The sequence below is a fragment of the Pseudarthrobacter humi genome (assembly GCF_024294965.1).
GTDB classification, from domain to species: domain Bacteria; phylum Actinomycetota; class Actinomycetes; order Actinomycetales; family Micrococcaceae; genus Arthrobacter; species Arthrobacter humi.
Genome location: NZ_JANCLV010000002.1, coordinates 1 through 113,883, shown reverse-complemented (window position 1 = coordinate 113,883; position 113,883 = coordinate 1). Strand labels below are relative to the sequence as shown.

The window sequence follows — 113,883 nt, the reverse complement described above, 5'->3', positions numbered from 1 at the left end:
CCATTGCGCTCCACGAAGTGGGGCACCTGGTGCCCGCCAAGCTGTTCAAGGTGCGCGTTACCAAGTACATGATCGGCTTCGGCCCCACCCTGTGGTCCAAGCGGAAGGGCGAAACTGAATACGGCGTGAAAGCGATCCCGTTGGGTGGCTACGTGTCCATGATCGGCATGTATCCGCCCAACAAGGACGACGGAACCGTCCGCCCTTCCAGCACCGGGATGTTCCAGACCCTGGCCACGGAAGCCCGGTCCATGGCACACGAGGAAGTGGGCCCGGAGGACGCAAACCGCGTGTTCTACCGGCTGCCGGTGTGGAAGAAGATCATCGTGATGCTGGGCGGGCCGGCCATGAACCTGCTGATCGGCGTGGTCCTGACCGCTGTCCTGCTGATGGGCTTCGGCATGGCCACGGCCACCACTACCATCGCCGACGTCTCCAAATGCCAGGTGGCGGCCGGCGAGACCGTTGATCCCGATTCCCCGGACTGCCGGCTGACCCCCGCGGCCGCTGCCGGGCTCCTGCCCAACGACGTGGTCACCTCCTTTGACGGGAAAGCTGTCACCGGCTGGGACGAGCTGACCGAATGGATCCGGGCCTCCGCGGGCAGGGAAGTCAGCATCACTGTGGAGCGCGACGGCGCGCCCGTCACCACCACAGTGACGCCGGTGCTCTCCGCCCGCCCCGTCGTCGGTGTGGACGGACGCCAGGCAAAGGACGACGCCGGCACCCTCCTGTACCAGGACGTCGGCTTCCTGGGCATCGGCGCGCAGACCGAACTGGTTCCCCAGCCGGCGTCGTCCGTCCTGCCCATGGCGGGCGAAAACATCAAGCAAGTGGCCGGCGTCGTCTTCAATCTGCCCGCCCGGGTGGTGGGCGTTGCCCAGGCGGCCTTCAGCGAGGAAGAGCGCGACCCCAACGGCCCCATCAGCGTCGTGGGTGTGGGGCGCGTGGCCGGTGAAGTGGCGGCCATGGAGGAAGTGCCGCTGCAGTCCAGAATCGGGGCCCTGGTAGGGCTGCTCGCCGGCTTGAACTTTGCGCTTGCGGTCTTCAACCTGATCCCGCTGCTTCCGCTCGACGGCGGCCATGTGGCCGGAGCGCTGTACGAGGGGGCGCGGCGTCGGGTGGCCAAGCTGTTCGGCAAACCGGATCCGGGCGCTTTCGACATCGCCAGACTGCTTCCCGTGACGTACGTGGTGGCCACGTTGCTGATGGGCATGAGTTTGCTGCTGATCTATGCCGACATCGTGAAGCCGGTGAACCTGTTCGGCTGACTCCTGCGGACATCTGGCTGGACGGATGTCCCGGATCTACCATGAAACATGGCCACGTTCGCCGTCCAGTCAAAGAGCAGCAGCCGCTGGATCCGGGCCGGGTTGTGGGCGCTGCCTGTCTCATGGCTTGTCACCGCCTGGTCCACGCTGGATCCGCAGCCGGACCAGGCGAAGGACCCGGAGGCGTGGGCCCGTTTTGTCAGCTCCGATGCGTACCAGTTCAGCCATCTTTTCGGCAGTACCGCGGGCACCATCCTGGCCCTGTTCGGTCTCTTTGCTGTGGGCTGTTCCATGGCCAACAGCAGGACGGGGAGCCTGGCAATGGCCTCGATGGTCACAGCTGTTGCCGGCACGGCTTTGCTGCTTGTTCCGGCGGTGATTTCCACGTTTGCCACCCCCGCCATCGGAAAGGCATACCTGGGCGGAAACCAGGACGTGATGCAGCTGGAATTCCCGGCGTCCATGACCGGGGCGTTTATGCTGGGCCTGCTGCTCGCATTCGTTGGCACGGTGCTGCTGGGGATCGCGGTATGGCGTTCCCACGTGCTGCCGCGCTGGGCCGGGGCCCTCTGGGCGGCCGGCGCTGTGGTGTTCTACGTCCTGGGCGTTGTCCTGGGGCAGGTAACTGCGGGAAGCAGCCTGCCGTCCCAGGCCGCCGGGGCCGTATTGATGGCAGGCGCGGGCGGGTGGATCGCCTGGAGCGGATCCCGGCAGGCCACAACAGCGCCTGATCGGATCGGGTGATTCTCGAAAATCAGCCTTTATTGGCTGATATTTAATAATCAGCTATTTTTGATTGATTATGAGTGATCACCTGCGTACGGTTAGGGCATGTACGTACTGACCATCGACCAGCGGGGCAGTACTGCCGACGTCGACCGTGTTCCCGATCTGATCGCCGCACTGCGCAGCATCACGCCGGCGCCCTTCGAACGGTCCGTGGGTGATGAACTCCAGGGTGTGGTGGAACACGCCGAGGACGTGGTGGAGATCGCCCTGTACGCACTCCGGAGCGGGCACTGGTACGTCGGGATCGGGATCGGGGCCGTACAGCTCACCCCGGGCGGAAGCCCCCGGGAAGGTTCCGGGAGCGGCTTTGTGGCAGCGCGAAAAGCCGTGGAACTCGCCAAGGGCTCGGCGGGGCAGGTGCCATTGTCGGTGGTGTCCGGCAGTATTGGCCGTGGACGGGAGTTGCCTCCCCACGCCAAGGAAGGGGCCATGGCCACTGCAAATGCCCAGGCGGTGCTTCGTCTGATCGGCCGGGTGGTGCAGCAACGCACACCAGCCCAGTGGCGGGTAGTGGACCGGTTGCGTGCGCTCCAGGGCGGCGACGGAAAGCACGGCAGCCAGAAACACGTAGCCCAGGAGCTGGGAATCACGGAGCAGTCGGTGAGCCGTGCCGTGCTCAGGTCCGGCTGGCTTGAGGAATGGGCCGCCAGACCCGCTGCGGCCATGCTCCTGGACCACGCCCATTCCCAGATTGAAGGAGACCGGTGAACGCACTCTGGATCGCAGTTGCCCTGTTGGTGGCCGGCTTCGCAGGATGGCCGGTGACTGCACTGGTGTTCCGGCTCGCCCGGACCATTGACGACAAAGCGGACGCGGCCACCAGGTCGGACCAGGACGCATCAGCCCAGGATCCTTCAGCCGACGTCACGGTGGACACCGTTTCGGAAGCCCCGCGGGCCGGCACGGATCATCACAAAGGCGGGCAAACCGTCGACGGTGAGCTGACCACGGGCGGCGGCCACCCGCCGTCGGACATTCCGCAGCCGGCGCCGGCGCTGCCGGCCCAGCGGATCCTGCGGGGTGGGGCAATCATCGGAGTCCTGGAACGGTTGGGCGTCTGCGTGGCCATCCTGACCGGACAGCCGGTGGCCATTGCCTACATCGTGGCCATCAAGGGCCTGGGCAGGTTCGCCGAACTGAAGGAGACGCCCGTGGCTGCGGAGCGGTTCATCATCGGAACGCTCACGTCCATGCTGTGGGCTGCGGGAACGGCGGCAGTGATCAAGGTGGTGTTCCTGCAGTGAGTCTTGCTGACTGCCCGGATCGGCGACAGCCCACCCCTGGGGATAGGGTGTCTTTATGACTGTTTTTGCCGTTGAGTATGTGTACGCCGCCGATTCCTCCGCCGTCCGTGATGATCACCGCCCCGCGCACCGCGCCTGGCTGGCCGGTCTGGCGGACGAGGGCCAGTTGCTGACCAGCGGACCCTACGGTGACGGGGCGGGCGCCCTGCTGATCTTCAAGGTCCAGGATGAAACCCACCTGAACGATCTCCTCAAGCAGGACCCGTTCGCGGTGGCCGGCACCATTGCCGGGATCCGAACCACCGAGTGGACTCCCGTGATCGGCCTCCTGGCCGCGCACGCGTCCTGATTCCCGGACCCTTTTTACTACCGAAACACCTACCCAAGGAGTCCACGTGACCTCGGTCAGCCTGGGAATGCCGTCAGCACCGCCGCCCGTCCTCGCCCCCCGCCGCAAGACGCGGCAGATCAAGGTGGGTTCCGTCGGGGTCGGTTCGGACTCGCCCATCAGTGTGCAGTCCATGACCACCACGCCCACCACGGACATCAACGCCACCCTGCAGCAGATCGCGGAACTCACCGCCTCCGGCTGCGACATCGTGCGCGTCGCCTGCCCGTCGGCCGATGATGCAGAGGCCCTGCCCATCATCGCTCGCAAGTCCCAGATCCCTGTCATTGCCGACATTCACTTCCAGCCGAAGTACGTCTTCGCGGCGATTGAGGCCGGCTGCGCGGCAGTGCGGGTGAACCCGGGTAATATCCGCAAGTTCGATGACCAGGTCAAGGAAATCGCCCGCGCCGCGAAGGACCACGGGACCTCCATCCGGATCGGCATCAACGCCGGATCGCTGGAGCCCGGCATCCTGAAAAAGTATGGCAAGGCCACCCCCGAGGCACTCGTGGAATCCGCCGTCTGGGAAGCGTCGCTGTTCGAAGAGCACGGTTTCAACGACTTCAAGATCTCGGTCAAGCACAACGACCCGGTCATTATGGTTGCTGCCTACGAGATGCTGGCCGAGCAGGGCGACTGGCCCCTGCACCTGGGCGTCACTGAAGCCGGGCCCGCCTTCCAGGGCACCATCAAGTCCGCCACAGCCTTCGGGGCGCTCCTGGCCAAGGGCATCGGCGACACCATCAGGGTTTCCCTGTCGGCGCCTCCGGTGGAGGAAATCAAGGTGGGCAACCAGATCCTCCAGTCCCTGAACCTGCGCCCGCGCAAACTGGAAATCGTCTCCTGCCCGTCATGCGGCCGTGCCCAGGTGGACGTGTACACTCTTGCCGAACAGGTCACCGCAGGGCTGGAAGGCATGGAAATTCCGCTCCGCGTGGCAGTGATGGGCTGTGTTGTCAACGGACCAGGCGAAGCCCGCGAAGCCGATCTTGGTGTGGCGTCCGGTAATGGCAAGGGGCAGATCTTTGTGAAGGGCCAGGTCATTAAGACTGTGCCTGAGAGCGAGATTGTTGAGACACTGATCGAAGAGGCCATGCGCATAGCTGAAGAGATGGGGGAGGCCGATGGCGAAGATGCTGTCAAGGGTAGCCCCGTGGTTAGCGTCTCATAAGGAGAACGCCGCATCGGCGGGGATATCCGTCCGGACCCTCGCCGGTGCGGACACCGCTGCCCTGCGGCGCCTGGCGTCGCAGGATCCGGTGGCCAATGTCTTTATCCTGGCGCACCTCCGGGCGGCGGGCTCTGCCGCGCCCACCGCTGGTGGTGCCGGCGTCCTGGGCGTTTTCGACGACGGCATCCTGGTCGGCGCGTGCTGGGCTGGGGCAAATCTGGTCCCGGTCCAGCTTGACCCAGAATTTGCCGGGCTTGTCGCCGCCGCAGCAAGCAATTCCGGCCGCCGTTTCGCCTCCGCCTTCGGCCCCGCAGATGCCGTCCTGGCCCTCCATGCTGGCCTGGCTGCACTGGGTCATGCGGCCCACGAGGTGCGGGATGAACAGCCGCTGATGACGCTGTGCGGGCCGCCGTCGGTGGAGCCGAACGCGGATCTGGGGCTTGGCCGACTGGCCGATTTTGACCGGATCCTTCCCGCCTGCGCTGCCATGTTCGAAGAGGAAGTGGGCTACTCGCCGTTCCTCGGGGGCAAGGAGTTCTACAGCCGCCGCGTGGAAGGCCTCATCCGGCAAGGCCATTCGTTGGCACACGTCAACGACTCCGGCGACGTTGTGTTCAAGGCCGAGCTGGGAGCTGTGACGGCTGACGTCACGCAGATCCAGGGCGTCTGGATGAACCCCGGTTACCGCGGACAGGGTCTGAGCGCCGGCTACATGGCTGCCGTGGTGGAGAAGGCCCGCACGCTTGCCCCCGTCACCAGCCTGTACGTCAACGGCTTCAACCTCCGGGCGCGGTCCACGTACGAGCGCGTGGGCTTCCGCCAGGTTGGCACTTTCGCTACGGTTCTGTTCTAGCCGCCAGGTCGCTGGCCTCAGCGTCGCTTTTCAGGCCACCCGCCGCCGGTTCGCCCGAGGCTTTCAGGTCAACCGTCGGCTTTCAGGTCACCCGTCAGGTAATGCTGGACGTTCGGAGCCACGAGCCGCACAACGTCGTCGGGCGAGGCAGACGCGAGTGGTTCCAGTCGCACCACATACCGGACCAGCATCACGCCAACCATCTGCGTGGCCACTAGGTTTCCGCGCATGGCCACTTCTTCGGGCGGGCCGGGGACTCCTGCCATGATCCGGCCGAGGATGGTCCGCTGCACCAGTTCCCGCAGCAGCAACGTCTTGGCCTTGGAACCGATGGTTCCCCTGAGGAAGGCCACCAGGCTGTGCTGGGCCGGGCTCTCCCACAAGCGCAGCACGGCCCGCACGATCGCCTCTGCCCGGTCCTCCGGCGAGTAGCCGTCGACGCCCGCCAGGACCTTCTCCGGGTCGGCGGGCAGTGCCACACTCAGCGCAAAAAGCTCGTCCTTGCCCTTGAAGAAATGGTGGACCATGGCAGGGTCCACGCCGGTTTCCCGGGCGATCTGGCGCAGGCTGGTCCCTTCGAAGCCATGTTCGGCGAAAAGCCGCCGGGCTGTTTCCAGGATCTGTTCCCTCGACTCGGTGGCCCCGCCGCGCCGGCCCCGCCGGCCCGTACCAGCCGCGCTGCCTGCGGGACCCGGGGCGTCCGTAGGATCATGCTGTCCGTTCACGCGGTCCGCCGCCGCAGGGTCAGGGATGCGAGCACCAGGACCGCCAGGACAATGGCCACAATGACTCCGGCATCCATCCACAGCTGGTCTGTGGGCTCGGTGTTGGCGGCGATCTCCTGGAGTGCATCCACGGAAAAAGTCAGTGGAAGGACATTCGACACAGCCTCGAGGGCCTCGTTCATCCTGTCGCGGGCCACAAAGAGGCCACAGAGCAGGATCTGCGGGACCACCACCACCGGCATGAACTGCACGGCCTGGAATTCCGTCCGGGCGAAGGCCGAACAGAGCAGCCCCAGCGCGACGCCAAGAACCGCATTGATCACGGCAATCATGACCACCAGTCCCGGGCTGCCTTGGATGTCGAGCCCGAATATCCAGTAGGCCACGGCGGTAGCCACCAGCGACTGCAGGGCGGCCATGATGGAAAATGCCAGCCCGTAGCCGAACAGCAGGTCCGCCTTATGGATGGGAGTGGTTAGCAGCCGTTCCAGGGTCCCCGAAGTGCGTTCCCGCAACATCGTGATGGACGTAACCAGGAACATCACCACAAACGGGAAGATCGCCAGCATCATCAGGCCAACCCGGTCAAAAGTCCTGGGCACGCCCGGCAGCAGCGTTTCATTCTCATAGAGGAAGTACACGGCGGTGAGCAGCAGCGCAGGGACCACCAGGATCAGCGCGATGCTGCGGTGGTCGTGCCGGAGCTGGTCCAGGACGCGCCGGGTGGTGGCCAACAGCATCAACAGGTTCATGACCGTGCCGTCCTTTCGGGGGAACCGCCGGGCACTTCGGCGGTGTCCTGGATGATGTGCAGGAAAGCCTTCTCCAGATCGGCACTGTGCCCGCGCCGGCTCAATTCCGCCGGCGTCAGCTGCGCCAGGAGCTTTCCTTCCCGCAGCAGGAGGAGTGATCCGCAATGACTGGCTTCCTCCATCACATGGCTGGAAACCAGCAGGGTGGTCCCGGACCCGGCCATGGACCGGAAACGGTCCCACAGGTCAGCCCGGAGCACCGGATCAAGGCCCACGGTTGGCTCATCCAGGACCAGCAGGCTGGGGCGAGCCACCAGGGCACAGGCCAACGACACCCGGCTCAGCTCTCCGCCGGAGAGATCACCGGTTTTCTGCCTCGCCTGCGGTTCAAGCCCGACGGCGGCGATCGCCTCCGCGGCCTCGGCGCGGCCCTTACGGTGCATGGCGCCGAAGTAGCGGACATTTGCTTCGACCGTGAGGTCCGGATACACGCTGGGGGACTGGGTCACGTAACCCACCCGGTGTCGCAGGTCCGGGTGCCCGGCGGGCAGCCCCAGCACCTGGACCGAGCCGGACGTGAGCGCCTGGACGCCCATGATGGCCCGCATGAGCGTAGTCTTGCCGCTGCCGGACGGGCCCAGCAGCCCGGTGATCTCGCCTGCCCGGACGGCAAAGTCCAGGCCGCGCAGGACGGGAAGCTTTCCCCGTGTGACGTGCAGGGCGGTGGCGGCCACAGCGATGCTGGCTTCCGTGACGGCCGGGGCGGTAGCTGCTGAATGGGACACCAATGCCTCCGAATGCTGGGAGTCCGGCGTTTTAATTCACCAGATGATGAATTAAAACTAGACCCGCCAAAGGCGGCCGTCAATTACTTCGAATGGAAAAACCCCTTGTGGATGTGTCGGCTATCACATATGTTCGATCTAGCTGCGCTGGAGTGGGTGGGCGGTCTCACCAGTCCTCACCAGTACCTAGGCGTCAACGGCCATGGAGCCACGTCCGCATGTAATGACCAGCCGTTTACGGCCAGGGGCTTTGCATGCCGGGCGTGGCTCTATTGCGTCCCGGCCCCGCGGTCCCTGCCCCGGCTCAGGTTCCGCCGCCTGGCGTGCCGTGGATAGCCGGTAGATTAGTACCCAGAAAGAATTGCCCGTCTCTGCTTTCCAGCAGTCACTCCCCAGAAACGGATAACCCAACCGTGGTCACAAGAATGTCCAAGCTTTTCCTGCGCACCTTGCGCGAAGATCCTGTCGACGCTGAGGTCGCCAGCCACCGGCTCCTGGTCCGGGCCGGCTACATCCGCCGCGCGGCGCCCGGCATCTACACCTGGCTTCCGCTGGGGCTGAGTGTGCTGCGCAAGGTCGAAGCCGTGGTCCGCGAGGAAATGGACGCCATCGGTGCCCAGGAAGTCCACTTCCCGGCGCTGCTGCCGCGGGAGCCCTACGAGGTCACCAACCGCTGGACCGAATACGGCGAAGGTCTGTTCCGGCTCCAGGACCGTAAGGGTGCCGACTACCTGCTGGCCCCCACGCACGAGGAAATGTTCACGCTTCTGGTCAAGGACCTGTACTCGTCCTACAAGGACCTGCCCCTGAGCCTGTATCAGATCCAGAACAAATACCGCGACGAAGCACGCCCCCGCGCGGGCCTGCTGCGCGGCCGCGAGTTCATCATGAAGGATTCCTACTCCTTCGACGTGGACGACGCAGGCCTGGACGCCAGCTACGCCGCCCACCGTAGCGCCTACCTGAAGATCTTTGCGCGCCTGGGCCTGGAAGTCATTCCCGTTGCGGCCACCGCCGGCGCCATGGGTGGGTCCAAGAGCGAAGAGTTCCTGCACCCCACCGAGATCGGCGAAGACACCTTCGTGCGCTCCGCCGGCGGCTATGCAGCCAACGTTGAGGCCGTCACCACCGTAGTTCCGGCCGACATCGACTTCAGTAACGCCCCTGCCGCCGAGGTCCTCGATACCCCGGACACACCCACCATCGACACGCTGGTTGCCGCGTCCAACGAACTGGCTCCCCGGAGCGAGGCCGACGGCGGTGCGTGGTCTGGCGCCGACACCCTCAAGAACGTGGTTCTTGCCGTCACCCTGCCCACTGGTGAGCGCCAGCTTGTGGTCATCGGCCTGCCGGGTGACCGCGGCGTTGACTTGAAGCGCGTGGAAGCCAACATCGGTTCCTTCCTGCCCATCGGCGGCGAGATCACGCTCGAAGCAGCCAACGACGACGACCTCAAGAAGCAGCCCCTCATCGTCAAGGGCTACCTTGGACCCGGCCTGACGCTGGACCGACCCCTGCTGGGCAGCGAAAGCTCAACCAAGCTCCTCTACCTGGTGGATCCCCGCGTGGTCAGCGGCACGGCCTGGATCACCGGGGCCAACGAAGCCGGAAAGCACGTGTATGGCCTGGTCGCCGGCCGCGACTTCACCTGGGACGGCGTCATCGAGTGCACCGACGTCCGCGAGGGTGACCCGGCACCGGACGGCTCCGGTCCGCTGGAGACCGCCCGCGGCATCGAAATGGGCCACATCTTCCAGCTGGGCCGCAAGTACGCTGAGGCCCTCGAGCTGAAGGTCCTGGACCGGAACGGCAAGCAGGTGGTGGTTACCATGGGCTCCTACGGTGTTGGTGTCACCCGTGCCGTCGCCGCCCTGGCCGAATCCAACCACGATGACAAGGGCCTGGTCTGGCCCCGCGCGGTTGCCCCCGCCGATGTCCATGTAGTGGCTGTCGGCCGCGGCGAGGAAATCTTTGCCACCGCCGAGCAGCTGGCCCTGGAACTCGAGGCCGCCGGCCTGGACGTCATCTACGATGACCGGCCGAAGGTCTCCCCGGGCGTAAAGTTCGGTGACGCGGAACTCGTCGGCGTCCCCACCATCCTGGCCGTTGGCCGCGGCCTGGCGGACGGCGTTGTTGAGATCAAGGACCGCCGCAGCGGCGAAGCGGAGAACGTGGCCGTGGACAAGGCCGTTGACTATGTGGTCACCGCCGTCCGCAGCTGATGCTGCGCCTTTCTAGGTGGTGATTTCCGGGTTCGAGTCGATCCAGCTCACCACAATCATCCTGATTGTGGTGGCTGGATTTGCTGCCGGCTGGGTGGACGCCGTGGTGGGCGGCGGCGGTCTGCTCCAGCTGCCGGCCATGCTGCTGGTTCCGGGAATCACGCCGGTCCAGGCCTTGGCCACCAACAAGATGGGGTCTATTTTCGGCACCGCCACGAGTGCGGTGACGTACTACGGGCGGGTGAAACCGGACCTTCGGACAGCCGTGCCCATGGCGGTGATCGCCCTTGCCGGCAGCTTCACCGGGGCGGTGCTGGCCGCCACGCTGCCGGCGAGTGTCTTCAAGCCGATCATCGTAGTGGCGCTGGTAGTCGTGGCGCTTTTTACGGCGCTGAAGCCCAACGTCGGTGACCTCACCGTGCTGCGGCATGATGGCCGCACGCACTACGTGGTGGCATGCATGATCGGGGCCGTGATTGGCTTCTATGACGGCCTGATTGGTCCGGGCACCGGCTCCTTCCTCATCATCGCGCTCGTCTCGGCGATGGGCTATGCCTTCCTGGAGGCCAGCGCCAAGGCCAAGATCGTGAACATGGCCACGAATGCCGGCGCCCTGCTGTTCTTTCTGCCCCATGGGTCAATCCTCTGGGGTGTCGGGCTGCTGCTGGGCCTGGCCAACATGGCCGGCGGCTACGTGGGCGCGCGGACTGCGGTGAAGCAGGGCAGCCGCTTCATCCGCGTTGTATTCCTGCTGGTGGTGGGCGCGCTTATCATCAAACTCGGCATCGACGTCTGGCAGGAAAACCTAGCCTGACAGGTTAGCCGAAACCGTCGCAGCCGCTATCCCTCGCAGCCGCTGCCGGCCGGGCGTACCATGCAGGTATGTCCGCAGGCGGGGAACCCTATTCGGAAGCATTGTCAGTCGCGGCCCGTCGCGCCGCCGAGTGGCTGGCCAGCCTGCCGGACAGGCACGTCGGGCCCGCCCAAAGTGCCCACGATCTCGCGGCTGACTTCGGCGGACCCCTTCCCGAGCAGGGCACGCCTGCCGCAGCTGTGGTTGAGTACCTGGCGGACAAGGCCGAACCGGGGCTGATGGCCATGCCCTCCGGGCGCTTTTTCGGCTGGGTTATCGGCGGGACCCTGCCTGCCGCCCTTGCCGCGGACTGGCTGGTCAGCGCCTGGGACCAGAACTCGGGGCTGCGTTACGCCACCCCCGCCATAGCCGCCATCGAAGAAGGGGCCGGCCACTGGCTGCTGGACCTTCTCGGGCTGCCGGCGGAATCCGACGTCGGCTTCACCACAGGTGCCACCATGGCCAACTTCACCGGGCTGGCCGCTGCTCGGTGGAGGTTGCTGGCCGATGCCGGCTGGGACCTCGACGGCGAGGGCCTGGCAGGCGCCCCGCGGATCAGGTGCTTTGTGGGCCAGGAGCGCCACGAGACCATTGACCTGGGCCTGCGGTACCTCGGCCTCGGCCGGCCCGTGGCGGTCCCCGCAGATGCCCAAGGCAGGCTCCTGGCGGTGGATCTGGACCGGCTGCTGTCGGAAGGGTCCGGGCCCGCGCTGGTCTGTCTCCAGGCCGGCAATCTCCACTCCGGAGCCTTCGACCCCTTCGACGCGGCCATCGAGGTTGCCCGGCGGCACGGTGCTTGGGTGCACGTGGACGGCGCGTTCGGGCTGTGGGCCGCGGCCGTGCCGGAATTCGCGGACCTCACCCGCGGCATGGCCCTGGCCGATTCGTGGGGGACCGACGCCCACAAGACCCTCAACGTCCCGTACGACTGCGGTATTGCCATCGTCAGGGATTCGGCAGCGCTGCGCAGCGCCATGGGACTGCAGCACACCAGCTACCTGATCCACGACGTCGAGGGTCCGGGCGACCCGTTCGAAAAAGCGCCGGAGCTGTCCCGCCGCGGCCGCGGAGTACCGGTGTGGGCCGCCCTCCGCTCCCTGGGCCGGGACGGCGTGGCAGCCCAGGTCCGCGGACTCGCCGACGCCGCTTCGCAGATCGGCAGCCGCCTGGCCGACGTGGACGGTGTCGAGGTGCTCAACACCGTGGACTACACGCAGGTTTCGCTCGCGTTCGGGGACGACGCCACCACGCGCGCCGTGATAGCCCGGGTGATCGAGGACGGCAAGGTCTGGATGTCGGGTTCACGCTGGCAGGGCAGGGATGTCCTGCGCGTCTCGGTCAGCAACTGGAGCACTGACGCGGACGACGTCGGCACTGCCGTCGAGGCGGTCAGCTCGGCTTTGTCGGCTGTGAAGGCAGCGGGCTGACCACCCCGGGATGCAGTCCAGCCTGTGAGGCACTATCCTGCCCGGGAGGCCCCCGTCGCTCAGCTGTCGCCCTGGCCCGGCTCAGGCAGGGCATGCGCCGACGGGAGACCATCGAGGGTCCGCCCGGCAAGGGTGCTGGCCACCCAGAGTGACCGGGCCAGATCTCCCTGGTGGCGCGGCAAGGACGCGTAGCAGAGGGCGTTCTCCACTTCGCGTGCCACGGCCCACTGGCGCGCAGCTTCGGCGTCGAGGCCGGCCGCGGCGCTGAAGTCCTGGCACCGCCGCCTCAACCCTCCGGCCGGATCGCTCCGGGGCAGGTCGCCGAGGCGGTTCCACAGCAGCGGTGCCACCGCGAACTCCGGTTCGCCGATCATGGGCTGCGGGTCGATGGCGACGAAGGCTTCCCCGGGCAGTCCTCCGCTGCTGGTGTGGGGCCGGGCCAGGATGTTCAGGAAATGCAGGTCCGTATGGACCAGGACATCGCGGCCCGAGCGGCGGCCAACGGCGCCGCGGGTCTGGCAGACTTCCAGGGCCGCCTCCAGTAGCCAGCGTGGGAATGGGCGGCCCTGCTGTTCCCAGTCGGCCGGCAGGTCATCACTCCACTGTTCGGCCCGCCCGGCGATGTGATCGAACTCCTGCCACTGCGGCCGGCCGTCCGGCACCAGGCCCAACTGCCGCATGGTGCCGCCCCACGCCACCGCCGCTTGATCCAGCGGAAGGGTCTGGAGCGAGTAGTCCGGATTTAGCCGCTCCAGCAGCATGGCGCACGTCCCGGCGTCGGATTCCAACAGCCGGACGGCGCCTGACCCGCCCCACAGCGCCAGCGCATGGCGTTCCACCCGTGCCTCATCGTGGGGAAACGCGATTTTGAGTGCCGCCGGGGTCCCGTCCGTCCGGCGGACTGGAACCACCACGCCGCCGTGGCCATGCCAAGGGAGGGCGCCGGCTTCCAGGTCAACAGTCAGTTCCCAATGCTCCAGCCGCCCCTGCACCAGTCCCGGGAGGGAGGAAAGCCAAGCCCGTCCCGCGCTGCTGTGGCTGTAACGCCTGCTGAGGGCTGGCGGGATCGGCACGCCAATCTGGACACTCACAGGACGCCGCTTGCGCCAAGCAGGTTGCCGATCGAGAACGTGGCAGCCAAGGCCAAAGCCCCGCCCACTACCACCCTGGCGGCGGCCCGCAGCTTCGAACCGCCACCGATCCAGGCGCCCAGCGCCCCGGTGGCAGCGAGGGCCGCCAGTACGGCCGCGAACGTCAGGGGGACCCGGATGTTCTCCGGTGGCAGCAGGATGGCGGCCATCGGCAGGATGGCGCCGATGACGAATGCAGCCGCCGAAGCAATGGCGGCGTGCCACGGACTGACGATGTCTGTTTCGTCGATGTTCAGTTCGGCGGAGAGGTGTGCGCCCAGGGCATCGTGGGCCGTCAGCTCCCGCGCTACTTTCCTTGCTGTGTCCAGGCTCAGCCCCTTGCCCTGGTAGATCGCCGCGAGTTCCTCGAGCTCTTCCTCCGGCTGTTCCTGCAGTTCCAGGCGTTCCTTTTCGATCAGGGCCCGCTGGCTGTCCTTCTGGCTGCTGACGGACACGTACTCGCCCAGGGCCATGGATACCGCTCCACCCACCAGGCCGGCCGTGCCGGCGACGAGGATCGGTCCGGATTGGGTGGTGACACCGGCGACGCCCACCACGATTGCGGCCACCGAGACGATGCCGTCATTGGCACCCAGCACGCCGGCTCGCAGCCAGTTCAGGCGCTGGGCGACGTCGTTTTGGTGGGGCTCATTCTCATGAAGGGCGGGGGCTCCGGCACTGTCCATGCCTCCAGCAAAGCATTAGTGCCTGCGCCTGGCCAGTGTGCCGCGCCTTGGCTACGAATCACCGGGAGCGCTGGTTGCGGAAGTCTGCGGAGTTGATACAGGCTCCGGCAGTGGCGGCAGGAGTGCTTCGTCCAGGACCATGCCGGGGACCGGGCCTGGCGACGCACGCCAATGGACGGTCCGCCGGGCCGCCGACTGAAGTGCCGAGAGTGCCCATAAACGTTCGCGCCCCGCGCTGAGCGCCACCACGTCGCCAAGCACCGGAAGCGTCGCCGCCTCCAGGGTTCCCAGCCCATCTGCAGGGTCGGCCAGGAACGCCTGGCTCAGGACATAGCCGGGCTGCCTCGGGGGTACCGTGGCGCAGCGGGACCTGACCATGGCCTCCGCCTCGCCGCGGAGGACGCCGTGCTGGGTCAGGAAGGTCGACGCCGGAGCAGCGGACCCGGAGTCAAGCCTGGTCAGCGCGGCCTGGTACGCGTAGACCAGTTCCAGCTCGCCCTGCACGGCCGAGGCCAAGGCCGAGCCGAGGTCCACGCCAGTGCCGGCGGCGGGGTCTGCTGCTTCGCTGTCACAGCCGGCGGCTACTGAGGCCGAAACAGGCAGGGTGGGCGCCGGCGATGCGGGGGAGGACGGGTCGGAGCCCGGAAGTGCAGCCAACGCGATTCCGGTCGCCGAGGCCAAGTCCTCTGCAGCCAGAAGCTGGGCAGTTCCGGTGCCGGCGAGAAGGCGGGCCATGCCGCCGTCGGCCGTTTCGGCATCGTGGAGCCGCTGTGCCCCGCTTGCCTGGAGGGCAGCGGCGAAGTCCGCGGTGGTGGACGGCGGCGTGACGGTGGCCAGCGCCGTGGACGGGGCAGGGACGGGGGCAGCAGCCTCGCCGACCAGCGCAGGATCGCCGGCCGCGTCAGCCGGCAGCATCAACGCCCGGGCATGGACAGTCAGCAAAGTCACAATCCGGGCCAGTGCGGCCGCTTGTGGGGCCGGCGCGGTGGCGCCGGCAGCGCCTTCGAGGTCCAGGCCAGAGGCCCTGAGGGTCAGGGAATCCGCCAACGCGGATGCCCTTGCCTGCTCGGAAAACGGCGGCGCCGCAGGCGGGGACGGTTCGCGGGGGATGAGCACCAATCCGAGGCTCACCACCAGAAGGGCGGCCAGCGCAAAAACGGCGTACTGGAAATAACGCCTGCGGCGGCCGGATTCCTGCGTGTCGTCTTTCACAACAGACCATGTTCTCACGCCTGATGCGAACCTTCGTGCACCACTGTGGCCGGAAAATCGTTAGGCTAGTAGTCACAACATCATCTATCGGAAGGCGGCCGGCATCGTGAGTAATGCAGAAGCCACGACTTCATCAGACGCTACCGGAACGGGTACCGCTGTTGCTGCGCCCGCCAACAATCCCGAAGCCGTCAGGCTCCGGGCGCTGCTGGAACCGGCGGTCCAGGCCAACCGCCTGTACCTTGAGGACGTGTCCATCCTGGCCGGTTCACACCGCGTGGTCCATGTGGTGGTTGACCTGCCGCAGGAGGAAACCGGCGGCGTAAACCTCGATGTCATCGCGGACATCTCCAGGGTCCTCTCCGACGTCCTGGACAATGATCCCGCAGACGACGGGCGCCCCTACGACCTCGAGGTTTCCTCCCCGGGCGTCGCGCGTCCCCTCACCGAAGTCCGGCACTGGCACCGTGCCCGGGGCCGTATGGTCAAGGTCAACGTCATCCAGGGCGAAAACGTCACCGGCAGGGTCCAGTCCGTGGACGATTCCGGCGTCACTATCATCCCGGAGATCGCCGTCAAGAAGGGCATGAAGCCCAAGCAGGGCGAGCCCCAGATTCTTCCTTTCGACAGGATCCGTAACGGAAAAGTCGAGATCGAATTCAGCCACCTCGAAGAAGCTGGTCTGGAACCTGAGCACAATGGACCTTCTGAGGAGGCCTGATGGATATTGACATGAGCGCGCTGAGACTCCTGGAGCGTGAGCGCGAAATTCCGCTGGACCTCCTGATCCCCACCATCGAGCAGGCGCTCCTGGTGGCCTACCACAAATCGCCGGGCGCCTTCGAGAAGGCCCGGGCCGAGCTGGACCGCAAGAGCGGCCACGTAACCATCTGGGCAGTGGAGATCGACGACGACGGCGCCCCCATCGGCGAGTTCGAGGACACACCTGCCGGCTTCGGCCGGATCGCGGCGAGCACCGCTCGCCAGATCATCCTGCAGCGCCTGCGTGACGTCGAGGACGACGCCATCCTGGGTGAGTTCAAGGGCCGCGAGGGTGAACTTGTGGCCGGCCTGATCCAGCAGGGCAACAACCCGCACATGATCCAGGTCAACCTGGGTTCGGTGGAGGCCCTGCTGCCGCCGCCCGAACAGGTGCCGGGGGAGAAGTACATCCACGGCAACCGGCTCCGCGCCATCGTTATCGACGTCCACCGCGGCACCAAGGGCCCGTCCGTCACCCTGTCCCGTTCACACCCGGGCCTCGTCCGGAAGCTCTTTGAACTGGAGGTCCCGGAGATCGCGGACCGCTCCGTGGAGATCGTGGCACTGGCCCGCGAAGCCGGCCACCGTACCAAGATCGCGGTCAAGGCCCACACCCAAGGCATCAACGCCAAGGGCGCGTGCATCGGCGAAATGGGTTCCCGCGTCCGCGCCGTTATGACGGAACTGAACGACGAAAAAATCGACATCGTCGACTTCAGTGAGGATCCGGCAACGTTTATTGCCAGTGCACTTTCCCCCTCGCGTGTGAATTCGGTCACCATCGTGGACGAGGCCACCCGCTCCGCGCGTGTGGTGGTCCCGGACTACCAGCTCTCGCTGGCCATCGGCAAAGAGGGCCAGAACGCCCGGCTGGCGGCCAAGCTGACGGGCTGGCGAATCGATATCGTCTCGGACGCTGCCCCGGCGCGCGAAAGCTGATCCGGTTCCGGGGCGGCGGCCGGCGGCGGATGCCGTCGGCCGAAGCCCCGGTTTCGGGCAGAACTGCCCCGAGGGGCTAGAATAGACATGACCGCGCCTAACGGCCGGTATTCGTGTGCCCTGAGAATTCCCGTTCCGCCGATGCGGGTGGGGCCTCAGGGCCGGCAGTTATGAACGTCAGGAAGATACTCACCGTGGCAGAAGTGCTTCACACCGAGGATCAACCGCAGCGTACCTGCATCGGATGCCGGAAGCAGGCACCGCGGTCTGAGTTACTCCGGCTCGTCGCCGAAGGCAGCGGTTCCACCGCAGTGCTGGTAGACGAACGACGCCGGATGGCTGGCAGGGGTGCATGGCTGCACCCCAGCGAAGCGTGCCTGGCCCTGGCGGTCAAGCGGCGAGCATTCGGAAGGGCCCTCAACGGCGCAACCGGGTCCACCGCCGTCGAACGCCGGATCATGGCAGGCAAGCAGGACGCCGGCCCGTTGCAGGTACCTCAGCAAATGCCTGTGGCAGATGCAGCAAAAACCGTCCAACCTGAAAGCGGGTCAGAAAACTGATGGAAACCCGATGAGTTCCCAGCGATGAGTGCGCAACGATGACAACTTTGTTGCGCTCTGCAATGGGCCCTGTAGTTGCAACCGCGGCTGGGGCCCGCAGTAAGAAGTAGACGGTTCGTGCCTGGCTCGGTGCGGACCGAGACAGGAGAAATGTGGCCAAGGTCCGCGTACACGAGCTTGCTAAAGAGCTCGGTATTACTTCCAAAGATGCAGTAACCAAACTGCAGGAACTGGGCGAATTCGTTCGCTCCGCCTCTTCAACCATTGAGGCCCCGGTGGTGCGGAAACTCCGCAACGCCTACCCCGACGCAGCTGCCAAGACCGCAGCTCCGGCAGCCGCGCCCAAGGCGCCTGCCCCGTCGGCCGACACACGACCCGCAGCACCTGCTCCGGGCCCCGCAGCTCCTTCAGTCCCGGCGGCACCAGCTGCTGCGGCTCCGGCTGCACCTGCTGCCGTTTCTGCAGCTCCGGCAGCTCCGGCAGCACCTGCCGCAGCACCGGTTGCGTCAGCCCCGGCCGCAAGCGCACCGTCCACCGGCGCCAAGCCCGGTGCCCGTCCTGCACCGAAGGCTGAAGCCCCGGCCGCACCGACCCGCTCCGGCGGATCAACACAGGGTGGTTCGCAGGGCGGCTCCGCACCGCGTCCCGGCGGTCCCCGTCCGGGCAACAACCCGTTTGCCACGTCCCAGGGCATGCCCCGGGGCCGCGGTGGCGACGGAGAGCGTGCTCCCCGTCCGGGCAACAACCCGTTCGCTCCTTCGCAGGGCATGCCCCGCGCCGGTGGCCGTCCCGACGGCGACCGTCCGGGTGGTCCGCGTCCCGCTGCCGGTGCAGGCGGCCCCCGTCCGGGTGGTCCGCGTCCCGCGGCCGGCGCTGGTGGCCCCCGTCCGGCTGCTGGCTCAGGTGGACCCCGTCCGGGTGCACCCCGTCCCGCGGGCGCCGGTGGAAACCGGCCTACTCCGGGCATGATGCCCAACCGCACTGAGCGTCCCGCACCCGCTGGTGCAGGGCGTCCCGGTGGCGGCGCCCGTGGTCCGGGACGTCCGGGTGGCGCTCCAGGCACCGGTGGCGCACCGGGTGCCGGTGGCGGCGCTCCGGCCGGCGGTGGCTTCGGCAAGGGTGGCCGCGGTCGCGGTGGCACCCAGGGTGCTTTCGGCAAGGGCGGCGCAGGCCGCGGCAAGCAGCGCAAGTCAAAGCGTGCCAAGCGCCAGGAACTCGAGCAGATGAGTGCCCCGTCGCTGGGTGGCGTGAGCGTACCCCGCGGCGACGGCAACACCGTAGTCCGGCTTCGCCGTGGCTCGTCCATCACGGACTTCGCCGACAAGATCGAGGCAAACCCCGCAGCACTGGTGACGGTCCTCTTCCACCTCGGCGAAATGGCCACGGCCACGCAGTCGCTGGATGAAGAGACCTTCGCACTGCTCGGCGAGGAGCTTGGCTACAAGCTCCAGGTTGTGTCGCCGGAGGACGAGGAGCGCGAGCTGCTCTCCGGCTTCGACATCGACTTCGAAGCAGAACTCGAAGCCGAAGGCGACGAAGACCTCGAGGCACGTCCTCCGGTTGTCACCGTTATGGGCCACGTTGACCACGGTAAAACCCGCCTGCTCGATGCCATCCGCAAGTCCGACGTTATGGCGGGCGAACACGGCGGCATCACGCAGCACATCGGTGCTTACCAGGTCACGCACACCCACGAAGACATCGATCGTAAGATCACCTTCATCGATACTCCGGGCCACGAGGCGTTCACCGCCATGCGTGCCCGTGGTGCGAAGGTCACCGACATCGCCATCCTGGTGGTCGCAGCGGACGACGGCGTAATGCCGCAGACCGTTGAGGCACTCAATCACGCGCAGGCAGCAAATGTGCCGATCGTGGTGGCTGTGAACAAGATCGACAAGGAAGGCGCCAACCCGGAGAAGGTCCGCGGCCAGCTGACCGAGTACGGCCTGGTTCCCGAAGAATACGGTGGCGACACCATGTTCGTGGAGGTCTCTGCCCGCCAGAACCTCAACATTGACGAGCTGCTCGAGGCTGTCCTGCTCACCGCGGACGCTGCCTTGGACATGCGCGCCAACCCGAACAAGGACGCCCGCGGTATCGCGATCGAAGCCAACCTGGACAAGGGCCGCGGTTCCGTGGCCACCGTCCTGGTGCAGTCCGGCACCCTGCGTGTCGGTGACACGATCGTGGCCGGTACGGCTCACGGCCGCGTCCGCGCCATGTTCGACGACGACGGCAGTGTCCTGACCGAGGCCGGCCCGTCCCGCCCCGTGCAGGTTCTGGGTCTGTCCAACGTGCCGCGCGCCGGCGACACCTTCTTTGTGACCGCTGACGAGCGCACCGCCCGCCAGATCGCCGAGAAGCGTGAAGCAGCCGACCGCAACGCCGCCCTCGCCAAGCGCCGCAAGCGCATCAGCCTGGAAGACTTCGACCAGGCCGTGGCCGACGGCAAGATCGACACCCTCAACCTCATCCTCAAGGGTGACGTGTCCGGTGCCGTGGAAGCCCTCGAAGACGCACTGCTCAAGATCGACGTCGGCGAAGGCGTGCAGCTGCGCGTCATCCACCGCGGCGTTGGTGCTATCACGCAGAACGACGTCAACCTGGCAACGGTCGACAGTGCCGTTATCATCGGCTTCAACGTCAAGCCTGCCGAGCGGGTTGCCGAACTGGCAGACCGCGAAGGCGTGGACATGCGCTTCTACTCCGTCATCTACGCAGCAATCGATGACATCGAGATGGCCCTCAAGGGCATGCTCAAGCCGGAGTACGAAGAGGTCCAGCTGGGCACCGCCGAGGTCCGCGAAGTCTTCCGCTCTTCCAAGTTCGGAAACATCGCCGGTTCCATCGTTCGCTCGGGCATCATCCGACGCAACACGAAGGCCCGCATCAGCCGCGACGGCAAGATCATCGGTGACAACCTCACCGTTGAGACGCTCAAGCGCTTCAAGGACGATGCCACTGAGGTCCGCACGGACTTCGAGTGTGGTATCGGTCTTGGTTCGTTCAACGACATCACCGAGGGCGACATCATCGAGACCTTCGAGATGCGCGAAAAGCCGCGCGTCTAAGTTGTTGTTAGCTTGACGGGTCGGGGGCGTTGGATTTTTCCGGCGGCCCCGCCCAAGCACTTCGCGATTGAGGGGCCCCGCCCCTACGACGGACGGCCAGCGATCTACGATCGTTGGCCGTCCGTCTCCGGCAGGCCCGATGCCACTCCCGGGCCCCCTCAATCGCTGCGCGCGTGGGTGCCAACGTCACCTTTGCGCCCCCAAAATTTCTATTTCTATCCAGGAGGATGTCATGGCTGATCCCGCACGGGCTGCCAAGTTGGCGCAGCGGATTAAGGTTGTTGTTGCTGAGGCTTTGGGCCGGAAGGTTAAGGATCCCCGGCTGGAAGGCATTACTGTTACCGATGCCCGGGTGACCAATGATCTGCAGCATGCCACGATCTATTACACCGTTTTCGGCGACCAGGCCATCCAGGCCGATGCTGCCAAGGGCCTGGAGAAGGCCAAGGGTGTGCTCCGCCAGGAGGTGGGGCGTAACGTGACCGTCCGCCTGACGCCGACGCTGGAATTTGTGGCGGACCAGATCCCCGTCGTTGCCTCAAACCTGGAGGACCTGCTCCGGGCCGCCAAGAAACGCGACGCCGAGGTGGCCGCCCTGGCCGAAAACGCCAAGCACGCCGGCGAGGCCGACCCCTACAAGAGCGACATTCCCGCCGATGTGGAGATCGATGAGGACGACTTCGACGAAGAGGATATTGACCTCACCGACGACGAAGACCTCGACGAAGACGCCAACAAGTAGCGTCACGCGAAGAAGGCCCGGACCCGAAGTTGGGTCCGGGTCTTTTTCGTCCGCGGGATGTTCCCTTGCGTTTCCTACCGGATGCTGGCCTTCAGGACCGTTCCCGCGGTGAGGTCAGCGAAGCTGAAACCGGCTGTGGCATGGAGGGTTTTCCCTCGCAGCTCCACCGCGGCAGGACCATCGACGGCCAGGAACTGTGACTGTTCGCGGGTCAAGGCGTCGATCCTGACGATCTCATTGCCGAACATCGAAGCTGCGTAGACATCCCCACTGCCGGATACGGCGATGCCGGTGGGGCTCAGGATCTCATCGGCCCACAGGTGGATCCCCCCGGTCCATGGATTGACCCGGAAGATGGCACCGCGGTGGCCCAGGGAAGGATCCTCCGGACCGCCCGGCAGCGACGAGACGTACAGCCAGCCGTCGGGGCCGATCTCTACATCCGTGGGCACCGGTTCAAATGCGTAGTCGTGTCCGACAACGCAGGACGGGAAGCCAACAGCCGCGGCAGCCTTTGCAGTGGCTTCCGCCGCACGCGGAGGCAGGACCGCGAGGGTGGAAGTCTCCCCGGTGGCGGCGTTGACCTTGAGGATGGCATTCATCCCGGCGTCGGCCACGAAGACGGTATTGCCGTGAACCGCTGTGGCATAGGGGTGTGAGTCGACCGCCCCGGAGTACTGTGCCGGCGGGAACGGCGCCGTAATTTGGGCCAGGCACTCGTCGGACACGTCGGACCCGAAGCCGTAGTCCTGGAATCCGTCCGGGTTGTTCCGACGCTCGTAGGTCGCGAGGTCCACAATGGTCCTGACCTCCCCGCGCCTGTCGATTGACTTCAGATAGCCGGCCAGCGCTGTGGGATCTCCGCCGCCTCCCCCGACGCTTTCGACGAAAAACGTGGTGGTGCCCCGTGTCTCAACACCGCCAACGTCCCAGCCCGCATTCGTGTAAACGTTGGTCGTTTGCCCGGCGTCCTCGACGCGGTCCAGCGTGCCCGCAAAGTTCTGTGTGACGAGGACGCTCTTGCCGGGACCCAGGGCCAGGCTCAACGGCGTCATCAGGTGCTCCGCCAGGGTTTCGGGTCCGGACGGCTTCTGCGTAGCTGTGGCGGGCGCGACGGGGATGATCATCGCCGCTGCTGCCAGGCACGCGACGATCGGAAACTTCTTGTTCATTGGATCCTCCGGAGTTGACGTGCACCCCGTCGCCGGGGCCTGGCCTGAGACCAAGTCAAGCGATCCGAACTGCCCCCGGCGCTAGGTTAGTCCCGCGAAAGCAATGACGTCGACGGCATTTCCCCCTAATGGGCCCCCTATTTTGAACCGGAAAACCTGGGTCATGGCTAGGATCTAGTTATGACGCAGGCGAGCGACAACCACGAGGCCACCCGATACCTGGAACAGGCCATTGAGCTGGCTGTCCGGAACGTCTCCGACGGTGGCGGGCCGTTCGGTGCGCTGGTGGTGACCCCGGATGGGCGGGTCCATGAAGGCATCAACCGGGTCACCCGGGACAACGACCCCACGGCCCATGCAGAAGTGGTGGCAATCCGAGCTGCAGCAAGTGCGGGGGCGACGTTCGACCTGAGCGGGGCCGTGCTCTACACCAGCTGCGAGCCGTGCCCGCTGTGCCTGTCAGCCGCGCTGTGGGCGCGGATCGATCGAGTCTATTTTGCGGCTGACCGCCATGGTGCAGCCGCGGCCGGTTTCGACGACGCCGTGTTTTACGAGTACTTCAACGGCACCCGTCCGGAACTCCTGCCTGTGGCACACGAGGCGATTCCGGCATCGGACGCTCCGTTTGAGGCGTGGCGTAGCAACGCGACGCGAGAGAGATACTGAGCCGGAGGCTCCTTATGGAAACTGGACTGATCACGTGCCCGACCTGTGGAAAGACCAATCGCGTCCCGGCCGCCGCGTCCGGCCGGCCGCGGTGCGGAAACTGCAAGCAGGGCCTTCCCTGGATTACAGCCGCTGCGGACGATGACTTCGCGGTCGTGGCCGAGCAGTCGCCGGTCCCTGTGCTGGTTGACTTCTGGGCAGAATGGTGTGGCCCGTGCCGGACGGTGAGTCCGGTGCTGGACACGTTGGCCACTGAACGGGCCGGCCGGATCAAGCTGGTCAAGGTTAACGTTGACCAGTCCCCGCGACTATCCAGCCGGTTCGATATCCAGGCCATCCCCACATTGATGATCATCGACGGCGGAAGGGTACTTGCCAGACAGGCCGGGGCGGCACCTGCTGCGGTGTTACGGTCCTGGGTGGATGGGGTGCTGGGCGCGAGCCACGCCTAGGCTTCCGGGATTACCCGACCCGCTTCGGCAGCCTGCCGATACCCTCCACCAAGTCGTTGCGGGTACCGCACAGCGCGATCCGTACCCAGCCTTCGCCAATGGAGCCAAACGCAGTTCCCGGCGCGAACGCGACGCCGGAATCGGCGAGGAACCGGCGGGTCCAGCTCCGGACGTCCCCGCCGCTGACATGGGAGACATCGGCCCAAAGATAGAATGCTCCCTGGGCACTCAGGTACGGGATTCCTTTCGCGTCCAGCACAGCTGAGGCAGCGTCCCGGTTGGCCCGGTAGTGGTCCTGGGCGTGCGCGACGTAATCCTGCGGGCCTGTCAGCGCCGCCAGCGCTGCATACTGCGACGGGGAGGCGACGCAGGAGACAATCGCCTCCATCACGTTGTTCATCGTCTGTTCCAGCCCCGGGGGACAGACCAGGGCGCCGATCCTCAGCCCGGTCAGGCCGTACGTCTTGGAGAGAGTCAGTGACGTGAACACCCGCGCCTCGCCGGGAACGTCGCTGTCGAACCGGGCCGGGCTGATGTGGGGGACGTCGTAGGTGAAGGCCTCGTAGCATTCGTCGGCAATGATCCAGAGATCGTGCTTACGGGCAAGGTCCACAAGCTGCCGGGTCACGTCCTCGCTGAGGACGGCGCCCAGCGGGTTGGACGGGGAGTTCAGGATGAGCACCCGGGTCCGGTCCGTGATGAGCGCCTCAATGTCCCGGATCCGCGGCTGGAAGTCATGCTCGGGATACAGCGGGTAGTCCACCGGCACGGCATTCAGGAGCCGGCTGGTCATGGCAAATGTGGGGTAGCCGGGATTGGGAATCAGGACCTCGTCACCGGGGGAGAGCAGAAGGCTCATGGCGAAGTGCAGGCCCTGCTGCGCGCCGTCCACCACGTACACCCGCTCCGCACCAAGGCTGGTGCTAAGTCCGGCGCGTTCACGGAACCTGGCGGCGAACGCTTCACGGAGGGCCGGGATGCCGGCGTTAGGCGTGTAGTTGGTCTCGTCCCGGTCGAGGCACGCCATGCCGGCTTCCAGGATGTGGCGGGGGAGCGCGAAGCCCGGCTCGCCGATGCTCAGGACTACCGCCCCGGGGGTATGCCAGGCGGCCTCGGTGATTTCGCGGATCTGGTTGACGGGGACGTCGCGCGCGTGCGCCGCAAGCTCAGGCATGGATGCCATCCTAGCCGCCGGGGTTGCGGGCAGGGCACGTGGGCAGGGGCGGTGGCCAGCGCCGATATACTGGGAAGCGTGCTTTCTGGACTGGTGATAGTGGACAAACCGCAGGGATGGACCAGCCATGATGTGGTTGGTCGGATGCGGCGTCTCGCCGGGACCCGGAAAGTGGGGCACGCCGGCACCCTCGATCCCATGGCTACCGGCGTCCTGGTGGTTGGCATCAACAAGGCCACCCGGCTCCTGACCTACATCGTGGGCACGTCCAAGACCTATACGGCAACCATCCGGCTGGGCCAGTCCACCATCACGGACGACGCCGAAGGTGACGTGATTGCCGCCGTCAGTGCCGCCGCCGTCGCTGATGAAGCAATCCACGACGGCGTCGCAGCCCTCACGGGTGAAATCCAGCAGGTGCCCAGCAGCGTCAGCGCCATTAAAGTCAACGGTGAACGCGCCTACGCCCGGGTCCGCTCCGGTGAAGAGGTAAAGCTCGCGGCGCGCCCGGTCACCATCCACCGTTTCGAAGTTCACTCCATTAACCGGGAAGCCGGCGGCGACGTGGTGGACATCGATGTCACCGTGGAATGCTCCTCCGGCACCTACATCCGTGCCCTCGCCCGTGACCTCGGCGACGGGCTGGGAGTGGGCGGCCACCTGACCGCCCTCCGCCGGACCCATGTTGGCCCGTACTCGCTGGACCAGGCCCGGACGTTGGAACAGCTGGCCGAGGAGCTGAATGTCCTGGAGATGTCCCAGGCTGCCCGGGCACTGATGCCTAACCGCGAACTCACAGCGGAGGAGGCCACCGAGATTTCCTTCGGACGCCGGATCGCGGCGGGATCTGAAGCAGGAGATCCCGAGGCTGCCACCACGGAGCACCCCGCGGCAGCGTTCGCTCCGGACGGCAGCCTCGTCGCGCTCCTGGCGGACTCCGGAAACTTTGCCAAGCCTGTCCTGGTATTCGCGCCGGGCAACGGTGCGTCCGAAAAAACTGCCCCCCGGAATGGTGCGCCCGAGAATGTTGTGCCTGAGGATGTTGCGGGCGGGGACGCCTAGGCATGGACGCCTATTTCTACATCATCCTGGTGGTCGGCCTGCTCTCCAGCGGAATCTGCCTCGGTGCCGGCATCCTCAAAAAGGCCCCCAATGATTTGACCATCCTGTCCGTTGCCGCCGTCGAACTGGCACAGCTGGTGTACCTGGTGGGATCGATCGTGCGGGTCATCGCGGGCGAACCGATTGCCGGCGAAGCCTGGGAATTCTGGGGATACCTGGCCACGGCGATGCTCCTGCCGCCGGCAGCCGTGTACTGGTCCATCCTGGAACGGACCCGCTGGAGCAACTTTGTCCTCGCCGCCGTCGGCGTCACGGCCTTGGTGATGGCCGCCCGCATGAACCAGATCTGGTACTGAAATGGAAGAAGTACGCAACGTGAAAGCACCCCGTTCCGAAGCCGCCCGTGCCAAGGCAGATGCCACGGCCGGCGTCAAGGACACTCGGAACACCGGCCCCGGACGCCTGCTTATCGCCGTTTATGCAGTGTTTGCCATTTCGGCCACCGCACGCGCCGGTTACCAGATCCTGACCAAGTTCTCCGAAGCCCCGCTCGCCTACCTGCTTTCCGCGTTCGCGGCGCTGGTCTACGTGGTGGCAACGGTGTCCCTGGCCAAGCCCGGCCGCACCTGGTTCAGGATCTCGCTGGCCGCCGTCCTGGTGGAGCTCGTCGGAGTGCTGGTGGTGGGGGCGTTGAGCGTGTTTGATTCTGTGGCGTTCCCGCATGAGACCGTCTGGTCCCTTTTTGGCCGGGGGTACGCGTTCATTCCGCTGCTGCTGCCTGTCCTGGGTCTGGTGTGGCTGTACCGGCGCCGGCCGAACCGGCAGTAGACCGCACCCGCAGCAAACATCACCAGCGATCGGCCTCCGCGGTCAGGCCTCCGGACATGTCCACGCGTGCCATCCAGTTGGCCTGGCGCCGTCCGGCAGCAGTACTGAATGCGGGTAATCTTAGAGAGTTCCGGCGCCGGTGCGTTCGGAGAGATGTCAGTTTTAGGCAGTAAAAGGCGAGGGTGATGGTCTACATCTGGAACGATCCGTCCGAGGTCCCTGCGGACTTTGGTCCCTCCGTTGTCACTTTTGGCAACTTCGACGGCGTCCATCGCGGGCACCAGCAAGTGCTTTCCGAGCTAATCCGCTCGGCCCGCTTCAACGGGACGAAGGCCGTTGCCGTCACCTTTGACCCGCACCCGGCCCTGATCCACCGCCCGGAGTCCGCGCCCGAAATGATCATGGGCCTGCAGGACAAACTGGTGGCCTTGGGGGAGCTGGGCCTGGATGCCATTCTGGTGATGAAGTACTCGCTGAACCTTGCCAGCCTCACCCCTGAGGAATTTGTGGGCCAGGTCCTGGTGGACAGCCTGCATGCCAGCCATGTGGTCATCGGTCACGATTCCCGGTTCGGCCGCGGCAACTCCGGTGACCTTGACACTATGAAGCAGCTGGGCGAAAAGTTCGACTTCGATGTCCAGGTCATCAGCGAGTTCGGTTCGGAAGGCTACCCGCTGCATGACGACGACGGCACCGACCGCCGCTGCTCCTCCACCTGGGTGCGTGAAGCATTGCAGGAGGGCGACGTCGCCACCGCCGCCGCGGTGCTGGGACGGCCCCACCGCATGCGCGGGGAGGTCGTCCACGGTGCTGCCCGCGGGCGCGTGCTCGGGTTCCCCACCGCTAACCTTGCCCACGAGGCCACCGGGTTCATCCCGGCGGACGGTATCTACGCCGGCTGGCTGGTGGACCAGGCCGGCACACGATGGCCGGCGGCCATCTCGGTGGGATCCAATCCCACGTTCGACGGCGTCAGCCGGCAGGTCGAAGCCCATGTGATTGACCGTCCGCACGAGGCCGTGGAGGATTTCGATCTGTACGGCCAGACAGTAGTGGTCGAATTTGTGGCCCGGCTCCGCGGCATGGTGGCATACCGTGGGCCGGAGGCGCTTGTTGACCAGATGCGTCTGGACGTAATTCAGGCCCACGATCTCCTGGTGCGGCGCTGACCCGGTCCCACCCGCACCGAAGACCCAGAGAGGCAGCACCGTGGCCGTCGAGAAGAACACCCGCAAACTGGACAAAGGCATAGTCCGCGATTTCAGTTCCCGGATGAGCTACGCGTCCTACCTCCAGCTGCCCACCCTGCTCAGTGCACAGCAGCCGGTCAGCACACCCGAACACCACGACGAGATGCTGTTCATCATCCAGCACCAGACCACCGAGCTGTGGCTCAAGCTGGTCCTGCATGAGCTCCGCAGCGCCGCGGCCTGGCTGCGCACAGACGATCTCGGCTCCGCGCTCAAGGGCATCGCCCGGGTCAAGCACATCCAGAAAACCCTGACGGAGCAGTGGTCCGTGCTGGCCACGCTGACACCCACGGAGTACTCCCAGTTCCGCGGGTTCCTGGGCAACTCCTCCGGCTTCCAGTCCAGCCAGTACCGGGCCGTCGAGTTTGTCCTCGGCAACAAGAACCGCAAAATGCTGCCGGTGTTCGAATCGGACCCGGAAGCGCACGCCATGCTGGAGGAGTTGCTGAACGCGCCCAGCATCTACGACGAGTTCCTGGCCTACCTGGCCCGGCAGGGCTTCGACGTGCCGCAGTCCATCCTGGAGCGGGACGTCACCCGCGCCCACGAGTTTTGCCCGGACCTGGTACCGCTGTTCAAGCACATCTACGAAAACGCCGCCGATAACTGGGGCGCCTACGAGGCCTGCGAGGAACTCGTGGACCTTGAAGACAATTTCCAGCTCTGGCGGTTCCGGCACCTCCGCACCGTCCAGCGGACCATCGGGATGAAAACGGGAACCGGGGGATCCAGCGGCGCTGCCTTCCTGCAGAAGGCCCTTGAGCTCACCTTCTTCCCTGAATTGTTTGCGGTACGGACGGAGATCGGCCAATGAGCAATGCGATAAACTCGAAGATGGAAAATCACGACGGCGCCATCCTCCTTGAGGAGGCAGCGCGGCTGGACGCAGCTGACCCGTTGGCACGATACCGCGGCCTCTTCATCGGGACGGACACGGACCTTTCCTACCTTGACGGCAATTCGCTGGGCCGCCCGCTGAAGCGGACCCCGCGGGACATCACCACCTTCATCGAGGAAGACTGGGGCGGCCGGCTCATCCGTGGCTGGGACGAGGAATGGCTGGACCTGCCCCACGCCATCGGCGATCAGCTGGGCCGCGCTGTCCTCGGCGCAGCCCCGGGCCAGACAGTCATCGCCGATTCCACCACGGTGGTGCTCTACAAACTGATCCGCGCCGCGCTGGCCGCCGTGGCTGACCCTGCCCGCACAGAGATCGTCCTGGACACGGATAACTTCCCCACGGACCGCTACCTGGTCGAGGGCATCGCTCGCGAGGAAGGCCTGACCCTGCGGTGGATCGAAGCCGATCCGGCGTCCGGCGTCACCGTCGATCAGGTGCGGGATGCAACCGGCCCGGCCACCGCCGTCGTACTTTTGAGCCACGTGGCCTACCGCTCGGGGTTCCTGGCCGACCTTCCGGGCATCACGGAAGCTGCACACAGCGTGGGGGCGCTGGTGGTCTGGGACCTGTGCCACTCCGCCGGATCCGTGGAGCTGGACCTGGACGGGGCAAACGTGGATTTTGCCGCGGGTTGCACCTACAAGTACCTCAACGGGGGACCGGGCTCGCCGGCGTTCGCCTACGTCAATCGCAGGCACCTGCCCGGTCTGAAACAGCCGATCTGGGGCTGGATGGGACGCAAGGACGCGTTCGAGATGGCCGCAGGCTACGAGCCCGCGCCCGGTATCCGGAGTTTCCTCAGCGGCACTCCGGCCATCTTCGGGATGCTTGCCATGCGCGGGACCCTGGACCTCATCGAAGAGGCCGGCATGGCTGCCATCCGGGAAAAGTCCCTGAAACTCACGGCCTACGCCGTGCAGCTGTTTGAGGCGTGGCTGGAACCGGCGGGCGTGGAGCTGGCGTCGCCGCGTGAGCCGGAGCTTCGCGGGAGCCACATCACCCTGGATCATCCGGCGTTCCGGAATGTGACGGCGGCGCTGTGGGAACAGGACGTCATCCCGGACTTCCGCGCACCACACGGCATCCGCGTGGGGTTGTCCCCCTTGAGTACCAGCTTCGCGGAGCTGTTCCGGGGGATGGCCGCCATCCGGGATCAGCTCCGTCGCTGAGCCACGGGCATTTGGTGATGGCCTTTTGGGGGCGGCCGCGGCTGACGGCGGCGGCTGTTTCGACAAGATTGCGGCGGGGCCGGTAAACTAGCAGATGGATCCGGCTGCAGTCCGTGGCGGCTGGTTCCTGCCATGTGTGGAAATTCCCTGGTTTCCGGGGGATTCCCGCGCGGGCAGACCCGGCAGTGAAGTACTGAATCGGGCCTCACGGCACATCTCTAGGAGTTATTGTGGCACTTGACGCCGCTGTAAAGCAGTCCATCATCCAGGATTTCGCAACGTCCGAGGGCGACACCGGTTCGCCGGAGGTCCAGGTTGCAGTCCTGACTCAGCGGATCAAGGATCTGACTGAGCACATGAAGGTGCACAAGCACGATTACCACACCCAGCGCGGTCTGCTGGCCATGGTTGGTCGTCGCAAGCGTATGCTCACCTACCTCAAGAACACTGACATCACCCGCTACCGTGCGCTCATCGAGCGTCTCGGCCTGCGCCGCTAGTCAGCTTTAAGGGGCGGCCCCTTCCGTGACGGAAAGGGCCGCCTTCTTCAGAAGAAAAACTAAACAGGAGGATCAACCGCATCACGCATTCGCGGTCCTCGGTAGTGATCCCCGGGAACGGCTTCGAAGAATGAAGCCCCCGGCCCGTGGGTCTCGATCGATGACCGGGTGCAGTGCAGGCCAGTCGACAGATGCTGGCCTGGGTTGATGCGGCTGGACTCCGTGACACACGAAACGGAGGTGACTCTCTTGGAGGGTCCCGAAATCCAGTTCTCAGAAGCAGTCATTGACAATGGCCGCTTTGGCAAGCGTGTAATCCGCTTTGAAACCGGCCGTCTTGCCAAGCAGGCAGCCGGCGCAGCCATGGTGTACATCGACGAAGACACCGCGCTGCTGTCCGCCACCACCGCAGGCAAGCACCCGCGCGAAGGCTTCGACTTCTTCCCGCTGACGGTTGACGTTGAAGAGCGCATGTACGCCGCCGGCCGTATCCCGGGCTCGTTCTTCCGCCGTGAAGGCCGCCCGTCCACCGAGGCCATCCTGGCCTGCCGGCTTATGGACCGCCCGCTGCGTCCGGCCTTCGTCAAGGGCCTGCGCAACGAGGTCCAGATCGTGGTGACCGTCCTGGCCATCAACCCCGACGAGCTCTACGACGTGGTGGCCATCAACGCCTCCTCCATGTCCACCCAGCTCTCGGGCCTGCCGTTCTCCGGCCCGATCGGCGGCGTCCGCGTTGCCCTCGTCGCTGACGAGCACGGTTCACAGTGGGTTGCTTTCCCCAAGCACTCCCAGCTCGAGAACTCCGTGTTCAACATGGTTGTAGCCGGCCGTGTTGCCGGTGACGACGTCGCCATCATGATGGTCGAAGCCGAAGCAACCGACAACTCCTGGAACCTCATCAAGGAACAGGGCGCAACCGCTCCCACCGAAGAGGTTGTCTCCGAGGGCCTCGAGGCTGCCAAGCCATTCATCAAGGCACTCTGCGAAGCCCAGGCGGACCTGGCTGCACGCGCTGCCAAGCCCACTGTTGAGTTCCCGGTATTCCTGGACTACCAGGATGACGTCTACGCCGCTGTTGAGTCCGCTGCCGCTGAGAAGCTGGCCGCTGTCTTCCAGATCGCCGACAAGCAGGAACGCGATACTGCAACGGATTCACTCAAGGACGAAGTCACGTCTTCCCTGGCCGGCCAGTTCGAAGGCCGCGACAAGGAGCTGTCCGCAGCGTTCCGCTCGGTCACCAAGCACGTTGTGCGCCAGCGCATCCTCAAGGACCAGATCCGTATCGACGGCCGTGGCCTGACGGACATCCGCCAGCTCACCGCGGAGGTTGAGGTTCTGCCCCGCGTGCACGGCTCGGCAATCTTCGAGCGCGGCGAAACCCAGATCATGGGTGTCACCACTCTGAACATGCTCAAGATGGAACAGCAGATCGATTCGCTGTCTCCCGTCACGCGCAAGCGCTACATGCACAACTACAACTTCCCGCCGTACTCCACCGGCGAGACCGGCCGCGTGGGTTCCCCCAAGCGCCGCGAAATCGGCCACGGCGCCCTCGCCGAGCGCGCCATCATGCCCGTGCTGCCGTCCCGCGAGGAATTCCCCTACGCGATCCGCCAGGTGTCTGAGGCTCTCAGCTCCAACGGTTCGACGTCGATGGGTTCCGTCTGCGCTTCGACGCTGTCCCTGCTCAATGCAGGTGTGCCGCTGAAGGCAGCTGTTGCAGGTATCGCTATGGGTCTGGTCTCCGACCAGGTTGACGGCCAGACCCGTTACGCAGCCCTGACCGATATCCTCGGCGCCGAAGATGCTTTCGGCGACATGGACTTCAAGGTTGCCGGCACCGCCGAATTCGTTACGGCCATCCAGCTGGACACGAAGCTCGACGGCATCCCCGCTTCCGTGCTGGCAGCAGCGCTGAAGCAGGCCCGCGAAGCCCGCCTGCACATCCTGGACGTCCTGAACTCCGCGATCGACACCCCGGATGAGCTCTCCGAGTTCGCGCCGCGCGTCATCGCGGTCAAGATCCCGGTTGACAAGATCGGCGAGGTCATTGGGCCCAAGGGCAAGATGATCAACCAGATCCAGGAAGACACCGGCGCGGACATCTCCATCGAGGACGACGGCACGGTCTACATTGGCGCCACCAACGGTCCGTCTGCTGACGCAGCACGCTCCGCCATCAACGCCATTGCCAACCCGCAGATCCCGGAAATCGGCGAGCGTTACCTGGGTACGGTTGTCAAGACCACCACCTTCGGTGCCTTCATTTCCCTGACTCCGGGCAAGGATGGCCTGCTGCACATCTCCGAGCTGCGCAAGCTGGCCAACGGCAAGCGCGTGGACAACGTGGATGACGTGGTTTCCGTCGGCCAGAAGATCCAGGTGGAAATCACCAAGATCGATGACCGTGGAAAGCTGTCGCTGTCCCCCGTAGTGGCTGAAGAAGAAGGCGCCGAGAGCGTTGACGCTTCCGCCGCAGAGGGCGCTGCCGAAGCGGAGTAGTCCACTGACGCGGAGTAGCATCCTGCTCCACACAGCATGAATCGGCGGGGCCGGTGGATGATCCACCGGCCCCGCCGCTGTTACGATGGCAGCCAGATCCGGCTGCCGCTCCCGAAAGGCTTCAATGACTGTTGTACCCCTGCCGCTTGAGCAGAACCAGCCCGGCGACACCCTGGTCCATGGCTCCGACGGCGGCTCCGTTGTCCGGCGTTCAGTGCTGCCGGGCGGCGTACGGGTGCTCACCGAAGCGATGCCGGGCCAGCGTTCGGCGACCATCGGTTTCTGGGTGGGCGTCGGGTCACGCGATGAAGCCCCGGGCCAGCACGGCTCCACGCACTTCCTGGAGCACCTGCTGTTCAAGGGAACCAAGCGCCGCACGGCCCTGGAGATCGCTTCAGCGTTTGATGAGGTGGGCGGGGAGTCCAACGCCGCCACGGCCAAGGAGAGCACGTGCTATTTCGCGCGCGTGCTGGACACGGACCTGCCCATGGCCATCGACGTCATTGCCGATATGATCACCGGTGCCGTCCTGGATCCGGCCGAGATGGAGCAGGAGCGCGACGTCATCCTGGAGGAAATCGCCATGGACAGCGATGACCCCACTGACGTTGCACATGAAAACTTTGTCGCTGCCGTCCTGGGCACCCACCCGCTGGGCCGCCCTATCGGCGGTACGCCCGCCGCGATCCGCGCCGTCGCCCGCGACTCCGTCTGGGAGCACTACCGCCGTTACTATCGCCCGGATGAGCTGGTCATCACCGCCGCCGGGGGCCTGGAGCACGACGTCGTCTGCAGCCTTGTGGTGGACGCCCTCCACACTGCCGGGTGGTCACTTGAGCCGGACGCCGCCCCTGTGGATCGCCGCTCCACTGAGCGCGCGGACATCACCGGTACAGCCGGGCTGCATGTGGTCAAGCGTGCGGTGGAACAGGCGAACATCATCATGGGCTGCCCCACGATTGTGGCCACCGATGAACGCCGCTACGTCATGAGCGTCCTCAACGCCGTCCTGGGCGGGGGCATGTCCTCGCGGCTGTTCCAGGAAATCCGCGAAAAGCGTGGCCTGGTGTACTCCACGTACTCCTTTGCCTCCTCCTACGCGGACGCCGGCTACTTCGGGATGTACGCAGGGTGCACTCCCTCCAAGGTCCGCCAGGTGCTGGACCTGCTGGGGCTTGAGCTGGACAAGCTTGCCGAAGGCGGCATCTCCGACGACGAACTGCGCAAGGCCGTGGGTCAGCTGTGCGGCGGAATCGTCCTGGCACTGGAGGACACGGGTTCCCGCATGTCCCGCCTTGGCCGCGCTGAACTCGTGTCCGGTGAATACCAGGACATCGACGAAACCCTGCGCCAGATCAAGGCGGTCACCGCGCAGGAGGTCCAGGAGCTGGCCAGGGAACTGGCAGCGGCGCCGCGGACCGTCACCGTGGTGGGCCCATTCGAGGAGACCGAAACCTTCGGTCTCTGACCGGCAGGCCTGCGCCCGCCATAATGAACCTATGAACCTTCCGCAGCCGGGCACGGTGCACGCCGTCCTGGAGAACTTCCTGGGCCATTGGCGCGGCACCACCTTGCTGGACGCATCGGCCTGGGGGCCCAAGCGCACGGCCTCGGCGGAAATCAGTTATACAAGGGCTGCCGGGGGCTACGCAGTCGTGCAAAGTTACAGACACACCGAAGCTGATGGTACGCACTTTGAAGGCCACGGCGTTTTTACTGTCGACCCTGACCACAACGATATCCTCTGGTACCACGTGGACAGCATGGGCCTGCCGCCGGGGGCTCCGGCCCGCTGCACGTGGGTGGACGGTGTGCTGCGCGTGGAGCGCCACAGCGACCGGGGGACTGCCCGCCACACTTTCCGGGTGGACAACGATGTACTGATCCACAGCGCCGAGTTGCGCCTCGGCGAGGGCCAGGACTTTGTCCCGTTTATGACCTCCGAGTGCCGCCGCGTCTGACCCTATCCCGCCGCCTTCTCCCACCTGCTGCGCGAACGGACACCTGGGGCCCTGCACGTGTTGGCACGAGAGGACAGATATGCCCCGGCCCATCGCGAAGGACACTTGGGGCACTGCAGAATTTCGACCGTCAGCCTTGAACGGCGCTCCGCGGACAAGGATTCTGGAATCAGCTGGCTGACGTGCTGGCGAACCTGAAAAGCAACGTGTGGAATTCGTCCTCCGCAGCGCCCTGGAACCGGAGCCTTGAACGGATCCGGCTCCTTGCCGATTCCGCCCCGGATCACCACTCATTACGTACTGCTGTGCTCGCTGAGGTGGGCCGGGTGCTTCCGTTCAGTGCTTTCGTGTGGCCGCTTTCGGATCCGCTGACGGCGACGGGCATGTCGCCCCTTGCCCGGATTCCGTGCCCGGACGAACTGCCGTTGCTGATCAGGCTCAAGTATCTGACGCTGGCAGGTCGGTGGACGCAGTTGGCGATCAGCCCGTCGCCGGTGACGACGCTCCTGCGTGAAACTGCCGGCAATCCATCACGGAGCCTGGTATGGGATGGCCTGATGAAGCGCTACGGAGTGACCGATGTCCTGTTCGCAGTGCTGGCGGACAAGCACGGCTGCTGGGGTTGGATTGACCTCTGGCGAACGGCGCAGGAAAGTCCCTTTACTGTCGACGAAGTGGGTTACGTCGCTGCCGTGACGCGCGAGGTCATGCCCGCCCTTCGTCGTTCGATAGCCCGGCAGTTTGTCATGGAGGTGCCTGTCGGACGCTACCCTGTCGGACGCGACTCAGTCGGACGCGACCCCGTAGGACACAAGGCCGTCCGTGCGGGGGCGTCAGCCATCAGCGGAGGTCCGAGGCCGGAGTTGCCTCAGCAGGCAGTGCTGACTCTGGATGCAGATATGGCGGTGGTGGGTGGAACAGCTGCGGTGGAGGAGTGGCTTGGACTGCTCCAGGCCGGCCCCCGTCCCTTTCAACGCGTACCGGCCGAGGTCCTCAACGTTGCTGCCCAGTTGCTGGCGCGTGAGGCGGGCGTGGATGGTCATCCTGCGTCCGCCCGTGTGCACATAGGGTCAGGCCAGTGGGCCCTCCTCCAAGCCAGCCAGATGGACTCCACCGGCACGGCGGCCATTCCGCCATTGGCCGTCACCATCCAGGCCTGCCCTCCGGCGGCGAGGCTTGATATGTTCGCCCGCAGCTTCGGGCTGACGGGACGGCAGGCGGAATTGTTTGAGCTGGCCGCCAGCGGCGCCGACACCAACGCCATGGCTGACGCCTTGGGGATCGGGGCCTATACCGTCCAGGATCAGTTCAAGCAGATTTTCGAGACATGCGGCGTCCATAGCCGCGCGACGTTGTTGGCCCTGGCGATGGGAACGGCCCAGTAACCGAAACGCCATTCAGCTCCATTCAGGTGGCAGGCCTGTGTCCAGGTCCAGGTCCAGGTCCAGGTCGAGTTCCAAGTCCAGATCCGCGTCCAAGACCGAACCGGGGCTGATGCCAGTGCCGGTGGCGGGCATAGGGACGTTTGCTGGCCAGGTCGGTGGTTCCCAGTCGGGGTGTTCGCTTCGGTAGTGGCGTCCGGTGGGTGATGTCCAGCCGGGTGGTTCGTTTTTGGTGGCTGCTTTGGGTGTCCAGGCTGTGGTGTGTCTGAGTCGGTGGTGTTTGTGGCAGGGCTGGCCGAGATTTGATATGCCGGTGGATCCTCCGTGGGCCCAAGCGAGGATGTGGTCGGCTTCGTTGTCGAGGGAGTGGTTGGCGCAGCCGGGGAAGGGGCATTTTCCGTCGCGTAGGCGGAGCCATTGGCGTTGGGCTTTTGTGAGCCGGTAGCTGGTGCGCCCGATCTCGAGCGGTGCGCCGTCGCGGGGGTCGGTGAGGACGCGGTGGAAGGATTCGGCGCCGTCGGCGACGAGCTGGCGGGCCATGGACGGCGGGATCGGCCCGTACCCGTCCAACATGGCCGGCTCGTCCGTGAGGCCCAGCAGCGAGAACACCGGGACCGTGATCAACACCTGCGCCCGCGGGGATGGAACGCCGCCGCTCACGGCGAGGCCACCGGTCTCTTCGTCGCTCGTTTCGCCGGTCGCGCCGCCGCTCTTTTCCCTACCCTCATCAGCGGTTCCGCCGCCGGTGATGTTGTTGGTCAGGAGACAGGTGGCGAGGGTGTCGGCGCGGAGCTGGCTGAGGTTCCGGTCCTCATGAGGCCCCTTCAGCGCCCGGGCGGCGGTGGTGGTGCGGTTCCAGATCCCGGCCGCGGTATCGGCGGGAAGGTAGGCGGAGAGCCAGGCCATGCCGTCGCGGTCCGGAGCGTACTCCACCCGCCGATCGGCGGCGCTGCGTGCGTGGCGTTTTTCGATGCTGACCGGGTGGTGGCGTTCCCGCCAGGTCCGGGCTTTGTGCCGGAACCTGCCGGGGATGAGCCCACCGGCGAAGCCACGTGCCGGATTCACTGCGTGGGGGTCCAGGAAATGTGCCTCCAACGCCGCAGCGGCCGGCCTGTCGAGGTTGATGGTTTCGTCGACCATGATCCGGGCGTGCTGCCACGAGATCGTCCCGGCCTGCAGCGCCGACAGGGTCAAGGGCAGGGCAGTGGTCAGGGCGTGCGCCTCGGCGAGGAGGGCACCGGCGGCGCGTTCGCTGACCGTCAGAGCACAGGCGACCTCGGCGACCACGGCCATCTCCTGCCCGGTGTTGTCCTCGGGCGACGTTGCAGGGCCGGCCAGGGCCTCGGCAGCGGCGGAGTAACCGGCAGCCAGCCAGGCCTTCAGGGCGGCACTTTTAGCGTCCAGCCGTGAGATCTCGGCCAGCCCGTCCAGGAAACCATCCGCCCTCCGACGCATCGGATCAGCGTCCCCGGAACAGCCGGAACCGGTCCCGTCCCGGAGCGCAGAAGCCAGCTCAGCGAAGGACACCGCAAGTGCTTCCGCCGTCGCCACAGCCGCTTTGCTATCCATGCCCACATCATCCCGCGAGGGCCCGACAATAACGGCGAGGCTGAAGGGCTATGTGCATAACTCCGCCAAGCAACTGTAAGTGCCTGCATCCGTGGGCGGTTTCAAGGTGTCGTCGCAGGGCCTCAACTGTCCATTCGCGCTAAGATCCGGGGCCTCAACTGTCTGTGAGAATCCCCTCGCGCCGCTTGCGAGGTGGCCTACCCGCCGGCGAATGGGGGCAGCACATCAACCACGTCGCCCGGTTTTAACACAGTCGTGCGGTCCCGGACGGCCACCTCGTTGAGCAGGAAACTGCTCCGGGACAGGATACGTGGCAGGGGAGGAGTGCCGGCGGGAGGCTCGGCTCGGTCCACAGCCAGGACCGCTTCCAGCAAATCGGCCACTGTCGCCCCTGGAGGGAGTGCGAAGAGCTCTTCGTCGACCCCAGCGGCAGCGCGCGCGGCAGCGAAGTAACGTACGTTCAAGAATTCAGCCTCCGATGGCGCTCATGCTGCGGTCCGGCTGGACAAAGTCCGCCGCGCCGAGACCTGTGTGGTCCATGCCGTGGGCCTTTGGCTTGACCCACATGGCATCCTGCCAGCGTTCGGCCAGGGCCTGATCACTGGCGCCCTCCCGAAGAAGACCCAGGAGATCAAACTCCTCACGGGAGAACAGGCAGCTCATGATCTTGCCCTCGGCTGTGATCCGTGTGCGACGGCAGTCGGAGCAGAACGGTTCCGTGACGGACGCGATGATGCCCACCGTGCCGAGCACCGGCCCGTGGGCTTCCGGCGGCGCCTCCACGCCTTCCGGCCGATGCACGTCAGCGGCAGACACCAGTCCCTCGGTATCCAGCACCGGACTATCCGGCCCCGCGGTCCCGGCCGCCCGGCGTCGTACTTCAAAGCGCTCCGCGGGGGCTCCATCGCGGGCGCGGGGATCGGGGCTCAACACAAAGTCGCGCGAGAGCAGAGTGCGGATCTCGGCCGCGGTGATCATGTTCCGGCGGGTCCAGCCGTGGTCTGCGTCGAGCGGCATCTGCTCGATGAAGCGCAGTTCGTAGCCGCGGTCCAGCGCCCATGCGAGCAAGGACGGCGACTCGGTGTCGTTGATCCCCCGCATCAGGACGGCGTTGAGTTTGACGGGGCCCAGGCCCGCGGCCCAGGCGGCATCGACGCCGGCCAGGACACGGTCCAGGAAGGGGCGCCGGGTCAGCTTGGTGAAGGTTTCTTCGTGCAGCGAATCCAGTGAGACGTTGATGCGGGTCAGGCCCGCAGCCTTAAGCGCGGCGGCCTTCTTGTCCAGGCCCACTCCGTTGGTGGTCATGGAGATGGGAAGTTCCGGATGGTTGCTGCGCAGGGCCGCAATGATGTCAAGCAGGTCCGCCCTGACCAGGGGCTCCCCGCCGGTCAGGCGCAGTTCGCGAACACCGAGCAGCTCCACGCCGATCCGGACAATCCGCACGATCTCCTCGGCGGACATCACGGCCTGCTTGGAAAGCCATTCAAGCCCCTCAGCCGGCATGCAGTACGTGCAGCGCAGGTTGCATTTGTCCGTCAGCGACAGCCTCATGTCCGTGGCCCGGCGGCCGTACTGGTCCAGCAGCCCCGGTGCCGTTCCGGCCGGTCGGGCAGGCGGCAGCCCCGCCCCTGCATCCTCCCGGGGTTGTGGCATGCCTAGCTGAACACTCATGAATTCAGGCTACGCCACGTTTACCCCCGGGATCACGCCCATGACGCCCGGGATCCGGTCCATCGCCGGAAGTCCCTCCGAACGGCGGCGAAGTCCGGCGCTGCCGGGGCGCGGCGAACCTATGCTGGAGAGGTGAACAGCTTCCAGCCCCTGCCGGACACGGCCGACGACGGCGCCACCTCTCCAGGGCGCTCGGGAACCGACGGTGCCGCTCGAGGCAGCCGCCGCTGGGCCGCCGCGTCGGGAGCCGTGGCCGCCGGAGCCGCCGTCGTCATAGGGGAGCTGCTGGCAGGTCTGTTCAGTCCGTCCCTCTCGCCCCTGACGGCAGTAGGCGGAGCCATGATCGATGCTGTTCCGCCGGGTGTGAAGGACTGGGCCATCTCGCTGTTCGGCACCGCCGACAAAGCGGTGTTCGTGGGCGGGATGCTGCTGGTTATCATGGCCGTCGGGTCGTTGGCCGGGATCCTGGAGCAGCGCAGGCGGTTTGCCGGTGGGGCGGTGATTGCTGTTTTTGGGCTCGTCGGGCTCAGTGCGGTCCTTACGCGTGCCCAGATGACCCCGGCTGCGGCTGTAGTGGCACTGGCCGCAGCCCTGTCCGGTGCACTCCTGCTGGGATGGCTGATCCGCCGGTTCCACGAAGGGCTCCCGGCCGGCGCAGCTGGGACAGGCCGCGCGGGAACAGCTGCCGGGACAGACGCCGCGACGGCGCAAGTTCCCGCGGGTACGGAAAGAATTCCCGCGGGTACGGAAAGAACCGCCGGACGGCGCACGTTCCTGCAGGTTCTGGCAGCGAGCGCCGGGGCCACCGCCGTTGGCGGGGTTGTGGCCGCGGTCTGGCGAGGTGCAGCCTCCGGCATCAGCACCGCCCGCGAAAAGCTGCAGCTGCCTGCCGCAGTCTCCGGAGCGCCCGCCATCCCGGCCGGCGCCGAGGTAGGACTGGCCGGAATGCAGCCGCTGGTCACACCGAACCGTGACTTTTACCGGATCGACACCGCCCTGATCGTCCCGTCCCTCGACCCCGAAGCCTGGGTTCTCCGCGTTACAGGGATGGTGGAACAGGAGATTGAGCTGAACCTGGCCGATCTGCTGGCCAAGCCGCTGATCGAACGGCACGTCACCATCGCCTGCGTCTCCAACGAAGTGGGCGGGGACCTGATCGGCAATGCCCGCTGGCTCGGCTGGCCGGTGCGGGAACTCCTGGCCCTTGCCCGGCCGCAATCCGGCGCCGACATGGTGCTGTCCCGGAGCTCCGACGGCTGGACGGCCGGCACGCCGCTGGAGGTCCTTACAGATCAGCGCGACGCCCTGCTTGCGGTGGGGATGAACGGCGAACCGTTGCCGCTGGAACACGGCTTCCCGGTCCGGTTGATCGTGCCGGGCCTCTACGGCTACGTTTCCGCGACCAAATGGCTCACGGAACTCAGCGTCACCAGGTTCGCGGACGACGTCGGCTACTGGACGCCGCGCGGCTGGTCCGACCGCGGCCCCATCAAAACGTCCTCGCGGATCGACGTTCCGCGCACCGGCCGGCGGGTGGGTGCTGGAACGGTTATGTTTGGCGGCGTTGCCTGGGCCCAGCACACCGGGATCGGAAAAGTAGAGCTACGCGTCAACCGCGGGCCGTGGCAGGCGGCCCGCCTCGCACCCGGGATTTCGCTGGACACCTGGTACCAGTGGCAGCTGGGCATCGAGCTGACTCCCGGCCAGTACGAGGTCCAGGTCCGCGCCACGGACCTCACCGGCGAGCCGCAGGTGGAGGACCGCCGGCCGGTTGCTCCCGACGGTGCCACAGGGCTCCACACCATTAGAGTTGACGTGAATCCATGACCGCCCGGACCGAAGGCAGGACCATGCACAGCCCTCCGCACCAGCACGGCCACACGCCCCACCAGGCACGGTCCGTCGCCCTGCACCGCGCCGCCGTGATCGAACTGCTGGCGCCCCTGCTCGCCCAGGGCCGGACGGGAACGCTGGCACTTCGCGACGCGCTGGGCAAGGGCCTCGCCCAGGACGTGATGGCCCCCCTGAACCTCCCGCCGTTCGCCAACTCCCAAATGGACGGCTTTGCCGTCAACAGCCTGGACGTGCCCGACGGCGGTGCGGAGCTGCCTGTGGTTGTCCCCGTTCCGGCAGGTGCCGTGCCGGCGGCCCTGGACCGCGGCACTGCCGCCCCCATCATGACGGGAGCCATGATTCCCGCCGGTGCTGACGCCGTCGTGCCCGTGGAACGTGCCGTTCCGGACCGGTTCCCCGCCCCGCGGGAAACGACCACTGTGTGGTTGCCGGCGACGGCGGCCGGCACGTTCGTGCGGTCGGCCGGCAGTGATATTGCGGCGGGGGAGCGGGCGCTGGCGGCGGGAACCTTCCTAGGCCCGGCGCAGCTGGGGCTGCTGGCGGCCCTGGGGATCGCCGAAGTTACTGTGCGCAGGCCGGTGACCGTCCTGCTGGTCACCACGGGCGACGAAGTGGTGGAACCCGGCCAGCCCCTGCCGGCTGGCAAGATCTACGATTCCAACGGAACCCTCCTGGAAAGCGCCATGCGGCAGGCGGGCCTGGCCGTGGTGCGCACGGCCATTGCCTCGGACGACCCCGACGAATTCCGGGCACTGCTGCGCAGCCACGCCGGCACGGTGGACCTGATCGTCACCACGGGCGGCGTCAGCAAAGGAGCCTATGAAGTGGTCCGCCAGGCCATGGAGGGCCAGGCCACCGAGTTCCTGCATGTGGCCATGCAGCCCGGCGGCCCGCAGGGCATCGGGACGTTCGACGGTGTGCCCTTCCTCGGATTCCCGGGAAACCCTGTCAGCTGCCTGGTTTCCTTCGAAATGTTCCTGCGGCCTGTGCTGGCTGAACTGTTCGGAGCGCCGGCACCGCGGATCCCCGTCCGCGCACGGCTGGGCCACAGCCTTTCGTCCCCTGAGCACAAGCATCAGGTCCGGCGCGGAACCTTCCAGGGGGACGGAACCGTCCGTCTGGAAGGGGGCGAAAGCTCCCACCTTATGCACGCCCTCGCCGGCTCCAATGCGCTGGTGCACGTGCCTGTGGGGGTCTCGGCGCTCGCCGAGGGTGACGAGGTGGAAGTATGGATGCTGTGAATCCAGAACATAGCCCGTCTGCGCTGACCCACCTGCGCCAGGACGGAAGCGCCCAGATGGTGGACGTGTCAGGCAAAACCGAAACCACGCGGGAAGCCACGGCCACTGCCACCGTCCGCACCACTGTCGAAGTGCTGGGCCTGCTCGGATCCGGCGGCCTGCCCAAGGGTGATGCCCTGGCCGTCGCGCGGGTTGCCGGCATCATGGCAGCAAAAAAGACCCCCGAACTCATCCCGCTCTGCCATCCGTTGCCGCTCTCGAAAGTCACCGTGGACTTCGAGCTCGGAACCGATTCCGTGGCGATCCTGGCCACGGTCAAGACCCGCGGGGTCACCGGGGTGGAGATGGAAGCGCTCACGGCGGCCTCCGTGGCTGCCCTCAGCGTGTACGACATGATCAAGGCGGTCGACAAGCACGCCGTGCTGACCGACATCAAAGTGCTGGCGAAAAGCGGCGGCAAGAGCGGGGACTGGACACTATGAGCACCGAGAGCATTTACCCGGCTGAAACAAACACGGAGCCGCACACGCCGCAACCTCACCCGCCGGAGCCGCACACACACGGCGAGGTGCAGGGCCGCAAGGCCGGGGTTGTCATCGCGTCCACCCGGGCCGCTGCAGGCATCTATGAGGACGAAACCGGGCCCGTCATCATCGACTGGCTCACCGAGCACGGCTTCGAGGCATACCCGGCCATGGTGGTTCCGGACGGTGAGCCTGTCGGTGCGGCGATCCGGGCGCTCCTCACCCAGCATCCCGCCGTCGTGATCACCAGTGGAGGCACGGGGCTCAGCCCGGACGACCGCACACCCGACGTCACCCTGCCGCTTCTGGACCGCGAAATCCCGGGCATCATGGAGGCCATCCGGCGCGAAGGCGCAGCCAAAACACCGCTTGCGGCGCTCAGCCGCGGCCACGCCGGAGCTGCCAGGGAGACGTTCATCATTAACCTGCCAGGGTCACCCAAAGGCGTTATGGACGGTCTGTCGGTGCTGGACCCGTTGATCGGGCACCTGTGCGACCAGCTGGAGGGCGGTCATGGGCACTGACGCGGTTTTCGAAGTGGTCCACGCGGTGCTGAGCGCAGAACCCATCTCCGTGGAGCAGGCCATCGCCGCGGTGGAGTCTGACACCGCAGGGGCCGTGGTCAGTTTCAGCGGGGTGGTGCGGAACCACGACGGCGGCAAGGCAGTGGAGCGGCTCAGTTACAGTGCGCACCCCACGGCTCACCAGGTAATGGCCGACGTCGTCGCCCGCCTGGCCGCCGAACATGCCGGCGACGGGGCCGCCACGCAGCCTGTGCGGATCTGGGCTGCCCACCGCATCGGGATGCTCAACATCGGAGATCCGGCGCTGGTCTGTGCGGTCTCGGCTGCGCACCGCGGACAGGCCTTTGCCGTGTGTTCCGAACTCGTGGACCGCATCAAGGAGCAGGTTCCCATCTGGAAGGAACAGTTCTTCGCCGACGGCACGGTGGAGTGGGTGGGCGCAGGCAGCTGAGCACCACGGGCTTCCCTCCGCGTTCCGGCGGTTGCGAGGTAACGCACAGCCTCCGGTTCAATCCTGCACCCGGCCCGACGGTAGGGTTAACGGCATGACCGAACAACTCTCCGCGCCCACCCGCGTTGCTGTCCTGGGCGCCAACGGGCGCATGGGCGCCGAAGCCGTAAAGGCCGTTGAAGCTGCCTCCGACCTGATGCTCGTAGCCGCCCTGGGACGCGGCGACTCGCTGGACCAGCTGGCCACTTCGGGTGCCGACATCGTGGTGGACCTCACCGTCCCCGAGAGCACGGAAGCGAACGTGCGCTACGCCGTCGAGCATGGCATGCACGCAGTCGTGGGGACCACGGGTTGGGATGCCACCAGGCTAGCCGCCCTGGAATCACTGCTCGCGGAGCACCCTGAAACCGGAGTGCTGATCGCCCCCAACTTTGCCCTCGGCTCCGTGCTGGCCACGGCCTTCGCCGCCAAGGCTTCCAAATATTTCGAGTCTGTCGAAATCATCGAACTGCACCACCCGGAAAAGGTTGATGCGCCGTCCGGAACCGCTGTGCGCACCGCCCAGCTCATCGCAGCCGAGCGCAAGGCTGCCGACGTTCCGCCCAGTCCGGACGCGACCACCAGCGAACTCGCCGGCGCGCGGGGGTGCGAGGTTGAGGGAGTCCGCGTTCACAGCGTCCGGCTGCGCGGGCTGGTGGCCCACCAGGAGGTGCTGCTTGGCGGTCCGGGGGAGCAGCTGACCTTCCGCCATGATTCCTTTGACCGGGCTTCCTTTATGCCCGGCGTGCTGCTTGGCGTGCGAAACGCCGCCGCCCATCCGGGACTAACGGTGGGCCTGGACGGCTACCTGGACCTGGGGCTCTAGGCCGTGGGCGAGTTCCTGGCTGCGTTCCGGAAGAACCGCACCAAGATCTGGGTGGGTGCCGTCACGCTCCTGCTGGTCTTCTACCTGGTGGTGTCCTTCCAGCGCTCCGTGCTCCTGCTGCTGGACAGCAACCCCGCCGCCAAAGCCATCGGAGCTGCCTACCTGGTCCTCCCGGCCATCGGCGCTTGGGCCATGATCCGGGAACTGCTGTTCGGCGCACGTACCGAACAGATGGCCAAGGTCCTCGAGGCCGAAGGCGGGCTGCCTGTAGACGAACTGCCGCGCACACCCGCCGGCCGGATCGTCCGCTCAGCGGCGGATCAGGAATTCGAAAAGTACAAGGCCGAAGCTGAGGCCGCGCCCGGCGACTGGCGTTCGTGGTTCCGGCTCAGCTGCGCCTATGACGCTGCCGGGGACCGCAAGCGCGCCCGCGCCTCCATGCGCGACGCCGTGAAGCTGTTTCGCGGCCAGGTTCCGGCCTAGCCGCCGGCTCGTCCGCCGCGCCCCAGCTGGTTGGCCGCATGGCCCACCAGCTCCAACGGGCCCCGCCATTTCAGGAGCACAAACACAATACCCACGGCGATGGCCGTGGCGGCATGCGCCCAGTACATTCCGTCCTCGGTCCAGCCCGCGGGCAGCGGCTTCAGGTAGAACGCCGAAACCACCCACACATGCACTGAGTAGAGCGTGAGCGTCATGGCACCCGCGCCGCGCAGCGGCAGCAACAGGTCCAGGTCCAGCCAGTCAGCCAGCCTGCCGAGCAGGAGGAACACGCCCACCACGGCGACTGCCACACCGCAGGTGTGCAGAAGGTCCAGCGTGGTGGCCGAATGCGGCGCCGCGGCCGCCAGCCACCACCAGGATCCTTCCTGCCGGATTCCCGTGAGGTTGACCTGGAGGACGCTGTCCAGCGGATAGCCGGGGGCGTTCAGGACTGCCTCCAGCGCGGCACGGCCGCCCCAGTTCTCCATTGCTGCGGTGCCCAAAGCCTTGGCCAGTGCGGCCACTGCAGTCCCGCCGGCAAGCAGCAGGACGGGAATCATCGCCTTGGTGAGGGCCAGCCGGCCAAGGACCAGGCCCACCAGCAGGTACGACAGCCACTGGAACACCGGGTAGTAGCCGGTCAGGAACAGGTCTCCCAGCAGAGGGAAGGGCGTCGAGAGGTCTTCCCAGGACGGGTTGTGCCCCAGGTTCAGGGGCGGATTGGCTGCCATAAGCCAAGGGCGGAGCAGATATGCGAGGACCGGGGAAACCACGATCCAGCCGGCGGCCCAGGCACACAGCGCTTTGAGCTTCAGTCCCAGGAACGGCAGGATGCATAGGAACAGCAGGGCGTAGTGGACCAGGATGATCGCAAGGTTCACTTCCAGCCCGCCCAATGAAAGCCCGACGGCGGCAATCACCAGGGCGCGCAGTGCGATACCGCGGCGTGCCGCGTTCAGGGCAGCACCTTCCGGAGGTACCTGTTTTCCGGTGGACAGCGCCAGGCCCACGCCCGCCAACACGGCGAAGAGGGCTGCCGCGCGGCCGGAGAAGGTCAGGCCGATCCACGTGGGAGTGAGGTCGGCGTTTGCCTCGAACGTGGGGAGCAGATGTGTGGCCATCATGCCAAGGAGCGCCAGCCCCCTGGCTGCGTCAATACCGCGGAGGCGGCCCACGGCCTGTGAGGTTCGAGGCACCCGCGAGGGTCTTGCCGGGGCACGGGACGTCATGAGGCGATGTTCTCACATCAACCTTTGTGGCAGCAGTCAAGAGCCAGCCGGACACACGGTCTTGCAGACCTTGTGTTCGAATATATGTTCGAATAATATGGACACCATGCAAACCCCATCCCAGCCGCGACCCTTCCCGGAATCCCCACCCACCGGTGGATCGGTGCGCCCCGCCCCGGACGCCCAGGACCCCGGCTCGGCACAGCCTGTTGGACTCATGAAAGCGATGAGCCCGGGAGTGGTGGACTTCCTCTTCCGCCAGCTCGTGGCGGGTCGGCCACCTGTGGACCTCCAGTGGCAGGACGAAGGCGTCACGCTCTCCGCCCAGCCGGCAGGGGCAGAGCTGGCCCGCAGGCTGGACGAAACCGACCTCGATGCCTTGACGCCCACGGAACTGTTCCATTACGTCCGGGCGGCCCAGCGGCTCGCGGCCTGGGCTGAGGGGCTGCGGGAGGCTGCGGTGGACCGGTACTGCCAGCCAGGGAAGCCGCAGGATGGCGTAGTTCCCTCGGCCAGGCGCGCATCCCTAGGATAAGGGGGTGACTGATGCCCTGACCGTCTCTGTCGTGCAGTACAAGGCGCTGGAGGGCGGGATTGTCCCGAACGTGCAAGAACACGTCCGGCTGGTGGAGGACGCCGAATCCCACGGTGCCCGGCTGGTGGTGTTCCCTGAGTTGTCGTTGACGGGGTACAACCTGGCGCTACTGGCTGCTGACGACTCGTGGCTTCAACGCGATGACCCGCGCCTGGCCGATCTCCACGAAATCTGCCGCCGGACGGGGATCACCGTGGTGGCAGGTGCTGCCCACCGGGAACCTGACGGCACGCCGCGGCTCGCCAGCCTGGTGATCCACCCCGACGGCACCACCGGATTCGGCTTCAAAACCCACCTCCACGGCCAGGAGCGGGAGGCCTTCGCCGCTGGCGACGGTGCCGTCGTGATCGAGCTGGATGGCTGGAAGATCGCGCTGGCCATCTGCTTTGACGCCGCGGTTCCTGCCCACTCCACCGGGGCAGCCCAGGCCGGCGCGGATATCTATGCCGTTTCGGCCCTCTACACGCAGGCGGAAGAACGGCGGCTCGGCCTGCATCTCGGAGCCAGGGCCATGGACAACCGGATGTTCGCCCTCTTGGCGAACCTTGGCGGATCCACGGCGCTGGGCCCCTCCTGCGGCCTCAGCGGGTTCTGGGGACCGGATGGCTTCGAAATGAAAACGGCTGCCGGAACCGGCACCGAAGTAGTCACCGCCATCCTGCAACGGAGTGCCTTGCGGAAATTCCGCTGACCCCGCGGTGAGTCGATCTGCGGTGCGTGCTGACCGCATTCCATAGGGCATCGCGGCCCGCAGTTGACGTGGATCACGCCGTTCCCATTGTCCTAACCAGCCGCCGACAGGGTAACGTTTTTTCCATGCCTCACAAATCCGCCACCGCTCCTGCCCTTGGTACGCTCCTGACCGCCATGGTCACGCCCTTCACCAAGGATGGCGCCGTGGACTACAAGCAGGCAGCCGAACTGGCCACCAAGCTTGTGGACGATGGCTGCGACGGCCTGGTCGTCACCGGGACCACCGGCGAAACGTCCACCCTCTCGGATGAAGAAAACCTTGGCATGTTCCGCGCTGTCAAGGAAGCCGTGGGAGACCGCGCCGCCATCATCGCCGGCACCGGCACGAACGACACCGCACATTCGGTGCGCCTCTCCCAGCAGGCGGCAGCGCTCGGCGTCGACGGCCTGCTGCTCGTCACGCCGTACTACAACAAGCCCAGCCAGGCCGGTGTCCGCGCACACTTCGAAGCTGTCGCGTCCGCAACCGATGTGCCCGTTATGCTCTATGACATTCCGGGCCGCTCCTCCATCGCGATCGAGCCCGAAACCATGATCCGCTTGGCGCAGCACCCGAACATCGTCGCCGTCAAGGATGCCAAAGCCGATTTCATGGCAGCCAGCCGCGTGATGGCAGAGACTGACCTGTACTTCTACTCCGGCGACGACGGACTGACCCTTCCGTGGATGTCCTTGGGCGCCGTCGGACTCGTGGGTGTCACAACCCACGTCGCAACGCGCCGCTTCCGCGAACTGATCGACGCCATCAACGCGAACGACCTCGAAACCGCGCGTAAGATCAACTTCGAGCTGCTGCCCGTAATCAGGGCAACGATGACCCGTGTCCAGGGAGCCGTTGCAGCCAAACAAATTCTTAAATGGCAGGGAGTCCTGCCCAACTCGATTGTCCGTTTGCCCCTCGTGGAGCCGGACGAAGCCGAGATCGTATCCATCCGCGAGGATTTGGCGGAAGCGGGGCTGGTCTTTCCCTGATGGCTAAGACCAGCACCCTTCCGCCTGGAAAGTAGTGCACTATGACCCAAACCGCCCTTCCCGGCCTTGTCACGCCTCCACGCCTGCCGCAAGGCACCCTTCGGATCGTTCCGCTGGGCGGACTGGGGGAGATCGGCCGGAACATGGCCGTGTTCGAAATCGACGGAAAACTGCTCATCGTCGACTGTGGTGTCCTCTTCCCGGAGGAGACCCAGCCCGGCGTTGACCTGATCCTGCCCGATTTCTCCTACATCGAGAACCGTCTCGACGACATCGTGGCTGTTGTCCTGACCCACGGCCACGAGGACCACATCGGCGCCGTTCCCTACCTCCTGCGGCTGCGCGCCGACATCCCCCTGGTGGGCTCACAGCTGACGCTGGCGCTCATCGAGGCCAAGCTGCAGGAACACCGGATCCGTCCGTACACGATGACCGTTGAAGAGGGCCAGGTCGAAAAGTTCGGCCCCTTCGAGTGCGAGTTTGTCGCGGTCAACCACTCCATCCCCGATGCTTTGGCTGTGTTCATCCGCACGGCCGGCGGCACTGTCCTGCACACGGGCGACTTCAAGATGGACCAGCTGCCCCTGGACGGCCGGATCACCGACCTCCGGCACTTCGCCAAGTTGGGTGAAGAGGGCGTTGACCTCTTTATGTCCGACTCCACCAACGCTGACGTGCCGGGCTTCACCACCGCCGAAAAGGAAATCGGCCCCACGCTGGAACGGCTCTTCGGCCAGGCCACCAAGCGCATCATCGTGGCGTCCTTCTCCTCGCATGTCCACCGCGTCCAGCAGGTGCTGGACGCCGCCGCCAAGCACAACCGCAAGGTGGCCTTCGTGGGCCGCTCCATGGTCCGGAACATGGCCATCGCCGCCAAGCTCGGCTACCTCGACGTTCCCGACGGCCTCGTGGTGGACATCAAGAACATCGACAACATGCCGGACAACCGCGTGGTCCTGATGTCCACAGGTTCCCAGGGCGAACCGATGGCCGCGCTGTCCCGCATGGCCAACGGCGACCACCGCGTAGTGGTGGGCGACGGCGACACCGTGATCCTGGCCTCCAGCCTCATCCCGGGCAACGAAAACGCCGTCTTCCGCATCATCAACGGCCTGCTTAAGCTCGGCGCGGACGTCATCCACAAGGGCAACGCCAAGGTGCACGTCTCCGGACACGCAGCCGCCGGCGAGCTGCTCTACTGCTACAACATCCTTGAGCCGCTCAACGCCATGCCCGTGCACGGCGAGACCCGCCACCTGATCGCCAACGGCAAGATCGCCATCGAGTCCGGCGTCCCCACCGCCAGCGTCATCCTTGCCGACAACGGCACCGTGATCGACCTCAAGGACCACCGCGCAGACGTGGTGGGCCAGGTGGAAGTGGGCTTTGTCTACGTGGACGGCTCCAGTGTCGGCGAAGTCACGGAAGCGGACCTCAAAGACCGCCAGACGCTTGGCGATGAAGGCTTCATCTCCATCATCACCGTCATCAACCGCACCACCGGCAAGGTGGTCTCCGGACCCGAGATCCACGCCCGCGGCGTGGCCGAGGACGATTCGGTCTTCGACGAGATCATCCCCAAGATCAACGCCGCCCTGGAAGAAGCCGTGCTCAACCGCACGGACCACACCACCCACCAGCTCCAGCAGGTTGTCCGCCGAGTTGTCGGCACCTGGGTCAACCGCAAGCTGCGCCGCAAGCCCATGATCATCCCGGTGGTCCTCGAGGCGTAACAGCCCCGAAGGCAAGCGGAATGGCAAAGGCCCGGTTCTTGTAGAACCGGGCCTTTCCCATCCGCAACATGAGGCCGGGAACAGCCGGAAATCCGCGGAAAACCGCGCCAGTTCCGGTACCGTGGCACGTATGGCCACTCGTACCACTCCCGCGCCCCGAGGCACCGCTGGCGGCAAATCCAGCGCCAAATCCGGCAGCTCGGCGGGCCGCGGCGGAGGCGCCACAGCGTCCAGCCGCACCGGCAGCCGGGCCGGATCATCGGCGGGCAGCGCACGCACCCGCCAGCTTCCCGCCGTCGAACAGCGGCAGCCCTGGCTCCTGCGCGTTGTGGGTGGCGCCTGGCTGGCCGTGGGCCATCTGGTCGGCGGCGGAGTCCGCAGGATCGGCTCCGACGTCAGCGACCTGCCGGCGGAGGAACGCCGCGACGGCGCGGCCCTGTTCAACCTTGCCCTGGGCGTCTTCATCGCCACCTTCGCCTGGTGGGGAATGACCGGCTGGTTCCCCGACGCCGTCTACGGCGTGGTCAACGGCACCTTCGGCTGGATGTCGCTGCTGTTGCCGCTGATGCTCTTTGTGTGTGCCTTCCGGCTCTTCCGGCAGCCCGACGACGGCCGCGGAAACAACCGGGTGGGCATCGGTTTCCTCATCATGACCTTTGCGGGCTGCGGCCTCGCCCACGTCGTGGGCGGGCAGCCCACTGTTGCCGAAGGCTTCGACGGCCTCCGGCAGGCCGGCGGTATGCTCGGCTTCCTGGCCGCCTCACCCCTCGCGGCCATCCACGCGGCGGTGCCCGTGGTGGTCTACGGCCTGCTGGCCTTCATCTCGCTGCTCATCATCACCGCCACCCCCTTCGGGGCCATTCCACGCCGCCTGCGGGGTGCCTATGAGCATCTGATGGGCCTGGACCTGCAGGAACCCGGCGACGACGGGGACGGCCACGACCGCAGCTACCTCGAGGAAACCCAGGCCGCCGCTGCGCCGCGGAAGAAGAAGCGGCGTTTCTTCGGCAAGGACGACGAGTCCGACGCCGGGCTGGAAGGCTACGTGGGCGACGAAGCCTTTGAGCACGCCGTCATCGACGACGACGAGACCGACGCAAAGTCGGGCCGCGGACCGCGCCCCGCTCCCGGCGTGCGCCGCCCAACCCAGGCGGAAATCGCCGTAGAAAAAATCAAAGCGGCCCAGGGCCTCGGCACTGCAGGGAGGGCTCCGGCAGAGGACAACGCCACCGAGGCCATCCCGCTGGTCACACCCGGGATGGTGGCCGCCGGCTCACTCAACGCCGCACCGGCCGCCGTTGCGCAGGTGCCGGCCAAGCCCGTCACGCCGATGCCCCTTCCGACTCCGATTCCGCAGCGGACCGAGCAACTCTCACTGGCGGGCGACGTCACCTACACCCTGCCGCCGTCGGACGTTCTGACCCCGGGCTCCATTCCCAAAGAGCGCACGGAGGCCAACGACGCGATTGTGGCCTCCCTGACCGAGACGCTCAACCAGTTCAACGTGGAAGCGCAGGTCACCGGCTTCAGCCGCGGGCCCACCGTCACGCGGTACGAGATCGAACTGTCCCCGGGCACCAAGGTGGAGCGCGTCACCGCCCTGTCCAAGAACATCTCCTACGCCGTGGCGTCCAGCGACGTCCGGATCCTCAGCCCCATCCCGGGCAAGTCCGCCATCGGTATCGAGATCCCCAATACGGACCGCGAAACCGTCTCCCTCGGTGACGTCCTCCGCAGCCAGAACGCCCGCCGGACCGACCACCCCATGGTGATGGGCGTCGGCAAGGACGTCGAGGGCGGTTACGTCGTGGCGAACCTCGCCAAAATGCCCCACCTGCTCGTCGCAGGTGCCACCGGCGCCGGCAAGTCCTCGTTCGTGAACTCCATGATCACCTCGATCCTTATGCGGGCCACGCCGGACGAGGTCCGCATGGTCATGGTGGACCCCAAGCGTGTGGAACTGACCGCCTACGAAGGCGTCCCGCACCTCATCACGCCCATCATTACCAACCCGAAGAAGGCTGCCGAGGCCCTGCAATGGGTGGTCCGCGAAATGGATGCGCGGTACGACGACCTCGCCAACTACGGGTTCAAGCACATCGATGACTTCAACAAGGCAGTCCGCGCCGGCAAGGTCCAGCCTCCCGTGGACTCCAAGCGCGTCATCCGGCCCTACCCGTACCTGCTGGTGATCGTTGACGAGCTCGCCGACCTGATGATGGTGGCCCCGCGCGACGTCGAAGACTCCATCGTCCGCATCACCCAGCTGGCCCGTGCCGCCGGCATCCACCTGGTCCTGGCCACGCAGCGGCCCTCCGTGGACGTCGTCACCGGCCTGATCAAGGCCAACGTGCCTTCGCGGATGGCCTTCGCCACGTCCTCCGTCACGGACTCCCGCGTGGTCCTTGACCAGCCCGGGGCCGAAAAACTCATCGGCCAGGGCGATGCGCTGTTCCTGCCGATGGGTGCCTCCAAGGCCATGCGTGTCCAGGGCGCCTGGGTCACGGAGTCTGAAATCCACAAGGTCGTGGAACACGTCAAGGGCCAGCTCAAAGTCGACTACCGCCACGATGTCGCCCCCGAAGCGCCAAAAAAGCAGATCGACGACGACATCGGGGACGACCTTGAAGTGCTGCTTTCGGCCACCGAACTGGTGGTCACCACACAGTTCGGTTCGACGTCGATGCTCCAGCGCAAGCTCCGGGTGGGCTTCGCCAAGGCCGGACGGCTGATGGATCTCCTGGAGTCCAGGGGAGTGGTTGGCCCCTCCGAAGGGTCCAAGGCACGCGACGTCCTGGTGAAGCCGGATGACCTCGCGTCGGTGCTGGCAGCCATGAAGGGCCAGGACGCGCCGGCCGTTGCTGATTCACAGACGGCAGCGCTCAGCGACAACGCCAACGCGAACATTGCCCAGGGCGGTTATGCGGAGGACCTCGTGCAGGCGGACCTGGACCAGCGCAGCCAGAAGGTTGAGTACTTCGACGGCGCCGACGGCACCTCGGGCGACGACGAAGACGGTTCCGAAGACGCATGGTCACTCACCGGACGGTAGCCTAGGAGTGTGACTAGCACCGAAGCAACCGCCGCCGGCTCCAGCAGCCCAGGAATCTGGAATCTTCCCAACATCCTGACCATGCTGCGCATCGCCCTGGTGCCGTTCTTCGTCTGGTTCCTCCTCGCCGATGCCCCCGGGTTGGACAGCGAGTCAGGGCCGTGGCGTTGGGCCGCGGTGGTGGCGTTCGCCGTCGCCATCTACACCGACAAGCTCGACGGCGACATCGCCAGGAGCCGCGGCCTCGTCACCAATTTCGGCAAAATTGCCGACCCCATCGCCGACAAGCTCCTCATCGGCTCAGCCCTGGTGATGCTGTCCATCCTGAATGAACTGCCGTGGTGGGTCACCATCGTCATCCTCGTCAGGGAATGGGGCATCACAGCCCTTCGTTTCTTTGTTATCCGGTACGGTGTCATCCCGGCCTCGCGCGGGGGAAAGCTCAAGACGGTCGTTCAGACGGCCGCGATCTTCCTGTATCTCCTGCCGCTCGGCGCGCTGGCGCCGTGGCTTGTCTGGGTGGCTTTCGCCGTCATGATCGTGGCCGTACTGATCACGGTTTGGACCGGCGTCGAATACGTCATTGAAGCCCTGCGGATCCGTTCACAGGGCAAACAGGCCGGAAAAACTACAGCTGGCAACTAGGGAGCCGATGTGACCAACCTTCACCACCTGGCGGAACAGGCAGTCAAAAGTGCCCTGGAAATGGGCCGCACCGTCGCGACCGCGGAGTCGCTCACGGCGGGAATGGTCAGTGCCGTCCTCGCCGACACAGCCGGGGCCTCAGGCATGCTCCAAGGCGGTGTGGTGGCGTACCAGAACTCCGTCAAAGTGGACGTCCTGGGTGTTCCGGCAGAGCTGCTGGCCGCCGCCGGATCCGTTGACGGCGCCGTCGCAGCGGCCATGGCGGCCGGGGTCAGGACTGCACTGCGGGCTGATATCGGCATCGCCACCACGGGGGTAGCCGGCCCGGAGGAACATGACGGCAAAGCCGTGGGGACGGTGTTCGTCGGGATTGCCACGGCGGCCGGTGCGTCCTTCGTGGAGTACGGCTTCGCGGGTAACCGGGCAGAGATCCGCGGACAGGCTTGTGGCGCCGCGCTGGAAAGCCTGATCGCGGCCCTATCTTCCTGAAGCTACCGGGCGTAAAGTTGCCGGGAACAAATCCCGGTGTCCATTAGTTATTACATTGTGTCGCTTCCGGAGAGCGGAGGCGCCTAGGATGAATAAACCACCACGGTTCGCTCCACGGCGGACCGCACTTATGAGGGAGCAAGGCGATACAGATGGTAAAGCAGCCCGTATCCATAAACGGCGTTGTCCGCTGGAAGGATGTGGGCCTCGCCGATCAGGCCAAGAGCGAACAGAAGGAGCGCAAGATGGTTGTACTTCGTCACGAAATCGGTGATGTCCTGCGCGATGTACGCCAGCGCCAGGGACGCACGCTCCGCGAAGTTTCGCACAGTGCCCGTGTTTCCTTGGGCTACCTCAGCGAAGTAGAGCGCGGCCAGAAGGAAGCTTCATCAGAGCTCCTCTCCTCAATCTGCTCAGCCCTGGACGTGCCGCTGTCCAGCATGCTCAGGGAAGTCAGCGACCGTGTCGCCGTCGCCGAGGGTGTTGCCGTTCCGGACACCGTTCCCCAGGAATTCTCACAGCGCTACGGCCGCGACCTTGATCGCGATCTGAACGCTGAACTCAACAACGAACTGTCCAAGGGCCTGCTTTCCGGCGCACGGTAAGCCGTCCGCAGGAACCAGACAGGAAGTACAGCAAAGCCTCCGGCCATTGGCCGGAGGCTTTGCTGCGTGTGGCGGCTTATTTTGCCGTGTCGCCGGCGGACGGGTCCTTCGCGAAACCGTCGAGTTCAAAGAGCGAGTTGAGCTTGGCCATGTACTCGGCGAGGGTCTGCAGTTCCCCGACCGGCCACTCACCGAGCCGCTCACGGAAATCCTGGCGGCGCGCATCCTGGACCTGATGCATCTTTTCCTCGCCCTTTTCGGTGAGGCGGATCGACTGCGCCCTTCCGTCCAGGGGGTCAGCTTCCTTGAACACCAGCCCGATGCTTTCCAGGAAAGCGATCTGGCGGCTGACGGATGGCTTGCCCACTCCGATGTTCAGGGCAAGATCCGTCAACCGGATGGGCCCCTCGCGCCGGATGACCGAAAGCAGGCCGTAGGCCGCCGGTTCCATGTCCGGGTGCACCTGCCGCGAGAGCTGATGGGACACCGACCGGGCACGCCGCCAAAAGAGACTGATTTGGTCTTCCACAGTGTTCAGGGCCTCATCGACGGTGTCCTTGTCGTCACCTGCCCCCGCAGGGGACGTCGCCGGAAGGCCGGTTTCGGGAAGGCCTGTCGCAGGAGGGCCGTCGGCAGAGTTGCTCATGGCAACAATTCTAGGGTCCGGGACCGTGAGAGACTCTATTGGTGCGGATCAGTGACTATTGGCGGCTTATGGACGACGAATTCGGGGCTGGCTACTCCCGGGTCTTGAGCAGCACCCTGGTCCTGGCCGGGGCCGGCGGGCGAACCGCCGACCAGGCCCTCGCCGCCGGAATGAGCCCCCGGCAGGTGTGGCTGGCCATCTGCGATGTCCAGGATGTGCCGCCGGAGCGGCGCCTGGGACGCGACGTCAAACCCCTGCGCGACTGACGCCGCCACCAACCGGACAGCGTTCCCCAGGCCCACGTGCGCCCTTTCCGCGCTGACACGCCGCCGGATCTGTTCGAATACCTGTTCGGGTAAAGCTATGCTTTTCGTAGTGGGTTATCCACATAGGCGATGTCATCCGGCCAGAATGTCAGCGGGTGCCATTAGCGTCAGAGATGACCAAGAAACGGCCGCTGAGGCCACTCCAAAGCGAGAAAGCATTAGAGGTGTGAACCATGGCGGCAGCCCCGGATCGTCAAAAGGCGCTCGACGCAGCGCTGGCACAGATCGACAAGCAGTTCGGCAAGGGCTCGGTCATGCGGCTGGGCGATGAAGTCCGTGCCCCCATCGAAGTCATCCCCACCGGATCCATCGCGTTGGACGTGGCCTTGGGAATTGGCGGCCTGCCCCGCGGCCGCGTGGTGGAGATCTACGGCCCGGAATCTTCGGGTAAGACCACCGTGGCCCTGCACGCCGTTGCCAACGCGCAGCGCCTGGGCGGCATTGCCGCCTTCATCGATGCCGAGCACGCCCTGGACCCCGAGTACGCCGCCAGGCTGGGCGTGGATACGGACGCCCTCCTGGTCTCGCAGCCGGATACCGGCGAGCAGGCCCTGGAAATCATGGACATGCTCATCGGCTCCGGCTCGCTGGACGTCATCGTCATCGACTCCGTTGCTGCCCTGGTGCCGCGCGCGGAAATCGAGGGCGACATGGGCGACAGCCACGTGGGTCTGCAGGCCCGCCTCATGAGCCAGGCGCTGCGTAAGATCACCGGCCGCCTGAGCCAGACCAAAACCACCGCCATCTTCATCAACCAGCTCCGTGAAAAGATCGGCGTGTTCTTCGGCTCCCCGGAGACCACCACCGGCGGTAAGGCCCTGAAGTTCTACGCGTCCATCCGCATCGACGTCCGTCGGATCCAGACGCTCAAGGAAGGTGCCGACTCCGTCGGTAACCGCACCAAGGCCAAGATCGTCAAGAACAAGATGGCCCCGCCCTTCAAGATCGCCGAATTCGACATCATCTATGGCCAGGGCATCTCCCGCGAGGGCGGCATCATCGACATGGGTGTTGAGCACGGCATCATCAAGAAGTCGGGCTCGTGGTTCACATACGACGGCGACCAGCTGGGCCAGGGCATGGAGAACTCCCGCCGGTTCCTGCGCGACAACCCCGAGCTGGCGACCGAACTGGAGCGCCTCATCAAGGAGAAGCTTGGTGTCGGGGTAGTCAAACCCGCCGAAGCCGATGCCAAAGACACACCGAAGCTGAAGGCTGTTGACGGCTTCTAGGGACGCCCCTGACGTGACGCCCGGGCAGAGCGCCGGATGGCGTGCGGTCGGGCCAGACGCCGGGCAGGACGCCGGATCGGGGCGACGGCAGCGGAGACGGGGCGGACGCCCCAGCTTCGGGCCGGACGGACCCGATCCGGATGCTGCCATCGCCGGAGACGCAGAAGCAAACCCAGACGCCGAACCGGACCCCGCATCCGTGGCGCGGGCCATCGTGCTCCGGCAGCTGACCAGTTCGGCCAAGAGCCGGCTGCAGCTGTCGCGGAAACTGGCCGAGCGGAACATTCCGGAGGATGTGGCGGAAACCGTCCTGGACCGTTTCCAGGAGGTCCGCCTCATTGACGACGCCGAGTTCGCCGACATGTGGGTGCGCAGCAGATCGCAGTCGCGGAAGCTCGCCAAAGGGGCGCTCCGGCGCGAGCTGGCGGACAAGGGGATTGACGCAGACACCGCTTCCGCCGCGCTGGAACAGCTTTCCGACGCGGACGAGGAAGTATCGGCCCGGCTCCTGGTGGAGCGCAAGCTCCGGGCAGGCACGGATTTGTCGGACCGCGCCGAGCGGGACAAGATCACGCGGCGGCTGGCGTCAATGCTTGCCCGCAAGGGCTACCAGCCGTCGCAGGCGTTCCGGATCGTCGGCGAGGTGCTCGACGCACATGCGGAGACCCGGACACACCCACCGGATGGCCTGCTGGATCCATAGGCCCGCCGTAACGGCGCCCCCGCCGATACGGCAACCTGGGCGATCCCGCAACCGTAGCGACCCGGTACCCTTAACAGGTGAGTTTGACCATTCCTTCCCCCGCATCCGGTACCGCCCCGTCAGCCGACCCAGCCCTCCAGCAGCCCCGTACCTATCAGGTACGCACCTTCGGCTGCCAGATGAACGTGCATGATTCGGAGCGGATGGCCGGCATGCTCGAAGACGCGGGCTACGTACCGGCAAGCGGTGAGCAGGCCGACGTCGTGGTGTTCAACACCTGCGCCGTCCGGGAAAACGCGGACAACAAGCTCTACGGCAACCTAGGCATGCTGGCGCCCGTCAAGGCCGCCAACCCGGGTATGCAGATCGCCGTGGGAGGCTGCCTGGCCCAGAAGGACCGCGAGACCATCCTCAAGAAGGCCCCCTGGGTGGACGCTGTCTTCGGCACCCACAACGTCGGCGCCCTCCCGGCACTGTTGGACCGGGCCCGGCACAACAACGAAGCCCAGCTGGAGATCCTCGAATCCCTGGACGTCTTCCCCTCCACGCTGCCCACCAAGCGTGACTCGGTCTATTCCGGCTGGGTTTCCATCTCGGTCGGCTGCAACAACACCTGCACGTTCTGCATCGTCCCGGCCCTGCGCGGGAAGGAAAAGGACCGCCGCCCGGGCGACATCCTGGCTGAAATCCAGGCCCTGGTCGATGACGGCGCCATCGAAGTCACCCTGCTGGGTCAGAACGTGAACTCTTACGGTGTGGAGTTCGGCGACCGGCAGGCGTTCTCCAAACTCCTGCGCGCGTGCGGCGAAATCAAAGGCCTGGAACGGGTCCGCTTCACCAGCCCCCACCCCGCCGCCTTCACCGACGATGTCATAGACGCCATGGCCGAAACCCCCAACGTGATGCCGCAGCTGCACATGCCGCTGCAGTCCGGGTCCGACAAAGTCCTGAAGGACATGAAACGGTCCTACCGCTCCACCAAGTTTTTGGGCATCCTGGACAAGGTCCGCGAGAAGATCCCACACGCCGCCATCTCCACCGACATCATTGTCGGCTTCCCCGGCGAAACCGAGGAAGACTTCCAGGCCACCCTTGACGTTGTGGAGCAGTCGCGCTTCGCCACCGCCTTCACCTTCCAGTACTCGAAGCGTCCGGGTACTCCCGCCGCAGACTTGCCGGACCAGCTTCCCAAGGCCGTGGTCCAGGAGAGGTTTGAACGCCTGACCGCACTGCAGGACAGGATCGCCGCCGAGGAAAACGCCACGCAGCTTGGCCGCCGGGTAGAGGTGATGGTCACCGCCCACTCAGGGCGCAAGTCGGAAGAAACCCACAGGCTGTCGGGCCGGTCCCAGGACCAGCGGCTGGTGCACTTCTCCGTTCCCGAGGGGGCAGAGGTGCCGCGTCCGGGTGACCTGGTCACCGTCACCATCACCGAAGCCGCAGCCTTCCACCTCGTAGCCGACCCGTCGTTGCAGGACTACAGCCTGCGGCGCTCCCGCGCGGGGGACGCCTGGGACAGGTCCCAGGCAGACTCGTGCGGCGCTCCCGTGCCGGCTGCCGCAGGCGGCGCCGGCCGCACCGGAGTCTCGCTGGGGATGCCCACGCTGCCGGTACGGAGCCGCTGACCGGTGGTCCAGCCCCCGGTTATTGCTGTTGTTGGACCCACCGGGTCAGGTAAGTCCGATCTGGCCGTGAACCTTGCCCTGGAGCTGGACGGCGAGGTCATCAATGCCGACGCCATGCAGTTCTATCGCGGGATGGACATAGGCACCGCCAAGATCACGCCGGCAGAGCGCAGGGGCGTTCCCCACCACCTTCTGGACATCCTCGACGTCACGGAGGAGGCCAGCGTTTCAGACTTCCAGCAGCAGGCCCGGAGCATCGTCAGCGATATCCATGCGCGCGGCAAGCGAGCCATTCTGGCGGGCGGATCGGGTCTCTACGTGCGGGCCGCCCTCGACGTCCTCGAATTCCCCGGCACGGATCCTGTCCTCCGGCAGCGGCTCGAGGCTGAGCTCGATGAAGCCGGCCAGGATGCCCTCTTGGCACGGCTCCGGGACGTGGACCCGGTGTCAGCGGGCCGTGTCTCCGATGCTCGCCGGATCATCAGGGCGCTCGAAGTCCATGAGCTCACCGGCCGGCCCTTCAGTTCCTTTATGCCCCAGCGGGAGTATTTCCAGCCTGCCGTCCAGATCGGCCTGGCCGTGGACCGAGACGTCCTCCGGGAACGGTTGGCACTGCGGGTCCACAGCATGGTGGACCAGGGTCTGCTGGGGGAAGTGCGCCGGCTGGACACGGCCGGTCTCCGCGGCGGCAAAACTGCGCCGCGGGCCCTCGGCTATGCCCAGTTCCTGAAAGTGCTCGACGGCGGCTCGACAGTTGCCGAGGCAGCCGAGGACACCATTGTGGCCACCCGGCAGTTCGCCAGGCGCCAGCTCACGTGGTTCCGCGCCGATCCCCGCATCACCTGGCTGGACTGGCAGGCGCCGGACCTTGCGGCCCAGGCCGTGGCTCTCAGCCGGTAATCTAGGACGATGGACGCAACTCCCGCAGAGACCACAGAGCCCGTCTTCCACACGTTGGGTGGACTCCGCTTCTCCAAAGGACACGGCACCGGCAACGACTTTGTGCTGGTCGCCGACCCCGACGGCGTCCACACCATCGATGCCGGCCAGGTTGCCGCGCTCTGCGACCGTCACCGCGGGATCGGCGGCGACGGGCTGATCCGGGCCGTCCCCTCCCGGTACCTCTCCGAAGGCCGCGAGCTGCTGCTGAGCAGCCCCGAGGCTGAATGGTTCATGGACTACCGCAACGGCGACGGGTCGCTCTCGGAAATGTGCGGCAACGGGGTCCGCGTATTTGTGCACTTCCTGCGCGCCGAGGGCTTGGTTGACCTGCCCGACGGCGGCGCACTCACCATCGGGACGCGCGGCGGCGTCAAGACAGTGGTCCGGACAGGGGACAGCTACGCGGTGGACATGGGGCCGTGGGAATTCATTTTCCCCGGCGACGCGACCGCGAAAGCCATGGACTCGCTGGTAACCGCAGACGGCCTGGAAGTGCCCCGCCCGGCCCTGTCAGTGAGCATGGGCAACCCGCACACCGTGGTTGCGCTGGCTGAACTGTCCGAATTGGAAGCCACCAGGCTCTACACTGCCCCGAAGGTCGATCCTGTGCCGGCCAATGGAACCAACGTTGAATTCGTCGTGCCTGCCGAACCGCTGGTCCACAACGGGATCGGCACCGTCACCATGCGCGTCCATGAGCGGGGTGTGGGCGAGACTCAGTCCTGTGGAACAGGCGCGTGCGCCGCCGCAGTGGCCATCCGGCACTGGGCCGGGGCGGAAGCGCCGGACTCCTGGCAGGTCAACGTCCCGGGCGGCGTCGTCGGGGTCAAGTTCTTCGCCGGGGCGGGCGGGCACGAGCACGTCGAGCTCAGCGGGCCCGCCGTAATTGTGGCTACTGGGACGCTTTCCTGACCCGAAGGATGCGGAAGGACTTGGACGTGGACTCCCGGCTCACGGCGAAGGATGCATCCAGTTCCGTCGCGAGCCAGCGCTGAAGCGAATCCGAGCCCAGGTTTTTTTGGACCACCAGCCACGCGGAACCGCCCGGCGCCAGCCGGGGCAGCCACAGCTTCAGGAGGCTGTGGAGTTCATCCTTGCCGATCCGGATGGGCGGATTGGACCAGATCGTGTCAAAGCTCAGGTCCGGGTCCACCGCCTCCGGAGTGCTGGCCAGCACGTTGCCCAGGCCCAGCAGGGCCGCATTCTCGTTGGTCAGCGTGATGCAGCGTTCATTGACGTCCACGGCGTAGACCTTGGCGTGTGGCGCCCGCAATGCGAGGGTCAGGGCAATCGGCCCCCAGCCGCAGCCGATGTCAAGGAGGTTGCCTGTGGGGGCCGGGGCCGGGACCTCGGCCAGGAGCACCGCCGTCCCCTTGTCGATGCCGTCGGGGCTGAAGATGCCGCCGGACGTCTGCAGCTTGCGCGTCTCGCCGGCCAGTTCCACGGTGAGCGGCTTGCGGGTGAACGGCCCGGCGGGCGATGCGCTGAAATAGTGTGCGGACTCCATAACTGGCCAGATTAGTTGGCCGGGGTGGACAATGCGAAACCGTAGGCACCGCTTCTGCTAATCTTGAACCCATGTTCTTGATCTTCGAGTAGCCGGCACGGCCGGTGTCCTCCCGGACGCCGCTTGTTCCGAAGCCGTGCCCCGCAGCGATGCAGGTATTAACCTTCCGCAAATGCGCCGCATGCCAGGTCTTCCGTACCTGTTGTGCCGCCGGGCAATACTCGAGCGATCTGCCGCAGCCGGTCCCTTGCTGTTTTGCCCGCGCCTTTCCACCACTCCATGCATCCCCGGATGCAAAGACTCCCTGCGCGGCCCGGTCCCGGCCGCCGCCCAGCAGACCAGGAGGCCCGGATGACTGCAAGCCGTCAGCCCAGCGCGAATACTTCACCACTGAACAACGATCGGCACTATTCTGAAAATGCCGAAACTTCAAAGGAGACCATGACCAGCCAGCCCAACACCGGTTCAGATCCAGCAGCCCAGGACATGAGTCCCGAGGAGATCCAAGCTGTCATCGACCGGATTCTCGCCAAGGACGTACCGGCCAGGAACGTCACCGCCGCAGACGGTGACAAGGGCGTGTTCGGCAGGGCCCAGGCGATCTCCCGCTTGGACGACGAACACACCAGCTACGACGGCGACCAACAGGACCGGGAGGAACGCCGGGCGCTGAAGCGCGTGGCCGGGCTGTCCACCGAACTCGAAGACGTCACCGAGGTCGAATACCGGCAACTGCGGCTCGAACGTGTGGTCCTGGCCGGGCTATGGTCCGAAGGCACGTTGGCGGACGCGGAGAATTCCCTGCGTGAGCTCGCCGCCCTCGCCGAAACAGCAGGCTCGGAAGTCCTGGACGGGATGGTGCAGCGCCGTGCCAAACCGGACCCGGGCACGTTCCTGGGTTCCGGAAAGGCCCTCGAGCTCAAGGAAATCGTGATGGCCACCGGGGCTGACACCGTTGTGGTGGATGCCGAACTGGCACCATCCCAGAGGCGAAGCCTCGAGGACATTGTCAAGGTCAAGGTCATTGACCGCACTGCCCTGATCCTGGACATTTTTGCCCAGCATGCCAAGAGCCGTGAAGGCAAGGCCCAAGTGGAGTTGGCGCAGCTCGAATACCTCCTGCCACGCCTGCGTGGCTGGGGTGAATCGATGTCCCGCCAGGCCGGTGGCCAGGTGGGCGGCGCCGGCGCCGGCATGGGTTCGCGCGGACCCGGTGAAACAAAAATCGAACTGGACCGCCGCCGGATCCGGACCCGCATGGCCAAGCTGCGGCGCGAGATCGCGGCCATGAAGCCGGCACGGGAGACCAAGCGGGCCAATCGCCGTCGTAATTCAGTGCCTTCCGTTGCGATTGCCGGGTACACCAACGCCGGGAAGTCATCGCTGCTGAACAGGCTGACCGACGCCGGCGTGCTGGTGGAGAACGCGCTCTTCGCCACCCTGGATCCCACCGTGCGAAAGGCCGAGACCTCCGACGGCCTCGGGTACACCCTGGCGGACACCGTGGGTTTTGTCCGGTCGCTACCCACCCAGTTGGTGGAGGCTTTCCGCTCCACGTTGGAGGAAGTGGCTGACGCGGATCTGATCCTGCATGTGGTGGACGTGTCCCACCCGGACCCCGAGGGCCAGATTGCTGCGGTCCGCAAAGTCTTCAGCGAAGTGGATGCCCGCAAGGTGCCCGAGATCATTGTCCTGAACAAGGCCGATGCCGCGGATCCGTTCGTGGTGGAGCGCCTCAAGCAGCGCGAACCGCGCCACGTAGTGGTCTCGGCCCGCACCGGCCAGGGGATCGCCGAACTGCTGCGGGCCATCAGTGACGGGATTCCGCGGCCCGGCGTGAAGCTGGAGCTCCTGATTCCCTACGACCGCGGTGACCTGATCAGCAAACTGCACGAGACCGATGCCGAGATCCTGAGCCTGGATCACGGCGAGCACGGTACCCGCGCTTTGGTGATGGTGCGTGAGGGCCTTGCGGCTGAACTGGAATCCTTCATCAACCATGACTGAGGTTGCGGCGGGGGAAGTCAAAGGTACGGCCGGCGAGCAGTTCGTGATCGAACTGCTCGACCGCGCCGTGGCCGGCATGGGCGGTCAAAGCCGCAGCGGGCAGCACGAGATGGCCAGGCAGGTGGCCAAGGCCATCGAAACCGGCGACCACCTCCTGGTTCAGGCCGGAACGGGGACCGGAAAGTCCCTGGCCTACCTCATTCCGCTCATTGCGCACTCGCTCGTGAGCAACAAGCCCACCCTGGTGTCAACGGCCACGCTTGCGCTGCAGACCCAGATTGTGGGCCGCGACCTTCCCCGGTTGCTGAAGACCATCACCCCTGCCCTGGACCGCCCTGTCAAGGTGGCCCTGGTCAAGGGCCGCTCCAACTATGTCTGCCAGCACAAGCTCGAAGGCGGGTTCCCTTCCGAGGAACCCGCAGAGGGCCAGCTGTTCTCCCTCGGCGAAGACACCAGCGTCCCGCATTTCGCCGCTGCCCTGGGCGGGCCGTCGTCCCAGCTGGGCAAGGAAGTGGTGCGCCTGCGCGAGTGGGCGGAGAAGACCACCACGGGCGACCGTGACGAACTGCTTCCCGGCGTTACTGACCGGGCCTGGCGGCAGGTTTCGGTGACGTCCATGGAATGCCTGGGGGCCCAGAAATGCCCCATGGCAGCCGAATGCTTCAGCGAACTGGCGCGCCACGACGCCGCCGAGGCCGACGTTGTGGTCACCAACCATGCCATGCTCGCCGTCAGCGCCTTCGAAGGCCTGGCCGTGCTTCCTGAATACGACGTTGTGGTGGTGGACGAGGCCCACGAACTGCAGGACCGGGTCACCGGTGCGGTGTCGGGGCAACTCTCCGTGGCAATGGTCCACGCTGCGGCGTCGGGCGCGCGGAAACACACGGCCATCACTGTGGATGCCCTCAACGCAGCCGCCGCCAACCTGGAACTCGCCCTGGCCGGCGTGCCCAACGGGCTGCTCCCGAACGGCCTCAACGACGAACAGCTGGATTGTGTGGACCAGTTGCGTGAGGCCTGCCGCGCTGCACTGTCCGATTCCAAGGGGGACGGCAGCCAATCGGCGGACGGCGGGCGGCAGCTCGCGCGCTCACGCCTGATGCTGATCCTCGAACTGTGCGAGCGGCTGATCGTGGCCCGTGAAAACCGCGAAGTGGTGTGGTTTTCCCGCGCAAGTTCCTTCGATCCGCAACAGGGCTATGCGCAGCCCGACGAGTCTGCGCCGGTCCTGGTCAACATCGCGCCGCTTAGCGTTGCCGGCAAGCTCCGCGAGGGGCTGTTCGCCGGCCACACCGTTGTCCTGACGTCGGCAACCCTGGCCATCGGCTCAGCCTTTGAACCGACCGCCGGCGGCTTGGGACTGGTGGGGGAGGGTGCGCCCAACTGGAGCGGGATCGATGTCGGATCGCCCTTTGACTATCCCAAACAGGGGATCCTTTATGTCGCAGGCCACCTTCCCAAGCCGGGCCGCGGGGCCTCGCAGGAGGCCCTTGATGAACTTGAGGCGCTGATCCGCGCGTCCGGCGGCGGCGCCCTGTGTCTGTTTTCGTCCCGCCGAGCCGCAGAGGAAGCCGCAGAAGCGATGCGTCCCCGGCTTGGCCTCAGCATTCTCTGCCAGGGCGACTCCACCATGACGGCCCTCGTGAAGCAGTTCGCGGACGAGCCCGATACCTGCCTGTTCGGCACCATGTCCCTGTGGCAGGGCGTTGATGTTCCGGGTGGATCATGCCGGCTGGTGGTGATCGACCGCATCCCGTTCCCGCGGCCGGACGACCCGCTGATGACCGCACGGTCCCGCGCCGTTGCGCAGGCCGGCGGAAACGGCTTTATGGCGGTATCGGCGACCCACGCGGCCATCCGCTTGGCCCAGGGCGCGGGAAGGCTGATCCGTTCCACCGGAGACAAAGGTGTGGTGGCAGTGCTTGATTCCCGGCTTGCCACCGAGCGCTACGCCGGATTCCTCCGCGCCGCTTTGCCGCCGTTCTGGCCCACCACGGACCGCAAGACGGCATTCGCCGCCCTGGAAAGGCTGGCCGGGAAGGGCGCCTGACTGCGCAGGTCCTATAGCGACCGCAGGACCGAGACGACCTTGCCCATGATGGTGGCGTGATCGCCCAGGATGGGCTCGTACTGGGTGTTCTGCGGCAACAGCCACGTGTGGCCGTCGCGCTGGCGGAAGGTCTTGACGGTGGCTTCGTCGTCCAGCAGGGCCGCGACAATATCGCCGTTGGAGGCGTCTGCCTGCCGGCGGACCACTACCCAGTCGCCGTCGCAGATGGCAGCATCCACCATCGAATCGCCGGCCACGCGCAGCATAAACAGCTCACCCTGGCCCACCAGCTGCCGGGGCAGGGGCATGACGTCTTCCACCACCTGGTCAGCCAGGATGGGCCCGCCGGCCGCGATCCGGCCCACCAACGGCACCATCGCGGTGTCCATGGCAGAGGGAAGTTCGGTGACCGTCCCGCCGATGCCGTGCAGGACTGAGGGCTTGGTTGTCCCGTTCGACTTAGCGGACCCGCCGTCAAGCGTCAACGGCATCAGGACTTCCATGGCCCGCGGACGCTTGGGGTCCCGGCGCAAGTACCCCAGCTTCTCCAGTTGCGAGAGCTGGTGGGTCACGCTCGACAAACTCGCCAAGCCCACGGTGTCACCGATTTCACGCATCGACGGCGGATAGCCGTTGTCATTCACCGAGCGCTGGATGGTTTCAAGGATCTTCTTTTGGCGGGCGGTGAGCCCCTTGGGGGTTCGTGGGGGCTGGCGGCGCTGCGGTGTCGCCTTGCCCTCGGCGGCTGGTGCTGCCATGTTCGCCAATGCCTTTCGGTTGCCCGGCTCCGCTCCGGCCTCTGGTGCCTGGAACGCCCCGGGGCTGGTGTCGGAGTTGATTGTCAGACCCTGCTGATCAACTACAGAGGTGGTTGTTCTTTGATCCAAACGTAGGCCAGCCACAGGGCTTTTTCAAACATTTGTTCTAGCGAGTCTCGACAATATTCGTTGATAAGTGCTAAAAATGAAGAAGCAAAGTTCGAACATGTGTTCTACTCGTTGCTTGCGGATTCGAATATTCGAATTTATGGACGGCTCAGGCCGGTGCCGGCAAGTGGACGCGGAGGGCGCGCCGGGCAGCACAGTATGGTCCAGGAGGGCTCATTTCATGTCAGCTATATCCGCTTCGCAGGACTCGCGTCCGCAGTTCATTTCCGTGCAGGACCTCACCTCGCGGCAGTGGTCCGCACCCGTTTCGACGTCGGATTCGGCCCCAAGGCAGCGCAGGGAAGCGTTACCGCCGCTACGCCTGACCCGCAGGGGCCGGGTAGTCCTCATCGGCATCCCGCTGGTGATTCTTGCCGCAATCCTGCTTTCCCTTGCAGGTTTCCTCAACGCCCCGGCAAAGGCCGCCGATTCTGCCGCGGACCTGTCACTAACGCCAACAGTTTCGGTCACGGTGCAGGCCGGCCAGTCACTCTGGGCCATTGCCGGCACGGTGGCGCCCGAGCGTGATCCCCGTGATGTCATTGCGGATATTGCCCAGTTGAACAACCTTTCCGCCGGCGGCGTTGTCCCCGGACAGCAACTCTTCGTCCCCACCAGGTAATGAGCCTGCGGGCTCGGGTGTGTGCCGCCGCAGGCCGTCACATTTTCCGGCCGTCTGCTTCGGACCTAAACTGTTCAGGTGAATGACCAGCTAGAGCGTCTGAACAGACTTCCCCTCCGGACCAACCTCCGCGGACTGACCCCGTACGGTGCCCCGCAGCTGGATGTACCTATCCTGCTGAACGTCAACGAAAACACCCATGGCGTCCCGGCGGACGTACGGGCCGCGATCAGCGTGGCCGTGACGGAAGCCGCGGCGGGCCTCAACCGCTACCCGGACCGTGAGTTCACCGAACTCCGGGAAGCGCTGGCCGAGTATCTCGGGCACGGTCTGGATGCCACCAACATCTGGGCGGCCAACGGGTCCAACGAGGTCCTCCAGCAGATTCTCCAGGCATTCGGCGGGCCCGGGCGCACGGCCCTGGGATTCCCGCCCACGTACTCCATGTATCCGCTCCTGGCCAGCGGCACGGACACCGGGTACATCGTCGGGCAACGGGCAGACGATTACGGGCTCAGTGCCGAATCGGCCGCGTTGCAGGTCAAAGAACTTCAGCCCAACATCGTTTTCCTCTGCTCGCCGAACAATCCCACCGGCACGGGGCTGGGCCTGGACGTTGTGGAGGCCGTGTACGAGGCTGGCAAGGCCAGCCAGACCATCGTCATCGTTGACGAGGCGTACCACGAGTTCGCCCATGACGGAACGCCCAGCGCCCTTACGTTGCTGCCCGGCCGGGAGCGCCTCATTGTGTCCCGCACTATGAGCAAGGCGTTCGCCCTTGCGGGCGCCCGCCTGGGCTATATGGCCGCCGCTCCTGAAGTCACGGACGCATTGCGCCTGGTGCGGCTGCCGTACCACCTTTCGGCCATCACCCAGGCAACAGCCCTCGCCGCCCTGCAGCACCGCACTGCGCTGATGGCCGACGTCGAGGACATCAAGGAGCAGCGCGACCGCATCGTCTCGGAACTCACGCGCCTGGGCCTCAAGCCTGCCGCCTCCGATTCGAACTATGTCTTCTTCGGCGGCCTCGACAGCCCGCATGACGTCTGGCAGCGGCTGCTGGACGACGGCGTGCTGATCCGCGATGTCGGCATCCCCGGCCACCTGCGAGTCACGGCGGGAACTGAGACGGAGACCACAGCCTTCCTGACGTCGCTGGAACGCATCCTGGCCAGCCAGGCCAGGCTGCCCGCCTAAACTTGAGGTATCGGCGCCGCCGCGCCGGCACATCTCCTTCGCTTTCGCACCACTGACTTCACCCAAAGGACAAATGACCATGAGCTTCACCGGATCGAACGCTGCCGGGCCCCGGACCGCACGCATGGAGCGTGCCACCAGTGAATCGTCAGTGCTCGTGGAGATTAACCTCGACGGCACCGGCGTTTCGGACATCGACACGTCTGTCCCGTTCTACGACCACATGCTGACGGCGCTCTGCAAGCACTCGCTCATTGACATGACGGTCAAAGCCACCGGTGACACCCACATTGACGTCCACCACACGGTGGAGGACGTCGCCATCACGTTCGGTGAAGTCCTGCGCACTGCCTTGGGAAACAAGGCCGGGATCCGCAGGTTCGGCGAGGCCACCGTGCCCCTCGACGAAGCCCTGGCGCATGCCGTCGTCGACGTCTCCGGCCGCCCCTACCTGGTGCACGGCGGAGAGCCTGCCGGGCAGGAGTACCACTTGATCGGCGGCCACTTCACGGGGTCATTGACCCGCCACGTCTTTGAAGCCATCACGCTTCATGCCGGCATCTGCCTTCACATGAACGTCATCGCGGGCCGCGACCCGCACCACATTGTGGAAGCGCAGTTCAAGGCCTTCGCCCGCGCCCTGCGTGCTGCGGTAGAGCCCGATCCCCGCGTGGAGGGAATCCCCTCCACCAAGGGTGCCCTGTGAGCGGCCAAATCCTCCGGGACGGTGCCGTCATCGATCCGGCCGCCGGTAAGAAGCCCGTATCACCCGAAGGCAAGCCCACAGTCACTGTCCTGGACTATGGTTCGGGAAACGTCCGGTCTGCCGTGCGCGCCCTGGAGCGGGCAGGAGCCGAGGTCATCCTCAGCTCCAAGCCGGAGGACGTGCTTAATGCCGACGGCCTGGTAGTACCCGGCGTCGGCGCGTTCGAGACTGTCATGCGCGAGCTCAAGGCCGTGGACGGCATCCGGCTGATCGGCCGGCGCGTGGCCGGGGGCAGGCCGGTCCTGGCAATCTGCGTGGGCCTGCAGGTCCTGTTCGAGGCCGGAGTGGAGCACGGGACAGAAGCTGAAGGCATGGGGGAGTGGCCGGGCAAGGTGGAACTCCTTCCCGCCGAAGTGGTGCCACACATGGGCTGGAACACGGTTGACGTTCCGGAAGGATCCAAACTCTTCGCCGGCGTCGCGGACCAGCGCTTCTACTTCGTCCACTCCTATGGTGTCCAGGACTGGAGCTTCGACGTGATCCAGCCGCGGATGACCGCGCCGCTGGTGACCTGGTCAGAGCATGGCGCGCGCTTTATCGCCGCAGTGGAGAACGGACCGCTCTGCGCTACCCAGTTCCACCCGGAAAAATCCGGCGACGCCGGTGCACGGCTGCTGCGCAACTGGGTGGACGGCCTTCGCAAGCCAGCTGCCACGGACGCCGCCTAGATGTGGTCGATTGTCCTGATGGGCCTGGCCGGCCTGTTGGTGGGCGGCGCACTGTCCTTCCGGCAGCAGCACAAACCGCTCTGGACCCAGGTGGGCTTCTGCGTCCTGGCCGGCATGGCGCTGCTGGCCGCGTACCTGCTGACGCTTCCTGGAACCTAGCCCAGGCAACCCCTAGTTCCGCCTCCACCAGCAACCCACCACCCAAAAGGATTTGAGATGACCACCGCAACCGATCTGCCGGTTCTTGAACTGCTGCCCGCCGTCGACGTCGTAAACGGACAGGCCGTGCGGCTGGTCCAGGGGGAGGCCGGCAGCGAGACGAGCTACGGCACGCCGCTGGAGGCAGCCCTCAACTGGCAGGAGCAGGGCGCCGAATGGGTACACCTGGTGGACCTCGACGCCGCGTTCGGCCGTGGCTCAAACGCCGAGCTGCTCCGTGAAGTGGTGGGCCGGCTCGATATCAAGGTGGAGCTGTCCGGCGGACTCAGGGACGACGAATCCCTCGAAGCGGCGCTGGCCCTCGGCGTCGCCCGCGTCAACCTCGGCACAGCCGCCCTGGAAAACCCCGAGTGGACCCGCAGTGCCATCGACCGCTTTGGCGACAGGATCGCCGTCGGCCTCGACGTCCGCGGAACCACGCTGGCAGGCCGCGGCTGGACCAAAGAAGGCGGCGACCTCTGGGAGGTCCTGGGCCGGCTCGAAGAAGCCGGGTGCTCCCGGTACGTTGTCACTGACGTCACGAAAGACGGAACACTGCAAGGCCCCAACGTTGAACTCCTGCGCCGGATGGTGGAGAAGACCGGCAAACCGGTGGTCGCCTCCGGCGGCATCTCCAGCCTGGACGACCTGAAAGTCCTGCGCTCCCTGGTGCCGCTGGGCGTGGAAGGCGCGATCGTGGGCAAGGCGCTTTACGCCGGTGCCTTCACGCTCCCCGAAGCCCTCGACGTCGCCGGACGCCGCTAGGCAGTTTCCGTGGACAGCACGCACAACGCCGACCCGGCAGCGGAATCGCCGCCGGCCCGTCATCTGCCCGGACACATTGCGGCGGCTCTGGCGGGCGCGGGCGGCCGTACTGACTCGGCCGGCCAGCCGTGGGAAGGCCGGAGCCTCGCCGGGGACGACGCCAGGATCCACAACTTCGAGGACGACGACGGAACGGCCGACGCCGGCTACCTCGCCGCCGTCGCGGCCCTGGTTGACGGCAACGGCGACGAAACGGCTGTGGTGGCCTCGCTGGCCACTGCCCGGGTCTTTATCCCGATCATCGCCCAGCTCGGCGAGGAAGCGGCCGGCGTCGACGGCCTGACGTCGGACAAGCAGGCGGACATGGCGCTGGTCACCCTGAAGGCCGCCGACGGCCGGACGGCCATGCCGGCCTTTAGCTCTGCGGATGCCTTGGCTGCCTGGCATCCCGAAGCCCGGCCTGTGGCGGTATACGCTGCCCGGGCCGCCCTCTCGGCCGTGGCCGAGGGCGCCGAGTTACTGGTGCTCGATCCGGGCTCGGAGGTCACGTTCGTGGTCCGGCGGCCCGCCGTCTGGGCGCTGGCCCAACAACGGGAGTGGATCCCTTCGTACACAGACGCGGCGTTGGCAGCCGAGATGGCTGAGGTGACGGCCGCCTTCCCTGTGGTCCGCAAGATTGCCCTCCTTCCGGGTTCCGGCGTCGCCGTCCTCACCGGGGCCGGTGCCACGCTCTCCGGGGGCGGTGCCGGGCCGGAACTTCAGGTGCTGCTCCACCTTGAGGATGGGTTGGACGCTCCGGCAGTCCAGGAGCTGGTGTCCGGCCTCCAGCAGGCGTGGTCCCGGAATGTATTGTTTGGAGAGCGTGTTGACTCGATCGAAATCAAGTTGCGGCGCGCAGCACAATAGCTGACGGTTGGCGCGGAGATCCCGGGCTGCCGCGGGCTGACCCAAAGGATTTTCCGTGAACTTCGCTCTTTACCGGGAGCTGCTGGCCCACCGGCCCATCCGGCGGCTGCTGCTGGTCGGCATGATCGCCCGCATCCCCCACTCCGCGGCAGGCCTGCTGCTGACCCTGCATATCGTGCTGACCCTGGACCAGGGGTACGCAGCAGCCGGCGCCGCAGCGGCTGTTATGACCATCGGCATTGCCGTTGGCGCACCATGGCGCGGCAGGCGCGTGGACACTGTTGGCCTGCGCCGGGCGCTGATTCCGTCAGTGGTGTCAGAGGCCGTCATCTGGTCCATGGTGCCGCACGTGTCCTACCAGTGGCTGCTTCCGCTGGTGTTCGTCGGCGGCCTGCTGACGTTGCCGATCTTCAGTGTGATCCGCCAGTCCCTGGGCGTCCTCGCGGACGGCGACCAGCGGCGGACCGCTTTTGCGCTGGACTCGATCGCCACGGAGATGGTGTTTATGATCGGGCCTGCCGCCGGCGCCGTTGTGGCCACCAGCGGCTTCACCGTTCTGGGACTCACCGTGGTGGGCGTTTCGACGTCACTGGCCGGATTGTTCCTTATGTGGTTCAACCCGCCCACCCGATCGGCCTCGCAGACTGAGGAGTGCCAGGCCGACCAGCGCCACGCCGCGGAAGTGGCTGTGGTTTCCGCCGCACCGGCACACCTCCAGGAAGCAGCGGCAGACCTCGCCCCGGCCGGGGCGGAACGCACCCGCAGCGGGCCGACGGGGCTGCGCGGCAAGGTGGCCCACAACTTCGCCTGGCTCACGGCCACCGTAGTGGCCGTATTCGCAGTGGCGGCCGGAACCGGCATGGTGCTCAGCGGCACGGACGTGGGCATTGTTGCTGCCTTGGAAACAGGCGGGCACCAGGGCGAAATTGGCATCGTGTTCCTCTTTTGGTGCGCCGCATCGGTGGTCGGCGGACTGGTCTACGGGGCCATGCACCGTCCAGTTTCGCCGATCCTCCTGCTGCTGGGGATGGCGGCCCTGACTATCCCGATGGGCTTCGCCCAGGACACGTGGACGCTGGCCTTCGTCTCGATCCTTCCGGGCCTGTTGTGCGCCCCCGTCCTGTCGGCCGCCTCCGAACATGTGGCAGACCTGGTGGCGGAGGACCGCCGCGGCGAGGCAATGGGCTGGTACGGCTCTGCGCTGACTGCCGGGGTGGCGCTCGGGGCGCCCCTTGCCGGGATTTTCATCGACGGGATGGGACCATCCGGCGGATTTGTTTCCGTGGGTGTGGCCGGCGTTCTGCTCTGCCTGGTGGGACTGCTGCTCCAGGCCCGCCGCCGCCGCGCTGCCGTCTGACGTCGGCCTCCGGAGTTTTTGTCCAGATATTCCGCCTGACAGGTGCGGAAGTCCCGTTATCCGGACAAAAACAAAGTGAAACACGACGGCGGCGGAGGGTCCGTGTGGACCGTCCGCCGCCGTCGTCGTACTTTGTGAAGTTTGCTGTTCTGGGTCTAGTTGACGGCGCCGGTGTACTTCTCGCCCGGGCCCTTGCCCGGGGCATCCGGGATGATGGACTCCTCGCGGAACGCGAGCTGCAGGGAACGCAGGCCATCGCGCAACGGGCCGGCGTGCTGGGATCCGATTTCGGGGGCCGCTGAGGTCACGAGTCCGGCAAGGGCGGTGATGAGCTTGCGGGCCTCATCCAGATCCTTGAGTTCCTCTGCGTTGTCCTCGGCGGCGAGGCCCAGCTTGACCGCTGCCGCGCTCATCAGGTGCACGGCGGCGGTGGTGATGACCTCGATGGCCGGCACCTCCGAGATATCGCGGATTTGCTGGGTCACGTCAGCCTTGGCGTCCGAGGCCTCGAAAACGTGTGAATTACTGTCTGGGGTGCTCATACTGGTAAGCTTGTCACAGACCGACTGGATGTCGTTATTTTGCTGTGGAAGGTCCCACCAACGCTTAGCTGCGTTAGGCGGGATTTGTTCTGTAGAATGGCATGCAGTTTGCAAGCGGAGTACTCTCCCACCCGCGTCAGCCGTTTTCCCACCGGAAGCAATTCCGCCAGGAACCAAGGTTGCCGGGTACCGGTCGGACAGTTCCGTCAGGCGTTGAGCCTGGGGAAGTGCGCACAGCCTTTACGGAGGATCGTGCATCCGACCTTCGAGGCCTTCGATTGCTCCGGCAATTGGGGGCCTTCTCTATTTGCCGGTGGAATGCCACATCAATCACAGGAGCTTTAACATTAGCGAGCCAAGAATCAATGAGCGTATCCGCGTCCCCGAGGTGCGGCTGGTCGGTCCTGCAGGTGAACAAGTAGGAATCGTCCGTATTGACGATGCCCTGCGTTTGGCTGCCGAGTCCGATCTTGATCTCGTTGAAGTTGCACCGCAGGCCAAGCCTCCGGTGTGCAAGCTGATGGACTTCGGCAAGTACAAGTACGAGGCCGCCGTCAAGGCACGTGAAGCACGGAAGAACCAGACCAACACTGTTCTGAAGGAAATCCGCTTCCGCCTCAAGATTGACACCCACGACTACGAGACCAAGCGCGGCCATGCACTGCGCTTCCTCGGTGCCGGTGACAAGGTCAAGGCCATGATCCAGTTCCGCGGCCGTGAGCAGCAGCGTCCGGAAATGGGCATCCGCCTGCTCCAGCGCTTCGCTGACGATGTCGCCGAAGTAGGCGTTGTCGAGTCCAGCCCCCGTATCGATGGCCGCAACATGGTCATGGTTGTGGGCCCGCTGAAGAACAAGGCCGAAGCCAAGGCTGAGGCACGCCGCGCATCACAGCGTGCAGAGGCCAAGGCGCAGAACGAAGCGAAAGCTACGGGTGGCGGCCGCATCGACGTCTCCGGCGACGACCAGGCACCGCTCACGCAGTCGCTGGCTGACCTTCTTCCGGAAGGTTTCGCCATCACCACGGTGCCGGAAACCGAAGCTCCGGCACAGTCTGAAGCACCTGAGGCGCCTGCTGAAGCCGCTCCGGAAGCCGAAGCCCCTGTCAAGGAAGCGCCGGCGAAGGAAGCTCCCGTCAAGGAAGCCGCCGCGAAGGAAGCTCCTGCAAGGGAAACCGCCGCCAAGGCAGCACCCGTGAAGGAAGCCGCCGTCCAGGAGGCGCCCAAGCAGGCTGCCCCGAGGGCCGCTGCTCCCAAGCGCGAGGCTCCCAAGGCAGCCCCGGCGCCCGTCAAGGCTCCTGTCGCTGCCAAGCCCGCCGAAGTTGCGGCTCCGGCAGCTCCGAGGCCGCCGGTGCCGATGCCTAAGCCGATCGCCCGGCCGGCAGCGCCGAAGCCTGCTGCAAGGCCTGCCCCCAAGGCAGCTCCGAAGCCGGCTGGCAAGAAGACTACCTAGTTCAAAGCTGCGGGAGGTTATCCTCCTGCAGTACGCAACCAGCATGCCGCCTGCAGGGGCGGCTGCTCGAAAGAACTGCAGACAATGTCTGTGGACACGTAAGGAGATCGGTTCCCATGCCGAAGATGAAGACCCACAGTGGTGCTAAGAAGCGCTTCAAGCTGACCGGCAGCGGCAAGCTGCGCCGCCAGCAGGCCAACCGCCGCCACTACCTTGAGCACAAGTCCTCCAGGCTGACTCGTCGCCTCGCCGGCGACAAGATCGTCTTCAAGGGTGACGCTAAGGTCATCCGGAAGATGCTCGGCATCTAAGTTCCAAGTTCTCTGACTGATGCCACCTGGCAGCAGTCAACTACCAAAAAGGCTTCTCAGGCCAGCCGGTTGTTCCGGCAGTAGATGCTTGGGATCAGAATTTTCGAAGGAGTACGCACGTGGCACGTGTGAAGAGGGCGGTCAACGCCCACAAGAAGCGCCGGGTTATCCTTGAACGCGCAAAGGGCTACCGTGGACAGCGTTCACGCCTGTACCGCAAGGCTAAAGAGCAGCTGCTGCACTCGTTTGTGTACAGCTACGGCGACCGCAAGAAGAAGAAGGGCGACTTCCGCCGCCTGTGGATCCAGCGCATCAATGCTGCATCCCGCGCCAACGGCCTGACTTACAACCGTCTGATCCAGGGCCTGAAGGCCGCTGAGGTTGAGGTTGACCGCCGTATGCTTGCTGAGCTGGCCGTCTCGGATGCGAACGCATTCGCAGCGCTGGTGAAGATCGCCAAGGATTCCCTGCCTGCCGACACGTCCGCTCCGGCCGTCGAAGCCGCAGCCCCCAAGGCTGCCAAGGCACCCAAGGCCAAGGCTGCAAAGCCTGCCGCTGACGTGGCTGCCAAGTAGCACCCACGCCAGTTCGGGGACTGGTGGCTGAAGCCACTAAGGTTCTTATATGAACGAAACCGGGCGCCCGCAAGACTTTCCACTCTCCAACCCCCGAGCTGATCGGGTGAGGAAGGTGGCACAGCTTGCCGGGCGCCCGGCCCGTTTAAAGCGCCGCGAGTTTCTGGCGGAGGGTCCCCAAGCTGTCCGTGAGGCCCTCACCCTGCACCAGAAGAGGATTGCAGCGGGCGAGCCCGGCGTCGTCTATGAGGTGTACGCGAGCGAGGCCTGCCTCGACCGGCACCCGGACCTGGAGGCTCTCGCGGAGGGTATTGACGCTTACCTCACTACCGATGAAGTGCTGGCCGCGATGGCGGACACGGTTACCCCGCAGGGCATTCTCGCGGTCTGCGGTTTCCTGGACGTGAGCCTTGGGCAGGTCCTCGACGCCGGCCCTCGGCTGCTTGCAGTGCTGTGTCAGGTTCGGGACCCCGGCAACGCCGGCACTGTACTCCGGGCTGCTGACGCGGCGGGGGCGGACGCCGTCATCCTGACCTCGTCGAGCGTTGACATCTATAACCCCAAGGCCGTCCGTTCCACCGCCGGTTCCCTGTTCCATCTGCCCGTGGTCCTGAGTGCCGATATCGCGGAAGTGGCAGCCGCCTGCCGCGCGCGGGGGATTGGCATACTGGCCGCCGACGGTGAAGGTGACGTCAACCTGGATACGCTCCAGGACGAAAACGCCGCCCGCCGGATCGCAGGCCCCGGCGTCGAATCGCTGTTTGCCCTGGAGGGTCCCACAGCGTGGCTGTTCGGAAACGAAGCGCAGGGGCTCGCCGAAGATGAACTGGCCTTGGCAGATCACCGGGTGGCCGTGCCCGTTTACGGCGCGGCCGAAAGCTTGAACCTCGGCACGGCGGCAACCGTGTGTCTCTACGCCAGTGCCCGGTCCCAGAAAGCGTGACTGAAGACGTGACTTAAAAGGCAGGGCCCCGGAAGTTCTCCGGGGCCCTTGCTGTATGAATCAGATGAGGTAGGGGTATCAGGGCGCCCGTGTGCTCTTGCTGCGTCCTGTGATGGCTCCGTAGACGCCGGCAACTACCAGGCCGCCTACGATGGCCAGGATCCAGGTACCCAGATCAAAGAAGGCAAGGTCACCCTTGCCGAACAGGAGGCTGCCAATCCAGCCGCCTACAATCGCGCCGACAACGCCGAGCACGAGACTCGTCACCCAGCCGCCGCCGACTTTGCCCGGCATAACGGCTTTAACGATGGCCCCTACGATGAGGCCGAGAATAATCCAAGCAAGAAAACCCATGTCTCCTCCTTCATATTCGTCGGGATTAGACGTCCCGATTAATGTTCAAGCTAACATACGGCCCCTCCGATGTCAGCAGGCCTGGTGCATGTCAGAAGTGCGTCTTCTGCACCCGAAAAGGTACGGTATTCGTGGGCGGAGCCGACTGCGGCGCCGCGAATATCCCTGCTTGTTCTTGAAACCTGTGAAGAGGAGAAGCCTCCGTGGCTGCAAATGGCGGTACCAAGGCGATCGTCGCGGCCCTAGCCGCAAACCTGACCATCGCCGTCCTGAAATTCGTGGCTTTTTTTCTGACGGCTTCGTCGTCGATGCTGGCCGAAGCCATCCACTCGATTGCCGACTCCGGCAATCAACTGCTGCTCCTGATCGGTGGCAAGCGCGCCAGGAGGGCAGCTAGCCCGGAGCACCCGTTCGGGTATGGCCGTGAACGCTACATTTACGCCTTTATCGTCTCGATCGTGCTCTTCAGCGTGGGTGGGCTTTTTGCACTGTTCGAAGCGTGGGAGAAACTGCAGCACCCGCACGCCATCGAAGGCGACTTCTGGTGGGTTCCATTGGCGGTGCTGATCGGCGCCATTGTTGCTGAGTCCTTCTCGTTCCGGACGGCCATCATCGAATCCAACCACGTCCGCGGCAAGCAGGGCTGGGTGAGCTTTGTGCGCACGGCTAAGCAGCCGGAGTTGCCGGTCATCCTGCTGGAAGACCTCGGGGCGCTTCTTGGCCTTGTGTTCGCGCTCGTGGGTGTGAGCATGACCCTCGTCACCGGCAACGGGATCTGGGACGCCGCGGGTACCGGCATGATCGGCCTGCTGCTCGTGGCCATCGCCGTGGTGCTGGCTGTCGAAACCAAGTCCCTGTTGCTGGGTGAGTCCGCCACCCGGGATGACGTGGCCCGCATCAGTGAGGCCATCGAGGCCGGGGGACAAAACCGGATCATCCACCTCAAGACCCTTCACCTCGGACCGGAGGAGCTGCTGGTGGCCGCCAAGATCTCCGTGGGTGCCGCAGAAACCGGCCGGGACATCGCCGCCGCGATTGATGGTGCCGAGTCCCGAATCCGCACGGCCGTTCCGATGGCCCGGGTGATCTACCTCGAACCGGATCTGCACCGCGAGGACAGTCGCACGGATGGGGGCTCAGGCGCCGGTCAGGTTCCCAACGCCGGCCAGATAGCCGCGGAGGCCGGGGCCCAGGACCCGCAGGCCTGACGTTCCTTCCTCAGCGCACCGAATGCTTCGGTGAAGCCGCTGGCCGCCCGTTCCCAGGATCAGGCGGCCAGCGGCTTTCTGCGTTCCAGGACGCCGCTGGTCAGCGCGATGCCAAAGCCCAGGACTGCCAACACGGCGCCCACGAGCGCGGGTGCCACGAAGCCCCAGCCCCAGGCGATCACCAGGCCGCCCAGGAAGGCGCCCAGGGCATTGGCAACGTTAAGCGCGGCGTGGTTCAGCGAAGAAGCCAGGGAGGGGGCATCCGGTGACGCATCCAACAAACGGGTCTGCAGGGCCGGGATCAGCATCGAGCCGGACGCTCCCACCACAAAGACCATCACCAGGGCCGACCAGGGCCAGTGCACAGCCACCGCGTAGACCACCAGTGCGACGGCTATCCCGGGCAGGACCCAGTACAGCGTCCCCATCACTGACTTGTCGGCCAGCCTGCCGCCGACGACTGTTCCGGCCACCATGCCCAGTCCGTAGAGTGCCACCACAAGGGGCAACAGCGATCCCGGAATCCCGGCCACCAGGGTCATGGTGTGCGCAATGTAGGTGTAGGTCGCGAAGAAGCCGCCAAAACCCACGATGCCGATCAGGATGGCCAGCCACACCTGGAGCCGCTTGAGCGCACCGAGCTCGCGGCGGATGCTCGCGTCAGGATGGGGCGCCTGGTAAGGGACATAGCGCCACAGCAGCACCAGTGTCAGCAAGCCAATGCCTCCTACGAGGAGGAACAGCAGCCGCCAGCCGAAGGTCTGGCCCACCCACGTGGCCGCGGGCACACCGATAACGTTCGAAACGGAGAGACCCGCCATCACCATGGAGATGGCCCAACCCCGGCGCGTGGGGGAAACCAGGGACGCGGCAATCACTGCCGCGACCCCGAAGAATGCGCCGTGCGGCAGCCCGGCCGCAAATCGGGAAACCAGCATGCTCCCGTAATCGGGAGCAACATAGGACGTCAGGTTGGCCAGCGTAAAGACCAGCATGAGGCCCAGTGCGAGGTATTTGCGTGGCAGTTTGGCACCGACTGCGGCGAGCATCGGCGCGCCCACCACAACTCCGAGGGCGTAGGCGGAAATGAGGTGTCCGGCCTCCGGCGTGCTGATTCCGAGTCCCTGTTCCACCTCTTTCAGCAGGCCCATCATGGTGAACTCCGTGACACCGATTCCGACGCCGCCCATTGCCAGTGCGAAAATCGCTGCGCCAACGTGTGGAGATTTCGCCTTGGATGCGGTGGAGGTTTGGATGACGCTGCTCATGGGCCTGCTTTTCAAAGGGGGTGCTGGGGGGAGGGTCCGCAAACCATTCTCCCTCATAGACTGGGGCGGTGAGTGGACTGATACAGGTAGTTGGCGGAGCAATAGTGGACTCGTTGGCGAACCCTGCCCGCATGCTGGTGGCCAGGCGGACTGCTCCCGAGCAGTTCGCTGGGCTCTGGGAATTTCCCGGCGGGAAAGTGGACGCCGGAGAGGAATGCGAGGCGGCGTTGCACCGGGAACTCAGGGAAGAACTGGGCATAGGGGTCCGTCTGGGGCCGGAACTCCCCGCGGAAACGGCAGATGGTTGGCGGCTGAACGAGCGGGCCAGCATGCGCGTGTGGTTGGCGGAGATTTCCGACGGCGATCCCCAGCCGCTCGAAGACCATGACCAGCTGAGATGGATCAGCACCACGAATCATGATGAAGCTCTCAGTCTTCCGTGGATCCCCGCCGATTTCCCGATTGTCCGGGCACTTCTTGAATCACTGGGCACGCCTGTGGGCTCAGCCCCCTTCGCTGAATTTTAGGAGCTGCTAGTGGAAGGCAAGGACAGTGCCTACTACAACGTGCTGGCAGTCAAAGCCGAGATGAAGGATGATCCCCGGGTCCAGAAGCTCTTCAAGATCCTGACCTCGCAGGACATGAAGGATTTCCTGCAGGAGAAGTACAAGGGCCTGGCCATTCCGGCCAGCCAGGAATCCGTCCCTAGAACAGAGTGGGCTGCTTACGCGGCCCTGCGGCGGCCGGTTTGGACTCCCCAGCCGGCCGTTCCTGTGTGCCGACGCCGGTGGACGGGATACTGCCCGCCGGATACTGGGCTTCCTCGCCACGGGGATCGTCCTCGAGGTCACGGTGGCTGAAGCCGTGGCCGCTGGTGAAGCCGTGCCGGTGCTTGAAATAGCGCACCTTTGCGGCGAGCCAGGTGCGGTATTCCTTGGACGCGTAGGACCCTGTGCCATAGAGGCGCCGGTAGCGGCCTGCCAGTTCCGGATGGTTCTTGGCAATCCACTGCATAAACCACTCGCGTGTTCCCGGCTTCAGGTAGAGGGCGCCGGCGGTGACGCCCGTGGCACCGGCTGCGGCCAACGAAGCGAACAGGGAATCGAGGGATTCGTCACTATCGGACAGCCACGGCACGATAGGCATCGCCATAACACCGCAGGGGAGCCCGGCATCGCGTAAGCGGGAGATCAGCTTCAGCCGCGCCCGCGGCCCTGGCGTGCCTGGTTCCACGGCTTCCGAGAGTGCCTCATCCGTCATGGCCAGTGAAATACCTACCCCTACCGGCACCTGGGCGGCAGCCCGCTTCAGGAGCGGGATGTCCCGGGCCAGCAGCGTCCCCTTGGTGAGGATGGACAACGGCGTACCTGATTCAGTCAGTGCCGTGATGATTCCCGGCATCAGCTGATAGCGGCCCTCGGCCCGCTGGTAGGGGTCCGTGTTGGTGCCAAGCGCCACCTGGTGACGGCCCCAGGACGGTTTGGCCAACTCCTTCCGGAGGACCTCGGCCGCATTGACCTTGACCACCACCTGGCTGTCGAAATCCAGGCCGGCGTCAAAGTCGAGATACGTGTGGCTCTTGCGCGCAAAACAATAGACACAGGCATGGCTGCAGCCGCGGTAGGGGTTCACAGTCCACTCAAACGGCATCCGCGACCCGGCCACCACCTTGTTGAGCACCGATTTGGCGGTGACCTCATGGAAGGTGATGCCGGCGAATTCGGGGGTGGTCACAGAACGGACCAACCCGGCAAGGGGGAGCAGGGCGGGTGATGGGCCATTTCCGAGGTCATCGGCGGGCCGGGGCATCAGCGCTTGTGCATCCCATCTCATGCCCCCATTCGAATATATGTTCGAACTTAAGTCAAGGACCGGACGCCGCGGAAGGCCGCGCCGCGGGTTCGGCACCGGGCTGCGGGAACCGTCAGGCCAGCAGTTCCCACACCACGGTGACGCTGGCGTTAATGCTCGCGTGGCCCGCCTCCACGCTGATGGCTTCGTTGGCAGCGGCGCGCTGGAGCCGGGCCACCGGGACGGGCCCGGGCGCATCCGGGTGCTCGGCAACGGACATTACCGGGCCAAGGCGCGCGGACGCCAGGGAGGCAAACTGTTCAGCTTTGGCTGAGGCATCCTGCCATGCCGCGTCCCGGGCGAGGGCGGCGACGGCTGACTCATCCGAGAAGCCAAGTTCCAGTCCGTTCAGGCGCACGTCATCGCCGCCGGCATCTACCGCGGCCGCTAGGACAGCGGATGCCGTGCTCACCTGCCGCAGGCGCACGGTGAGCGTGCTCGAGGTCACGTACCCGGTCACCTGCTGGCCTCCGCCGTCGCGCCAGACGAACTCCGGCCGGACGGTCAGTCCGGAGGTCCGGATGTCCGTGTCAGCCAGGCCGTGCCGGCGGAGCGCACCGGATACAGCTGCGGACGCTGTTCCTGCATCCGCATAGGCGGCGCCCACGCTGTCCCGCCGGCACTCGACGCCCACAGAAATCGTCAGTAAGTCAGGTGGCGCCTCCGCCGACCCCGTTCCGGTCACGGTGATGGTCCTGTTGTTGGTCGTGGTGTTGGGTTCGCCCGTCATTGTCAGACCTCGATTCCGCCGGCCCCATGGGGCACCGGCTTTGGTGTCCTGGTGTCAACGTAACCGCCGGCTGCCAGGCCGGCCTGCCGCTCGAAGAAATTTGCCGACGCCGGATTGCCCGTCCGGAGCTGCGACCAGCCGGCGGCCAGGAAATACAACGGAAGGAAGGGTAGCCCCAGGCAGTAGGCGTACTGGCTGCAGTGCTTTTCCTCATGCCCCAGGAGCGCCGGATTTGACGTCAGTTCTTCAGCCCGGATCCGGCAGATGACCACGTTGCCCAGGGTGAAGGCTCCCGCATACGGGATGCGCCACCGGTAGCCGGATGCCATGACCAGCCCGCGGGGGCCTTTGCTGACGGCGGTTCCCGCAGCCGCGGCAACGGCCAGGCCCAGCAGGGTAGTGCCGTTGGCCAGGTTGGCGAGCTGTCGTACCCGCTGCCCCGGCGTCAACAGCTGCACGGCTGACCGGCCCTGTCCTTGTGTCATGAGGCCATGGTAACCGGAGCCTTCACTTAGACTGGAGGATAGTGGCCGCCAGTTTGACCGGTGTGCCCTGACCTGGTCATCGAGTGCATTCAGCAAGCATGGATTCACGGAATGACCTGCCAGTGACGGAGGCGCTGCCGGGTAACCGCGCGCGGCTGCACCCCTCACCGGCAGCCCCGACTCGTAGCTAAGAACAGTAGATGACTGAAACTTTGCCGGGCGCCGCCATCCCGAACCCTACGGATGAAGCCGCCATCACTGCCGCTGTAGACCAGGCCATCGCCGCCATTGCCGGCGCAGGCACCCTTGACGAACTCAAGGCGGTGAGGCTGGCGCACACCGGTGAGAAGTCACCGCTCAGCCTGGCCAACCGGGAGATCGGCGGGCTGCCGAAAGACCAGAAAGCCGTAGCCGGCAAACTCATGGGTTCCTCACGTGGCCGGGTCAACAAGGCGCTCGCGGACCGCACCGCCGAGCTGGAAGCACAAAACGACGCCCGGATCCTGCTGGAAGAGACGGTGGACGTCACTGCCGCACCCCGCCGTCGTCGGGCAGGAGCGCGTCACCCGCTCTCCACGCTGCAGGACCGCGTGGCGGACATCTTTGTGGGCATGGGCTGGGAAATCGCCGAAGGCCCCGAGGTGGAATCCGAATGGTTCAACTTCGACGCCCTGAACTTCAAGCCGGACCACCCGGCCCGCGAAATGCAGGACACGTTTTTCGTTGAGCCGCCGGAGGCCCACCTGGTGATGCGTACGCACACCTCCCCGGTGCAGGTCCGGTCCATGCTGGAACGCGAGCTGCCCATCTATGTCCTCTGCCCCGGCAAGGTGTTCCGCACCGATGAACTGGACGCGACGCACACCCCGGTGTTCCACCAGTTCGAGGGCCTGGCCATCGATAAGAACCTGAGCATGGCCGACCTCCTGGGCACGCTGGAGCACTTCACCCGGCAGTTGTTCGGCGACGAGGCGTCCGTCCGGCTGCGCCCGAACTATTTCCCCTTCACCGAACCCTCCGCGGAACTGGACATCTGGCACCCGGGCGCCAAGGGCGGCCCGCGCTGGATTGAATGGGGCGGCTGCGGCATGATCAACCCTAACGTCCTCCGCGCCGCAGGCATCGACCCGGATATCTACTCCGGTTTCGCCTTTGGCATGGGCATCGAGCGCGCGCTCATGTTCCGCAATGACGTCGGCGACATGCGCGACATGATCGAAGGCGATGTACGTTTCAGCGAGCACTTCGGGATGGAGATCTAACAGTGCGTATCCCACTTTCCTGGCTGCGTGAATTCGCAGCAGTACCGGCCGGAGCAACGGCCGAAGACCTGATGGCCGAACTGGTCAAGGTTGGCTTTGAAGAGGAAGCGGTCCACCGCCCCACGGACACCCTGAAGGGTCCGGTTGTGGTGGGCCAGGTCCTGAGCATCGTCAAGGAACCGCAGACCAACGGCAAGACCATCAACTGGTGCCAGGTCCGGGTTGTCCCCGAAGGCAAGGAGCAGACCCTCACGGGCGACGGCATCGACCCGTCCGGGGTGCAGGGCATCATCTGCGGCGCCCACAACTTCGTTGAAGGCGACAAGGTAGTTGTCACGCTGCCGGGGGCGGTGCTGCCCGGCGACTTCCACATCTCCGCCCGGAAGACGTACGGCCACCTCTCCGCCGGCATGATCGCCTCCGTGCGTGAACTTGGCATCGGCGAGGACCACGACGGCATCCTGGTCCTGTCCCGGATCGGGCTGGATCCGGAAATCGGCACGGACGCCATGGAACTGCTGGGCCTCTACGACGAAGCCGCCGAGATAAACGTCACCCCGGACCGCGGCTACGCATTCTCCATCCGTGGTGTGGCCCGTGAATACGCCCACGCCACCGGCACGGGATTCACAGACCCCGCGTCAAAGGTCCAGGCCCCGGCGGAACTTTCCGGCGGCCACGGCGTCAAGCTCAACGACGACGCGCCCATCTACGGCAAACCCGGCTGCGACCGCTTCGTGGCCCGCACCGTCCGCGGCGTGGACGCCACCAGGCCGACGCCGCCGTGGATGACCTCGCGGCTGCGGCTTGCCGGGATCCGGTCCATCTCGCTGCCGGTGGACATCTCCAACTACGTGATGCTTGAGCTTGGCCAGCCCACGCACTGCTATGACCTGGACAAGCTGTCCGGCGACATTGTGGTCCGCCGTGCCGTGGCGGGGGAGAAGATCACCACCCTGGACGACAAGGAGCGCACGCTCGACGTCGAGGACCTCCTCATCACCGACGGTTCCGGCGCGATCGGCATTGCCGGCGTGATGGGCGGCGCGGCCACCGAGGTGAGCGATTCGACGTCGAACGTCCTGGTGGAAGCTGCGCACTTCGACGAAGTGTCCATTGGCCGTTCCCGCCGCCGGCACAAGCTGCCGTCCGAGGCGTCCAAGCGCTTCGAGCGCGGCGTCGACTGGCACGTGGCTGACATTGCTGCCCAGCGGGTTGTTAACCTCCTGGTAGACCTCGCCGGCGGGGTTGCTGACCAGACGGGGACCGACGTCGGGACCGCACCGGACGCTGTGACCATCGCGCTGCCGGCAGCCTTTGCCGCCCAGCGGATCGGCATCGATTTCACCGAAGAGCAGATCACCACCTCGCTGGTGGACCTCGGTGCCGTGGTGGAAAAAGCCGACGGCGGCTGGACCGTTACCGCCCCCAGCTGGCGCAACGACCTGGAAACCAAGGAAGACCTCACCGAGGAAATCGCGCGGCTGGTGGGCTACGACAAGATTCCCGCGACCCTTCCGGTGGCCCCTCCGGGACGTGGCCTGACCCGCGTGCAGCAGCAGCGCCGTCGGCTCATCCAGGCACTGGCCGACGCCGGTCTGACCGAAGTCCTGGCCTACCCGTTCGTCTCCAAGGCCGCCAACGACACGTTCGGCGTCGCCGAGCAGGGTGCGGCCCGGAGCGCGGTCAAGCTGGCGAACCCGATCAGCGAGGAACACGGCTTCCTGCGCACGTCCATCCTCCCCGGGCTGATCGAGGTGGCCAAGCGGAACTACTCCCGCGGGTTCCGCGACCTGGCGCTCTTCGAGTCGGGCCTCGTTTTCCTGCCGGGCGAGACCGTGGGTACGCCGTCCATCCCGCCGCTGGGCGTTAAGCCTTCCGACGAGGTACTGGAGGCACTGTACGACGGCGTTCCGGACCAGCCGCTGCACGTCGCCGCTGTCCTCACGGGCCACGATTCACCGGCTGCTGCCGGCCACACGCCGCGCTTGTGGGACTGGTCCGATGCACTTGACATTGCCCGGCTCGCCGGGGACGTCCTGGGTGTGGAGATCGTGGTCAGCCAAGGTGCGCACCAGGCGTTCCATCCGGGCCGTGCCGCGCAGCTCTCGCTGCGGACCGGTGAGGTGGTGGGCTACGCCGGTGAGCTGCACCCCAAGCTCCTGGCCGCCCACGACATGCCTGCCCGTTCGGTGGCGTTGGAATTCAACGCGGATGCCCTGTTCGAGGCAGCCGCGGATGTGATAGTGGCCCGCCACATCTCCACGTTCCCCGTGGCCACCCAGGACGTTGCCCTGGTGGTGCCGCAGGACATTCCCGCGGACCAGGTCCTCGAGGCGCTCCGCGAAGGCGCCGGCGAGCTGCTGGAGGACGTGGCGCTGTTCGACGTCTACGCCGGCAAGGGTATTGAAGAGGGCAGGAAATCGCTCGCCTTCGGCCTGCGCTTCCGGGCAACGGACCGGACGCTGACGGCCGATGAGGCCTCGGCTGCGCGCGAAAGCGCCGTGGCCCTGGCCGCAGAGCGCTTCGGCGCCGTCCAGCGCTAAACGCGGATCCGGATGGCAGGGCTGGTGGGGGCGGTGCCGGTGGCGCCAGTGCCGGTCCTGCGTTCCTGCCCTCCCGGCGTATCCGGAGGGCAGGACCCGACGGCGGGTCGCCAGGCACTAGCGCTGGGGCCCGCCGAGCTGGCGCGCGCGGCCGCCCTGGCACCCGGCCCGCGGGCCGTTTTTGTCGCCGGCCGGCGTGCCCTGCGAAGGTTCGCAGCAGAACTGCTGGACGTCCCCGCGTCGGACCTCACCACCCACTTCAGCTGCCCCCGGTGCGGCTCCGGCCCCGAGCTGTCGCACGGCAGGCCGGGCTATGCGCTCAGGGGAGAGCCGGTGCCGCTCGCGCTGAGCCTGTCCCGGAGTTCCGGGTGGATCCTGGTGGGCGCCGTGGTGGATCCACCGGCCGGAGTCACGATGGGCGTGGACCTTGCGGACCCGTCCGGCATGGCCTTTGAGGGGTTCGACGGCGTGGCCCTCACCGCCGCGGAGCGCGCGGCCCTCACCGGGCTGGCCGGGCCTCTGTTGTTGCAGGAGCGGGCACGGCTCTGGGCGCGCAAGGAAGCCTGGCTCAAGATGACGGGCGACGGTCTCGCCACGGCGCCGGACACGCTCGACGTTTTGTCGCGCCCGGACATCCGGGACCTGGCCGCCGGCGAGGCGGGCCTCCCGCTCAGCTTTTGCGCCGCCGTCGCGGTTTCGCGCACCGGCAGCTAGCGACGTTGTTGTCAGCGCACTGCCTGTCAGCGCGCTTGCTGGTCAGCGCACCGGCAGCGGCGGAAGGGAGGCCTCAAGCAGCCACGGGTGCAGCAGCGCCTCGGTGTCCAGCCCGGTGGCCCGGTCCGCGGCGAGAATAAAGGCCGCCGTGGACACTGAACCGTGACGGTGGGCATCCGTCCAGTCATGCAGCAACGCAAAGAATGCCAGGTCGCCGCACCGGACCCGCAGGGCATGCAAGGCCAAGGCTCCCCGCTTGTAGACGCGGTCATCAAACATCAGCTCAGGCCCGGGGTCGCCCACGATAATGTCCTGGCTGCCGGCCGCCAGTTTCCGCCAGGCTGCGGCGGCCCGGTTCGCGACAGGCAGGACGCCCGACTCCTCCGACCAGATCCACTCCGCATAGCAGGCGAAGCCCTCGTGGAGCCAGATGTCCGACCATGATGCGGCAGTGAGGGAGTTCCCGAACCACTGGTGCGCGAGCTCGTGGGCGATGAGCCGCTGGGATTCCCACTCCTGCGTCAGGTGGTTCCGGCCCAGAATGGAGAGCGTCTGCGCTTCAAGCGGGATTTCCAGCTCGTCTTCGGTCACTACTACGGAGTATTCCGGGAAAGGGTAGGGCCCGAAACAGCTGGCAAAGGTGCGCATCATCTCAGGCTGCCTCGCGAGGCCTTCGCGGGCCGTCTCGACCAGCAGTGACGGAACGGCGGCGAACTGCGGAACCTGCCCGTCCACGGGGAAGGGAGTCAGGGCGAGGAACTCATAGCGGCCGATCTGGACCGTGGCCAGGTAGGTGGCCATGGGTTCGGCCTGTTCGTAGACCCAGGTCTCGCGGCTGGCCCTGCTCGTATGGGAGACCAGGGTGCCGTTACACACGGCCCGGTAGTTGGCGTCAGTGGTCACACTAATCCGGTAGCTGGCCTTGTCACCGGGGTGGTCGTTGCACGGGAACCAGGAGGCGGCGCCGTTCGGCTGGCCGGCCACAAGGACGCCGTCGGTGAGTTCCTCCCAGCCCACTTCGCCCCAGAACCCGCGCCGGGGACCAGGGTTGCCTTCGTAGCGGATGTCGAGGGTAAATTCCTCGCCCGCGGGCAGCGCGGCCTCGGGCACAATGACCAACTGCCCGGCACGCTGGCTGAACTTTTTTACCCGGCGCCCGCTGAGCTGGATCTTCGTGGCCCGGAGCCCGGTCAGGTCCAGCACCAGGGCCGCGGTCGCGTACTGGGTGACGGCGTTCAGGACCGCGCGACCGTTCAGGCGGTTACTGCTGAGCTTGTAGTCAAGGTCCAGTTCGTAGCGGCTGACCTTGTACGCGTTTGTGCCATGGCCGGGCATATAGGGGTCGGGCGAAGATGCGCCGTGCTCCGAGGCGCGTGCAGGGCCGTTACCTGCGGCCGTGGGGCTCGGTGCGGGGGAACTCATAAGGCGGTCTTTCCGATCAGCGTAGGGCGGCAGGTCAGCTGGTACTGCGGGGCTAGCGTGGTTTGGGGGCGGACGCTGCGGGACCGCTCCACGGGCTCACGGGGTTGCCCATCCAATAGGTCGCGGCGGGAACGGATTCGCCCCGCATCACCAGCGAGGCCGGTCCTACAGTTCCACCGCTGCCGATGCTCGCCTGCGGCAGGATGACGCCGTGCGGGCCCATGGTTGCCCCGTCTTCGAGGGTAACAGTGTCCAGGCTCATGACCCGGTCATGGAACAGGTGGGTCTGGACCACACAGCCACGATTGACGGTGGAGTTCCGCCCGAGGGTGACCAGGTCCGCTTCGGGAAGCCAGTAGCTTTCGCACCACGTGCCGCGGCCGATCCGGGCGCCGAGCGCCCGGAGCCACCAGACCAAGGCGGGGGTCCCGGTGGCTGCCCGCGCAAACCAGGGGGCGCTGACCATTTCGATAAACGTATCGACCACCTCGTTGCGCCAAATGAAGGAGCTCCAGAGCGGGTGCTCACCGGCACGAATCCTGCCCACGAGGACCCATTTGGCGACGACGGCGCTGCCCGCGGCGGCCGCGCCCGCCAGCAGCATGACGACGCCGCCGAGGGCTGCGGCAATCCCGTAGTTGTAGGCGGCAGCGAGCCAGTCAAAAGCAAGCATCACGCCGGCGGCGATCGCCACCGTTACCACCACGGGGATGAAGCGGCCCAGTTCCCAGAGGCAGCGGGCAAACTTGAGCCGCAGCGGCGGCTGGTACGTGCGGGTATCGTCCGAGGCGATGGCGGTGCGCCGGAGCCGCACAGGCGGGCTGCCCAGCCAGGACGTCCCGGACTTGGCCTTGGCCGGTGTGGCCGACAGGACGGCGACGAGTGAGTTCTTGGGGACATTCCGGCCGGCGGCGGTCATGCCCGAGTTGCCCAAAAAGGAGCGTTTGCCGATCTTCGCGGGCGCAATCCGCAGCCACCCGCCGTCGAGCTCGTAGGAGGCCACCATGGTGTCGTCGGCCAGGAAAGCGCCCTCGCCCACGGTGGTCATCTTGGGGATAAGCAGGACCGTGGAGGCTTCGACGTTCTTGCCGATCTTGGCGCCCAGCAGGCGCAGCCAGACTGGTGTGAAGAGACTGGCATAAACGGGGAAGAGCAGGTCGCGGGCCAGGTCCAGCACGCGTTCCGTGGCCCAGACCTGCCAGCCGATCCGGCTGCGGACGCGGTAGTAGCCCTCCGCCAGGCCGATGCCGAGCATCCGGGTGGTGACCAAAATCAGCAGGAGATTGACGACGAACCACACCAGGGCCGCGGGGGCGAGGGCCTGCAGGAGTTGCGGGACGGCTGCGGAGAGCGATTCACTGCCTTGGATGAACGCAAAGACCACCAGTGCCGCGGCGGCGGCGGAGACGTAAGGGATCAGGGCCAGCACGGCTGAAGCCATGGCGAATCCGGCGAACCAGAGCCGGCCAATCAGCCGATGTTCGGCAGGAGTGTCCGGCAGCGAGTGCTTGGCCTTGCCCCGGCGCTCGGCGGGGGAGCCAGCCACGTGGTGGCCGGCCTTTACTTTGCCGAGGACTGCCGAGCCGGGCTCCACTTGGGCTCCGGCGCCGATGGAAGCGCCGGGCATCAGCGTGCTGCGCGCCCCGATGCTGGCTCCTGCCCCGATATGGACGGCCCCGATGTGGACGATGTCCCCGTCGATCCACCAACCGGAAAGATCCACTTCAGGCTCGACGTTGGAGCCGCTGCCGAGGGAAAGCATCCCGGTGACAGGCGGCAGCGAGTGCAGTTGGACGTTGTTGCCGACCTTGGCGCCCAGCGCCCGGGCGTAGTACGGCACCCATGGTGCGCTTGCGAGGCTGACGGCCCCGGCGAGGTCCTGGATCTGTTCGGCCAGCCAGAGGCGCACGTGCACCCGTCCGGACCGCGGGTACGTTCCCGGCCCCACCTTCCGGAGCAGCATCCGGGCCGCGGCCACGGAAATCAGCATCCGGCCGGCCGGGGAGACGAAGACGAGCCAGGAGGCGGCCACCCACCACCAGGAGACGGTGGGGGCAGCGCTGAATCCGGCCAACGCGGCCAGCAGGTTGTTGGCCGCCATGAGATAGGTCAGCCAGCGCATCCCCACCAGGATGTGCAAGGGAATGCCCATCAGCGTCTGGAAGACCTGGGACTTAAACGCGGTGGGGCGTACATTACGGGACGGCGCCGGCCCGGTGGCCACTCCGTCGGGAAGGGTCTGGCGGGCCGCATCAATCAGGGCACCGATCCTGGGTGTGGCATAGATATCGGCGACCGTGATGGTCGGGTACCGGACCCTGAGGGCGGAGACCAGCTGGGCCGCGGACAGGGAGCCGCCGCCGTAGGCGAAGAAGTCGGCGTCGAGGCTTGTTACGGTGCTGCCAAGGACTGCAGTCCACTGTTCGGCCACCCAGGAGGCATCTTCGGGCAGGTTCAAGGGGGCAGCGTCGGCCTCCGCCGCGCCGGTCCCGGTCAGCGGCCAGGGCAGGGCATGGCGGTCCACCTTGCCGCTGGTTTTGGTGGGCAGGGAGTCGACGACGGTCAGCAGCGGAATGAGGGGCGCGGGGAGGTTCTCTGCCAGGAGCTCGCGGGCGGCCGCCAGATCCAGGTCAGCGTTGGCGGCGGCCAGGTAGCCCACCAGGATCTGGTTTCCTGCAGCGGTTGTCCGTACTGCGGCAGCAGCTCCGGCAACGTGCGGGAGGGCCTGCAGGGCGGCGTCGATTTCGCCCAGTTCGATCCGGCGTCCACCGAGCTTGACCTGTTCGTCGGCGCGGCCCATAAAGATCAGTCCGGCGGCTTCGTAGCGGACCAGGTCGCCCGAACGGTAGGCGCGGTCCCAGCCGAAGGACGGCATGGCCGCGTACTTCTCCCGATCCTTGTCCGGGTCAAGGTAACGGGCCAGTCCGACGCCGCCGATGATCAGTTCGCCGATCTCCCCTTCGCCGACGGGCAGTCCTTCGCCATCCACCACGGCCAGGTCCCAGCCGTCCAGGGGCAGTCCGATCCGGACCGGACCCGGGCCACCCAGGGGAGCCGCGCAGGCCACTACGGTGGTCTCCGTGGGTCCGTAGGTGTTCCAGACTTCACGGCCCGGGATTGCAAGCCGCTCGGCCAGCTCGGGCGGGCAGGCCTCGCCGCCGAAAATCAGGAGCCGGACGCTCTCCAGGGACTCGGCCGGCCACAGCGCAGCCAGTGTAGGAACGGTGGACACTGCGGTGATGCCGTGGCTGATGAGCCACGGGCCGAGGTCCGTTCCGGTCCTGACCAGGGCCCGCGGTGCGGGCACCAGGCAGGCGCCATGTCGCCAGGCAAGCCACATTTCCTCACACGAGGCATCAAAGGCGACGGAAAGCCCTGCCAGTACCCTGTCCTGCGGGCCGAGGGGCTCCGCCTGCAGGAAGATCCGGGCTTCGGCGTCAACAAAGGCGGCGGCGGAGCGGTGCTGGACCGCGACGCCCTTGGGCGTGCCGGTGGAACCGGAGGTAAAGATCACCCAGGCGTCATCGCCGGGCTCGGCGGAACGGCTTTCGCCAGCACGACGCTCGGCTTCACCACGTTCACCGCGTTCAGAGGGTTCACCGCGTTCAGCGGGTTCCGGGGAGTCAGGCACGAAGACCACGGCCCCGCCGGTGAGCACTGCGGCTACGCCAGCCTCACCGAAAACGAGCCTGGCACGTTCCTCAGGGTCGTCGGCGTCCACCGGAACGTAGGCGGCACCGATGTGCAGGATAGCGAGAATCGAGATGTAGAGCTCGCTGGTCCCGGACGGAACCCGCACACCTATCCTGTCGCCGGCGCCCAGTCCGGCGGCTTGGAGCTCCCGTCCTTTGGCCCGGACCGCGGCCACCAGGTCGGCGTAGCTCAGGGAACGCCGGCCGTCGTCGAGCGCTGAGGCCTCCGGGAAACGTGCCGCCGAGTCCGACAGGATGGCCATGAGGGTCCGCTCGGGCGGGGCCAGGGGAAACCCGGCCAGCTGGGGGCGGTAGGGATCCTCCGGCAGCGATGCTACGGCGTTTGACTGATGCTCACTCACGGACGGATTCTGCCTGAGTAATGTGAACGCAAGGTGTCCAGAATTAGTTGAAGATTCATGTTCTGTTCACGCGTGCTGCCTGTATCCATCAGGGAACCAGCAGGACCTTTCCCGTGGTACGCCGGCCCTCGAGGTCCTCATGGGAACGCCGCGCCTCGGCCAGGGGGTAGGTGGCGCCGATCCGTACCTTCAAGTGCCCCTTTTCTGCGGCGGCGAAAATCTCCGCCGAGCGCCAACGGCGCTCCTGCTCGTTGAGCAGGAAGTGGGCCAGGGACGGACGCGTCAGCGTCAGCGAACCGCCGGCGTTGAGGCGCTGCGGATCCACCGGCGGAACGGCCCCGGAGGCTGCACCGAACAGGACCAGCATGCCTCGCGTGCGGAGGCAGGAGAGGGACCCGTCAAAAGTGTTCCGGCCGACGCCGTCGTACACCACGTCCACGCCTTTCCCGTTGGTGAGTTCGCGGACATGGTGGGGGAAGCCCTCGTACCGCAGCACGTGGTCGGCCCCGGCGTCGCGGGCAAGTTCTCCCTTGGCCTCCGAGGAAACCGTGGTGATGACGCGGGCGCCCCTCTCCTTCAGCAGTTGGATCAGCAGCAGCCCGACGCCGCCGGCACCGGCGTGCGTCAGAACTGTGTGGCCGGGTTCGACCTTGAAGGAGGAATTGATGAGGTAGTGGGCGGTCATTCCTTGGAGCGGCAAGGCAGCCGCCGTCAGGTCGTCGACGCCGTCCGGCACCGGAAGTGCCTTGGCCGCATCGAGCACCGCGTAGCCGGCGTAGCATTTAGTGCCCTCGGCCGTGGCCACCCTGCTGCCGACTGCGAAGTTTTCGACGCCTTCGCCGAGCTCCTCTACAGTCCCGGCGGCTTCCGAGCCAGGCGTAAAGGGGAACGGGACCTGGTACATGCCCCCGCGCTGATAGGTGTCGATGAAGTTCACCCCGGCTGCCGCCACCTTGATGAGCAACTGGCCGGGACCCGGCGTCGGTCGGTCCACCTCGGCAATCTCAAGGACTTCCGGACCTCCGGACTGGCGGGCAACGATGGCTTGCATAACAAGGTCTCCTCTCCGGGCGGGGGTTTCCCGCGGCCGGTGTCTCTGACCATCCTAGGGATACCGCTACCGACGACGAAGCGACGGCCGGTGGCCGGCCGTCGCTTCGGGTCATACGGGGCAGAGCCATGCGGGGGAGCCCCCGTGGCCCGCCTCTTCTTAGCAGCGTCTGCTAGAACCGACGGGTCACCGTTGCCATGGGGCACTCGAAGTGGCGTCCTGCAGCAAGGCCTACATCGTTCAGGTAGCGGACGATGATGCCGTAGGACTGCAGCAGCGTGGTTTCCGTGTAGGGAACCTGGTGCTTCTTGCAGTACTCGCGGACAATCTTGGCTGCCTTATCCAGCTGGGGGCGTGCCATATCCGGGAAGAGATGGTGCTCAGCCTGGCGGTTCAGGCCGCCGAGCAGGATGTCCATAAACCGGCCACCGGAGATGTTCCGTGACGTCAGGACCTGGCGGCTGAAGAAGTCCACGCGGCTGTCCGCGGGCAGGACAGGCATGCCCTTGTGGTTCGGCGCGAAGGAAGCACCCATGTAGAAACCGAAGACGGCGAGCTGCACGCCGATGAACGCGAACGCCATCCCGAGCGGCAGGAACGTAAAGGCCAGCACGGGCAGGAGGCTAAGCCTGACCAGCAAAATGGGAAGCTCTACCCATCGGTGGGTCACCTTGGCCCGGCGGAAGACGAACTTCACGGAATCGATCTGCAGCCCCAGGCCAACAAGGAACAGCAGCGGGAAGAAGAACCAGCCCTGCTTGCGGGTCAGGAACGAAAACCTGCCCTGCCGCGTGGCGGCGGCTTCGGGGTGGAAGGCGATGGCCCCCGTGGCAATGTCAGGATCCTTCGAAATGACGTTGGGGTGATTGTGGTGGGCGCCGTGCTTCTGCTCCCACCAGGAATAGCTCATGCCGGCAACCGAGGTGGCCAGGATGCGGGCGGTCCAGTCGTTGGCCCGGCGCGACGCGAAGATCTGGCGGTGCCCGGCCTCGTGGGCCAGGAAACTCAGCTGTGTGCAGAGGACCCCGACGGCCGCCGCGATAAGGAGCTGGAACCAGCTGTCGCCGATCAGGGCAAACCCGAACCACGTGGCGGCCATGAGGAGTACCAGGCTGGCAAAGAGCGTGATGTAGAAACCGACGCGGCGTTCCAGCAGGCCTTCAGCCTTGACGCTCTTCAACAGCTCCGAATAGCTCAGGACAACGGCGTTGGGCTGCCGGACACGCGATTTTGGGCGCTCTGACGTGGGGAGGGTGGTGGTCATGGAGCGGGGCCTCGTAACTGTTTCGGGCAACGCTGCAGCCGACATTCGGACTGCACGGTCATGATCACCCTCACTCCATCTTACGCCTGCCTGTCCAGCGGCGGTCCGGGAATCGATGCCAACGTCGATGCATAAATATCGGGCACACTGAATACTTTTGCTGTAAGATTCACGGCATGACTATTTCTGTTGCCGTCTCCGGAGCCAGCGGCTATGCCGGGGGAGAGGTCCTGCGGCTCCTGGCGGGACATCCGGATGTGACCATCGGCGCCATCACCGCGCACAGCAACGCAGGCTCCCGCCTTGGCGAGCTGCAGCCGCACCTGCTCGGACTGGCCAGCCGCATCCTTGAAGACACCACGGTGGAGAATCTCTCCGGGCACGATGTGGTGTTCCTGGCACTTCCGCACGGTGCGTCCGCCGAGATCGCGGCACAGCTCCCCGAAGGCACAGTTGTGATCGACGCCGGCGCAGACCACCGCCTCGAGGATCCAACCGCGTGGGAAAAATTCTACGGCTCGGCCCACGCCGGAACCTGGCCCTACGGTCTGCCGGAGCTCCCCGGCCAGCGCGAGGCCCTCAAGGGCGCGACGCGGATCGCCGTCCCGGGCTGCTACCCGACGTCGGCCCTCCTGGCCCTGGCGCCCGGGTTCGCCGCCAAGCTGCTACAGCCCGACGACGTCGTGATCATTTCCGCTTCCGGCACCTCGGGTGCGGGCAAGGCCGCCAAGGTGAACCTCATCGGTTCCGAGGTGATGGGCTCCATGAGCCCGTACGGCGTGGGCGGCGGCCACCGCCACACCCCCGAGATTGAACAGGGCCTCTCCAATGCTGCCGGTGAGGGTGTCACGGTGTCCTTTACGCCGACGCTCGCGCCGATGAGCCGCGGCATCCTTACCACCGCCACCGCGAAGGTCAAGCCCGGCACCACGGCGGCCGACCTCCGCCAGGCGTGGGCTGATGCCTACGACGACGAGCCGTTTGTCCACCTGTTGCCGGAAGGGCAGTGGCCCGCCACCAAGTCCGTCCAGGGCTCCAACCACGCGGCCATGCAGCTGGCACTGGATGAACACACCGGCCGCGTGATTGTGACGTGCGTCATTGATAACCTCACCAAGGGGACTGCCGGCGGCGCCGTGCAGTCCATGAATATTGCGCTTGGCCTGCCGGAAACCGCCGGCCTCAACCTGCAGGGAGTTGCACCGTGACCATTACCGCCCCCCTGGGATTCCGCGCCGCTGGCGTCACCGCCGGGCTGAAGACCTCCGGTAAGCCGGACCTCGCCCTGGTGGTCAACGACGGCCCGTCCAAGGCCGCGGCAGCCGTCTTCACCAGCAACCGCGTGGCCGCGGCCCCCGTCCACTGGTCCCGCCAGGTGGTCTCGGATGGACGCGTGGACGCAGTGGTCCTCAACTCCGGCGGTGCCAACGCCTGTACCGGTCCCCAAGGGTTTCAGAACACGCACAGCACGGCCGAAAAAGTGGCCGCTGTCCTCGGCATCTCGGCGACGGACGTGTTTGTCTGTTCCACCGGCCTGATCGGCGAACAACTGCCCATGGACAAGATCCTCCCGGGCGTCGAGGCTGCCTCGGCAGCGCTCAGCACGGACGGCGGTCCGGATGCGGCCACCGCCATCATGACCACAGACTCGGTGCCCAAGTCCGCACTGTTCATCGGCACGGACGCCGACGGCCAGGAGTTCACCATCGGCGGCATCGCCAAGGGCGCCGGCATGCTGGCACCTGGCCTGGCCACCATGCTGGTGGTCCTCACCACTGACGCCGACGTCGAAGTGGAAATGCTCGACGTCGTCCTCCGCGACGCCACGCGCGTCACCTTCGACCGGGCTGATTCGGACGGCTGCATGTCCACCAATGACACCGTGGTGCTGCTGGCTTCCGGCGCGTCCGGTGCCGTCCCGTCCGCCGAGGCGTTTGGTGCCGGGCTGACCCGGGTATGCGCCGAACTGGCACGCAAGCTGATCGGGGACGCCGAAGGCGCCAGTCACGACATCGCCATCCGCACCTTCAACGCGGCCAGCGAGCGGGACGCCGAAACGGTCAGCCGCTCCGTGGCCCGGTCTAACCTGTTCAAGGCAGCCATCTTCGGCAAGGACCCCAACTGGGGCCGCGTGCTGTCCGCCGTGGGCACCACGGACGCCGTCTTCGAACCGGACCAGCTCAACGTCGCCATCAATGGCATCCAGATCTGCCGCAACGGCAGCATCGGCGACGACCGGAACCTGGTGGACCTCGAACCCCGCGAAGTCCTGGTGGAAATTGACCTGCAGTCCGGTGACGCCGAAGCCACCATCTGGACCAACGACCTCACCCACGACTACGTCCACGAGAACAGCGCCTACTCAAGCTAGATCCTCGCGCTGATCAACCAGCAACCCTGGAGAAACTGCACGCATGAACACCCAGACCCGTGAAACGACGTCCATGAGTGATGCCCAAAGCAAGGCCGGCACGCTGATCGAGGCGCTGCCCTGGATCCAGCGGTTCGCCGGCACCACCATGGTGATCAAATACGGCGGCAACGCCATGGTCAACGAGGAACTGCGCCGCGCCTTCGCCGAAGACGTAGTATTCCTGCACCATGTGGGCATCCACCCCGTAGTGGTCCACGGCGGCGGTCCGCAGATCAACTCCATGCTGGCGCGGCTGGGTATCGAGTCCGAGTTTAAAGGCGGCCTCCGCGTCACCACGCCCGAAGCCATGGACGTGGTCCGGATGGTCCTCACCGGCCAGGTGGGCCGCGAACTGGTGGGCCTGATCAACTCCCATGGCCCGTATGCCGTGGGAATGTCCGGTGAAGACGGCGGCCTGCTCCGCGCCGTTCGGACCGGCACCGTCATTGACGGCGAGGAAGTGGACCTGGGCCTGGTGGGCGAAGTTGTCGGCGTCAACCCGGAGGGCATCCTGGACATCCTGGCCGCCGGCCGCATACCCGTCATCTCCACCGTGGCACCTGAAATCGAGTCCGACGGCCTCGAGACGGCTGCCGGAGAGGTCCAGACCACCGGGCAGGTCCTCAATGTCAACGCGGACACCGCCGCGGCCGCCCTCGCCGAAGCCCTGGGGGCCTCCAAGCTGGTGATCCTCACCGACGTCGAAGGCCTCTACGCCAACTGGCCGGACCGGTCCTCCCTCATCTCCTCCCTGACGGCCTCGGAACTGCGCCAGCTTTTGCCCTCGTTGGAATCGGGCATGATCCCCAAGATGGAAGCGTGCCTTAAGGCCATTGACGGCGGCGTGGAACGCGCGCACATCGTGGACGGCCGCCTGCCGCACTCGATGCTCCTGGAAACCTTTACGGCCGCGGGCATAGGCACGCAGGTCGTCCCCGATGAGGAAGTGAACGCATAGTGACCAGCACTGAACTGAACCATTCCGCTGAAGGCCGCAGCAGCGATGGGGGGCCGGGTGTGGTCGGGCACCGCGAAGCGGGCGGGACCCCCATCGCTGCGGAGGCCACGGCGACCACCCTCGTTTCCCACAGCACTGGCGCTGAGTGGCTCAAGCGCTACTCCACGTCCCTGATGGGCGTCTTTGGCACGCCGCAGCGTGTCCTGGTCCGTGGTGCGGGCTGCCTGGTCTGGGACGCCGACGGCAAGGAATACCTGGACCTGCTCGGCGGTATTGCCGTCAACGCCCTGGGCCACGCCCATCCGTTTGTCACGTCCGTGATTTCGAGCCAGCTGGCCACCCTGGGCCATGTCTCCAATTTCTTCACCAGCCCCACGCAGATCGCACTGGCAGAAAAGCTGCTGGCACTGACCCACGCCCCGGCGGGTTCCAAAGTATTCTTCACAAACTCCGGCACCGAAGCCGTCGAGGCCGCCTTCAAACTTGCCCGGCGCAACGGAGCCAGCCCCGACGGCACCACGGGCAAACGCACCAAGATCATCGCCCTCGAAGGCGCCTTCCATGGACGCACCATGGGTGCCCTGGCCCTGACCGCCAAGGAAGCCTACCGCGCACCGTTTGAGCCGTTGCCCGGCGGCGTGGTCCACATCCCGTTCGGCGACGTCGCAGCCCTGGAAGCAGCCATCGACGAAACCGTGGCCGCCGTATTCCTGGAGCCCATCCAGGGCGAAGCCGGGGTGCGGCCACTGCCTCCTGGCTACCTGAAGGCAGCCCGCGAAGCGACCACAAAGGCCGGCGCCCTGCTGATCATGGACGAGGTCCAGACCGGTATCGGCCGGACAGGCAAATGGCTCGCGACGGAGGACGCCGGGATTGTTCCGGACGCCATCACCCTGGCCAAGGGCCTCGGCGGCGGCTTCCCCATCGGTGCGCTTCTCACGTTCGGTGAGCAGACGTCGTCGCTCCTGTCCGCAGGCCAGCACGGCACTACCTTCGGCGGCAACCCGGTGGCGACAGCGGCCGCGCTGGCCACGCTGCACGCGATCGAGAGCCAGCGGGTCCTGGAAAACGTTGCAGCCGTGGGGGAGTACCTCCGCACCGGGCTCGCCGCCGTCGACGGCGTCACCGAAGTCCGCGGCGAAGGCCTCCTGATCGGCTTCGACCTGGACGCCGAGGTGGCTCCCGCCGTGGTGACCGCAGGGTTGAACGCCGGTTTCATTGTCAACAGCCCCGGCCCTCGCACCATCCGGCTTGCCCCGCCGCTGGTCCTCACCAACGACCAGGCAGGCACCTTCCTCGCCGCCCTCCCGGCAATCCTCCAGACAGCTAAGGACGCGCAGTGACCCCTGTAGTTTCTTCCGCCGGCACAGCCAGCACCACCCGCCACTTCCTGAAGGACACGGACCTCAGCCCCGCTGAGCAGGCCGAGGTCCTGGACCTGGCCGTCCGCATGAAGGCAGCGCCGTACAGCGTGCAGCCCTTTGCCGGGGAGGGAAACGGCCGCAAGACCGTGGCCGTCATCTTCGACAAGACCTCCACCCGTACGCGGGTTTCCTTTGCCACGGGCATCGCGGACATGGGCGGCAACGCGCTGATCATCAACCCGGGCGAGGCGCAGATCGGCCACAAGGAGTCTGTTGAGGACACGGCCAAGGTCCTTGAACGTATGGTCTCCACCATTGTGTGGCGCACCGGCGCGCACTCGGGACTCGTGGCCATGGCTGAGAACTCCAGGGTGCCGGTTATCAACGCCCTGTGCGATGACTACCACCCGTGCCAGCTCCTGGCGGACCTGCTCGCGGTGAAGGAACACAAGGGCGAACTCAAGGGCCTCACCATGAGCTACCTGGGCGACGCCGCCAACAACATGGCCAACTCCTACCTGCTGGCCGGCGTCACAGCCGGGATGCACGTCCGCGTCGCCGGCCCGGAAGGCTACCTCCCGGCCGCGGACATCGTTGCCGCGGCGGAGGAGCGCGCTGCCCAGACCGGCGGTTCCGTACTCATCACCACCGACGCCGCCGTTGCCCTCAAGGGCGCCGACGTTGTGGCTACTGACACCTGGGTCTCCATGGGCCAGGAAGCCGAAAAGGAAGCCCGGCTGCAGCTGTTCCGGGAGTACTCCGTCGATGAGGCGGCCATGGCACACGCGGCGGATGACGCCGTCGTGCTCCACTGCCTGCCCGCCTACCGCGGCTACGAGATTTCGGCGGGCGTCATCGACGGCCCGCAGTCGATCGTCTGGGACGAAGCGGAGAACCGGCTGCACGCGCAGAAGGCACTGATGGCCTGGCTGATGCACCGGTCCGGACTCGCCGTCGTTGACGGGCTGGCCCCGGAGGTTGGGCTGGCGCCGGAGGTCGGCAACTAGTGTCCGTCCCGCCGGCAGCGCCGGGCTCCAGCCCGGCCACCAAAACGGCCCGCCAGGCGCGCATCACCGCGATCCTGACGGGTGAATCGGTGCGCTCCCAGGCGGAGCTGGCCGCTTTGCTGGCGGACGACGGCGTCCAGGTCACCCAGGCCACGCTGTCCCGGGACCTCGTGGAACTCGGCGCCGTCCGGGTCCGCGGCAAGGAAGGCGTGCTGGTTTACGCCGTCCCCGGCGAGGGCGGCGAACGTGCGGCCAAGAGCGGGGTCAGCCAGGAGATCCTGGATGCCCGGCTTGCCCGGCTGTGCAGTGAACTCCTGGTCACGGCGGAAGCCTCGGCCAACATCGCGGTGCTCCGGACCCCACCCGGTGCTGCCAACTTCCTGGCCCTGGCCATCGACCACTCGGTGATGCCCTCCATCCTGGGGACCATTGCCGGTGACGACACCGTGCTGCTGGTTTCCCGGGATCCGCAGGGCGGGCAGGACCTCGCGGTCCGGTTCCTGCAGCTCGCCGAGGAAGCCGGCGGCGGCCAGTAGGCCCACACCGCCCGAACACCCTCCCGGTGTGACAGGCTTTCCCCAGAACGTTTTTCCTGAAGAAATTCCCCGATCCACACCTACAACCCCAATTAGGAGCATTTTCGTGACTGAGCGCATTGTTCTGGCCTACTCCGGTGGCCTCGATACTTCCGTAGCCATCGGCTGGATCGGTGAAGCCACCGGTGCCGAGGTCATCGCCGTGGCGGTCGACGTCGGACAGGGCGGCGAGTCGCTGGAGACCATCCGCCAGCGCGCACTCGGCTGCGGCGCCGTCGAAGCCTACGTGGCCGACGCGTCCGACGAGTTCGCCAACGAATACTGCATGCCCACGCTGAAGGCCAACGCCCTCTACCAGGGCCACTACCCGCTGGTTTCGGCCATCTCCCGCCCGGTCATCGTCAAGCACCTGGTCAAGGCCGCCCGCGAATTCGGCGCCACCACCGTGGCCCACGGCTGCACCGGCAAGGGCAACGACCAGGTCCGCTTTGAGGTGGGCATCCAGACCCTCGGCCCGGACCTGAAATGCATCGCACCGGTCCGTGACCTCGCGCTCACCCGCGACAAGGCCATCGCCTTCGCCGAGGAAAAGGGACTGCCGATCGAGACCACCAAGAAGAACCCGTACTCGATCGACCAGAACGTCTGGGGACGCGCCGTCGAAACCGGTTACCTTGAGGACATCTGGAACGCGCCCACCAAGGACATCTACGACTACACCGCGACGCCGGAGTTCCCGCCGGCCCCGGATGAGGTCACCATTTCCTTCCAGGCCGGCGTGCCGGTAGCGATCGACGGCGTCCGGGTCACCCCGCTGCAGGCCATCAAGGAACTGAACCGCCGTGCCGGCGCGCAGGGTGTGGGCCGGATCGACGTCGTCGAGGACCGCCTCGTGGGCATCAAGTCCCGCGAAATCTACGAAGCCCCCGGTGCCATGGCGCTGATCACCGCGCACAAGCACCTTGAGGACATCACCGTCGAGCGCGAGCAGGCCCGCTTCAAGGCCACTGTTGGCCAGCGCTGGGCCGAACTGGTCTACGACGGCCAGTGGTTCTCACCGCTCAAGCGCTCCCTGGACGCGTTCATCGAAGACACCCAGCAGTACGTCACCGGTGACATCCGCATGGTGCTGCACGGTGGACAGGCGATCGTCAACGGCCGCCGCTCCGAGACCTCGCTCTATGACTTCGACCTCGCCACCTACGACACCGGCGACACGTTCGACCAGTCCATGGCGCGCGGTTTCATCGAGCTGTGGGGCATGTCCGCCAAGGTTGCCTCCGGCCGCGATATCCGCGTCGCAGGAAAGTAAACCGTTGGCTGAGCAGACTCCGGTTTCGACAGGCTCAACCACCGGCTCGACGAACACCGGCGCCCTGTGGGGCGGTCGGTTCGCCGGCGGCCCCGCGGACGCCCTCGCAGCCCTGAGCAAGTCCACGCACTTTGACTGGCGGCTGGCCCGCTACGACATCGCCGGCTCCAAAGCGCACGCCCGCGTGCTGCACAAGGCCGGGCTGCTGGACGACGCCGAACTCGGCGGCATGCTGGACGCCCTGGGCCGCCTGGATGACGATGTCGCCTCAGGCGCGTACTTGCCGGCCGAGTCCGATGAGGACGTGCACGGGTCACTGGAACGCGGCCTGATCGAACGCGCCGGTACCCAGCTGGGCGGCAAACTCCGCGCCGGACGGTCCCGCAACGACCAGGTGGCCACGCTGGGCCGCATGTTCCTGCGGGACCACGCCCGGATCATCGCGCGCGGCGTGCTGGCAACGATCGAGGCGCTGGTGGGGCAGGCCAAGGCCCACCAGGGTGTGGCCATGCCAGGCCGCACGCACCTGCAGCATGCCCAGCCCATCCTGCTCAGCCACCACCTGCTGGCCCACGCCTGGGCGCTGCTGCGCGATGTGCAGCGGCTCCAGGACTGGGACAAGCGCGCGGGGGTTTCGCCGTACGGTTCCGGCGCCCTCGCAGGCTCGTCGCTGGGCCTGGACCCGGAGGCCGTCGCGGCGGACCTGGGCTTCTTCTCCGCCACGCACAACTCCATTGACGGCACCGCATCGCGCGATGTCTTCGCCGAGTTTGCGTGGGTTACGGCCATGATCGGCGTGGACCTGTCCCGCGTTTCGGAGGAAGTCATTCTGTGGGCCACCAAGGAGTTCTCCTTTGTGACCCTGCACGATTCCTACTCCACCGGTTCCTCGATCATGCCGCAGAAGAAGAACCCCGACGTCGCCGAGCTGGCACGCGGCAAGGCAGGGCGCCTGATCGGCAACCTGACCGGGCTGCTGGCCACGCTCAAGGGCCTGCCGCTCGCGTACAACCGCGACCTGCAGGAGGACAAGGAACCGGTCTTCGACGCCGCCGATACCCTGGAGCTGCTGCTTCCTGCTGTCTCGGGCATGATCGCGACGCTGAAGTTCAACACGGAACGGATGGAGTCGCTGGCACCGCAGGGCTTCGCGCTGGCCACGGACATTGCCGAGTGGCTGGTCCGCCAGGGAGTTCCGTTCCGTGAGGCGCACGAGCTCTCCGGAGCAGCCGTCAAGCGGGCCGAAAGCCGCGACGTGGAGCTGTGGGACCTGACGGATGAGGAATACGCCGCCATCTCGGAACACCTGACCCCGGAGGTCCGCACGGTCCTGTCCACCGAAGGGTCGCTCAACAGCCGCAACTCACAGGGCGGCACCGCACCCGCCGCCGTCGAACGCCAGCTGCTCGCCCTCGACAGCGAGCTCGCCGGCGTGCGGGACTACGCAGCCTAACCCCCAAACGCTCTCTCACTTTTGAGGCGATTTCGGCCGACGCTCCTCCAGTCAGTGCAGGAGCGTTGGCCGTTTCGGCACCAAAGCTGAGAGAGCGTTCTGCGTTAAGGGTCGTTAACTCTGTCGGCTACCATGGCGCTATGACTGAGATCACTACTTCAGAACTACTGGCCGAACTGCATAAGGCCGCCGACGCCGTGGCCTCGACCGCCGCGAAGTTCACCGATGAGGATGTCAAGGCACCGTCGGGACTGCCCGGCTGGACCCGCGGGCACGTCCTGGCGCATCTCGCCGGCATCTCCAACGCCATGGCACGGCAGCTGGAATTTGCCGCCCGCGGCGCCACTGTTGAGCTGTACGACGGAGGCCAGGACGGACGCACGAAGGCCATCGAGATGGCCGCCGGCCACAATGCGGATGCGCACCGGGCTGACGTGCAGGCCGGTCTGGACCGGGCACTGACGGCTTTTGATTCGCTGGAAGGAGACGCCGGCTGGCAGGCCTCCATTGCCTACCGTGGAGGTGTGGTCTTCGACGGCGGCCTCGCGCTGTGGCGTGAACTGGTGATCCACACAGCGGACCTGGACGCGGGCCTCGGGCCAGAGACGTGGAGCCGGAGGTTCTGCGAGCACCTCTTCGACTTCCTGGCGGCCCGTGTCCCGCCGGGGGAAAAACTCGTGCTGCAGCCACTCGGGCTCCCGCCCGTGACCCTTGGACTCGGCCGTTCCACCGTTATCAGCGGGATGATCACTGACATTGCCGCCTGGCTGGCCGGCCGTGAACCATCGCTCGGCAGCCTGCGGGCAACAGCCGCCGCGGACGGCGTGGACCTCCCGGAACTGCTGCCCTGGCCAGCCGGGACGCCGGCTGCCGGAGCCACGCCATCCGGGACACCCGCAGCGCGGTAGCCCTATCCGGCTTCGCGGGCCAGCAGGCTTTCCGTTGCTTCGCGGGCCAGCAGGCTTTCCTTAATGGCCAGGCCCCAGCGGAAACCGCCCAGGGAACCGTCGGTGCGGATGACGCGGTGGCACGGCACAAACAAGGCGGCCGCGTTGAACGCACAGGCGCTGGCCGCGGCCCGGACCGCCTTCGGGTTTCCGGAAAGTTCGGCGTACTCGGTGTACGTCACCGGTGACCCGGGGCGGACGGTCCTCAGCACATCCCAGGCGTGCGACCGGAACGGCCCTGACTTCTGGCGCACGGGGACGGCCATGGCAGGCGCGGGATCGCCGGCATAGAAGGCCTCCACGGCCCGGGAAATGCTGCCCAGGTCCGTGACCGCTTCGACGTCGCCCGGCCGCAGCTCGGGGTGGATCTGGCCGGTCAGCTCACCCGGCCCGGCGGTCCAGCCCGAGGCGAGGACTACGCCGTCCTGGGCAAGGATGGTGAACGGTCCGTCCGGGGTGGACATCACTAACAGCTGGGCTTTCATAGCATCGCTTTCTCTGGAACGGCTTGTATGGGTTTGGAGGATTTGGACTCCGCGGCGGCGCGCCACAGGTGCATGGTGGCGTAGGACCGCCACGGGCTGACCTCGCGGAAATCGGGGCTTGGCGTCACGCCAGGCGCCTCAACGCCGCAGCCGTCTTGGTTCGTGGGGGCCGGGGCGAGCGCCCGGATACCGTTTCGCACCGCGGCGTCGTTGGCCAGAAACACGTCCGGCGCGCCGAGGACACGCATTGCCACGTAGCCCACGGTCCACGGGCCCACCCCGGGAAGGGGAAGCAGTTTGGCGCCGAGCCCAGGCAGATCGTCCCCGTAGCCAAAATCCAGCTGGCCTCCAGCCAAGGTCGACGCGGCTGAACGGATGGCGTCAATCCGGCCTTGCGGACCGCGGAGCAGCGAGTAGCCGTTCTCGGCGATTTCGGCCGCGGTGGGAAACAGCCGGTCAAGGCCCTCGCCGGCGACCGCGCTGGGACTGCCGGCAGCGGCCAGCCGCGTCAGTGCGGTCCGGGCCGCAGCCACGGTGATTTGCTGCCCGATCATCGCCCGGATGAGCAGCTCCTGCGGATCCAACGCGCCGGGCATCCTGATGCCCGGCGCACTGGCAACCGAGGCGGCCAGGCGGGGCTCCTGGGAGAGGGCACTGTCGATGGCCACCGGATCGGCGTCGAGGTCGAAGAGCCGGCGTACCCTGCTCAGCAGTGCGGGCAGGTCCCGGAGGTCCACCGCGCCGATGGTGAGGGTCAGCGGCCGCCCGGTAGCGCCGTCGTCGTAAGTCACGCTGAAGCGGGCATCGCCATGCGGAAGCTGCAAAGTACGGGCGTACGACGTCGGCGTCCCCGCCTCGATCCCGGGGATCGCCCTGACGGCGAGGAAGGAAAAGATGCCGGGATCGAAGGGTTCGCGGTACGGCAGGCTCAACGTCAGCGACGTCGCGGCGGCAGGGGAGCGGTGGTGCCTGGCGGTGGCGCGCAGGGCAGTGGGCGTCATCGCGAACACCTCCACCATGGTGTCGTTGAACTGGCGGACGCTGCTGAAGCCGGACGCGAATGCGATGTCCGCCAGCTTCATCGCTGTGGACACCAACAGGGTGCGGGCAGTCTGGGCGCGGCTGGCCCGGGCCAGGGAGAGCGGGCCGGCGCCGAGTTCGTGGCTGAGGATTCGATTGAGCTGGCGGGAGGAGTATCCCAGCCGGGCGGCGAGGCCCTCCACCCCGTCCCGGTTGATCACGCCGTCGTTGATGAGGCGCATCGCGCGGCCCGCAAGGTCCTGCCGGATGTTCCACGCCGGCGTGCCTGGCACTGCTTCGGGGAGGCAGCGCTTGCACGCCCGGTAGCCGGCGTCGTGCGCTGCGGCAGAGGTTTCGTAGAAGGTGACGTTCACGGCTTTCGGGGTCCTGGCGGGGCAGGACGGGCGGCAGTAGATGCCGGTGGTCCGGACAGCAGTGTAGAACTGCCCGTCGAACCGGGTGTCCCGCGCGTCAATTGCGCGGTAGCGCTGCCAGAAGTCCATGCCCTCCATCCTGCCAGCCGGCGACCGGCACTGCTAGCGGAAATCGGACACGGCCGTGGCGTTCGATAGAGTCGGACCATGACCGCCAGCCTGAGTCCCGCCAGCCCGGATCAGCTCCGCGAACTGCTGTCCGGCGATGCCCGGAGGGTCGCTCCGCGGCTCCTGGGATCCGTACTGACCCACCACAGCCACGAGGGAACTGTGGCTGTGCGGATCACGGAGGTGGAGGCGTACATGGGTCCCGGCGACTCGTCGCATCCGGATCCCGGCTCCCACACTTTCCGTGGCCCCACGGCCCGCAACGCGCCAATGTTCGGTCCGGCCGGCCACCTCTACGTCTACTTCACGTATGGCATGCACTACTGCGCCAACATCGTCTGCGGCCCGGCGGGCACCGCATCTGCCGTCCTGCTGCGGGCGGGCGAGGTGGTGGAGGGGCAGCACCTCGCGCAGGTGCGGCGTCCGACGTCGAAATCGGCCCTCGACCTGGCGAGCGGCCCTGCCCGGCTGGCCACCACGCTGGCCCTCACGACAGCCGACAGCGGCCGGGATGCACTCGCTGACCCCTTCGAGCTGCGGCTGCCTTCGGTACCCGCTCCCGTGTTCAGTTCCGGGCCGAGGGTAGGCGTCTCCGGCGATGGCGGCTCCGCGACGTATCCCTGGCGCTTCTGGCTGCCAGGCGATCCCACCGTGTCCCGCTACAAGGCGGCGAAGGTGCGCCGGGCATAATCCGTCCCGCCCGCGTGGTCTCCCGCCAGGGCGAACGGGGCCAACCGGTGCTGGAGGCGCTGCTGCACCGCGGGCCATTCCTGCCCCAGGACCGAGAACACAGCCGAATCTGCACGTGTGCCGTCAGGCGCCAGGCGGTGGCTGCGCAGCACGCCCTCGAACGTCGCCCCCAGCCGCTCGATGGCTGCGGCGCTGCGCATATTGCGTGCGTCGCAGCGAAATGCAACGCGCTGAACGTGAAGGACGTCGAACGCAAACGCAAGCAGGGCGTGCTTGCTGGCGGGATTCACGTGCGTGCCCCAGAGCTGCCGTCCAAAGAAGGTGCCGCCAACCTCCACGCGCTGCTGGGCGGCATCGAACGCATTCAGCGCGGTTGTGCCCAGCAGGGCTCCGGTCCGCTGGTCCGTCACGGCGAAGGCCAGGCTGGCCGGGTCCTCAATTCTGGCCGCAAACAGCCCTGAAAGCTCGTGCGCCGTGGCCGGCAGGGGCGCGGCCATTCCTGCCCACATCGCGGCGTCCACGAAGTCAAACAGCCCTTCGGCATGGTGCGGTGCCAACGGAAGGAGGGAAAGCCCGTATCCGGTCAGGACGTTCTCGTGGTGCATTGCAGTATTTAATCACCCACGGGGCGGAACGGCTACGGAAGTGTGCGGCCTGAAAGTGAACATTGGGTGACTTCCGGGGCAGGGGACCGGCGGGCGCGTTAACCGAAATGGTTGTAGAATGGACGGTCTGTCTTTTGCGATAGGGGAACGTTTAAATGCTCGACGCCGATTTGGCCCACGAACGGAACTATGTTGCCGGCCTGTACGCGCGGCTGGAAGAGCTCCGCGCGGAAAAGCGCCAGCAGTTGGCACAGGTCCGCCGGGCCGGTGCCGTGGGCACCATGCAGAATGTCTCCGAACGCGACGCCTTCGCCGCGCTCTACGAGGACCGCCTCGCCCAGCTCGACGCCGTCGATGACCGCCTGGTCTTCGGCCGCCTCGACCTGGATTCCGGTGAGGCCCAGTACATTGGGCGCATCGGCCTGACCACCGATGACCTCCAGCGGCTCATGGTGGACTGGCGCGCGCCCGAAGCCGGCCACTTCTACCAGGCAACGGCGTTTGACCGGCAGGGCGTCCGCCGCCGGCGGCACCTGATTCTGCAGGGCCGGGAAGTCAAGGCCATCGAGGACGACGTCCTTGACGCGGACATGCTCGCGGACGACGCCTCGCTGCAGGGCGAAGGAGCCTTGCTGGCGGCTCTCGATTCCAAGCGCACGGGCCGGATGTCCGACATCGTCGGCACCATCCAGTCCGAGCAGGACCGCATCATCCGGTCCTCCATTTCCGGTGCCCTCGTGGTGCAGGGTGGTCCGGGTACCGGTAAGACTGCTGTGGCACTGCACCGGGCCGCGTACCTGCTTTACACGCACCGGGAGCGGCTGAAGACTGCCGGCGTGCTGCTGGTGGGCCCGTCGTCGTCCTTTATGAAGTACATCGAACGTGTTCTTCCCTCGCTCGGTGAGACCGGCGTGGTGATGGCCAGCGTGGGTCGCCTGATGCCCGGGATCAAAGCGGTTGCCGAACCTGAGGCAGAAGTCGCGGCCATCAAGGGGCGGCTGGACATGGTGAAGGTTGTGGCCAATGCGGTCGCGAACCGGCAGCGGATCCCCGCCGAGGACCGTGTCCTGGACGTCGACGGCCGCAAGCTGGTGCTGACACGGCGGCAAGTAAGCCGGGCGCGCGAACGTGCCCGGTCCACCGGCAAGCCGCACAACGAGGCGCGTCTGACGTTTATCAAAATTCTGCTCCGCGAACTGACCGAGCAGATGACCGATCTCGTGGAGGCCGGGAGCATCGGCAACAATGCCGACCGCTCGTATCTGGCAGAAGACGTCCGCACGGCCCGCGACGTCCGGATCGTCCTGAACCTGTGCTGGATGCCGATGACTCCGGAGAAGCTGATCAACGAGCTTCTGAGCAAGCCCGCAGTACTGGCGGCCTGCACACCGAACCTGTCCCTGAGGGAGCGGTCGCTGCTGCTGCGCCCCGCCGATGCGCCCTGGACCGAGGCTGACGTCCCGCTGCTGGACGAGGCCGCGGAGCTCCTTGGTGAAATGGACCCGGCGGCGGGACGTGGCCTTGCACAGCAGGAGCACGACCGCGCCCGGGACCTTGCCAACGCCAAGCAGACACTGGTGAACATGGGGGACATGGGTGTCGATGTCCTCATCTCCGCCGAGGAACTCGCCGATCAGAACCAGGAGCGCGAAAACCGCCTGACGGCCGCCGAGCGCGCCACCAGCGACCGCACGTGGGCGTTCGGCCACATCGTGGTGGATGAGGCGCAGGAGCTTTCGCCCATGCAATGGCGCCTGCTGGTCCGTCGCTGCCCGCTGAAATCCTTCACCATCGTGGGCGACATCGCGCAGACCAGTTCAGTCGCCGGCGCCAACTCCTGGCAGGGGGCCCTGGCGCCCATGTTCGGGGACCGCTGGCAGCTGGAGGAGCTGACAGTCAACTACCGGACGCCCTCCCAGATCGCCGAGGCCGCCGCCCGCATGGCCAACGCGGCCGGACTGGTGGTTTCCGCGCCGAAGGCCGTCCGCGAGGGACGGTGGGCCCCCGTCATCGACGAGGTTGACCGCGGACAGGTGGTGAACCGTTTGGTGGAGGTGCTCCCTGAGGAACTGGAGGCGCTCGACGGCGGCCTCCTCGCCGTGATTGCCGACGGCGACCTTCTGCCGGCTGCAACGTCAGCCCTTCGTGCCGTGTACGGCCGGCGCATCGGCAACGGCGCGGGCAGCTACGAACAGGACATCGTGGTCATCAGCCCGCGCGAGGCCAAGGGCCTGGAGTTCGACGGCGTTGTGGTGCTTGAGCCGTCCGTCATGCTCAACCGCGAGCATGGCCGGGTGGGCGATCTGTACGTCGCCATGACCCGGCCCACCCAGCGGCTCCGGCTGATCGCCGCGGAAGGTATTCCGGCAGGCATCGAAGGCTGAGCCGGTCCGCTTTGCCCCTTGACGCCCGGCGCCGTTCATTTCGGCGCCGGGCGTCGCCGATCCTGCTAACTTAGAAGTCGTGTCAGAACTCAACGATCTCGAATCCCAGCAGAACGACCCCACCTTCGCCAATGTCTGGCAGGAGCTGAAGTGGCGCGGCCTGGTCCACGTCTCCACCGATGAAGGGGAACTGGAAAAGCTCCTCGCCGGTGATCCGATCACCTATTACTGCGGATTCGACCCCACCGCGCCGAGCCTGCACCTGGGCAACCTGGTCCAACTCCTCGTGATGCGCCGGCTGCAGCTCGCAGGGCACAAGCCGCTGGGACTGGTGGGCGGATCCACAGGACTGATCGGCGATCCGCGGCCCACCGCAGAACGCACGCTGAACACCAAGGACACCGTCAACGAATGGGTGGGCTACCTGCAGGCCCAGGTCCGCCGCTTCCTCAGCTTCGATGGCCCCAGCGCCGCCCGCATGGTCAACAACCTCGACTGGACCGCACCGTTGAGCGCCATCGACTTCCTGCGCGAGATCGGAAAGCACTACCGCGTCGGGACCATGCTTCGCAAGGATGCTGTTGCGTCCCGCCTCAGTTCGGACGAAGGCATCAGCTACACCGAATTCAGCTACCAGATCCTGCAGGGCATGGACTACCTCCAGCTGTTCCGTGACTACGGCTGCATGCTGCAGACCGGCGGTTCGGACCAGTGGGGCAACCTCACCAGCGGTACTGAACTCATCCGCAAGGTTGAGGGCAAGAGTGTGCACGCCCTGGGTACGCCGCTGATCACCAACTCGGACGGCACGAAGTTCGGCAAGAGCGAAGGCAATGCCATCTGGCTCGACGCCGGCATGTGCAGCCCGTACGCCTTCTACCAGTTCTGGCTGAACACCGCCGACTCTGACGTTGTGGACAGGCTGAAGGTCTTCACTTTCCTGAGCCGCGCTGAAATCGAAACCCTGGCAACTGCCGTTGCCGAACGTCCCTTCGCCCGGGAAGGCCAGCGGAAGCTGGCGTTCGAAGTGACTTCCCTGGTCCACGGTGTGGAGGCAACAGAGAAAGTCATCGCGGCGTCTGCTGCACTTTTTGGCAACGGTGACCTGTCCGCACTGGACCGGCCAACTCTGGAAGCCGCCACGTCGGAGCTTCCGTCCGCCCGCGTCCAGGTGGATGGCCTCGGGATCATTGACCTCCTGGTGGCATCCGGCCTGTCGGAGAGCAAGTCCGCGGCCCGGCGGACCGTCGGCGAAGGCGGCGCCTATGTAAACAACGAGAAGGTGTCCGACCCGGAAGCTGTCATCTCCGAATCGGAGCTGCTGCATGGCCAGTACCTGCTCCTGCGCCGCGGAAAGAAGAATCTCGCGACTGTCGAAGTCCTTGTTCCTTAGCCTTCCCAAGCCCCCATTCACGCTCCTCCGCAGCCGATTTGCACGGGCTCGGGGGAGCGTGTATTGTTTTCTGAGTCGCCGCCATTGAGTGGTGACAAACCCCCTTCACAAGAGAAGCAATTCATCGTGTGCAAAGCACGAAAATGATGAAAAGCTTCACTTTTTGATGGGCGGATTCGTTCCACAGAGTGAATATCGGGAAAATAACCCGGATTTGCAAAGTGAATAAGAATGAAATAAGCTATAAACATCGCAGCGAAGAAAACCGAAACAAAAGAATTCATTTGAATATGAATTGTTTCGGGAATTATTCGAATGTGTCTGTTGTTTGAGAACTCAATAGTGTGCCAAGTTTGTTGATACCAATTTATTGTATTGAATTGGTTGAATTGACTGGATTATGCCACCCCGTGGTGTGGTCTGGTTTTTACAGCTGGTT

Annotated in this window: 108 protein-coding genes and 2 pseudogenes (1 of these 110 only partly in view); 81 read left to right on the top strand and 29 right to left on the bottom strand. The window is 66.1% G+C overall.

All coding sequences use genetic code 11. The annotated features are described in order from the left end of the window. From NFC73_RS03570 to NFC73_RS03540, 7 genes are all read left to right on the top strand, one after another. Positions 1–1,271, top strand: the 3' portion of a protein-coding gene (locus NFC73_RS03570) for a M50 family metallopeptidase (protein ID WP_254747688.1). Its footprint begins 61 nt before the window's first position; 1,271 of the gene's 1,332 nt are visible here — the last part of the coding sequence; its start codon lies beyond the left edge, outside the window; the stop codon is at positions 1,269–1,271. 48 nt (positions 1,272–1,319) lie between these two features. Then, positions 1,320–2,015, top strand: coding sequence for a hypothetical protein (locus NFC73_RS03565; protein ID WP_254747686.1), 696 nt, complete (start codon positions 1,320–1,322; stop codon positions 2,013–2,015). Positions 2,016–2,102: 87 nt separating this feature from the next. Further along, positions 2,103–2,768 (top strand): MarR family transcriptional regulator, encoded by a 666-nt coding sequence (locus NFC73_RS03560; protein ID WP_254747684.1) that lies wholly within the window; start codon positions 2,103–2,105, stop codon positions 2,766–2,768. Continuing rightward, positions 2,765–3,304, top strand: a complete 540-nt coding sequence (locus NFC73_RS03555; protein ID WP_254747682.1) for a hypothetical protein — start codon at positions 2,765–2,767, stop codon at positions 3,302–3,304. Before NFC73_RS03560 ends, NFC73_RS03555 begins: the two co-directional genes overlap by 4 nt. 55 nt (positions 3,305–3,359) lie before the next feature. Next, the gene (locus NFC73_RS03550; protein WP_254747680.1) at positions 3,360–3,653 is read left to right on the top strand and encodes a YciI family protein; all 294 of its coding nucleotides are present in this window, start codon (positions 3,360–3,362) and stop codon (positions 3,651–3,653) included. Between the two features lie 46 nt (positions 3,654–3,699). Further along, a complete protein-coding gene (gene ispG, locus NFC73_RS03545; RefSeq protein ID WP_104063099.1) occupies positions 3,700–4,866 on the top strand; it encodes a flavodoxin-dependent (E)-4-hydroxy-3-methylbut-2-enyl-diphosphate synthase in 1,167 nt (388 codons plus the stop codon). Next, positions 4,829–5,719 carry a GNAT family N-acetyltransferase gene (locus NFC73_RS03540; RefSeq protein ID WP_254748233.1) on the top strand — a complete coding sequence of 297 codons (891 nt, stop codon included), beginning with the start codon at positions 4,829–4,831 and terminating at the stop codon, positions 5,717–5,719. The genes ispG and NFC73_RS03540 overlap by 38 nt, the downstream gene beginning before the upstream one ends. A gap of 68 nt (positions 5,720–5,787) precedes the next feature. Here the strand turns inward: NFC73_RS03540 and NFC73_RS03535 are convergent, their stop codons facing one another. The 3 genes from NFC73_RS03535 to NFC73_RS03525 are packed head-to-tail and all read right to left on the bottom strand — an operon-like array spanning position 5,788 to position 7,981. Continuing rightward, positions 5,788–6,444, bottom strand: a complete 657-nt coding sequence (locus NFC73_RS03535; protein ID WP_372494565.1) for a TetR/AcrR family transcriptional regulator — start codon at positions 6,442–6,444, stop codon at positions 5,788–5,790. After that, on the bottom strand, positions 6,441–7,184 hold the full coding sequence (locus NFC73_RS03530; protein WP_254748229.1) for an ABC transporter permease: 744 nt from the start codon (positions 7,182–7,184) through the stop codon (positions 6,441–6,443). Before NFC73_RS03530 ends, NFC73_RS03535 begins: the two co-directional genes overlap by 4 nt. A gap of 8 nt (positions 7,185–7,192) precedes the next feature. Further along, positions 7,193–7,981, bottom strand: a complete 789-nt coding sequence (locus tag NFC73_RS03525; protein ID WP_254747678.1) for an ABC transporter ATP-binding protein — start codon at positions 7,979–7,981, stop codon at positions 7,193–7,195. A gap of 413 nt (positions 7,982–8,394) precedes the next feature. Between NFC73_RS03525 and NFC73_RS03520 the strand changes: the two genes are divergently transcribed. From NFC73_RS03520 to NFC73_RS03510, 3 genes are all read left to right on the top strand, one after another. Next, complete coding sequence (locus tag NFC73_RS03520; protein ID WP_254747676.1) at positions 8,395–10,203, top strand: proline--tRNA ligase; 1,809 nt, start codon at positions 8,395–8,397, stop codon at positions 10,201–10,203. A gap of 19 nt (positions 10,204–10,222) precedes the next feature. Beyond that, on the top strand, positions 10,223–11,017 hold the full coding sequence (locus NFC73_RS03515; protein ID WP_254748227.1) for a sulfite exporter TauE/SafE family protein: 795 nt from the start codon (positions 10,223–10,225) through the stop codon (positions 11,015–11,017). Between the two features lie 68 nt (positions 11,018–11,085). After that, complete coding sequence (locus tag NFC73_RS03510) at positions 11,086–12,483, top strand: pyridoxal phosphate-dependent decarboxylase family protein (protein WP_254747674.1); 1,398 nt, start codon at positions 11,086–11,088, stop codon at positions 12,481–12,483. Positions 12,484–12,542: 59 nt separating this feature from the next. Here the strand turns inward: NFC73_RS03510 and NFC73_RS03505 are convergent, their stop codons facing one another. Genes NFC73_RS03505 through NFC73_RS03495 form a run of 3 tightly spaced genes read right to left on the bottom strand, consistent with a single transcriptional unit; the run spans position 12,543 to position 15,511 of the window. Next, positions 12,543–13,574, bottom strand: coding sequence for an aminoglycoside phosphotransferase family protein (locus NFC73_RS03505; RefSeq protein WP_254747672.1), 1,032 nt, complete (start codon positions 13,572–13,574; stop codon positions 12,543–12,545). Next, the gene (locus NFC73_RS03500; protein WP_254747670.1) at positions 13,571–14,299 is read right to left on the bottom strand and encodes a VIT1/CCC1 transporter family protein; all 729 of its coding nucleotides are present in this window, start codon (positions 14,297–14,299) and stop codon (positions 13,571–13,573) included. Before NFC73_RS03500 ends, NFC73_RS03505 begins: the two co-directional genes overlap by 4 nt. 51 nt (positions 14,300–14,350) lie before the next feature. Continuing rightward, on the bottom strand, positions 14,351–15,511 hold the full coding sequence (locus NFC73_RS03495; RefSeq protein WP_254747668.1) for a DUF4439 domain-containing protein: 1,161 nt from the start codon (positions 15,509–15,511) through the stop codon (positions 14,351–14,353). A 106-nt stretch (positions 15,512–15,617) separates the two neighbouring features. Here NFC73_RS03495 and rimP point away from each other — a divergent pair, with 106 nt between their 5' ends. From rimP to rbfA, 5 genes are all read left to right on the top strand, one after another. Continuing rightward, positions 15,618–16,232: a ribosome maturation factor RimP gene (gene rimP, locus NFC73_RS03490; protein WP_104063108.1), complete on the top strand. Its 615-nt coding sequence runs from the start codon at positions 15,618–15,620 to the stop codon at positions 16,230–16,232. Beyond that, positions 16,232–17,212: a transcription termination factor NusA gene (gene nusA / locus NFC73_RS03485; protein ID WP_058929500.1), complete on the top strand. Its 981-nt coding sequence runs from the start codon at positions 16,232–16,234 to the stop codon at positions 17,210–17,212. The genes rimP and nusA overlap by 1 nt, the downstream gene beginning before the upstream one ends. A gap of 170 nt (positions 17,213–17,382) precedes the next feature. Continuing rightward, the gene (locus NFC73_RS03480; protein ID WP_254747666.1) at positions 17,383–17,772 is read left to right on the top strand and encodes a YlxR family protein; all 390 of its coding nucleotides are present in this window, start codon (positions 17,383–17,385) and stop codon (positions 17,770–17,772) included. A gap of 152 nt (positions 17,773–17,924) precedes the next feature. Continuing rightward, positions 17,925–20,846 carry a translation initiation factor IF-2 gene (gene infB, locus NFC73_RS03475; protein ID WP_254747664.1) on the top strand — a complete coding sequence of 974 codons (2,922 nt, stop codon included), beginning with the start codon at positions 17,925–17,927 and terminating at the stop codon, positions 20,844–20,846. A 232-nt stretch (positions 20,847–21,078) separates the two neighbouring features. Continuing rightward, positions 21,079–21,588: a 30S ribosome-binding factor RbfA gene (rbfA, locus tag NFC73_RS03470; protein ID WP_254747662.1), complete on the top strand. Its 510-nt coding sequence runs from the start codon at positions 21,079–21,081 to the stop codon at positions 21,586–21,588. Between the two features lie 74 nt (positions 21,589–21,662). On the opposite strand, the gene NFC73_RS03465 is transcribed toward rbfA, so the two are convergent. After that, positions 21,663–22,760, bottom strand: coding sequence for a ScyD/ScyE family protein (locus NFC73_RS03465; protein ID WP_254747660.1), 1,098 nt, complete (start codon positions 22,758–22,760; stop codon positions 21,663–21,665). 180 nt (positions 22,761–22,940) lie between these two features. On the opposite strand from NFC73_RS03465, the gene NFC73_RS03460 reads away from it, so the two are divergent. Next, positions 22,941–23,426, top strand: a complete 486-nt coding sequence (locus NFC73_RS03460; protein WP_254747658.1) for a nucleoside deaminase — start codon at positions 22,941–22,943, stop codon at positions 23,424–23,426. Positions 23,427–23,440: 14 nt separating this feature from the next. Next, positions 23,441–23,878, top strand: a complete 438-nt coding sequence (trxA, locus tag NFC73_RS03455; RefSeq protein WP_254747656.1) for a thioredoxin — start codon at positions 23,441–23,443, stop codon at positions 23,876–23,878. Positions 23,879–23,888: 10 nt separating this feature from the next. On the opposite strand, the gene NFC73_RS03450 is transcribed toward trxA, so the two are convergent. Next, complete coding sequence (locus NFC73_RS03450) at positions 23,889–25,052, bottom strand: pyridoxal phosphate-dependent aminotransferase (RefSeq protein ID WP_254747654.1); 1,164 nt, start codon at positions 25,050–25,052, stop codon at positions 23,889–23,891. Positions 25,053–25,130: 78 nt separating this feature from the next. Between NFC73_RS03450 and truB the strand changes: the two genes are divergently transcribed. From truB to NFC73_RS03395, 11 genes are all read left to right on the top strand, one after another. Next, the gene (gene truB, locus NFC73_RS03445) at positions 25,131–26,114 is read left to right on the top strand and encodes a tRNA pseudouridine(55) synthase TruB (protein WP_254747653.1); all 984 of its coding nucleotides are present in this window, start codon (positions 25,131–25,133) and stop codon (positions 26,112–26,114) included. 2 nt (positions 26,115–26,116) lie between these two features. Next, a complete protein-coding gene (locus tag NFC73_RS03440; protein WP_254747652.1) occupies positions 26,117–26,470 on the top strand; it encodes a hypothetical protein in 354 nt (117 codons plus the stop codon). A gap of 1 nt (position 26,471) precedes the next feature. Continuing rightward, on the top strand, positions 26,472–26,942 hold the full coding sequence (locus tag NFC73_RS03435) for a hypothetical protein (protein ID WP_254747651.1): 471 nt from the start codon (positions 26,472–26,474) through the stop codon (positions 26,940–26,942). Positions 26,943–27,127: 185 nt separating this feature from the next. Continuing rightward, complete coding sequence (locus tag NFC73_RS03430; protein WP_104063118.1) at positions 27,128–28,111, top strand: bifunctional riboflavin kinase/FAD synthetase; 984 nt, start codon at positions 27,128–27,130, stop codon at positions 28,109–28,111. Between the two features lie 40 nt (positions 28,112–28,151). Then, positions 28,152–29,006 (top strand): tryptophan 2,3-dioxygenase, encoded by an 855-nt coding sequence (kynA, locus tag NFC73_RS03425; RefSeq protein WP_254747650.1) that lies wholly within the window; start codon positions 28,152–28,154, stop codon positions 29,004–29,006. After that, entirely contained in the window at positions 29,003–30,262 is a 1,260-nt protein-coding gene (gene kynU, locus NFC73_RS03420; RefSeq protein ID WP_372494564.1) for a kynureninase, read from the top strand. The genes kynA and kynU overlap by 4 nt, the downstream gene beginning before the upstream one ends. A 230-nt stretch (positions 30,263–30,492) precedes the next feature. Next, positions 30,493–30,762 (top strand): 30S ribosomal protein S15, encoded by a 270-nt coding sequence (gene rpsO, locus NFC73_RS03415; protein ID WP_056348417.1) that lies wholly within the window; start codon positions 30,493–30,495, stop codon positions 30,760–30,762. Positions 30,763–31,011: 249 nt separating this feature from the next. Continuing rightward, a complete protein-coding gene (locus NFC73_RS03410) occupies positions 31,012–33,264 on the top strand; it encodes a polyribonucleotide nucleotidyltransferase (RefSeq protein WP_248763955.1) in 2,253 nt (750 codons plus the stop codon). A 124-nt stretch (positions 33,265–33,388) separates the two neighbouring features. After that, positions 33,389–34,732: a M16 family metallopeptidase gene (locus NFC73_RS03405; RefSeq protein WP_056348420.1), complete on the top strand. Its 1,344-nt coding sequence runs from the start codon at positions 33,389–33,391 to the stop codon at positions 34,730–34,732. Positions 34,733–34,763: 31 nt separating this feature from the next. After that, complete coding sequence (locus tag NFC73_RS03400; protein WP_254747649.1) at positions 34,764–35,225, top strand: DUF1579 family protein; 462 nt, start codon at positions 34,764–34,766, stop codon at positions 35,223–35,225. A 182-nt stretch (positions 35,226–35,407) separates the two neighbouring features. Continuing rightward, the gene (locus NFC73_RS03395) at positions 35,408–36,610 is read left to right on the top strand and encodes a helix-turn-helix transcriptional regulator (RefSeq protein ID WP_254747648.1); all 1,203 of its coding nucleotides are present in this window, start codon (positions 35,408–35,410) and stop codon (positions 36,608–36,610) included. A gap of 12 nt (positions 36,611–36,622) precedes the next feature. Here the strand turns inward: NFC73_RS03395 and NFC73_RS03390 are convergent, their stop codons facing one another. The 3 genes from NFC73_RS03390 to moaA all read right to left on the bottom strand — a co-directional run bounded on the left by NFC73_RS03390 (position 36,623) and on the right by moaA (position 39,847). Continuing rightward, complete coding sequence (locus NFC73_RS03390) at positions 36,623–38,176, bottom strand: HNH endonuclease signature motif containing protein (protein ID WP_254747647.1); 1,554 nt, start codon at positions 38,174–38,176, stop codon at positions 36,623–36,625. Between the two features lie 197 nt (positions 38,177–38,373). After that, entirely contained in the window at positions 38,374–38,640 is a 267-nt protein-coding gene (locus tag NFC73_RS03385; RefSeq protein WP_254747646.1) for a MoaD/ThiS family protein, read from the bottom strand. Between the two features lie 4 nt (positions 38,641–38,644). Further along, on the bottom strand, positions 38,645–39,847 hold the full coding sequence (moaA, locus tag NFC73_RS03380) for a GTP 3',8-cyclase MoaA (protein ID WP_254747645.1): 1,203 nt from the start codon (positions 39,845–39,847) through the stop codon (positions 38,645–38,647). A gap of 339 nt (positions 39,848–40,186) precedes the next feature. Here moaA and NFC73_RS03375 point away from each other — a divergent pair, with 339 nt between their 5' ends. The 7 genes from NFC73_RS03375 to NFC73_RS03345 all read left to right on the top strand — a co-directional run bounded on the left by NFC73_RS03375 (position 40,187) and on the right by NFC73_RS03345 (position 45,789). Continuing rightward, positions 40,187–41,674: a molybdopterin-dependent oxidoreductase gene (locus NFC73_RS03375; protein ID WP_254748223.1), complete on the top strand. Its 1,488-nt coding sequence runs from the start codon at positions 40,187–40,189 to the stop codon at positions 41,672–41,674. Positions 41,675–41,697: 23 nt separating this feature from the next. Beyond that, entirely contained in the window at positions 41,698–42,942 is a 1,245-nt protein-coding gene (locus NFC73_RS03370) for a molybdopterin molybdotransferase MoeA (RefSeq protein WP_254748221.1), read from the top strand. Further along, positions 42,930–43,424: a cyclic pyranopterin monophosphate synthase MoaC gene (moaC, locus tag NFC73_RS03365; RefSeq protein WP_254747643.1), complete on the top strand. Its 495-nt coding sequence runs from the start codon at positions 42,930–42,932 to the stop codon at positions 43,422–43,424. The genes NFC73_RS03370 and moaC overlap by 13 nt, the downstream gene beginning before the upstream one ends. After that, a complete protein-coding gene (locus tag NFC73_RS03360; protein ID WP_254747641.1) occupies positions 43,421–43,990 on the top strand; it encodes a MogA/MoaB family molybdenum cofactor biosynthesis protein in 570 nt (189 codons plus the stop codon). The genes moaC and NFC73_RS03360 overlap by 4 nt, the downstream gene beginning before the upstream one ends. Further along, on the top strand, positions 43,980–44,441 hold the full coding sequence (locus NFC73_RS03355; protein ID WP_141140018.1) for a molybdenum cofactor biosynthesis protein MoaE: 462 nt from the start codon (positions 43,980–43,982) through the stop codon (positions 44,439–44,441). The genes NFC73_RS03360 and NFC73_RS03355 overlap by 11 nt, the downstream gene beginning before the upstream one ends. Positions 44,442–44,535: 94 nt before the next feature. Next, on the top strand, positions 44,536–45,306 hold the full coding sequence (dapB, locus tag NFC73_RS03350) for a 4-hydroxy-tetrahydrodipicolinate reductase (RefSeq protein ID WP_254747639.1): 771 nt from the start codon (positions 44,536–44,538) through the stop codon (positions 45,304–45,306). Positions 45,307–45,309: 3 nt separating this feature from the next. Next, entirely contained in the window at positions 45,310–45,789 is a 480-nt protein-coding gene (locus NFC73_RS03345; protein ID WP_254747637.1) for a hypothetical protein, read from the top strand. Here NFC73_RS03345 and NFC73_RS03340 read toward each other — a convergent pair. Beyond that, positions 45,786–47,018, bottom strand: a complete 1,233-nt coding sequence (locus NFC73_RS03340) for a heparan-alpha-glucosaminide N-acetyltransferase domain-containing protein (RefSeq protein WP_254747635.1) — start codon at positions 47,016–47,018, stop codon at positions 45,786–45,788. The genes NFC73_RS03345 and NFC73_RS03340 overlap by 4 nt on opposite strands. 226 nt (positions 47,019–47,244) lie before the next feature. Here NFC73_RS03340 and NFC73_RS03335 point away from each other — a divergent pair, with 226 nt between their 5' ends. The 8 genes from NFC73_RS03335 to NFC73_RS03300 all read left to right on the top strand — a co-directional run bounded on the left by NFC73_RS03335 (position 47,245) and on the right by NFC73_RS03300 (position 55,862). After that, positions 47,245–47,553 (top strand): hypothetical protein, encoded by a 309-nt coding sequence (locus tag NFC73_RS03335; RefSeq protein ID WP_372494576.1) that lies wholly within the window; start codon positions 47,245–47,247, stop codon positions 47,551–47,553. A gap of 4 nt (positions 47,554–47,557) precedes the next feature. Further along, the gene (locus NFC73_RS03330) at positions 47,558–48,304 is read left to right on the top strand and encodes a carbon-nitrogen hydrolase family protein (protein ID WP_254747631.1); all 747 of its coding nucleotides are present in this window, start codon (positions 47,558–47,560) and stop codon (positions 48,302–48,304) included. Between the two features lie 125 nt (positions 48,305–48,429). After that, the gene (dapA, locus tag NFC73_RS03325) at positions 48,430–49,338 is read left to right on the top strand and encodes a 4-hydroxy-tetrahydrodipicolinate synthase (protein WP_254747629.1); all 909 of its coding nucleotides are present in this window, start codon (positions 48,430–48,432) and stop codon (positions 49,336–49,338) included. A 41-nt stretch (positions 49,339–49,379) separates the two neighbouring features. Then, entirely contained in the window at positions 49,380–51,071 is a 1,692-nt protein-coding gene (locus NFC73_RS03320; RefSeq protein ID WP_254747627.1) for a ribonuclease J, read from the top strand. A gap of 130 nt (positions 51,072–51,201) precedes the next feature. Next, positions 51,202–54,123, top strand: a complete 2,922-nt coding sequence (locus NFC73_RS03315; protein ID WP_254747625.1) for an FtsK/SpoIIIE family DNA translocase — start codon at positions 51,202–51,204, stop codon at positions 54,121–54,123. 9 nt (positions 54,124–54,132) lie between these two features. Next, positions 54,133–54,768 carry a CDP-diacylglycerol--glycerol-3-phosphate 3-phosphatidyltransferase gene (gene pgsA / locus NFC73_RS03310; RefSeq protein WP_254747623.1) on the top strand — a complete coding sequence of 212 codons (636 nt, stop codon included), beginning with the start codon at positions 54,133–54,135 and terminating at the stop codon, positions 54,766–54,768. Between the two features lie 9 nt (positions 54,769–54,777). Continuing rightward, complete coding sequence (locus NFC73_RS03305) at positions 54,778–55,257, top strand: CinA family protein (protein WP_254747621.1); 480 nt, start codon at positions 54,778–54,780, stop codon at positions 55,255–55,257. Positions 55,258–55,409: 152 nt separating this feature from the next. Continuing rightward, complete coding sequence (locus tag NFC73_RS03300) at positions 55,410–55,862, top strand: helix-turn-helix domain-containing protein (RefSeq protein ID WP_056342905.1); 453 nt, start codon at positions 55,410–55,412, stop codon at positions 55,860–55,862. A 76-nt stretch (positions 55,863–55,938) separates the two neighbouring features. Here NFC73_RS03300 and NFC73_RS03295 read toward each other — a convergent pair whose 3' ends face one another. Beyond that, positions 55,939–56,508: a MarR family winged helix-turn-helix transcriptional regulator gene (locus tag NFC73_RS03295; RefSeq protein WP_254747619.1), complete on the bottom strand. Its 570-nt coding sequence runs from the start codon at positions 56,506–56,508 to the stop codon at positions 55,939–55,941. 41 nt (positions 56,509–56,549) lie between these two features. Between NFC73_RS03295 and NFC73_RS03290 the strand changes: the two genes are divergently transcribed. The 6 genes from NFC73_RS03290 (at position 56,550) to dapF (ending at position 62,248) form a co-directional block, all read left to right on the top strand. Continuing rightward, positions 56,550–56,774 (top strand): DUF3046 domain-containing protein, encoded by a 225-nt coding sequence (locus tag NFC73_RS03290; protein WP_056343046.1) that lies wholly within the window; start codon positions 56,550–56,552, stop codon positions 56,772–56,774. 233 nt (positions 56,775–57,007) lie between these two features. Next, complete coding sequence (gene recA / locus NFC73_RS03285) at positions 57,008–58,066, top strand: recombinase RecA (RefSeq protein WP_056342912.1); 1,059 nt, start codon at positions 57,008–57,010, stop codon at positions 58,064–58,066. A 199-nt stretch (positions 58,067–58,265) separates the two neighbouring features. Then, the gene (locus NFC73_RS03280) at positions 58,266–58,769 is read left to right on the top strand and encodes a regulatory protein RecX (RefSeq protein WP_308292648.1); all 504 of its coding nucleotides are present in this window, start codon (positions 58,266–58,268) and stop codon (positions 58,767–58,769) included. 77 nt (positions 58,770–58,846) lie between these two features. After that, the gene (gene miaB / locus NFC73_RS03275) at positions 58,847–60,394 is read left to right on the top strand and encodes a tRNA (N6-isopentenyl adenosine(37)-C2)-methylthiotransferase MiaB (protein ID WP_254747616.1); all 1,548 of its coding nucleotides are present in this window, start codon (positions 58,847–58,849) and stop codon (positions 60,392–60,394) included. Between the two features lie 3 nt (positions 60,395–60,397). Next, positions 60,398–61,294 (top strand): tRNA (adenosine(37)-N6)-dimethylallyltransferase MiaA, encoded by an 897-nt coding sequence (miaA, locus tag NFC73_RS03270; RefSeq protein WP_254747614.1) that lies wholly within the window; start codon positions 60,398–60,400, stop codon positions 61,292–61,294. A gap of 9 nt (positions 61,295–61,303) precedes the next feature. Further along, positions 61,304–62,248, top strand: coding sequence for a diaminopimelate epimerase (dapF, locus tag NFC73_RS03265; RefSeq protein WP_254747612.1), 945 nt, complete (start codon positions 61,304–61,306; stop codon positions 62,246–62,248). Here the strand turns inward: dapF and NFC73_RS03260 are convergent. Beyond that, the gene (locus NFC73_RS03260; protein ID WP_254747611.1) at positions 62,229–62,843 is read right to left on the bottom strand and encodes a class I SAM-dependent methyltransferase; all 615 of its coding nucleotides are present in this window, start codon (positions 62,841–62,843) and stop codon (positions 62,229–62,231) included. The genes dapF and NFC73_RS03260 overlap by 20 nt on opposite strands. Before the next feature lie 441 nt (positions 62,844–63,284). On the opposite strand from NFC73_RS03260, the gene hflX reads away from it, so the two are divergent. Together hflX and NFC73_RS03250 are read left to right on the top strand one after the other, a co-directional pair. Beyond that, positions 63,285–64,850 carry a GTPase HflX gene (gene hflX, locus NFC73_RS03255; protein WP_141140032.1) on the top strand — a complete coding sequence of 522 codons (1,566 nt, stop codon included), beginning with the start codon at positions 63,285–63,287 and terminating at the stop codon, positions 64,848–64,850. Continuing rightward, entirely contained in the window at positions 64,843–66,900 is a 2,058-nt protein-coding gene (locus NFC73_RS03250) for an ATP-dependent DNA helicase (protein ID WP_254747610.1), read from the top strand. The genes hflX and NFC73_RS03250 overlap by 8 nt, the downstream gene beginning before the upstream one ends. Before the next feature lie 11 nt (positions 66,901–66,911). Here NFC73_RS03250 and lexA read toward each other — a convergent pair whose 3' ends face one another. Then, the gene (lexA, locus tag NFC73_RS03245) at positions 66,912–67,658 is read right to left on the bottom strand and encodes a transcriptional repressor LexA (protein WP_254747609.1); all 747 of its coding nucleotides are present in this window, start codon (positions 67,656–67,658) and stop codon (positions 66,912–66,914) included. Between the two features lie 349 nt (positions 67,659–68,007). Between lexA and NFC73_RS03240 the strand changes: the two genes are divergently transcribed. The 8 genes from NFC73_RS03240 (at position 68,008) to NFC73_RS03205 (ending at position 74,305) form a co-directional block, all read left to right on the top strand. Beyond that, positions 68,008–68,448 carry a LysM peptidoglycan-binding domain-containing protein gene (locus tag NFC73_RS03240; protein ID WP_254747608.1) on the top strand — a complete coding sequence of 147 codons (441 nt, stop codon included), beginning with the start codon at positions 68,008–68,010 and terminating at the stop codon, positions 68,446–68,448. A gap of 78 nt (positions 68,449–68,526) precedes the next feature. Next, positions 68,527–69,645 carry a histidinol-phosphate transaminase gene (locus NFC73_RS03235; protein WP_254747607.1) on the top strand — a complete coding sequence of 373 codons (1,119 nt, stop codon included), beginning with the start codon at positions 68,527–68,529 and terminating at the stop codon, positions 69,643–69,645. 79 nt (positions 69,646–69,724) lie between these two features. After that, on the top strand, positions 69,725–70,351 hold the full coding sequence (gene hisB / locus NFC73_RS03230; RefSeq protein WP_254747606.1) for an imidazoleglycerol-phosphate dehydratase HisB: 627 nt from the start codon (positions 69,725–69,727) through the stop codon (positions 70,349–70,351). After that, on the top strand, positions 70,348–71,079 hold the full coding sequence (gene hisH / locus NFC73_RS03225; RefSeq protein ID WP_254747605.1) for an imidazole glycerol phosphate synthase subunit HisH: 732 nt from the start codon (positions 70,348–70,350) through the stop codon (positions 71,077–71,079). Before hisB ends, hisH begins: the two co-directional genes overlap by 4 nt. Then, positions 71,080–71,238 (top strand): CG2302 family histidine operon protein, encoded by a 159-nt coding sequence (locus tag NFC73_RS03220; protein WP_254747604.1) that lies wholly within the window; start codon positions 71,080–71,082, stop codon positions 71,236–71,238. 57 nt (positions 71,239–71,295) lie between these two features. After that, positions 71,296–72,042 (top strand): bifunctional 1-(5-phosphoribosyl)-5-((5-phosphoribosylamino)methylideneamino)imidazole-4-carboxamide isomerase/phosphoribosylanthranilate isomerase PriA, encoded by a 747-nt coding sequence (gene priA, locus NFC73_RS03215; RefSeq protein ID WP_254747603.1) that lies wholly within the window; start codon positions 71,296–71,298, stop codon positions 72,040–72,042. A gap of 9 nt (positions 72,043–72,051) precedes the next feature. Further along, positions 72,052–72,948, top strand: a complete 897-nt coding sequence (locus NFC73_RS03210; RefSeq protein ID WP_254747602.1) for an SseB family protein — start codon at positions 72,052–72,054, stop codon at positions 72,946–72,948. A gap of 55 nt (positions 72,949–73,003) precedes the next feature. After that, positions 73,004–74,305 (top strand): MFS transporter, encoded by a 1,302-nt coding sequence (locus tag NFC73_RS03205; protein WP_254747601.1) that lies wholly within the window; start codon positions 73,004–73,006, stop codon positions 74,303–74,305. Positions 74,306–74,460: 155 nt separating this feature from the next. On the opposite strand, the gene NFC73_RS03200 is transcribed toward NFC73_RS03205, so the two are convergent. Then, the gene (locus NFC73_RS03200; protein WP_141140039.1) at positions 74,461–74,847 is read right to left on the bottom strand and encodes a DUF1844 domain-containing protein; all 387 of its coding nucleotides are present in this window, start codon (positions 74,845–74,847) and stop codon (positions 74,461–74,463) included. A 313-nt stretch (positions 74,848–75,160) separates the two neighbouring features. On the opposite strand from NFC73_RS03200, the pseudogene infC reads away from it, so the two are divergent. The 4 genes and pseudogenes from infC to NFC73_RS03180 all read left to right on the top strand — a co-directional run. Beyond that, a pseudogene (gene infC / locus NFC73_RS20950) lies at positions 75,161–75,637 on the top strand (translation initiation factor IF-3); the annotation flags it as partial. 776 nt (positions 75,638–76,413) lie between these two features. After that, positions 76,414–76,608, top strand: a complete 195-nt coding sequence (gene rpmI, locus NFC73_RS03190; protein WP_009358635.1) for a 50S ribosomal protein L35 — start codon at positions 76,414–76,416, stop codon at positions 76,606–76,608. A gap of 119 nt (positions 76,609–76,727) precedes the next feature. Then, on the top strand, positions 76,728–77,183 hold the full coding sequence (gene rplT, locus NFC73_RS03185; protein WP_056342954.1) for a 50S ribosomal protein L20: 456 nt from the start codon (positions 76,728–76,730) through the stop codon (positions 77,181–77,183). A 49-nt stretch (positions 77,184–77,232) separates the two neighbouring features. Next, complete coding sequence (locus NFC73_RS03180) at positions 77,233–78,126, top strand: TrmH family RNA methyltransferase (protein ID WP_254747599.1); 894 nt, start codon at positions 77,233–77,235, stop codon at positions 78,124–78,126. A gap of 78 nt (positions 78,127–78,204) precedes the next feature. On the opposite strand, the gene NFC73_RS03175 is transcribed toward NFC73_RS03180, so the two are convergent. After that, entirely contained in the window at positions 78,205–78,480 is a 276-nt protein-coding gene (locus NFC73_RS03175) for a GlsB/YeaQ/YmgE family stress response membrane protein (protein WP_056342958.1), read from the bottom strand. A 203-nt stretch (positions 78,481–78,683) separates the two neighbouring features. Here NFC73_RS03175 and NFC73_RS03170 point away from each other — a divergent pair, with 203 nt between their 5' ends. Further along, a complete protein-coding gene (locus NFC73_RS03170; protein ID WP_254747598.1) occupies positions 78,684–79,688 on the top strand; it encodes a cation diffusion facilitator family transporter in 1,005 nt (334 codons plus the stop codon). 59 nt (positions 79,689–79,747) lie between these two features. On the opposite strand, the gene NFC73_RS03165 is transcribed toward NFC73_RS03170, so the two are convergent. Beyond that, positions 79,748–80,956 carry an MFS transporter gene (locus NFC73_RS03165; RefSeq protein ID WP_254747597.1) on the bottom strand — a complete coding sequence of 403 codons (1,209 nt, stop codon included), beginning with the start codon at positions 80,954–80,956 and terminating at the stop codon, positions 79,748–79,750. A 68-nt stretch (positions 80,957–81,024) separates the two neighbouring features. Between NFC73_RS03165 and NFC73_RS03160 the strand changes: the two genes are divergently transcribed. Both NFC73_RS03160 and NFC73_RS20945 read left to right on the top strand, forming a co-directional pair. Further along, positions 81,025–81,483 carry a (deoxy)nucleoside triphosphate pyrophosphohydrolase gene (locus NFC73_RS03160; protein WP_254747596.1) on the top strand — a complete coding sequence of 153 codons (459 nt, stop codon included), beginning with the start codon at positions 81,025–81,027 and terminating at the stop codon, positions 81,481–81,483. 9 nt (positions 81,484–81,492) lie between these two features. Further along, positions 81,493–81,633 (top strand): annotated as a pseudogene (locus NFC73_RS20945) (MetQ/NlpA family ABC transporter substrate-binding protein); the annotation flags it as partial. A 28-nt stretch (positions 81,634–81,661) separates the two neighbouring features. On the opposite strand, the gene NFC73_RS03155 reads toward NFC73_RS20945, so the two are convergent. From NFC73_RS03155 to NFC73_RS03145, 3 genes are all read right to left on the bottom strand, one after another. Further along, complete coding sequence (locus NFC73_RS03155; protein WP_254747595.1) at positions 81,662–82,789, bottom strand: Rv2578c family radical SAM protein; 1,128 nt, start codon at positions 82,787–82,789, stop codon at positions 81,662–81,664. A gap of 91 nt (positions 82,790–82,880) precedes the next feature. Next, positions 82,881–83,537 (bottom strand): SIMPL domain-containing protein, encoded by a 657-nt coding sequence (locus NFC73_RS03150; protein ID WP_254747594.1) that lies wholly within the window; start codon positions 83,535–83,537, stop codon positions 82,881–82,883. Between the two features lie 2 nt (positions 83,538–83,539). Then, a complete protein-coding gene (locus NFC73_RS03145; protein WP_254747593.1) occupies positions 83,540–84,022 on the bottom strand; it encodes a hypothetical protein in 483 nt (160 codons plus the stop codon). A gap of 200 nt (positions 84,023–84,222) precedes the next feature. On the opposite strand from NFC73_RS03145, the gene pheS reads away from it, so the two are divergent. From pheS to NFC73_RS03130, 3 genes are read left to right on the top strand one after another with little or no spacing between them, the layout of a single operon-like run. Next, the gene (gene pheS, locus NFC73_RS03140) at positions 84,223–85,284 is read left to right on the top strand and encodes a phenylalanine--tRNA ligase subunit alpha (RefSeq protein WP_104063385.1); all 1,062 of its coding nucleotides are present in this window, start codon (positions 84,223–84,225) and stop codon (positions 85,282–85,284) included. A 2-nt stretch (positions 85,285–85,286) separates the two neighbouring features. Next, positions 85,287–87,830: a phenylalanine--tRNA ligase subunit beta gene (gene pheT, locus NFC73_RS03135; RefSeq protein WP_254747592.1), complete on the top strand. Its 2,544-nt coding sequence runs from the start codon at positions 85,287–85,289 to the stop codon at positions 87,828–87,830. 12 nt (positions 87,831–87,842) lie between these two features. Further along, the gene (locus NFC73_RS03130) at positions 87,843–88,544 is read left to right on the top strand and encodes a 4'-phosphopantetheinyl transferase family protein (RefSeq protein WP_254747591.1); all 702 of its coding nucleotides are present in this window, start codon (positions 87,843–87,845) and stop codon (positions 88,542–88,544) included. Between the two features lie 42 nt (positions 88,545–88,586). Here NFC73_RS03130 and NFC73_RS03125 read toward each other — a convergent pair whose 3' ends face one another. From NFC73_RS03125 to NFC73_RS03110, 4 genes are all read right to left on the bottom strand, one after another. Next, on the bottom strand, positions 88,587–89,966 hold the full coding sequence (locus tag NFC73_RS03125; RefSeq protein WP_254747590.1) for a M1 family metallopeptidase: 1,380 nt from the start codon (positions 89,964–89,966) through the stop codon (positions 88,587–88,589). A gap of 52 nt (positions 89,967–90,018) precedes the next feature. Beyond that, positions 90,019–93,921, bottom strand: a complete 3,903-nt coding sequence (locus tag NFC73_RS03120) for a Pls/PosA family non-ribosomal peptide synthetase (RefSeq protein ID WP_254748217.1) — start codon at positions 93,919–93,921, stop codon at positions 90,019–90,021. Between the two features lie 187 nt (positions 93,922–94,108). After that, positions 94,109–95,071 (bottom strand): quinone oxidoreductase family protein, encoded by a 963-nt coding sequence (locus tag NFC73_RS03115; RefSeq protein ID WP_254747589.1) that lies wholly within the window; start codon positions 95,069–95,071, stop codon positions 94,109–94,111. 172 nt (positions 95,072–95,243) lie between these two features. Continuing rightward, positions 95,244–96,335 (bottom strand): fatty acid desaturase family protein, encoded by a 1,092-nt coding sequence (locus NFC73_RS03110; protein WP_254747588.1) that lies wholly within the window; start codon positions 96,333–96,335, stop codon positions 95,244–95,246. Positions 96,336–96,511: 176 nt separating this feature from the next. On the opposite strand from NFC73_RS03110, the gene argC reads away from it, so the two are divergent. From argC to NFC73_RS03065, 9 genes are all read left to right on the top strand, one after another. Next, a complete protein-coding gene (gene argC, locus NFC73_RS03105) occupies positions 96,512–97,543 on the top strand; it encodes an N-acetyl-gamma-glutamyl-phosphate reductase (RefSeq protein ID WP_254747587.1) in 1,032 nt (343 codons plus the stop codon). Further along, entirely contained in the window at positions 97,540–98,706 is a 1,167-nt protein-coding gene (gene argJ, locus NFC73_RS03100; protein WP_254747586.1) for a bifunctional glutamate N-acetyltransferase/amino-acid acetyltransferase ArgJ, read from the top strand. The genes argC and argJ overlap by 4 nt, the downstream gene beginning before the upstream one ends. 43 nt (positions 98,707–98,749) lie before the next feature. Beyond that, positions 98,750–99,706, top strand: coding sequence for an acetylglutamate kinase (gene argB / locus NFC73_RS03095; protein WP_254747585.1), 957 nt, complete (start codon positions 98,750–98,752; stop codon positions 99,704–99,706). Between the two features lie 92 nt (positions 99,707–99,798). Beyond that, the gene (locus NFC73_RS03090) at positions 99,799–101,049 is read left to right on the top strand and encodes an acetylornithine transaminase (RefSeq protein WP_254748215.1); all 1,251 of its coding nucleotides are present in this window, start codon (positions 99,799–99,801) and stop codon (positions 101,047–101,049) included. After that, positions 101,046–102,077: an ornithine carbamoyltransferase gene (gene argF / locus NFC73_RS03085; protein WP_254747584.1), complete on the top strand. Its 1,032-nt coding sequence runs from the start codon at positions 101,046–101,048 to the stop codon at positions 102,075–102,077. The genes NFC73_RS03090 and argF overlap by 4 nt, the downstream gene beginning before the upstream one ends. Next, positions 102,077–102,613, top strand: coding sequence for an arginine repressor (locus NFC73_RS03080; protein ID WP_254747583.1), 537 nt, complete (start codon positions 102,077–102,079; stop codon positions 102,611–102,613). The genes argF and NFC73_RS03080 overlap by 1 nt, the downstream gene beginning before the upstream one ends. A 106-nt stretch (positions 102,614–102,719) precedes the next feature. Continuing rightward, positions 102,720–103,925, top strand: a complete 1,206-nt coding sequence (locus tag NFC73_RS03075) for an argininosuccinate synthase (protein ID WP_160669740.1) — start codon at positions 102,720–102,722, stop codon at positions 103,923–103,925. 4 nt (positions 103,926–103,929) lie between these two features. Beyond that, the gene (gene argH, locus NFC73_RS03070; protein ID WP_254747582.1) at positions 103,930–105,378 is read left to right on the top strand and encodes an argininosuccinate lyase; all 1,449 of its coding nucleotides are present in this window, start codon (positions 103,930–103,932) and stop codon (positions 105,376–105,378) included. A gap of 140 nt (positions 105,379–105,518) precedes the next feature. After that, positions 105,519–106,286, top strand: coding sequence for a maleylpyruvate isomerase family mycothiol-dependent enzyme (locus NFC73_RS03065; protein ID WP_254747581.1), 768 nt, complete (start codon positions 105,519–105,521; stop codon positions 106,284–106,286). Between the two features lie 2 nt (positions 106,287–106,288). On the opposite strand, the gene NFC73_RS03060 is transcribed toward NFC73_RS03065, so the two are convergent. Next, positions 106,289–106,810, bottom strand: coding sequence for a methylated-DNA--[protein]-cysteine S-methyltransferase (locus tag NFC73_RS03060; protein WP_254747580.1), 522 nt, complete (start codon positions 106,808–106,810; stop codon positions 106,289–106,291). Continuing rightward, complete coding sequence (locus NFC73_RS03055) at positions 106,807–108,333, bottom strand: DNA-3-methyladenine glycosylase 2 family protein (protein WP_254747579.1); 1,527 nt, start codon at positions 108,331–108,333, stop codon at positions 106,807–106,809. The genes NFC73_RS03060 and NFC73_RS03055 overlap by 4 nt, the downstream gene beginning before the upstream one ends. 78 nt (positions 108,334–108,411) lie before the next feature. On the opposite strand from NFC73_RS03055, the gene NFC73_RS03050 reads away from it, so the two are divergent. Then, on the top strand, positions 108,412–109,062 hold the full coding sequence (locus NFC73_RS03050; RefSeq protein WP_254747578.1) for a DNA-3-methyladenine glycosylase: 651 nt from the start codon (positions 108,412–108,414) through the stop codon (positions 109,060–109,062). Here the strand turns inward: NFC73_RS03050 and NFC73_RS03045 are convergent. After that, the gene (locus NFC73_RS03045; protein WP_254747576.1) at positions 109,032–109,667 is read right to left on the bottom strand and encodes a GNAT family N-acetyltransferase; all 636 of its coding nucleotides are present in this window, start codon (positions 109,665–109,667) and stop codon (positions 109,032–109,034) included. The genes NFC73_RS03050 and NFC73_RS03045 overlap by 31 nt on opposite strands. Positions 109,668–109,822: 155 nt before the next feature. Here NFC73_RS03045 and NFC73_RS03040 point away from each other — a divergent pair, with 155 nt between their 5' ends. Together NFC73_RS03040 and tyrS are read left to right on the top strand one after the other, a co-directional pair. Beyond that, entirely contained in the window at positions 109,823–112,051 is a 2,229-nt protein-coding gene (locus NFC73_RS03040) for a HelD family protein (RefSeq protein ID WP_254747574.1), read from the top strand. 79 nt (positions 112,052–112,130) lie between these two features. Further along, entirely contained in the window at positions 112,131–113,444 is a 1,314-nt protein-coding gene (gene tyrS / locus NFC73_RS03035) for a tyrosine--tRNA ligase (RefSeq protein ID WP_254747572.1), read from the top strand. Positions 113,445–113,461: 17 nt separating this feature from the next. On the opposite strand, the gene NFC73_RS03030 is transcribed toward tyrS, so the two are convergent. Beyond that, a complete protein-coding gene (locus NFC73_RS03030; RefSeq protein ID WP_254747570.1) occupies positions 113,462–113,728 on the bottom strand; it encodes a hypothetical protein in 267 nt (88 codons plus the stop codon). Positions 113,729–113,883 lie beyond the last annotated feature (155 nt).

What these genes read in the sequence shown, in the direction of transcription:
- NFC73_RS03440 (WP_254747652.1), top strand. Translation starts at nt 26,117, where the DNA reads ATGGACGCCTATTTCTACATCATCCTGGTGGTCGGCCTGCTCTCCAGC.
- NFC73_RS03065 (WP_254747581.1), top strand. Translation starts at nt 105,519, where the DNA reads ATGACTGAGATCACTACTTCAGAACTACTGGCCGAACTGCATAAGGCC.
- NFC73_RS03045 (WP_254747576.1), bottom strand. Translation starts at nt 109,667, where the DNA reads ATGCACCACGAGAACGTCCTGACCGGATACGGGCTTTCCCTCCTTCCG.
- NFC73_RS03180 (WP_254747599.1), top strand. Translation starts at nt 77,233, where the DNA reads ATGAACGAAACCGGGCGCCCGCAAGACTTTCCACTCTCCAACCCCCGA.
- NFC73_RS03355 (WP_141140018.1), top strand. Translation starts at nt 43,980, where the DNA reads ATGGGCACTGACGCGGTTTTCGAAGTGGTCCACGCGGTGCTGAGCGCA.
- NFC73_RS03155 (WP_254747595.1), bottom strand. Translation starts at nt 82,789, where the DNA reads ATGAGATGGGATGCACAAGCGCTGATGCCCCGGCCCGCCGATGACCTC.
- NFC73_RS03050 (WP_254747578.1), top strand. Translation starts at nt 108,412, where the DNA reads ATGACCGCCAGCCTGAGTCCCGCCAGCCCGGATCAGCTCCGCGAACTG.
- NFC73_RS03250 (WP_254747610.1), top strand. Translation starts at nt 64,843, where the DNA reads ATGACTGAGGTTGCGGCGGGGGAAGTCAAAGGTACGGCCGGCGAGCAG.
- hflX (WP_141140032.1), top strand. Translation starts at nt 63,285, where the DNA reads ATGACCAGCCAGCCCAACACCGGTTCAGATCCAGCAGCCCAGGACATG.
- rbfA (WP_254747662.1), top strand. Translation starts at nt 21,079, where the DNA reads ATGGCTGATCCCGCACGGGCTGCCAAGTTGGCGCAGCGGATTAAGGTT.
- NFC73_RS03130 (WP_254747591.1), top strand. Translation starts at nt 87,843, where the DNA reads ATGGCAGGGCTGGTGGGGGCGGTGCCGGTGGCGCCAGTGCCGGTCCTG.
- moaA (WP_254747645.1), bottom strand. Translation starts at nt 39,847, where the DNA reads ATGAGTGTTCAGCTAGGCATGCCACAACCCCGGGAGGATGCAGGGGCG.
- NFC73_RS03120 (WP_254748217.1), bottom strand. Translation starts at nt 93,921, where the DNA reads ATGGCCATCCTGTCGGACTCGGCGGCACGTTTCCCGGAGGCCTCAGCG.
- NFC73_RS03200 (WP_141140039.1), bottom strand. Translation starts at nt 74,847, where the DNA reads ATGAGCACCCCAGACAGTAATTCACACGTTTTCGAGGCCTCGGACGCC.
- NFC73_RS03240 (WP_254747608.1), top strand. Translation starts at nt 68,008, where the DNA reads ATGTCAGCTATATCCGCTTCGCAGGACTCGCGTCCGCAGTTCATTTCC.
- NFC73_RS03530 (WP_254748229.1), bottom strand. Translation starts at nt 7,184, where the DNA reads ATGCTGTTGGCCACCACCCGGCGCGTCCTGGACCAGCTCCGGCACGAC.
- NFC73_RS03450 (WP_254747654.1), bottom strand. Translation starts at nt 25,052, where the DNA reads ATGCCTGAGCTTGCGGCGCACGCGCGCGACGTCCCCGTCAACCAGATC.
- NFC73_RS03390 (WP_254747647.1), bottom strand. Translation starts at nt 38,176, where the DNA reads ATGGATAGCAAAGCGGCTGTGGCGACGGCGGAAGCACTTGCGGTGTCC.
- NFC73_RS03300 (WP_056342905.1), top strand. Translation starts at nt 55,410, where the DNA reads ATGGTAAAGCAGCCCGTATCCATAAACGGCGTTGTCCGCTGGAAGGAT.
- argB (WP_254747585.1), top strand. Translation starts at nt 98,750, where the DNA reads ATGAACACCCAGACCCGTGAAACGACGTCCATGAGTGATGCCCAAAGC.
- NFC73_RS03175 (WP_056342958.1), bottom strand. Translation starts at nt 78,480, where the DNA reads ATGGGTTTTCTTGCTTGGATTATTCTCGGCCTCATCGTAGGGGCCATC.
- argC (WP_254747587.1), top strand. Translation starts at nt 96,512, where the DNA reads ATGACTATTTCTGTTGCCGTCTCCGGAGCCAGCGGCTATGCCGGGGGA.
- NFC73_RS03560 (WP_254747684.1), top strand. Translation starts at nt 2,103, where the DNA reads ATGTACGTACTGACCATCGACCAGCGGGGCAGTACTGCCGACGTCGAC.
- NFC73_RS03165 (WP_254747597.1), bottom strand. Translation starts at nt 80,956, where the DNA reads ATGAGCAGCGTCATCCAAACCTCCACCGCATCCAAGGCGAAATCTCCA.
- NFC73_RS03465 (WP_254747660.1), bottom strand. Translation starts at nt 22,760, where the DNA reads ATGAACAAGAAGTTTCCGATCGTCGCGTGCCTGGCAGCAGCGGCGATG.
- NFC73_RS03510 (WP_254747674.1), top strand. Translation starts at nt 11,086, where the DNA reads ATGTCCGCAGGCGGGGAACCCTATTCGGAAGCATTGTCAGTCGCGGCC.
- pheS (WP_104063385.1), top strand. Translation starts at nt 84,223, where the DNA reads ATGACTGAAACTTTGCCGGGCGCCGCCATCCCGAACCCTACGGATGAA.
- NFC73_RS03260 (WP_254747611.1), bottom strand. Translation starts at nt 62,843, where the DNA reads ATGGAGTCCGCACACTATTTCAGCGCATCGCCCGCCGGGCCGTTCACC.
- trxA (WP_254747656.1), top strand. Translation starts at nt 23,441, where the DNA reads ATGGAAACTGGACTGATCACGTGCCCGACCTGTGGAAAGACCAATCGC.
- NFC73_RS03460 (WP_254747658.1), top strand. Translation starts at nt 22,941, where the DNA reads ATGACGCAGGCGAGCGACAACCACGAGGCCACCCGATACCTGGAACAG.
- NFC73_RS03150 (WP_254747594.1), bottom strand. Translation starts at nt 83,537, where the DNA reads ATGACGGGCGAACCCAACACCACGACCAACAACAGGACCATCACCGTG.
- NFC73_RS03030 (WP_254747570.1), bottom strand. Translation starts at nt 113,728, where the DNA reads ATGAATTCTTTTGTTTCGGTTTTCTTCGCTGCGATGTTTATAGCTTAT.
- NFC73_RS03295 (WP_254747619.1), bottom strand. Translation starts at nt 56,508, where the DNA reads ATGAGCAACTCTGCCGACGGCCCTCCTGCGACAGGCCTTCCCGAAACC.
- NFC73_RS03340 (WP_254747635.1), bottom strand. Translation starts at nt 47,018, where the DNA reads ATGACGTCCCGTGCCCCGGCAAGACCCTCGCGGGTGCCTCGAACCTCA.
- NFC73_RS03335 (WP_372494576.1), top strand. Translation starts at nt 47,245, where the DNA reads ATGAGCCCGGGAGTGGTGGACTTCCTCTTCCGCCAGCTCGTGGCGGGT.
- kynU (WP_372494564.1), top strand. Translation starts at nt 29,003, where the DNA reads ATGAGCAATGCGATAAACTCGAAGATGGAAAATCACGACGGCGCCATC.
- NFC73_RS03125 (WP_254747590.1), bottom strand. Translation starts at nt 89,966, where the DNA reads ATGAGTTCCCCCGCACCGAGCCCCACGGCCGCAGGTAACGGCCCTGCA.
- NFC73_RS03540 (WP_254748233.1), top strand. Translation starts at nt 4,829, where the DNA reads ATGCTGTCAAGGGTAGCCCCGTGGTTAGCGTCTCATAAGGAGAACGCC.
- dapF (WP_254747612.1), top strand. Translation starts at nt 61,304, where the DNA reads ATGGACGCAACTCCCGCAGAGACCACAGAGCCCGTCTTCCACACGTTG.
- NFC73_RS03435 (WP_254747651.1), top strand. Translation starts at nt 26,472, where the DNA reads ATGGAAGAAGTACGCAACGTGAAAGCACCCCGTTCCGAAGCCGCCCGT.
- NFC73_RS03400 (WP_254747649.1), top strand. Translation starts at nt 34,764, where the DNA reads ATGAACCTTCCGCAGCCGGGCACGGTGCACGCCGTCCTGGAGAACTTC.
- NFC73_RS03370 (WP_254748221.1), top strand. Translation starts at nt 41,698, where the DNA reads ATGCACAGCCCTCCGCACCAGCACGGCCACACGCCCCACCAGGCACGG.
- NFC73_RS03040 (WP_254747574.1), top strand. Translation starts at nt 109,823, where the DNA reads ATGCTCGACGCCGATTTGGCCCACGAACGGAACTATGTTGCCGGCCTG.
- priA (WP_254747603.1), top strand. Translation starts at nt 71,296, where the DNA reads ATGACCACCGCAACCGATCTGCCGGTTCTTGAACTGCTGCCCGCCGTC.
- dapA (WP_254747629.1), top strand. Translation starts at nt 48,430, where the DNA reads ATGCCTCACAAATCCGCCACCGCTCCTGCCCTTGGTACGCTCCTGACC.
- NFC73_RS03320 (WP_254747627.1), top strand. Translation starts at nt 49,380, where the DNA reads ATGACCCAAACCGCCCTTCCCGGCCTTGTCACGCCTCCACGCCTGCCG.
- NFC73_RS03550 (WP_254747680.1), top strand. Translation starts at nt 3,360, where the DNA reads ATGACTGTTTTTGCCGTTGAGTATGTGTACGCCGCCGATTCCTCCGCC.
- rpmI (WP_009358635.1), top strand. Translation starts at nt 76,414, where the DNA reads ATGCCGAAGATGAAGACCCACAGTGGTGCTAAGAAGCGCTTCAAGCTG.
- NFC73_RS03405 (WP_056348420.1), top strand. Translation starts at nt 33,389, where the DNA reads ATGACTGTTGTACCCCTGCCGCTTGAGCAGAACCAGCCCGGCGACACC.
- NFC73_RS03145 (WP_254747593.1), bottom strand. Translation starts at nt 84,022, where the DNA reads ATGACACAAGGACAGGGCCGGTCAGCCGTGCAGCTGTTGACGCCGGGG.
- recA (WP_056342912.1), top strand. Translation starts at nt 57,008, where the DNA reads ATGGCGGCAGCCCCGGATCGTCAAAAGGCGCTCGACGCAGCGCTGGCA.
- NFC73_RS03115 (WP_254747589.1), bottom strand. Translation starts at nt 95,071, where the DNA reads ATGCAAGCCATCGTTGCCCGCCAGTCCGGAGGTCCGGAAGTCCTTGAG.
- moaC (WP_254747643.1), top strand. Translation starts at nt 42,930, where the DNA reads ATGGATGCTGTGAATCCAGAACATAGCCCGTCTGCGCTGACCCACCTG.
- NFC73_RS03500 (WP_254747670.1), bottom strand. Translation starts at nt 14,299, where the DNA reads ATGGACAGTGCCGGAGCCCCCGCCCTTCATGAGAATGAGCCCCACCAA.
- NFC73_RS03060 (WP_254747580.1), bottom strand. Translation starts at nt 106,810, where the DNA reads ATGAAAGCCCAGCTGTTAGTGATGTCCACCCCGGACGGACCGTTCACC.
- NFC73_RS03055 (WP_254747579.1), bottom strand. Translation starts at nt 108,333, where the DNA reads ATGGACTTCTGGCAGCGCTACCGCGCAATTGACGCGCGGGACACCCGG.
- NFC73_RS03360 (WP_254747641.1), top strand. Translation starts at nt 43,421, where the DNA reads ATGAGCACCGAGAGCATTTACCCGGCTGAAACAAACACGGAGCCGCAC.
- NFC73_RS03430 (WP_104063118.1), top strand. Translation starts at nt 27,128, where the DNA reads ATGGTCTACATCTGGAACGATCCGTCCGAGGTCCCTGCGGACTTTGGT.
- NFC73_RS03375 (WP_254748223.1), top strand. Translation starts at nt 40,187, where the DNA reads ATGATCGATGCTGTTCCGCCGGGTGTGAAGGACTGGGCCATCTCGCTG.
- NFC73_RS03480 (WP_254747666.1), top strand. Translation starts at nt 17,383, where the DNA reads ATGAACGTCAGGAAGATACTCACCGTGGCAGAAGTGCTTCACACCGAG.
- lexA (WP_254747609.1), bottom strand. Translation starts at nt 67,658, where the DNA reads ATGGCAGCACCAGCCGCCGAGGGCAAGGCGACACCGCAGCGCCGCCAG.
- NFC73_RS03565 (WP_254747686.1), top strand. Translation starts at nt 1,320, where the DNA reads ATGGCCACGTTCGCCGTCCAGTCAAAGAGCAGCAGCCGCTGGATCCGG.
- hisB (WP_254747606.1), top strand. Translation starts at nt 69,725, where the DNA reads ATGAGCTTCACCGGATCGAACGCTGCCGGGCCCCGGACCGCACGCATG.
- NFC73_RS03110 (WP_254747588.1), bottom strand. Translation starts at nt 96,335, where the DNA reads ATGACCACCACCCTCCCCACGTCAGAGCGCCCAAAATCGCGTGTCCGG.
- NFC73_RS03220 (WP_254747604.1), top strand. Translation starts at nt 71,080, where the DNA reads ATGTGGTCGATTGTCCTGATGGGCCTGGCCGGCCTGTTGGTGGGCGGC.
- dapB (WP_254747639.1), top strand. Translation starts at nt 44,536, where the DNA reads ATGACCGAACAACTCTCCGCGCCCACCCGCGTTGCTGTCCTGGGCGCC.
- nusA (WP_058929500.1), top strand. Translation starts at nt 16,232, where the DNA reads ATGGATATTGACATGAGCGCGCTGAGACTCCTGGAGCGTGAGCGCGAA.
- NFC73_RS03315 (WP_254747625.1), top strand. Translation starts at nt 51,202, where the DNA reads ATGGCCACTCGTACCACTCCCGCGCCCCGAGGCACCGCTGGCGGCAAA.